The sequence below is a fragment of the Nostoc sp. genome (genome assembly GCF_036918245.1).
GTDB lineage: Bacteria > Cyanobacteriota > Cyanobacteriia > Cyanobacteriales > Nostocaceae > Nostoc.
This window is the reverse complement of record NZ_JBALEF010000043.1, coordinates 173,015-288,357: the sequence shown is the minus strand read 5'-3', so window position 1 is coordinate 288,357 and position 115,343 is coordinate 173,015. Positions and strand designations below refer to the sequence as shown.

General features: G+C 42.6%; 116 protein-coding genes and 1 tRNA gene (1 of these 117 cut by a window edge). 61 read left to right on the top strand and 56 right to left on the bottom strand.

Annotation, left to right across the window (positions count from 1 at the left end):
* The 3 genes from V7L12_RS11215 to cysS all read right to left on the bottom strand — a co-directional run.
* Positions 1 to 1,320, bottom strand: the 5' portion of a protein-coding gene (locus V7L12_RS11215; protein ID WP_334820996.1) for a TldD/PmbA family protein. The gene continues 27 nt to the left of window position 1, outside the view; only the first 1,320 of its 1,347 coding nucleotides appear in the window; its start codon is at positions 1,318 to 1,320; its stop codon lies off the left edge, out of view.
* Between the two features lie 327 nt (positions 1,321 to 1,647).
* Complete coding sequence (locus tag V7L12_RS11210) at positions 1,648 to 3,087, bottom strand: TldD/PmbA family protein (protein WP_335084352.1); 1,440 nt, start codon at positions 3,085 to 3,087, stop codon at positions 1,648 to 1,650.
* 102 nt (positions 3,088 to 3,189) lie between these two features.
* Complete coding sequence (gene cysS / locus V7L12_RS11205; RefSeq protein ID WP_335084351.1) at positions 3,190 to 4,719, bottom strand: cysteine--tRNA ligase; 1,530 nt, start codon at positions 4,717 to 4,719, stop codon at positions 3,190 to 3,192.
* A gap of 137 nt (positions 4,720 to 4,856) precedes the next feature.
* Here cysS and V7L12_RS11200 point away from each other — a divergent pair, with 137 nt between their 5' ends.
* Positions 4,857 to 5,966, top strand: coding sequence for a CobW family GTP-binding protein (locus V7L12_RS11200; RefSeq protein WP_335084350.1), 1,110 nt, complete (start codon positions 4,857 to 4,859; stop codon positions 5,964 to 5,966).
* Positions 5,967 to 5,969: 3 nt separating this feature from the next.
* Here the strand turns inward: V7L12_RS11200 and V7L12_RS11195 are convergent, their stop codons facing one another.
* Positions 5,970 to 6,095 carry a hypothetical protein gene (locus V7L12_RS11195; RefSeq protein WP_334820988.1) on the bottom strand — a complete coding sequence of 42 codons (126 nt, stop codon included), beginning with the start codon at positions 6,093 to 6,095 and terminating at the stop codon, positions 5,970 to 5,972.
* A 102-nt stretch (positions 6,096 to 6,197) separates the two neighbouring features.
* Between V7L12_RS11195 and dtd the strand changes: the two genes are divergently transcribed.
* The 4 genes from dtd (at position 6,198) to V7L12_RS11175 (ending at position 9,782) form a co-directional block, all read left to right on the top strand.
* The gene (gene dtd / locus V7L12_RS11190) at positions 6,198 to 6,650 is read left to right on the top strand and encodes a D-aminoacyl-tRNA deacylase (RefSeq protein ID WP_335084349.1); all 453 of its coding nucleotides are present in this window, start codon (positions 6,198 to 6,200) and stop codon (positions 6,648 to 6,650) included.
* A gap of 103 nt (positions 6,651 to 6,753) precedes the next feature.
* On the top strand, positions 6,754 to 7,095 hold the full coding sequence (gene psb28 / locus V7L12_RS11185; protein ID WP_334820986.1) for a photosystem II reaction center protein Psb28: 342 nt from the start codon (positions 6,754 to 6,756) through the stop codon (positions 7,093 to 7,095).
* A gap of 73 nt (positions 7,096 to 7,168) precedes the next feature.
* Positions 7,169 to 7,687, top strand: coding sequence for a MogA/MoaB family molybdenum cofactor biosynthesis protein (locus V7L12_RS11180; RefSeq protein WP_335084348.1), 519 nt, complete (start codon positions 7,169 to 7,171; stop codon positions 7,685 to 7,687).
* Positions 7,688 to 8,030: 343 nt separating this feature from the next.
* On the top strand, positions 8,031 to 9,782 hold the full coding sequence (locus V7L12_RS11175; RefSeq protein ID WP_335084347.1) for a diguanylate cyclase domain-containing protein: 1,752 nt from the start codon (positions 8,031 to 8,033) through the stop codon (positions 9,780 to 9,782).
* A gap of 167 nt (positions 9,783 to 9,949) precedes the next feature.
* On the opposite strand, the gene mraY is transcribed toward V7L12_RS11175, so the two are convergent.
* Together mraY and V7L12_RS11165 are read right to left on the bottom strand one after the other, a co-directional pair.
* A complete protein-coding gene (mraY, locus tag V7L12_RS11170; protein WP_335084346.1) occupies positions 9,950 to 11,053 on the bottom strand; it encodes a phospho-N-acetylmuramoyl-pentapeptide-transferase in 1,104 nt (367 codons plus the stop codon).
* 79 nt (positions 11,054 to 11,132) lie between these two features.
* Complete coding sequence (locus V7L12_RS11165) at positions 11,133 to 11,369, bottom strand: DUF3134 domain-containing protein (protein ID WP_334821171.1); 237 nt, start codon at positions 11,367 to 11,369, stop codon at positions 11,133 to 11,135.
* Positions 11,370 to 11,612: 243 nt separating this feature from the next.
* On the opposite strand from V7L12_RS11165, the gene V7L12_RS11160 reads away from it, so the two are divergent.
* The 5 genes from V7L12_RS11160 (at position 11,613) to V7L12_RS33170 (ending at position 14,514) form a co-directional block, all read left to right on the top strand.
* On the top strand, positions 11,613 to 12,197 hold the full coding sequence (locus V7L12_RS11160; RefSeq protein WP_335084345.1) for a PAP/fibrillin family protein: 585 nt from the start codon (positions 11,613 to 11,615) through the stop codon (positions 12,195 to 12,197).
* A 291-nt stretch (positions 12,198 to 12,488) separates the two neighbouring features.
* Positions 12,489 to 12,704, top strand: a complete 216-nt coding sequence (locus V7L12_RS11155) for a photosystem I reaction center subunit IV (RefSeq protein ID WP_100899784.1) — start codon at positions 12,489 to 12,491, stop codon at positions 12,702 to 12,704.
* A gap of 252 nt (positions 12,705 to 12,956) precedes the next feature.
* Entirely contained in the window at positions 12,957 to 13,832 is an 876-nt protein-coding gene (locus tag V7L12_RS11150) for a DNA-formamidopyrimidine glycosylase (protein ID WP_335084344.1), read from the top strand.
* Positions 13,833 to 13,918: 86 nt separating this feature from the next.
* Positions 13,919 to 14,134, top strand: coding sequence for an NAD(P)H-quinone oxidoreductase subunit O (locus tag V7L12_RS11145; protein ID WP_289795289.1), 216 nt, complete (start codon positions 13,919 to 13,921; stop codon positions 14,132 to 14,134).
* 110 nt (positions 14,135 to 14,244) lie between these two features.
* Positions 14,245 to 14,514: a hypothetical protein gene (locus V7L12_RS33170; RefSeq protein ID WP_442947882.1), complete on the top strand. Its 270-nt coding sequence runs from the start codon at positions 14,245 to 14,247 to the stop codon at positions 14,512 to 14,514.
* Between the two features lie 183 nt (positions 14,515 to 14,697).
* Here the strand turns inward: V7L12_RS33170 and V7L12_RS11135 are convergent, their stop codons facing one another.
* On the bottom strand, positions 14,698 to 15,030 hold the full coding sequence (locus tag V7L12_RS11135) for a translation initiation factor (RefSeq protein ID WP_335084343.1): 333 nt from the start codon (positions 15,028 to 15,030) through the stop codon (positions 14,698 to 14,700).
* Between the two features lie 95 nt (positions 15,031 to 15,125).
* Entirely contained in the window at positions 15,126 to 15,608 is a 483-nt protein-coding gene (locus V7L12_RS11130; RefSeq protein WP_335084342.1) for a hypothetical protein, read from the bottom strand.
* Between the two features lie 338 nt (positions 15,609 to 15,946).
* On the opposite strand from V7L12_RS11130, the gene V7L12_RS11125 reads away from it, so the two are divergent.
* From V7L12_RS11125 to V7L12_RS11115, 3 genes are all read left to right on the top strand, one after another.
* The gene (locus tag V7L12_RS11125; RefSeq protein WP_335084439.1) at positions 15,947 to 16,603 is read left to right on the top strand and encodes a hypothetical protein; all 657 of its coding nucleotides are present in this window, start codon (positions 15,947 to 15,949) and stop codon (positions 16,601 to 16,603) included.
* Positions 16,604 to 16,713: 110 nt separating this feature from the next.
* Positions 16,714 to 18,510, top strand: a complete 1,797-nt coding sequence (locus tag V7L12_RS11120) for a hypothetical protein (protein ID WP_335084341.1) — start codon at positions 16,714 to 16,716, stop codon at positions 18,508 to 18,510.
* Between the two features lie 119 nt (positions 18,511 to 18,629).
* Positions 18,630 to 20,099: a DUF1802 family protein gene (locus V7L12_RS11115; protein WP_335084340.1), complete on the top strand. Its 1,470-nt coding sequence runs from the start codon at positions 18,630 to 18,632 to the stop codon at positions 20,097 to 20,099.
* Positions 20,100 to 20,204: 105 nt separating this feature from the next.
* Here the strand turns inward: V7L12_RS11115 and V7L12_RS11110 are convergent, their stop codons facing one another.
* The 5 genes from V7L12_RS11110 to V7L12_RS11090 all read right to left on the bottom strand — a co-directional run bounded on the left by V7L12_RS11110 (position 20,205) and on the right by V7L12_RS11090 (position 23,419).
* A complete protein-coding gene (locus tag V7L12_RS11110) occupies positions 20,205 to 20,567 on the bottom strand; it encodes an aspartyl protease (RefSeq protein ID WP_335084339.1) in 363 nt (120 codons plus the stop codon).
* A complete protein-coding gene (locus V7L12_RS11105) occupies positions 20,564 to 20,881 on the bottom strand; it encodes a hypothetical protein (RefSeq protein WP_335084338.1) in 318 nt (105 codons plus the stop codon). Before V7L12_RS11105 ends, V7L12_RS11110 begins: the two co-directional genes overlap by 4 nt.
* A gap of 321 nt (positions 20,882 to 21,202) precedes the next feature.
* A complete protein-coding gene (locus V7L12_RS11100; RefSeq protein ID WP_335084337.1) occupies positions 21,203 to 22,789 on the bottom strand; it encodes a glucose-6-phosphate isomerase in 1,587 nt (528 codons plus the stop codon).
* A gap of 112 nt (positions 22,790 to 22,901) precedes the next feature.
* Positions 22,902 to 23,159, bottom strand: a complete 258-nt coding sequence (locus tag V7L12_RS11095) for a cytotoxic translational repressor of toxin-antitoxin stability system (protein ID WP_251959737.1) — start codon at positions 23,157 to 23,159, stop codon at positions 22,902 to 22,904.
* A gap of 62 nt (positions 23,160 to 23,221) precedes the next feature.
* On the bottom strand, positions 23,222 to 23,419 hold the full coding sequence (locus V7L12_RS11090) for a hypothetical protein (protein WP_104907481.1): 198 nt from the start codon (positions 23,417 to 23,419) through the stop codon (positions 23,222 to 23,224).
* A gap of 203 nt (positions 23,420 to 23,622) precedes the next feature.
* On the opposite strand from V7L12_RS11090, the gene V7L12_RS11085 reads away from it, so the two are divergent.
* The 4 genes from V7L12_RS11085 to V7L12_RS11070 all read left to right on the top strand — a co-directional run bounded on the left by V7L12_RS11085 (position 23,623) and on the right by V7L12_RS11070 (position 27,065).
* The gene (locus tag V7L12_RS11085) at positions 23,623 to 24,756 is read left to right on the top strand and encodes a branched-chain amino acid ABC transporter permease (protein WP_335084336.1); all 1,134 of its coding nucleotides are present in this window, start codon (positions 23,623 to 23,625) and stop codon (positions 24,754 to 24,756) included.
* Positions 24,746 to 25,528: an ABC transporter ATP-binding protein gene (locus tag V7L12_RS11080; RefSeq protein WP_335084335.1), complete on the top strand. Its 783-nt coding sequence runs from the start codon at positions 24,746 to 24,748 to the stop codon at positions 25,526 to 25,528. Before V7L12_RS11085 ends, V7L12_RS11080 begins: the two co-directional genes overlap by 11 nt.
* Positions 25,529 to 25,714: 186 nt before the next feature.
* Positions 25,715 to 26,290, top strand: coding sequence for a Uma2 family endonuclease (locus V7L12_RS11075; RefSeq protein WP_335084334.1), 576 nt, complete (start codon positions 25,715 to 25,717; stop codon positions 26,288 to 26,290).
* An 82-nt stretch (positions 26,291 to 26,372) separates the two neighbouring features.
* The gene (locus tag V7L12_RS11070) at positions 26,373 to 27,065 is read left to right on the top strand and encodes a Uma2 family endonuclease (protein ID WP_335084333.1); all 693 of its coding nucleotides are present in this window, start codon (positions 26,373 to 26,375) and stop codon (positions 27,063 to 27,065) included.
* Between the two features lie 83 nt (positions 27,066 to 27,148).
* Here V7L12_RS11070 and V7L12_RS11065 read toward each other — a convergent pair whose 3' ends face one another.
* The 3 genes from V7L12_RS11065 to glpX form a co-directional block, all read right to left on the bottom strand.
* The gene (locus V7L12_RS11065) at positions 27,149 to 27,739 is read right to left on the bottom strand and encodes a DUF2087 domain-containing protein (protein ID WP_335084332.1); all 591 of its coding nucleotides are present in this window, start codon (positions 27,737 to 27,739) and stop codon (positions 27,149 to 27,151) included.
* Positions 27,740 to 27,844: 105 nt separating this feature from the next.
* Entirely contained in the window at positions 27,845 to 29,131 is a 1,287-nt protein-coding gene (locus V7L12_RS11060) for a glutamyl-tRNA reductase (RefSeq protein ID WP_334816791.1), read from the bottom strand.
* A gap of 240 nt (positions 29,132 to 29,371) precedes the next feature.
* Positions 29,372 to 30,409 (bottom strand): class II fructose-bisphosphatase, encoded by a 1,038-nt coding sequence (gene glpX, locus V7L12_RS11055; RefSeq protein ID WP_334816789.1) that lies wholly within the window; start codon positions 30,407 to 30,409, stop codon positions 29,372 to 29,374.
* Between the two features lie 363 nt (positions 30,410 to 30,772).
* Here glpX and V7L12_RS11050 point away from each other — a divergent pair, with 363 nt between their 5' ends.
* From V7L12_RS11050 to grxD, 7 genes are all read left to right on the top strand, one after another.
* On the top strand, positions 30,773 to 31,345 hold the full coding sequence (locus tag V7L12_RS11050) for a DUF981 family protein (protein ID WP_335084331.1): 573 nt from the start codon (positions 30,773 to 30,775) through the stop codon (positions 31,343 to 31,345).
* A 48-nt stretch (positions 31,346 to 31,393) separates the two neighbouring features.
* The gene (grxC, locus tag V7L12_RS11045; protein WP_099102680.1) at positions 31,394 to 31,708 is read left to right on the top strand and encodes a glutaredoxin 3; all 315 of its coding nucleotides are present in this window, start codon (positions 31,394 to 31,396) and stop codon (positions 31,706 to 31,708) included.
* Positions 31,709 to 32,094: 386 nt separating this feature from the next.
* Complete coding sequence (tadA, locus tag V7L12_RS11040) at positions 32,095 to 32,580, top strand: tRNA adenosine(34) deaminase TadA (protein WP_335084330.1); 486 nt, start codon at positions 32,095 to 32,097, stop codon at positions 32,578 to 32,580.
* 112 nt (positions 32,581 to 32,692) lie between these two features.
* On the top strand, positions 32,693 to 33,451 hold the full coding sequence (locus V7L12_RS11035; protein ID WP_335084329.1) for a lysophospholipid acyltransferase family protein: 759 nt from the start codon (positions 32,693 to 32,695) through the stop codon (positions 33,449 to 33,451).
* 660 nt (positions 33,452 to 34,111) lie between these two features.
* On the top strand, positions 34,112 to 34,720 hold the full coding sequence (locus V7L12_RS11030; protein ID WP_335084328.1) for a hypothetical protein: 609 nt from the start codon (positions 34,112 to 34,114) through the stop codon (positions 34,718 to 34,720).
* Positions 34,721 to 34,946: 226 nt separating this feature from the next.
* Entirely contained in the window at positions 34,947 to 35,204 is a 258-nt protein-coding gene (locus tag V7L12_RS11025; RefSeq protein ID WP_190938948.1) for a BolA family protein, read from the top strand.
* 87 nt (positions 35,205 to 35,291) lie between these two features.
* A complete protein-coding gene (grxD, locus tag V7L12_RS11020) occupies positions 35,292 to 35,615 on the top strand; it encodes a Grx4 family monothiol glutaredoxin (RefSeq protein WP_335084327.1) in 324 nt (107 codons plus the stop codon).
* 478 nt (positions 35,616 to 36,093) lie between these two features.
* Here grxD and V7L12_RS11015 read toward each other — a convergent pair whose 3' ends face one another.
* Positions 36,094 to 36,342, bottom strand: coding sequence for a DUF6761 family protein (locus tag V7L12_RS11015; protein ID WP_104907495.1), 249 nt, complete (start codon positions 36,340 to 36,342; stop codon positions 36,094 to 36,096).
* A 592-nt stretch (positions 36,343 to 36,934) separates the two neighbouring features.
* On the opposite strand from V7L12_RS11015, the gene V7L12_RS11010 reads away from it, so the two are divergent.
* A complete protein-coding gene (locus tag V7L12_RS11010) occupies positions 36,935 to 37,708 on the top strand; it encodes a response regulator transcription factor (RefSeq protein WP_094349507.1) in 774 nt (257 codons plus the stop codon).
* Positions 37,709 to 37,776: 68 nt separating this feature from the next.
* Here V7L12_RS11010 and V7L12_RS11005 read toward each other — a convergent pair whose 3' ends face one another.
* The 4 genes from V7L12_RS11005 to V7L12_RS10990 form a co-directional block, all read right to left on the bottom strand.
* The gene (locus tag V7L12_RS11005; protein ID WP_335084438.1) at positions 37,777 to 38,589 is read right to left on the bottom strand and encodes an ABC transporter ATP-binding protein; all 813 of its coding nucleotides are present in this window, start codon (positions 38,587 to 38,589) and stop codon (positions 37,777 to 37,779) included.
* A gap of 18 nt (positions 38,590 to 38,607) precedes the next feature.
* Complete coding sequence (locus V7L12_RS11000) at positions 38,608 to 39,174, bottom strand: hypothetical protein (protein ID WP_335084326.1); 567 nt, start codon at positions 39,172 to 39,174, stop codon at positions 38,608 to 38,610.
* 68 nt (positions 39,175 to 39,242) lie between these two features.
* Positions 39,243 to 39,704, bottom strand: a complete 462-nt coding sequence (locus V7L12_RS10995; protein WP_335084325.1) for a DUF4079 domain-containing protein — start codon at positions 39,702 to 39,704, stop codon at positions 39,243 to 39,245.
* Between the two features lie 143 nt (positions 39,705 to 39,847).
* A complete protein-coding gene (locus tag V7L12_RS10990) occupies positions 39,848 to 40,225 on the bottom strand; it encodes a DUF1830 domain-containing protein (protein ID WP_334816768.1) in 378 nt (125 codons plus the stop codon).
* A 588-nt stretch (positions 40,226 to 40,813) separates the two neighbouring features.
* Between V7L12_RS10990 and V7L12_RS10985 the strand changes: the two genes are divergently transcribed.
* From V7L12_RS10985 to V7L12_RS10970, 4 genes are all read left to right on the top strand, one after another.
* On the top strand, positions 40,814 to 42,406 hold the full coding sequence (locus V7L12_RS10985) for a photosystem II high light acclimation radical SAM protein (RefSeq protein WP_335084324.1): 1,593 nt from the start codon (positions 40,814 to 40,816) through the stop codon (positions 42,404 to 42,406).
* 91 nt (positions 42,407 to 42,497) lie between these two features.
* Entirely contained in the window at positions 42,498 to 43,895 is a 1,398-nt protein-coding gene (locus V7L12_RS10980) for a DICT sensory domain-containing protein (protein ID WP_334816764.1), read from the top strand.
* On the top strand, positions 43,892 to 44,530 hold the full coding sequence (locus V7L12_RS10975) for a pentapeptide repeat-containing protein (protein WP_334816762.1): 639 nt from the start codon (positions 43,892 to 43,894) through the stop codon (positions 44,528 to 44,530). The genes V7L12_RS10980 and V7L12_RS10975 overlap by 4 nt, the downstream gene beginning before the upstream one ends.
* A 178-nt stretch (positions 44,531 to 44,708) precedes the next feature.
* Positions 44,709 to 44,834 (top strand): hypothetical protein, encoded by a 126-nt coding sequence (locus tag V7L12_RS10970; protein WP_335084323.1) that lies wholly within the window; start codon positions 44,709 to 44,711, stop codon positions 44,832 to 44,834.
* 111 nt (positions 44,835 to 44,945) lie between these two features.
* Here the strand turns inward: V7L12_RS10970 and V7L12_RS10965 are convergent, their stop codons facing one another.
* The 4 genes from V7L12_RS10965 to clpS all read right to left on the bottom strand — a co-directional run bounded on the left by V7L12_RS10965 (position 44,946) and on the right by clpS (position 47,363).
* On the bottom strand, positions 44,946 to 45,410 hold the full coding sequence (locus tag V7L12_RS10965; protein ID WP_335084322.1) for a hypothetical protein: 465 nt from the start codon (positions 45,408 to 45,410) through the stop codon (positions 44,946 to 44,948).
* 313 nt (positions 45,411 to 45,723) lie between these two features.
* Positions 45,724 to 45,972, bottom strand: a complete 249-nt coding sequence (locus V7L12_RS10960) for a hypothetical protein (RefSeq protein ID WP_334815605.1) — start codon at positions 45,970 to 45,972, stop codon at positions 45,724 to 45,726.
* 219 nt (positions 45,973 to 46,191) lie between these two features.
* A complete protein-coding gene (locus tag V7L12_RS10955; protein ID WP_334815607.1) occupies positions 46,192 to 47,022 on the bottom strand; it encodes a CPBP family intramembrane glutamic endopeptidase in 831 nt (276 codons plus the stop codon).
* A gap of 59 nt (positions 47,023 to 47,081) precedes the next feature.
* On the bottom strand, positions 47,082 to 47,363 hold the full coding sequence (gene clpS, locus V7L12_RS10950) for an ATP-dependent Clp protease adapter ClpS (protein ID WP_334815609.1): 282 nt from the start codon (positions 47,361 to 47,363) through the stop codon (positions 47,082 to 47,084).
* Positions 47,364 to 47,658: 295 nt separating this feature from the next.
* On the opposite strand from clpS, the gene V7L12_RS10945 reads away from it, so the two are divergent.
* Entirely contained in the window at positions 47,659 to 48,024 is a 366-nt protein-coding gene (locus V7L12_RS10945) for a hypothetical protein (protein WP_334815661.1), read from the top strand.
* A 271-nt stretch (positions 48,025 to 48,295) separates the two neighbouring features.
* On the opposite strand, the gene V7L12_RS10940 is transcribed toward V7L12_RS10945, so the two are convergent.
* Positions 48,296 to 48,508, bottom strand: coding sequence for a hypothetical protein (locus tag V7L12_RS10940; RefSeq protein ID WP_334815611.1), 213 nt, complete (start codon positions 48,506 to 48,508; stop codon positions 48,296 to 48,298).
* A gap of 252 nt (positions 48,509 to 48,760) precedes the next feature.
* Entirely contained in the window at positions 48,761 to 48,961 is a 201-nt protein-coding gene (locus tag V7L12_RS10935; RefSeq protein WP_094349495.1) for a hypothetical protein, read from the bottom strand.
* Between the two features lie 471 nt (positions 48,962 to 49,432).
* On the opposite strand from V7L12_RS10935, the gene V7L12_RS10930 reads away from it, so the two are divergent.
* The 4 genes from V7L12_RS10930 to V7L12_RS10915 all read left to right on the top strand — a co-directional run bounded on the left by V7L12_RS10930 (position 49,433) and on the right by V7L12_RS10915 (position 56,468).
* Positions 49,433 to 49,762, top strand: coding sequence for an STAS domain-containing protein (locus V7L12_RS10930; protein WP_334815613.1), 330 nt, complete (start codon positions 49,433 to 49,435; stop codon positions 49,760 to 49,762).
* Positions 49,763 to 49,910: 148 nt separating this feature from the next.
* Positions 49,911 to 52,724 carry a TIGR03936 family radical SAM-associated protein gene (locus tag V7L12_RS10925; RefSeq protein WP_335084321.1) on the top strand — a complete coding sequence of 938 codons (2,814 nt, stop codon included), beginning with the start codon at positions 49,911 to 49,913 and terminating at the stop codon, positions 52,722 to 52,724.
* A gap of 937 nt (positions 52,725 to 53,661) precedes the next feature.
* Positions 53,662 to 55,803, top strand: coding sequence for an Rne/Rng family ribonuclease (locus V7L12_RS10920; protein ID WP_335084320.1), 2,142 nt, complete (start codon positions 53,662 to 53,664; stop codon positions 55,801 to 55,803).
* Positions 55,804 to 55,811: 8 nt separating this feature from the next.
* Positions 55,812 to 56,468 (top strand): ribonuclease HII, encoded by a 657-nt coding sequence (locus V7L12_RS10915; protein WP_335084319.1) that lies wholly within the window; start codon positions 55,812 to 55,814, stop codon positions 56,466 to 56,468.
* 8 nt (positions 56,469 to 56,476) lie between these two features.
* On the opposite strand, the gene V7L12_RS10910 is transcribed toward V7L12_RS10915, so the two are convergent.
* Positions 56,477 to 57,064: a DUF1997 domain-containing protein gene (locus V7L12_RS10910; protein WP_335084318.1), complete on the bottom strand. Its 588-nt coding sequence runs from the start codon at positions 57,062 to 57,064 to the stop codon at positions 56,477 to 56,479.
* 465 nt (positions 57,065 to 57,529) lie between these two features.
* Between V7L12_RS10910 and pheA the strand changes: the two genes are divergently transcribed.
* On the top strand, positions 57,530 to 58,405 hold the full coding sequence (gene pheA, locus V7L12_RS10905) for a prephenate dehydratase (RefSeq protein ID WP_335084317.1): 876 nt from the start codon (positions 57,530 to 57,532) through the stop codon (positions 58,403 to 58,405).
* 11 nt (positions 58,406 to 58,416) lie between these two features.
* Here the strand turns inward: pheA and V7L12_RS10900 are convergent, their stop codons facing one another.
* The 9 genes from V7L12_RS10900 to V7L12_RS10860 form a co-directional block, all read right to left on the bottom strand.
* Entirely contained in the window at positions 58,417 to 59,064 is a 648-nt protein-coding gene (locus V7L12_RS10900) for an LON peptidase substrate-binding domain-containing protein (RefSeq protein WP_335084316.1), read from the bottom strand.
* 205 nt (positions 59,065 to 59,269) lie between these two features.
* Complete coding sequence (gene rpsJ / locus V7L12_RS10895) at positions 59,270 to 59,587, bottom strand: 30S ribosomal protein S10 (protein WP_008232935.1); 318 nt, start codon at positions 59,585 to 59,587, stop codon at positions 59,270 to 59,272.
* 183 nt (positions 59,588 to 59,770) lie between these two features.
* On the bottom strand, positions 59,771 to 61,000 hold the full coding sequence (gene tuf / locus V7L12_RS10890) for an elongation factor Tu (RefSeq protein WP_335084315.1): 1,230 nt from the start codon (positions 60,998 to 61,000) through the stop codon (positions 59,771 to 59,773).
* 23 nt (positions 61,001 to 61,023) lie between these two features.
* On the bottom strand, positions 61,024 to 63,102 hold the full coding sequence (gene fusA, locus V7L12_RS10885; protein WP_335084314.1) for an elongation factor G: 2,079 nt from the start codon (positions 63,100 to 63,102) through the stop codon (positions 61,024 to 61,026).
* A 138-nt stretch (positions 63,103 to 63,240) separates the two neighbouring features.
* The gene (rpsG, locus tag V7L12_RS10880; protein ID WP_069070112.1) at positions 63,241 to 63,711 is read right to left on the bottom strand and encodes a 30S ribosomal protein S7; all 471 of its coding nucleotides are present in this window, start codon (positions 63,709 to 63,711) and stop codon (positions 63,241 to 63,243) included.
* Between the two features lie 584 nt (positions 63,712 to 64,295).
* On the bottom strand, positions 64,296 to 64,679 hold the full coding sequence (gene rpsL, locus V7L12_RS10875) for a 30S ribosomal protein S12 (RefSeq protein WP_012410236.1): 384 nt from the start codon (positions 64,677 to 64,679) through the stop codon (positions 64,296 to 64,298).
* Positions 64,680 to 64,812: 133 nt separating this feature from the next.
* A complete protein-coding gene (locus tag V7L12_RS10870) occupies positions 64,813 to 65,136 on the bottom strand; it encodes a HesB/IscA family protein (RefSeq protein WP_335084437.1) in 324 nt (107 codons plus the stop codon).
* 250 nt (positions 65,137 to 65,386) lie between these two features.
* A complete protein-coding gene (locus V7L12_RS10865) occupies positions 65,387 to 65,806 on the bottom strand; it encodes a cupin domain-containing protein (RefSeq protein WP_104907515.1) in 420 nt (139 codons plus the stop codon).
* A 262-nt stretch (positions 65,807 to 66,068) separates the two neighbouring features.
* Entirely contained in the window at positions 66,069 to 68,108 is a 2,040-nt protein-coding gene (locus V7L12_RS10860) for a phosphodiester glycosidase family protein (protein ID WP_335084436.1), read from the bottom strand.
* A 795-nt stretch (positions 68,109 to 68,903) separates the two neighbouring features.
* Between V7L12_RS10860 and V7L12_RS10855 the strand changes: the two genes are divergently transcribed.
* On the top strand, positions 68,904 to 73,604 hold the full coding sequence (locus V7L12_RS10855; protein ID WP_335084313.1) for a glutamate synthase-related protein: 4,701 nt from the start codon (positions 68,904 to 68,906) through the stop codon (positions 73,602 to 73,604).
* 445 nt (positions 73,605 to 74,049) lie between these two features.
* Here V7L12_RS10855 and V7L12_RS10850 read toward each other — a convergent pair whose 3' ends face one another.
* Positions 74,050 to 74,958 carry a polysaccharide deacetylase family protein gene (locus V7L12_RS10850; RefSeq protein WP_335084312.1) on the bottom strand — a complete coding sequence of 303 codons (909 nt, stop codon included), beginning with the start codon at positions 74,956 to 74,958 and terminating at the stop codon, positions 74,050 to 74,052.
* Between the two features lie 1,617 nt (positions 74,959 to 76,575).
* Here V7L12_RS10850 and lepB point away from each other — a divergent pair.
* Positions 76,576 to 77,148 (top strand): signal peptidase I, encoded by a 573-nt coding sequence (gene lepB / locus V7L12_RS10845; protein WP_335084311.1) that lies wholly within the window; start codon positions 76,576 to 76,578, stop codon positions 77,146 to 77,148.
* A 79-nt stretch (positions 77,149 to 77,227) separates the two neighbouring features.
* Here lepB and V7L12_RS10840 read toward each other — a convergent pair whose 3' ends face one another.
* Both V7L12_RS10840 and V7L12_RS10835 read right to left on the bottom strand, forming a co-directional pair.
* Positions 77,228 to 77,761, bottom strand: a complete 534-nt coding sequence (locus V7L12_RS10840; RefSeq protein WP_335084310.1) for a ComEA family DNA-binding protein — start codon at positions 77,759 to 77,761, stop codon at positions 77,228 to 77,230.
* 14 nt (positions 77,762 to 77,775) lie between these two features.
* Positions 77,776 to 78,150, bottom strand: a complete 375-nt coding sequence (locus tag V7L12_RS10835; protein ID WP_292724826.1) for an NINE protein — start codon at positions 78,148 to 78,150, stop codon at positions 77,776 to 77,778.
* 227 nt (positions 78,151 to 78,377) lie between these two features.
* Here V7L12_RS10835 and V7L12_RS10830 point away from each other — a divergent pair, with 227 nt between their 5' ends.
* Together V7L12_RS10830 and V7L12_RS10825 are read left to right on the top strand one after the other, a co-directional pair.
* Complete coding sequence (locus tag V7L12_RS10830; RefSeq protein ID WP_335084309.1) at positions 78,378 to 79,310, top strand: J domain-containing protein; 933 nt, start codon at positions 78,378 to 78,380, stop codon at positions 79,308 to 79,310.
* A gap of 126 nt (positions 79,311 to 79,436) precedes the next feature.
* A complete protein-coding gene (locus V7L12_RS10825) occupies positions 79,437 to 79,760 on the top strand; it encodes a DUF1825 family protein (RefSeq protein ID WP_334815645.1) in 324 nt (107 codons plus the stop codon).
* A 108-nt stretch (positions 79,761 to 79,868) separates the two neighbouring features.
* Here the strand turns inward: V7L12_RS10825 and V7L12_RS10820 are convergent, their stop codons facing one another.
* Positions 79,869 to 81,794 carry a transglycosylase domain-containing protein gene (locus tag V7L12_RS10820; RefSeq protein ID WP_335084308.1) on the bottom strand — a complete coding sequence of 642 codons (1,926 nt, stop codon included), beginning with the start codon at positions 81,792 to 81,794 and terminating at the stop codon, positions 79,869 to 79,871.
* Positions 81,795 to 81,967: 173 nt separating this feature from the next.
* On the opposite strand from V7L12_RS10820, the gene tyrS reads away from it, so the two are divergent.
* The 5 genes from tyrS (at position 81,968) to gmk (ending at position 86,250) form a co-directional block, all read left to right on the top strand.
* Positions 81,968 to 83,158 carry a tyrosine--tRNA ligase gene (gene tyrS / locus V7L12_RS10815; RefSeq protein WP_335084435.1) on the top strand — a complete coding sequence of 397 codons (1,191 nt, stop codon included), beginning with the start codon at positions 81,968 to 81,970 and terminating at the stop codon, positions 83,156 to 83,158.
* Between the two features lie 21 nt (positions 83,159 to 83,179).
* Positions 83,180 to 83,911, top strand: coding sequence for an orotidine-5'-phosphate decarboxylase (gene pyrF, locus V7L12_RS10810; RefSeq protein ID WP_335084307.1), 732 nt, complete (start codon positions 83,180 to 83,182; stop codon positions 83,909 to 83,911).
* Positions 83,908 to 84,588, top strand: coding sequence for a hypothetical protein (locus V7L12_RS10805; protein ID WP_335084306.1), 681 nt, complete (start codon positions 83,908 to 83,910; stop codon positions 84,586 to 84,588). The genes pyrF and V7L12_RS10805 overlap by 4 nt, the downstream gene beginning before the upstream one ends.
* A gap of 629 nt (positions 84,589 to 85,217) precedes the next feature.
* Positions 85,218 to 85,484, top strand: coding sequence for an extracellular matrix/biofilm regulator RemA (gene remA / locus V7L12_RS10800; RefSeq protein WP_073639751.1), 267 nt, complete (start codon positions 85,218 to 85,220; stop codon positions 85,482 to 85,484).
* A 166-nt stretch (positions 85,485 to 85,650) separates the two neighbouring features.
* Positions 85,651 to 86,250 carry a guanylate kinase gene (gmk, locus tag V7L12_RS10795; protein WP_335084434.1) on the top strand — a complete coding sequence of 200 codons (600 nt, stop codon included), beginning with the start codon at positions 85,651 to 85,653 and terminating at the stop codon, positions 86,248 to 86,250.
* A 62-nt stretch (positions 86,251 to 86,312) separates the two neighbouring features.
* Here gmk and V7L12_RS10790 read toward each other — a convergent pair whose 3' ends face one another.
* The 3 genes from V7L12_RS10790 to V7L12_RS10780 form a co-directional block, all read right to left on the bottom strand.
* Complete coding sequence (locus tag V7L12_RS10790) at positions 86,313 to 86,834, bottom strand: photosystem I reaction center protein subunit XI (protein WP_335084305.1); 522 nt, start codon at positions 86,832 to 86,834, stop codon at positions 86,313 to 86,315.
* Between the two features lie 237 nt (positions 86,835 to 87,071).
* Positions 87,072 to 87,206 carry a Photosystem I reaction center subunit IX gene (locus tag V7L12_RS10785; protein ID WP_335084304.1) on the bottom strand — a complete coding sequence of 45 codons (135 nt, stop codon included), beginning with the start codon at positions 87,204 to 87,206 and terminating at the stop codon, positions 87,072 to 87,074.
* Positions 87,207 to 87,245: 39 nt separating this feature from the next.
* On the bottom strand, positions 87,246 to 87,743 hold the full coding sequence (locus V7L12_RS10780) for a Photosystem I reaction center subunit III (protein ID WP_335084303.1): 498 nt from the start codon (positions 87,741 to 87,743) through the stop codon (positions 87,246 to 87,248).
* Between the two features lie 304 nt (positions 87,744 to 88,047).
* Between V7L12_RS10780 and tsaD the strand changes: the two genes are divergently transcribed.
* Complete coding sequence (tsaD, locus tag V7L12_RS10775; RefSeq protein ID WP_335084302.1) at positions 88,048 to 89,097, top strand: tRNA (adenosine(37)-N6)-threonylcarbamoyltransferase complex transferase subunit TsaD; 1,050 nt, start codon at positions 88,048 to 88,050, stop codon at positions 89,095 to 89,097.
* A 42-nt stretch (positions 89,098 to 89,139) separates the two neighbouring features.
* Here tsaD and V7L12_RS10770 read toward each other — a convergent pair whose 3' ends face one another.
* Positions 89,140 to 90,057, bottom strand: coding sequence for an alpha/beta fold hydrolase (locus V7L12_RS10770; protein WP_335084301.1), 918 nt, complete (start codon positions 90,055 to 90,057; stop codon positions 89,140 to 89,142).
* Positions 90,058 to 90,171: 114 nt separating this feature from the next.
* Positions 90,172 to 90,891 carry a hypothetical protein gene (locus tag V7L12_RS10765; protein WP_012410214.1) on the bottom strand — a complete coding sequence of 240 codons (720 nt, stop codon included), beginning with the start codon at positions 90,889 to 90,891 and terminating at the stop codon, positions 90,172 to 90,174.
* A gap of 486 nt (positions 90,892 to 91,377) precedes the next feature.
* Between V7L12_RS10765 and V7L12_RS10760 the strand changes: the two genes are divergently transcribed.
* The 6 genes from V7L12_RS10760 (at position 91,378) to V7L12_RS10735 (ending at position 96,353) form a co-directional block, all read left to right on the top strand.
* Complete coding sequence (locus V7L12_RS10760) at positions 91,378 to 91,926, top strand: GNAT family N-acetyltransferase (protein ID WP_335084300.1); 549 nt, start codon at positions 91,378 to 91,380, stop codon at positions 91,924 to 91,926.
* Between the two features lie 315 nt (positions 91,927 to 92,241).
* Positions 92,242 to 92,315: transfer RNA gene (locus V7L12_RS10755), tRNA-Pro, on the top strand.
* A gap of 591 nt (positions 92,316 to 92,906) precedes the next feature.
* Positions 92,907 to 93,725, top strand: coding sequence for a Tic22 family protein (locus V7L12_RS10750; RefSeq protein ID WP_335084299.1), 819 nt, complete (start codon positions 92,907 to 92,909; stop codon positions 93,723 to 93,725).
* 25 nt (positions 93,726 to 93,750) lie between these two features.
* The gene (prmC, locus tag V7L12_RS10745) at positions 93,751 to 94,641 is read left to right on the top strand and encodes a peptide chain release factor N(5)-glutamine methyltransferase (protein ID WP_335084298.1); all 891 of its coding nucleotides are present in this window, start codon (positions 93,751 to 93,753) and stop codon (positions 94,639 to 94,641) included.
* Positions 94,642 to 94,711: 70 nt separating this feature from the next.
* Positions 94,712 to 95,320, top strand: coding sequence for an L-threonylcarbamoyladenylate synthase (locus V7L12_RS10740; protein ID WP_335084297.1), 609 nt, complete (start codon positions 94,712 to 94,714; stop codon positions 95,318 to 95,320).
* A gap of 97 nt (positions 95,321 to 95,417) precedes the next feature.
* Positions 95,418 to 96,353 (top strand): sensor histidine kinase, encoded by a 936-nt coding sequence (locus V7L12_RS10735; protein ID WP_335084296.1) that lies wholly within the window; start codon positions 95,418 to 95,420, stop codon positions 96,351 to 96,353.
* A gap of 61 nt (positions 96,354 to 96,414) precedes the next feature.
* Here the strand turns inward: V7L12_RS10735 and V7L12_RS10730 are convergent, their stop codons facing one another.
* The 8 genes from V7L12_RS10730 to V7L12_RS10695 form a co-directional block, all read right to left on the bottom strand.
* Positions 96,415 to 96,933, bottom strand: coding sequence for a GNAT family N-acetyltransferase (locus V7L12_RS10730; RefSeq protein WP_335084295.1), 519 nt, complete (start codon positions 96,931 to 96,933; stop codon positions 96,415 to 96,417).
* Positions 96,934 to 97,112: 179 nt separating this feature from the next.
* Positions 97,113 to 97,526, bottom strand: a complete 414-nt coding sequence (locus tag V7L12_RS10725; RefSeq protein WP_335084294.1) for a hypothetical protein — start codon at positions 97,524 to 97,526, stop codon at positions 97,113 to 97,115.
* 72 nt (positions 97,527 to 97,598) lie between these two features.
* On the bottom strand, positions 97,599 to 98,576 hold the full coding sequence (gene secF, locus V7L12_RS10720) for a protein translocase subunit SecF (RefSeq protein WP_335084293.1): 978 nt from the start codon (positions 98,574 to 98,576) through the stop codon (positions 97,599 to 97,601).
* Positions 98,573 to 99,991, bottom strand: coding sequence for a protein translocase subunit SecD (secD, locus tag V7L12_RS10715; RefSeq protein WP_104907539.1), 1,419 nt, complete (start codon positions 99,989 to 99,991; stop codon positions 98,573 to 98,575). Before secD ends, secF begins: the two co-directional genes overlap by 4 nt.
* A 144-nt stretch (positions 99,992 to 100,135) precedes the next feature.
* Positions 100,136 to 101,119 (bottom strand): alpha-ketoacid dehydrogenase subunit beta, encoded by a 984-nt coding sequence (locus V7L12_RS10710; protein WP_292776035.1) that lies wholly within the window; start codon positions 101,117 to 101,119, stop codon positions 100,136 to 100,138.
* Between the two features lie 145 nt (positions 101,120 to 101,264).
* On the bottom strand, positions 101,265 to 101,480 hold the full coding sequence (locus V7L12_RS10705) for a trypsin-like serine peptidase (protein WP_335084292.1): 216 nt from the start codon (positions 101,478 to 101,480) through the stop codon (positions 101,265 to 101,267).
* A 76-nt stretch (positions 101,481 to 101,556) separates the two neighbouring features.
* Positions 101,557 to 102,120, bottom strand: coding sequence for a hypothetical protein (locus V7L12_RS10700; protein ID WP_335084291.1), 564 nt, complete (start codon positions 102,118 to 102,120; stop codon positions 101,557 to 101,559).
* A gap of 1 nt (position 102,121) precedes the next feature.
* A complete protein-coding gene (locus tag V7L12_RS10695) occupies positions 102,122 to 102,391 on the bottom strand; it encodes a hypothetical protein (protein ID WP_335084290.1) in 270 nt (89 codons plus the stop codon).
* Between the two features lie 217 nt (positions 102,392 to 102,608).
* On the opposite strand from V7L12_RS10695, the gene V7L12_RS10690 reads away from it, so the two are divergent.
* Positions 102,609 to 103,004, top strand: a complete 396-nt coding sequence (locus tag V7L12_RS10690; protein ID WP_335084289.1) for a type II toxin-antitoxin system HicB family antitoxin — start codon at positions 102,609 to 102,611, stop codon at positions 103,002 to 103,004.
* Positions 102,997 to 103,272, top strand: coding sequence for a type II toxin-antitoxin system HicA family toxin (locus V7L12_RS10685; RefSeq protein WP_335084288.1), 276 nt, complete (start codon positions 102,997 to 102,999; stop codon positions 103,270 to 103,272). The genes V7L12_RS10690 and V7L12_RS10685 overlap by 8 nt, the downstream gene beginning before the upstream one ends.
* Positions 103,273 to 103,466: 194 nt before the next feature.
* On the opposite strand, the gene hemB is transcribed toward V7L12_RS10685, so the two are convergent.
* Both hemB and V7L12_RS10675 read right to left on the bottom strand, forming a co-directional pair.
* The gene (gene hemB, locus V7L12_RS10680; protein ID WP_335084287.1) at positions 103,467 to 104,447 is read right to left on the bottom strand and encodes a porphobilinogen synthase; all 981 of its coding nucleotides are present in this window, start codon (positions 104,445 to 104,447) and stop codon (positions 103,467 to 103,469) included.
* 290 nt (positions 104,448 to 104,737) lie between these two features.
* Complete coding sequence (locus V7L12_RS10675; RefSeq protein WP_335084286.1) at positions 104,738 to 105,097, bottom strand: DUF4870 domain-containing protein; 360 nt, start codon at positions 105,095 to 105,097, stop codon at positions 104,738 to 104,740.
* A gap of 124 nt (positions 105,098 to 105,221) precedes the next feature.
* On the opposite strand from V7L12_RS10675, the gene prfC reads away from it, so the two are divergent.
* The 8 genes from prfC (at position 105,222) to V7L12_RS10635 (ending at position 115,284) form a co-directional block, all read left to right on the top strand.
* Positions 105,222 to 106,850 carry a peptide chain release factor 3 gene (prfC, locus tag V7L12_RS10670; RefSeq protein ID WP_335084285.1) on the top strand — a complete coding sequence of 543 codons (1,629 nt, stop codon included), beginning with the start codon at positions 105,222 to 105,224 and terminating at the stop codon, positions 106,848 to 106,850.
* A gap of 204 nt (positions 106,851 to 107,054) precedes the next feature.
* Positions 107,055 to 109,337 carry a M48 family metalloprotease gene (locus tag V7L12_RS10665; protein WP_335084284.1) on the top strand — a complete coding sequence of 761 codons (2,283 nt, stop codon included), beginning with the start codon at positions 107,055 to 107,057 and terminating at the stop codon, positions 109,335 to 109,337.
* Positions 109,338 to 109,995: 658 nt separating this feature from the next.
* Positions 109,996 to 110,502 carry an RNA recognition motif domain-containing protein gene (locus tag V7L12_RS10660; protein ID WP_322727003.1) on the top strand — a complete coding sequence of 169 codons (507 nt, stop codon included), beginning with the start codon at positions 109,996 to 109,998 and terminating at the stop codon, positions 110,500 to 110,502.
* Positions 110,503 to 110,863: 361 nt separating this feature from the next.
* Positions 110,864 to 111,304 carry a SufE family protein gene (locus V7L12_RS10655; protein ID WP_335084283.1) on the top strand — a complete coding sequence of 147 codons (441 nt, stop codon included), beginning with the start codon at positions 110,864 to 110,866 and terminating at the stop codon, positions 111,302 to 111,304.
* Between the two features lie 111 nt (positions 111,305 to 111,415).
* Positions 111,416 to 112,324: an alpha/beta fold hydrolase gene (locus V7L12_RS10650; RefSeq protein ID WP_335084282.1), complete on the top strand. Its 909-nt coding sequence runs from the start codon at positions 111,416 to 111,418 to the stop codon at positions 112,322 to 112,324.
* 230 nt (positions 112,325 to 112,554) lie between these two features.
* Complete coding sequence (locus V7L12_RS10645) at positions 112,555 to 113,526, top strand: CobW family GTP-binding protein (RefSeq protein WP_335084281.1); 972 nt, start codon at positions 112,555 to 112,557, stop codon at positions 113,524 to 113,526.
* A gap of 92 nt (positions 113,527 to 113,618) precedes the next feature.
* A complete protein-coding gene (locus V7L12_RS10640) occupies positions 113,619 to 114,680 on the top strand; it encodes a WD40 repeat domain-containing protein (protein WP_335084433.1) in 1,062 nt (353 codons plus the stop codon).
* 331 nt (positions 114,681 to 115,011) lie between these two features.
* Complete coding sequence (locus V7L12_RS10635) at positions 115,012 to 115,284, top strand: hypothetical protein (protein ID WP_335084280.1); 273 nt, start codon at positions 115,012 to 115,014, stop codon at positions 115,282 to 115,284.
* Positions 115,285 to 115,343 lie beyond the last annotated feature (59 nt).

Here is a 115,343-nt window from a genome sequence, read left to right as displayed (position 1 = left end):
CAACATACCGGGAACTAAACTACCTCCAAGTTGACGACTTTCGTATGTACCTACTTCAGGAATGAATTCTTGAAAAGTGGTCAAATCTACTAAGTTTTCTCCCCAGAAGTGATAAAGACTTTCATCAAAACGTAAGTTTTCAATTGGGGCAATAATTTCTCCCTTTTCTACCCAAAAACAAGCATAACGAGTCATACCTGTGATTCTACCAGTGTGGCGATCGCTCCAATTCAAGTAATGTAAATTCGATACATATAATCCTGTATCTAAACTCGGAAGAATCTGCTCAAAGACTAAATTCCCAGTACTGACTTCTGGCGCTCGTAAAGTCTCTGAACCATTAGCACCGTTGGCAATTTTTTGATATTCTTTAGCAGTGCGAGAATTTACCAAAGTATTTACCAAATATCCTTTTTTTATTACAGGTAACTCCGGTGCTGCCATTTCTCCCAATTCATTAAATCGCGGCACTAATCCCCTCTGAAAATTTTCTTTCAAACTAAATCTTAGAGAAAGTTGTTTTTCTTGACGCGATAAAGCAGCTAAAGCACTGTTTCCTTGTTGGATATCAGCTTCGCTTACCGCTCCCCAAGAAAGCATTACTAATAAATCTGCAACAGCAGCAGGTGCAAAATAAGTTTTGTACTGTCCCCGTGGCAGTTCTTTAGTTGGGTGAGCAAGCAATTCTAGTTGTTTTTTAGCTTCGCTAATTTTGGCTATATATTTAGATTCATTCCAATCACTCCCAGCAAACGTACCCTTAACTGCTTGTCCAGATGGGGAAAATAGAGAATAATCTAAGGTAAAAGAATCAGTAGTAAACCAGTGTTTTTGACCGCTAGAATCACCATAAGCTTTAATTACCACTCCCCCTGCGTATATCCCTGTAAAATCCAATTCAGCAACTAATTCTAGCACAGTTGGGACTACTGTCTCAGCCGCCAATAAATTTCCATAATGTATTTCTCTACTGATATTATTTCCTGATGGCAAAACTAGATATGGGTCGATGGGTAGTAGAATAAGTTCGCCACGTAGTTCTTGCAAAGCAGTATATGCAAATTGCCAGTCTACCTCCCAATTTCCAGTAAAGGGAAACTGCCGAACACTGTTGCGCTGCTCTTTCATCAAAGTCAGTTCTATCCAACCATCAGCAACACAACCAGTTTGTCGCACTTTCGCATGATTAAAACGAGTAAATTGACTTATTTCACTGCTAAGTCTCACAGTGAATTGTTCATCTTCTACTTTTTTAATCAGCAAATTTTCAATCAGTCGATTAAAGCTGACTTCTAACGCAGATAATTCCTCAATTTTCATAGATATTAAATATTAATAGGGAATAGTGAGAAAGAGAAAGTTAGGAGTTAGGAGTTAGGAGTTAAAAGAATTTTTGTAAGTAGCTGGCGTAAATAAGTTAAAGTTTGTAGTGAGTTAACGCGGTCTTCTCCCAAAGGGAGAGGCTAGCACCAAGGGGGTTTCCCCCATGAGCGACTAACGAACCTGAAGGCTAAGGACTTTAGTCCTGATAATCCTTTTTTTGAGCGATGGATCGCTCACTACAAGCTAGGATTTTATTTGATGTTGAATTATACCTACCTACTTAATTCAAAACTCCTAACTACCAACTCCTAACTATTGTATTTTTCAAGTTCCTCCACCAAAAACTTCAACATTAGCAAAGACACAGACAGGTGAACCGTGTCCTACCCAAATAGCCTGATTTGGTTCTCCTTTGCCACAATAAGGAGTACCGTACATTTGCCAGTTTGTGGCATCTCCGACTTTAATTAAACTATGCCAAAACTCTGGTGTTGTGGCGCGGTAGTTGGGATTACGGAGGGTTTTGGTAAGTTTACCGTTTTCAATTAATTTAGCGTACTCACAACCAAATTGGAATTTGTAGCGGCGATCGTCAATTGACCAGGAACGGTTAGATTCCATGTAAACGCCGTGTTCTATCCCGCCAATAATGTCTTCAAAAGTCCCGTTTAAAGGCTCTAAATTCAAGTTACCCATGCGATCGATCGCTGGTCGATTCCATGAGGAAGCACGGGCACAGGCAACTCCTGCTACACCTGCTCTGGCTTGACTCTCCAGACTGCCTAAACCCCGTTGCAGTACACCTTCTTTAACCAAATACTCCCGTGTTGCTACAGCACCTGTATCATCAAAGCCATAACTGGCATATTCACCAGGCACGGTGGGATCAAAGGTAATGTTCATCAGCGGCGAACCATATACTAGGTTGCCAAAATCACTTTTATTCACAAAGCTGCCCCCAGCATAATTACGCTCATCTCCCAAAATTCGGTCAATTTCTAGGGGATGCCCGACACTTTCATGGATTTGCAGCATCATTTGATCTGGGGCTAAAACTAAATTGGTACGGGTCGTTGGGCATTCTTCTGCTGTCAAGAGTTCTATTGCTTGTTCGCCTATTTGCCGCACCCGATGCCATAAGTCTTCTTGTTTTAATAGTTCGAGTCCGCCTTGGTAACAGTTTGCTTGCGAGCCGTTGTTGCTGCGCTGCTGTACAACTGCTCCATCTTGGGCAGTGGCTCCGTAATTGGTGCCTATAGATAGTATTTTTTGATAGACTTCTGAGCCGTTGCTGCTAACAAACCAAGATTCTCTCTCGATTGTGCTGGCACTAGCTATGGTTTGCACAATTTTGTCGTCAACTTTGAGCGTTTGGCAAATACGAACCAGTAAATCGTTGATTTCTCCTGGACTCAGAGCATCCAATGGTTCAAGAAATGGAGATTTATATTCACCAACGACTTTAGGGCGCTCACTTTCACGGAAGGGATGTATCCACCATTCACTGGCTGCTAGTGCCTGTTTATAGGCTGTTTGAGCAGCAGCTTGTAGGGAAGACAGTTCTAGAGAGTTAGTAGCTGCATAACCCAGACAGCCATTGACCAAAACTTCCAGCATAGCTCCGACAGTAAAGGATTTGCCGTTTAGTTGGGGTAAGGCATCACGGACTAAACGGGTAGTAGAAGTCTCCTTTACGGCTCTAATACCGATCCAATCAGCGGGAATATCGAAACTAGCGATCGCTTTTTTAAGTTCAGACCACATAATTTAAGGAATTGGGAATTGGGAATTGGGCATTGGAAATTGGGCATTGGGAATTGGGCATTGGGAAGAATTCAATTCCTAGTCCCCAGTTCCCAGTACCCTCTAATTCCGGTGCCAGCGTGTGCCATCACGGCTATCAATTAGCGTAATACCTTCTGCTTGGAGTTGGTCACGAATGCGATCGCTTTCAGCAAAATTTTTGGCAATACGTGCTTCTTGCCTTTGCTGAATTCGCACCTCAATTTCCGCATCGCTTAAACCATCATTCACAGGCGTTTCCACTTCTGGGTTGGCTTCTAAACCCAACACTCCAGCCAATGTCACAAGTGTTTGCCATTCCTGAAGTAATTCATCTGCTGGTAGCTTTGTTTTCCCTTCATGTATCAGGATATTTCCTTCACCAATTAGTTCCTTAGCCACGAAAAATAGCCATGCTAATCCACCAGGGAAATTAAAGTCTTTGTTGAGAGCTTCGCAAAAACCTTCAGCGCTGGTGTGGAGATTGGAATTCATTTTCGTATCCAATGGCCAACCAAGTTGTTCAGCGTGTCCCTTAAAGAGTTGACCGTTGGGACGAAGTACGGGGTTATTTACTGCATCCAATGACCAACCCAGTTCTTTGCCATACTTATAGCCGAAGAGTAAACCTTCTTTAAGGGTGTGCCAACCGTTGGTTGCTGCGGCGATCGCTTCGTCGGTAAAATCTATGGGTGTACGATATTGAGCAGTCAGAACGAACAACCGCACTGCCATCGGGTCAACTCCTCGATCCAGCAATTCTCGAATAGTGGTGAAGTTGCCCAAAGATTTGGACATTTTTTCACCATCTACCTTCACCATGCCGTTATGTAACCAGTAACGCGCTAGGGGTTTTCCTGTCACGGCTTCAGATTGGGCAATTTCGTTTTCATGGTGGGGAAAAATTAAGTCAGCACCACCAGCATGAATATCTATGGTATCACCCAAGCGATCGCGCACCATTGCCGAGCATTCTATATGCCACCCTGGACGACCTGCGCCCCAAGGTGATTCCCAAGCAGGTTCTCCCGGTTTTGCTGCCTTCCATAAAGCAAAATCAAAGGGGTCTTTCTTTTTCTGGTACTCTGGATCTTCTACATTGACGCGATCGCTTTTCCCCGCTTGCATATCTTCTAACCTGCGTCCAGAAAGCTTACCATACTCAGAAAACTGTCGTACTGCATAATACACATCGCCGTCAGCAGGGTATGCAAAACCCTTATTTTCCAACTCATGAATTAACCGCAAAATGCCATTCATCGTGTGGGTAGCGCGAGGATACTCATCGGCTTCTTTGATTAAGAGTCGCGCCATATCCTGAAAATATGCTTTGATAAAGCGATCGGCTATAGCTTCCATTGAGGAATGTTCAAGACAGGCTCGATTGAGAATCTTGTCATCAATATCGGTAAAATTTTGGATATATCGGACTTCATAGCCGATAAACTGGAGGTATCGGCGCACTACATCCCAAACAATGCAAGCTCTCGCATGACCCAAATGGCAGTAGTCGTACACCGTCACGCCGCAGTAATACATCTTAACCTTGCCTGGTTCGACTGTTTTAAACGGTTCTTGACGACGGGTGAGGGTATTGTAAAGGGTTAGGGTCATAACAGAGTAATGCTGAAATAGAGAGATACGTAATAATAGGGTAAAGCAGCTGGGATGACAGTCCAGCATCCCTATGCTAGTGTTTTCTGGACTATCTGCGCTACATTACTACTTTTTGACTATTTGATAACAGCGCTATGCAATCAGCAGTTACACCCGAATCTTCCGCAATGGATACGCCCAAACAAGGAATGCCAGTAACAATTATTACGGGTTTCCTCGGTAGTGGCAAGACGACTTTACTCAATCATATCCTCAACAACCAACAGGGTTTAAAAACCGCTGTTCTCGTAAATGAATTTGGCGAAATTGGCATCGACAACGAGCTAATTGTTTCCACTGGTGAGAACATGGTGGAGCTAAATAATGGTTGTATCTGCTGTACTATTAATAATGATTTAGTAGATGCAGTTTACAAAGTTTTAGAACGCCAAGAAAATCTAGATTATCTAGTAGTGGAAACAACTGGATTAGCAGATCCGCTACCAGTAGCTTTAACATTTCTGGGCACAGAATTGCGGGATTTAACCCGCTTAGATTCGATTATTACCGTGGTAGACGCGGCTAATTACAGCCTAGATTTATTTAACTCTGAGGCAGCATACAGCCAAATTGCCTATGGCGATGTCATTGTGCTGAACAAGGCTGATTTGGTTGATGAAGCCACTTTGAATGAGTTAGAAATAAAAATTAACGAAGTTAAGGAAGGAGCAAGAATTATCCGCACTACGCGATCGCAAGTGCCACTTCCTTTAATTCTAAGTGTTGGTCTGTTTGAGTCTGATAAATATTTTGACACAGTGGTGGATGAACACGAACATCACGATCATCATGACGATCATGACGATCATGACCACTCAACATGCGGTCATGACCATCACGACCATGACCATCACGATCATCACCATCATCATTCTGACCACTTAGAAAATGATGGTTTTACTTCCATATCTTTCCAAAGTGACAAGCCTTTTTCTATTAGGAAGTTTCAGTATTTCTTAGATAACCAGCTACCCTCAAATATCTTCCGAGCCAAGGGGATTATGTGGTTTGATGAAAGTCCGAAGCGTCATATTTTTCACCTTTGCGGTAAACGCTTCACTTTGGATGATGATGAATGGAAAGGTCAATTAAAAAACCAACTAGTGCTGATTGGTCAAAATTTGGATCGTGAGGCTTTAATTAGTCAACTCGAAAAGTGCATTTGTCTACCTTCAACCTCTCGTGGTAAAGGGTTTGGCAAATAAAAGTTAGGAGTTAGGAGTTTTTACTACTCGTTCCCAGGTTCCACCTGGGAATGCATTCTCAATGGCTCCGCCATCGATTTTGAGCAATGAAAATAAGAGAATAGCGTAGGCGTAGCCCGTCGTAGACATCGCATTTTTCACTCCCCTGCATTATCAGCTTCTTAACTTGCTAACTGCTGTAAATTACGTGCGAGTGTTTGACCAATAATTACGAATTACGAATTAGTTAAAATGCGCGTTGTTATCCAGCGAGTCAAATCATCTCAAGTTACAGTTAATGGTGAAATTGTAGGTTTTGTTGGGCGGGGGCTAAATTTGCTCGTAGGTATAGCCAATACCGATACTGATGCTGAAATCGACTGGATGGTGCGTAAGTGCTTAGAGTTGCGGCTGTTTCCTGACGAAGGAGGAGACGACCGTTGGCAAAAATCTGTACAAGAAATTGGCGGCGATTTGTTAGTAGTCAGTCAGTTTACGCTTTACGGTGACTGTCGCAAAGGTCGTCGTCCTTCTTTTGACCGTTCAGCTGCTCCCCAATCAGCAGCGGATTTGTATAATCGTTTTGTCACCAAATTAAGAGCTAGCGGGTTGCAAGTAGAAACAGGTCAATTTGGTGCAATGATGCAAGTTACAATTGAAAACGATGGCCCCGTAACTTTGTTACTTGAGAAAGAAGCAATTTAAGTGTATATACTCAAAAATGAATCACAGTGGCCTCTAGACCGTGGTGTTCTAATTGATGAGAGAATATTAAATTAACCATCACAAAAGTTTAAATTCACCGATCATGACGAAAATCCAGTTTTCTAGAGGTCTTGACGAAGAGGTAACTCCAGATGTGCGTCTGACGCGATCGCGTACTGGCGAGAGTGGTACAGCGACGTTTATTTTTACGAATCCGAAAATTTTAGATCAAGGTACTACCGAAGATATTACCGGGATGTACTTGATTGACGAAGAAGGCGAGATAATTACCCGTGAAGTTAAGGCTAAATTTATTAACGGGAAACCGGAAGCATTAGAAGCACTTTACGTAATGAAATCTGCCCAAGAATGGGATCGCTTTATGCGCTTCATGGAGCGGTATGCTGAAGAAAACGATCTGGGACTGAGCAAAAATGAGGCATAGGTCATAGGGCATGGGGCATCGGTAATTGTCAATGCGCCATTTACCATGCCCAATTATCCATTATTAAAAGTACATGAGTGACATACTAATGCCACAACCTCATCCAGATTCGCCTAGAGTTTTAGTAACTTGTGCTGTAATTACTGTCAGCGATACACGCACTTTTGAAACAGACAAAAGTGGCCAGCTAATTCAGCAGTTACTCTTTGGTGCTAACCATGCTGTAGGAGCCTACACGATTATCAAAGATGAGCCAACACAAATTCAAGGGCAGATAGAAAATCTGGGTAAAAGCTCAAATTTGGATGCTGTAATTTTCAATGGTGGTACAGGCATTGCACCAAGAGATACCACCTACGATGCCATTGAGAAGTTACTGGAGAAAACTTTGCCGGGATTTGGTGAGTTATTTCGTTTTTTAAGTTATCAAGAAATTGGTTCGCGGGCGATCGCTTCTCGCGCTGTTGCTGGTGTTTATCAAGATAAATTAATCTTCTCGCTTCCTGGTTCCAGTAATGCTGTGCGCCTGGCAATGGAAAAACTTATTTTACCTGAACTCACTCACTTGGTAAGTCAGGTTTGTAAGCGGTGAAATAAGCAGTCGTTCCGAAAGTTACCATAAGAACTTTTATGAAGAATGCTGAGTTAAAAGACCGCCCACAAAGGGAGTTGTTAAACTAATCCGCCTTGAAGTTGCATAATCCTTAGCTTTAGAAAGATGCTTTTACACGGAAGTTGCAAAAGACGTAAGGATGCAATTTGAATGATTATTAGCTTGTTACCAAGTACATCAGTACTGAATACTATTTCCTCACTCAGCATTGAGTAAGATAAAACTAAAGCTTGAGGAATTGCAACTCATCCTTTCTATACTTACATCTTGAGACTATCCAGAATTATAGTGAAGCAGATGAAATGTTAATATCAGGTTATCAATGCAGCCTATTTACTGGAATTGCATCATTGCTCACAGCATCACTGCATTTTCCTACTTTGGCATCTCTATAGTAATAGGGATTTTCTTTGCGAAAATTAAGGCAACGATCCCTTCTAAGTATAAGCTAGCTTTTTTCTCATTGAGTGGATTCGTACTATTTCGCGGATTTCATCATCTTTTGGCGATTTTTAAGCCACATGTGCCAGTATCCCTGCTGCACTTAGCTGTACTCGACTTAATAGCGTTTATTTCCTTGGCTGCTTTAGTCTACCTGATGCCAACCGGTTATCAAATTGTAGGGGCGATCGCCAAATCTCAAGAAGATACCCGTGAACTTCAACACAGCCAGCAGATACAACAGCTATTCCTAGATCAGGGCCCGTTTGCAGCCTATATCAAAGATGAGCAATCTAGAATGCTCTACTACAATCAGGAAGTACAGTCTAGATTTTCGGTAGATCCACAACAATGGTTGGGGAAAACGACTAGTGAATTCTTGCCAGATCCAGAAGAGGGGCGGCGGGTAATGGAAAACGAGCAAGTCGTTTTGAAAACTCTACGCCCCTTGAAGCTGATTGAAGAGGTAAAGATACCTGGTAACGATCAGCCGTGTTACTGGCTATCGTTTAAGTTTCCGTTTAGCGATTACGCAACGGGCGCTTACCGCATTGGTGGGATCAGTATCGATATTACAGAATCCATAGAAGCACAGCGATCGCTCACTGAGCTAAATCAGCAGCTAGAAGAAAAAACATTGGAATTAGAGGCAAAAAAACGACAACTTATATATCTCTCAGATATGACGGATATGCTTTATTCCTGCGAGTCTAAAGATGAGGTATATCAAATAGTTGCTTTAAGTTTTTCCCAGCTATTTCCTAATATGAGTGGTTATATCTATATAATTGCAAATTCTAAGAATTATGTTCAGATGAATAGTTTTTGGGGAGGTGAAAGAAGCAGTAAAGAAATATTTTCACTATCTGATTGTTGGGCATTGCGGAGAGGAAAACTAAACCTTTTATCGCCTCGTAATTCAGGACTAATGTGCAGTCACTTAATACAGCCTGTTAGCGGCACACATTTGTGTGTTCCATTTTTCGCACAAGGTGAAGTAATTGGGATCTTACACATCAATGCACTTGAAGAAATCAGTCCAGAAGCTAAACAAATTACTGAGATTATTGCTAGAACATTAGGCTTTGCACTGAATAATTTATCGATAAAACAGCGTCTAATCCATGATAATTTGCGGGATGGGATGACCCAACTATTCAATCAAAACTATATGCAAAGTATAACGGAACAAAGGCTAGCTGAAGCTGAACGATCGGGACAACCTCTTAGTATTATTTTCCTTGATATCGATAACTTCAAATCTTACAACTCGCGCTATGGGCATCTGACTGCCAACATTGTTCTCCAGGGATTAGCAAAGTTACTGTTAAAATCCATTCGCTCTTTTGATATTGCTTGCAGATGGGGTGGTGAAGAATTTGTGATTGTGATGCCTAACATAACACTGGAAACGCTCAAGAAGCGAGTAGAACAATTAAGGCTAAATATTGAACAAATGCAATTGAAAGACGGCGATCAGATCCTTGAAACTATCACCGCTTCTTTTGGAATAGCTGTATCAGAACCAGGAATTACAGTTAAGGATTTGCTGAATCGAGCAAATCAAGCGATGCTTGAAGCAAAGCGAACAGGGAAGAATCGCGTTAGGGAATATGTAAATACCTATAATTAATTCAAAATTCATAATACTGTAAGCAGTGAAATAAGCAATTTTTAAGTTGGCATCAAGTATCAGACTTTCCAACATAGAAATCAGAAACTCATAAAATTTACCGTATAAAAAAAAACTCCCTGAAGATGTAGGAGTTGTTTTTTATATTCAAGCAGTTTTTAAAACATTCAGAATGGAGCGATCGCTAAACAGATGGTAGCCAAAATCGCTGCGATTATATAAAACACTCCAACCACTTGCAATTCTGACCAGCCAGTAAGTTCCAAATGATGGTGTAAGGGTGCCATTTTGAACAGACGTTTGCCTTTGCCATCGGGGCCCTTCGTGGCTTTGTAATAACTTACCTGTGCCATCACCGAAAGGGTTTCTACAAAGAAGATACCACTGAGAATAAACAGACCTACTAAGGTGTTTGTCAAGAGTGCTACAGCAGCTAAAGCTCCTCCCAGTGCAAGGGAACCAGTATCTCCCATGAAAACGCGGGCTGGGTTACGATTATGGGCTAAGAAACCTAAGCACCCGCCACTTAAAGCAGCACAGAAAACCATCAATCCTGGTGCTGTTGGTGCGACTAAAACACCTAATGCCAAAAGTGCGATCGCAACTGTTCCTGCTGCCAAGCCATCAATACCATCTGTTAAATTAGTCGCATTACTTTCTGCAACTAGCACAAAACCTGCTATAGGCCAAAATAGAAATCCTAAGGGTAGTGTGAAGCTTACCCAAGGCAAAGCAATATTTGTAATATTAGAAGGTTGATTAAACATCAGCCATAGACAAAACATAGCCGCAAAACTCACCTGCAAAGCCAGTTTTGTTTGTGGAGATATACCTTTATTTGATTTCCGGCGCAGGATTTGCCAATCGTCGAGCCAGCCAATCAATCCGTAGCTGATTGTCAAAGCCGAAACTGCAAGCACCTCTTTAGAAAAGTTAGACAATATACAAGCAAGCAGCACAGATACAGGTATAAAAAATATACCGCCCATTGTGGGAGTGCCTGCCTTTTTTAGATGAGCTTGGGGCCCATCTTCGCGAATTATTTGTCCAGTTTTAAGTTCTTGAAGTAAAGGTATTACCCAATAGCCCACCACACCTGAACCCAACGCACACAACACTAGTGGCAGGGTTAACGACATACTTTGCCAAGGTAGCCGATTGGCGATCGAATCGAAGAAGAATGCTGTTGTACCTAGCCCTACAGCTAATAAAGAGGCTAGAGCGATTCCAGAAATATTTAATCCTTGCTCAGGAGATAATTTAGCGTCCACAGAAGTTTCCCTTCACTCCACACTTATAAAATTGAATACCAGTAACTAGGGATACTACCAAGTCCCTAGCCTGAAAAGGCTAATTCTCAGCGATTCCTATATCATCATCATCATCGAGGTCGTAGCCAATTCCATCGTCTACACCCATTAGGGAGTCTATTCCTTCTTCGTCAGCTTGAAAATCCGGTTCGTGAACGTCACGCGCGATGATGCGACTGTTGTTTTGTAACCAGTCCAACAAAGAGGACTCTGGCTTTAGGGGGATGACATCGGCTCGCTGGTTACGAGCTGCTTCACGTAATGGAGAGTTCAACATATCGAGTCAGGACAAGAAAAGGTTTACGTAAGTTGACATTTAGAGTCTATCACTTGACACGGATTAATTTAGTTATCTTTTCAACCCTTTAGTTGATAAATCCGCATTCAGATAGAATTTTTTTATTTAATAAGCATAAGGCTTAAGTCAAGCGATTCTTAGTAATTTTTATGGCTCTACATATATGTCATGAATATCTTGTTTATGCTGATGGAAAGTGAGTGATTTTTGAGGTGACAGGCGATGATGCCAAAAGCGGCTCTTATGGATGCGATCGCACTTACTAATCGCGGTCTACTAGCGACCGAAGAACAGAAACAGGCTATCTTAATAGCGATCGCCAATTTAGAAGACTTTAATCCTACACCCCGTCCGGTGGAAGCTAGTAATTTGCTAGATGGCAATTGGCGATTACTATACACCACTAGCAAAGCTCTTTTAAACTTAGATCGTCTACCCTTATGTAAACTAGGTCAAATCTATCAGTGTATCCGGGTAGAGACTACCAGTGTTTACAACATAGCTGAGATTTATGGCTTACCTTATTTAGAAGGATTAGTCAGCATTGCTGCTAAATTTGAGCCAGTTTCAGGTCGGCGTGTCCAAGTAAAATTTGAGCGTTCTATTATCGGCTTACAACGTTTAATAGAATACAATTCTCCGGTAACTTTTATCCAACAAATTGAAGCAGGTAGAAAATTTCCCGGAATTGATGTTGCCATAAACAGTGACAAACAGCAAGGCTGGTTAGATATCACTTATATAGATAACGATCTGCGGATCGGCAGAGGTAATGAGGGAAGTGTGTTTGTCTTAACTAAAACATAAGCTTCTACAAAATAACTGTTTGCGAACGAAGGTACGCTATAACGTGTGCCTTGTCAAGTAGTGTCTAATACAGTTTTAAATTTGGGTTGGGGAGATAAGGGAGAAAGAATAACTAATATTCAATGCTCTCCCCATTTCCCCATTTCTCATTCCCCAGTCCCCAGTCCCCGATCCCTACTCCTCAATTCAGACAAATAACTTAACAAAGACTCTTGCTGCGACCTTGAGGTTGTAGAGTGAAATCAATTAGCCCTCTAGATTGGCGATTGATAACTAAAAGGGAAAATAATCATGGTTCAACGTGGTTCTAAAGTACGTATTCTCCGCCCTGAATCCTACTGGTTTCAGGATCTAGGAACTGTGGCTTCCATCGACCAAAGTGGCATCAAATACCCTGTAATTGTCCGCTTTGACAAGGTCAATTACGCTGGTATCAATACCAACAACTTTGCCCAGGATGAATTAGTCGAGGTTGAAGCACCAAAGGCTAAAGCACCGAAAAAATAGCAGCAAAGCTACAAGGGGGTTGTTTGATGCGATGATGAAGGGTAGTCTTGAAGTCTGAAGTATGAAGTCTGAAAATTTCAGTTCATTCATACTTCGTCTTAGCCTACCCTAATCTACGAGAGCTGCCCTGCGGGTATTTACGGTTTCTTTTGGGTGGTAATATGAGCCATCTAGGGCTATGTAAGTTACTACCCCATCTCTTCTTCCTCGATCCCTCAAATAAATCATAATTGCCTGCTTAACTCAGCTTGAATGCCTGAACTGCCTGAAGTTGAAACAGTCCGAAGGGGTCTAAATCAATTGACCCTCAACCAAGAAATCACGGGAGGAGATGTGTTGCTCGATCGCACCATCGCCTACCCGTTTTCTGTTGGTGAGTTTGTTGATGGAATTGAAAAAAATGCCATCGCTACTTGGCATCGTCGCGGTAAATATCTCCTCGCCGAACTCACTCACTCATCTTCCCCTTCATCAGCTGGCTGGCTAGGAGTTCATCTGCGAATGACCGGTCAACTACTATGGCTGCATCGAGATGAACCATTACATAAGCACACGCGAGTTAGATTATTCTTTGGGGATCAGCAGGAATTGCGTTTTGTCGATCAGCGTACCTTCGGTAAAATATGGTGGGTTCCGCCTGGTGTTGCTGTAGAAAGTATTATGACTGGTTTGGCAAAACTGGCAGCAGATCCATTCTCACCCGAATTCACTGTTGAATATCTAGCAAGCAAACTCCAAAACCGCCGCCGTCCGATTAAGACTGCGCTACTAGATCAATCGGTGGTGGCGGGATTAGGTAACATCTATGCTGATGAAGCATTATTTAAGAGTGGAATTTTACCTGAAACCTTATGTATAGATTTACAGCTAAAGCAAATTGAACGTTTGCGAACAGCCATAATTCAAGTGTTAGAAACCAGCATTGAGGCTGGTGGTACGACATTTAGTAATTTCTTAAATGTTAAAGGTACTAATGGCAATTATGGTGGTGTAGCCTGGGTTTATAACCGCGCTGGAGAACCCTGTCGAGTTTGTGGTACAGCAATTCAACGAATTAGGTTAGCTGGGCGATCTAGTCATTTTTGCTCCGAGTGTCAAACGTTACGGGGAGTTGGGAGACGCGATTAATCGCGTCTTTACAAGAGTTAGGAGTTCTAACTCAAAACTCTTTTAAAATGCAGGTGAAAGACGTTACAAATTTGAGAGAGGAACTCATGGCAGTCAAAAAAGGAGATATGGTTCGCGCTGTGCGCGAAAAACTAGAAAACAGTCTGGAGGCTAAAGCCAGTGATACTCGCTTTCCTCCTTATTTGTTTGAAACCAAGGGCGAAATTGTCGATATCAAAGGTGATTACGCCCTGATTAAGTTTGGGAAAGTGCCAACACCTAATATTTGGTTACGTGTGGATCAACTCGAAGAGTTTAAATAAGCAAAAAGAATTCAGAAGTCAGAATTCAGAATTTATCAAGGAAGGCAGGAGGCAGATAGTGCAGCGTAAAGCCTTTTCTTCTCTGCGGGACGCACTCGGGTTCGAGAAGCTTGTCTGGGACACGCTTCTCGTTCGCCAACGGCATGGCAACTATTACAGAGGCTGCGCCAATGCTTAGAGCGAGTCCGCGAGTTGTTCCGTCGGGCAGGAGGCAGGAGGCGGTTTCCTGTCGGTTGGGATGCGGTGGAATTGAGAGTATTTTGGAATTGACGCTTACCGATAAAGAAAGAGAGGGTTTGCATACTTCTGCTCGAACTGTGCGTCAAAATATTGAGCGATCGCAGGAAGTTTTGGCTAATAAAATAATTCGTAATTTGTAGAAATAGTAGCAAAAATAAAAGGCAGTAGGTTATAATCCCACTGCCTTATTTTTTATTCCGAAATTTATCACCCTATAAATCAAATCTGTAAATCCCTTTCCAAACCTCTCCTCTAGAAGAGAAGAGGCTTTGAATTGTGTCCATTTTCTGGTAGCGAAGGAGGTTGGGAGGTCAGGTTTTGCGTTAACGGCGGAAATCCTGATCTGCGGGGTCGCCGTAGGGATCTTCGCTGGCTGGGCGGACGTCACCAAACTCCCCTGTGTCTCCGGGGTCGCCGTAAGGGTCTTCGCTAGCTGGGCGAACATTGCCGTAAGACGCGATATCTGCGGGGTCGCCGTAGGGGTCTTCACTAGCTGGGCGAACATCGCCGTAAGATGCCGGATCTGCGGGATCACCGTAGGGATCTTCGCTGGCTGGACGTACATTGCGATCGCGGAATTCGGCATCTTGATCGGCTTGATCGTTGTTCGACCCCAAAAGTAACTCCTTCGCCTTTCGGAAAAATTCATCTACCATAATCTGTCTCCTGATTTAAGTTCATGTTTCCGACGTGCGCGATCGGCGTTATCCTCCGGGAAACCCGCTTTCTTATTTACACACGCTTCGCTGATCTAGAGTGCTGGTGCTGCCGATGAAGTTAGACCAGAGAGATCGCGACCTGTAGCACTTCGGTTATAACCTTGGAATTCCCGATACTTTTGTGCTTCAGATTCCGGTACTCGAATTCCTTCTGCTGGTGCTGTTACCCAGTGAGCGCGGTGTTCAGCATCACGGTAGTATACACGCCCATTCTTAGAAAGATAGTATTTACCTTGCGCTCCTTCTTGTGAAGCATTCTTATGTTGGTTGTAGAGGTAATAAAGTCCCGCAGCACCTGCCAAAAGAGCCACTTTTTGTCCTGTACCCAATCCCTTCTTCGCTTCGGTTTGGCGATCGCTCACTGTTCTACCAACACTATCATCAACAGGTGGTGGAACTGAAGCGTTTTTAGAACCGCCTCCGCAGCTACTCAGCAAGGGCACCATTAGCAATGCCGAAAGCAGCACTGCAAATAGACGCGAAACTATTTTACGTTCTTTATATATTGTATTCATTGGATTTCGTTCTCACCTGTATTTGCTAAAAGCCTTGCTGTTGCAAAAACAAAGTTGGAATTCCTGTTATTTCGCTGGGAATTGAAAAAACACATACCACTCAATTTACAACTGCACAGCTACAGCGTTTCTCTGCCATGATCGTCGATTTTCTCAAGCATTCCATCCCGCCTTTGAGAGAAACTGCATTCATCCCAAGGAAATATATTGTTGATTTTTGATTAATCAATTTAGCCCAAACGCCGAAATATTCAGCAATTTCTCGGTTATTTTTTTGTGCTAAATTACTTACAAAGATACAGCCACTACAATAAAGATTGTCAAAAAATACACTCAATATAACATCAAAAAATACAGCCCCAACTAGAACTCGTCTCCTTTTGGCTTTGTGGGATTTGGGAGGAACGCAGCAGGAAGTTAAGAAGGGTCAACTGACTAAGCGAATTGTATCCAAAAGCCAGAAGGTAGCAGATTATCAGGGTTTATTTGAGGAGTTACAGAATCAGGGTGCGATCGCAATTTCCAAAAAGGGATATTCTCTGACATCTGGCAAGGGTTTAGAGGTATTGGGTGAAGGTTTGAGAAGTGGCGATTTTAAGTTTGAAGGGACGATTGTCGGTACTTGGGCGGCGAATGCGTTGGTGAAGTGGATTAGTCAGATTGATGTTGCGGTGACTGGTGCAGATGTACCAGTTAATGGGAAGCGTGCGATCGCATCTTATGACGAGTTTAAATCAGTGGCGCTGAATGTCTACGACAAGTTGAACCAAAACTATAACCTAGATGATCTGGTGCCAATTTATCGTATCAGGAGAGAAATAGGCGATCGGGTAAGTCGTGAAGATTTCAATGAGTGGCTACTGGAAATGCAAGAAAAGGACATTTTGCAACTCCAAGGCGGTAGCTTGTCAGACAGCGATCCAGACAAACTTGAAGACTCTATAACTACCCCAGTAAGTGGGTTACGCTGCTATGCAAAGCATTTAAACTCATAAACCTATTCTTAGATTGCTCCTCACACCCACTGAAACACCAGTGCAGATGCAAATAGTGAGCAATCAAAAATCTAGTATCCAAAATCCAAAATTCACCTTACTTTAGATCCATGTCTAACGACAACGGCCTAATCGATGCTATCAAAAATCACAACCCATTTGACAGACCTTTAGTAGTTAGAAGTCAAGATATTTGGGTAACAGGTTTTCCTGATGTTCCGTCCTTAAATGCTCATGCCTCAGATGCTATTTTTGATGCCATTGAGATAGTTCGCACCAAACAACAACCAGTTATAGGTATTACCATCAAGGCTGAAAGAGGACTAGGCAAAAGCCATCTTATCAGTCGAATTCGCCGCCGACTTCAAACTGATGGTAGTGCTTTATTTGTCTATACGAGCGAGATTAACGATTTGAATCGAATTAAAGGGGAATTTTTACGAAATGTAGCAAATAGCCTCAAACAAATCGGTAGCCAAGGGATGAGCCAGTGGCGGGAATTAGCAACTGCTGTTTTCAATGAAGCTTACAACAAGACTTTCACACCTGATGAGATGGTTCGTCACTTTTCTGAAGTCTTAAAAGTAAATTCCAAAGTAGTGGAGCATTGGACGGATAGAGTCCTGGGAATTAAGCACGACATTGAAAATCCTGACATTATCGCTGCAATTTTATGGACACTCTCCTCTAATCCATCTGAGGAGCGTTACGCTATAAACTGGCTTGCGGGTCAAGAATTACCACAGTCAAAAGCTGATGCACTAGGTCTAGCAAATTCCAGCGCCCAGGATAGAGAAGCGCAAGCCTTCAGCACAGTTCGTCAAATTCTAGACTTAATTAGTGATTACAAACCAATAGTCATTTGTTTTGACGAATTGGAAAGTATCCTAATGTGTAATGACGCAGGATTCACAGCATCACAAGTTACTGCTATTTTAGCCAAAGACTTATACGACAAGATTAAACGGGGTGTTTTTATAACGGCGATGTTTCCTCAAACCTGGACTGATCAAATAAGAGCATTGAAAGAGGCTGAATCAGTTACAGATCGGATTGCTCAAAAGACTATTGAGTTAACTTATCTCAAATCGGAAGATGTTATTGTCTTAGTTTCCCAGTGGTTGAGAGACTTTTACGATCAACAAGGAGTAAAGTCACCTAATTCAGTTTATCCTTTTGACGAAGAGAAGCTGAAAGAACTGGGAAAGGAAAGACCAATGGTAAGAAAAGTATTACAGTGGTGTAAGGAAAACTGGACTACTGAGTTGACACCACCACTACACCCAGTAGAATCTGCTTACAAGAAAGAACTTGCAGCCGTTGAAAGTAAGATACAAGATGATATAGAGGATAAAACTAAACTCGCTAATGCTCTGCGATTCAGCTTTTCCACGTTAGTTGGACAAATTTTAGAAAATGTCCAAATTACAGAAATTGCAGATATTAAAGCTCGTAGCGTAGACCAAGGATATATTAATTTTAAAATTGTTGGTCAGGAAAATGGCAATGTTGTAAAAATTGGAGTATCAGTTCTTCAAGGAGTCAGTGGTAGGTTCCTACAGGCTGGATTAAAACGCTTAATCGAATATAAAGAATTTGATTTAACTCGTGGTTGCTTAATTCGTTCTAAAAAGATTAGTAGTGGCACTAAAGCAAAACAGTATTTAGATATACTTTTGTCACCTCATCTAGGCGGGGAGTGGGTATTGTTAAAAGCTGAAGAAATTAAGCCTATTTTAGCAATTAATTCTGTTATTCAAGCCCGACATGATTATGAATTATCTGAATTACAAATAACTGATTTTGCTCTAAAAAATAGGATAATAATTGATAATAATCTCATCCATGAAATTCTCAGCAATCCATCTGGACAAATTCCTGAAGATGCTATTGATGAAGATACTTAAAACAGGTGTATATTGTTGCAATAAATTTCCCTCAAGCTAGAAGTTTCAGGCTAAAGAAATGAAGTCCGTATAGGTGGACTTGGTTTCTTTAGCGGCAAGATTTGGATTTTTTAGCAATTATGAATAATTCTGCTGTAATTAATACTGCTATTTGCTTGCCTGCGCCAGATATTGAGGCATTAATTCAAGGACGAACGATTGTGGCGATGTCCAAAAATTATATCGTTCCAGAGCGTCAATTTGCGCTTTATCCAATGGATTCTTCAATTAATGTGTTGCCAGTTGAGCAGTACTATCACACAAATTTCTTGGCTAATGCCAAAACTGCTCTTACCCAAGTAGGTGTTGAAACTATATCAATTAAAGCTTGGGTAAGGTGTGAAAAGTGTGAACCTTTGCATAATACTGAATCATTGTCTGCTTTATCACCGCTAACAATTTGGACTACAGAAGCCTTAAAAGAAATATTAAGGCAACGACATAATATTTTTTTGTTATACTTGCGCGTTTATCAGTTGCCCAAACTAATTACACTCTCTATCAATGCAAACAGCCAGTTTATTTATTTAAATGAGCCTTTAACTATTTCTGAAGCAAAACCCGTATTAAACGATCGCAGCTTCGCCCAACGCAAACACCAATTAGAAAATCGACAGCCACTGCTGCATCCTGAACTAGAAGAATTGCAGAGTGCGATCGCATCCCTAACCATTAGCCAACCAGCAGCTAAACAATTAGACGACGATATCAAAGTATTTTTGGGTTGGAGTAGTGACAAGCTAATTAAGCAACCCACTCTAGATTTAGCTTGGATAAATAATATTGCAAAATTGGGCGATCGCAGCATCGAGCTAGAGCAGAAAAAAAGCAACTACCAAGCTGGTACAGATTTTGAAAACATCGCACGTCAAAGTCTGGAGTTTTTAGGATTTAAGGTTGAAAATGCTTACAAAGGTGGCGCTGGAGGCTTAGATTTATTTTGTTCAAAACCTTACCCTATTGTTTGCGAGTGTAAAGCGGGTAGGCTTATTCCTAGCGGTACGGTTGAGGAATTAATTAAGCTAGGCGGAATGCATTTAGGTGGTAATCAATTTCTTGATTCAGCAAAATTAGTAATTGGCCCAGGTAATCCATCTACGGATATACTAAAAGCCGCGCAAAAATGGAAAGTAAGTATTATTAATGCTATGACTTTACAAAAGTTAGTTGAATTTAAAGCAAAATATCCAGGTGCTATTAATTTAGTCGAATTACAGCAATATCTAGAACCTGGGCAAATTGACTATAAAATTGATGAATATATTGAGAAAACTGAGAAAGATATTAAGTTGCGATCGCAGATTATCACAGCAGTCAAAGAACTTTCTGAACAAGACAACGAAACTTCAAAAGCTAGACATCCGAGTTTCACTATTACAGAAATTCGTGTTCATTACAATGCTACTCATAATCCCCGACTAAATGATGAAGCAGTTCACGATTTACTGATAGAACTTTCCTCACCCTTAACAGGCTATTTAGGGCGAATTAAAGGTAGTAATTGGAATAGCGATCGCTTTTACTTTCTCCGTAATTTACCTATTAACTAAAGATAGCAAAATATATTTATTTTCTTATCTTTACGTTCTCTGCAATTCTGTAGTTTGTTAAAAATAACTGAAGTGCGTAGGCGTAGGCAGCCGTAGGTATTGCAGTTAACCAAAAGTTAATATACCAGCCTGATAATTCACCATCAACGGCAGAATTTTTAGCCACTCTGAACCTAACAAAACCTCAGTAATTTCATCCCCTGCATAAACAGGAATTTCATACTCTTGTTCGTTTAATATCAACTTACCTGAATATATTTTAAATAAGGTTTCACTCTGTGCAGTTCGCAAAGTTTCCTTACCAATATAAGCCCAGTTCAGACTCTCTAAATCTTGTTTGTTAATAGCCAGAAAGCCTGTGAAACCCGTATCTAACATGGCATCTACAGGCAAATTTAATCCATCATAAGTTATTAACTCAATTTCAAAAAATAGTTGCCCTTTTTCCCAAAATTTACCCTGAATCATATTGTGCCAGTTGTTCCAGTTTCATTTAAACAAAAAACACAGTGATCAGTATTTGGGTATTTTTCAAGGGCTTTTTTATGAGCCTGCATTTTATCTACATCGATCAAATAATCACCACTATTTGGCTCTACTGCAATATACCAACCATAGTGTTCCTGAATAAAATCGGGACGTACACGGTCAAAAATTTCCCGACAGCGATGATAAAATACTTCATCTTCAGCTTTGCGTCTAGCAAGTTCTTCTGGTGGTAAAGTGCGTTGCGGAAAGATTCTGCCTCGAGGTGCAGGTTGTTTTGCAGTTGATTCGGTCATAGTAATTAACCCTATTTGTTAATGCTGTCTTAACTTTATTTTACAGAAAGATAAAGGCGATCGCTGTTTTTTACCCAAGAGTTACTTTAATCAACGCCTTATGGCAATTCATAATTAAAATAAATCGTAATTAAGCAAAGGAAGAGAAGAAAGAAATGCTTAACTCAATGGTCCTGAGTTATGAAACTTAATTACGAATTACGAATTATACAGTGAAGCATCCTAGACGGAAGATATATCTTCTATTTAGGATGCTTCACAATAAAAAATTGTTGCTGAGACAACAATTATGGACAAAATGTGATATTTAGACTAGAGTTATCAGCTAGCAGAAACGGTCAAATTACCGGGTTTCTGAAGATCACCTTGTAAAACTACACCCCGCTGATTGGCATGGATATGACGCAAAATCTTGTAAATTGCCTCAACTTGGTCTGATGCGCCTGCCTTCTCGGCGAGTTCTTCAAGAGAAAGGGGAGTTTTTTCTTTTTGTAGCACTGCTACCACTCGTGTTTGTAAATCGAGAATCGAGGCGGCAGCTTTTTTGCCAGCTTCTACACCTGGTTGATGGTAGGCGTTGACGTTGACCAAGCTAGCATACAAACCAACAGCACGTTCGTACAAAGCAATTAATGCCCCTACAATTCGGGGGTTAACTTGGGGAATCGTGACTGTAATTGAATCGCGGTGATTTTCATAAAGCGCTTGTCGGGTTCCTTGGAGAAAACCGGAAAGATAATCGCCTGATGTAACTCCCGGATCTATTTCAGTCGATGGGCCTTGACGATCTTCTAACACTTCGATGAAGGTAGCAAAGAAATTCGCTACACCCTCGCGTAACTGCTGGACGTAAGCGTGTTGATCTGTTGAGCCTTTGTTGCCATAAACGGCGATACCTTGATGGACAACGTTGCCGTCTAAGTCTTTTTCCTTGCCCAAGGATTCCATCACTAGCTGTTGTAAATAGCGACTGAATAAAAATAAGCTGTCCTTGTAAGGTAGAACAACCATATCTTTTTCACCCTTTCCATTGCCTGCAAAGTACCAAGACAAAGCAAGCAAGGCTGCTGGGTTATTTTTCACATCTGGGACGCGGGTAGCGTCATCCATTTCTTTTGCACCATCTAGCATGGCGCGAACATCAATGCCCTGCAATGCGGCTGGTACTAGCCCCACAGCAGACATTTCTGAGGTGCGTCCTCCTACCCAGTCATACATCGGAAATCTCGCCAGCCAGCCTTCATCTTTGGCCAGCTTATCGAGGTTGCTATCAACGCTAGTAATAGCTACCGCATATTGGGCAAACTCCAAATTGTGTCCGGCATAAGCTTTTTTAACTTCAATCATGCCGTTCCGGGGTTCCGGTGTTCCTCCAGATTTGGAGATCACCAATACCAAAGTGCTGGCGAGGCTATTTCGCAGATAATTGATAACGCGATCAATACCTGCGGGATCGTTGTTATCGATAAAGTGAAGTTTCAGGGGCGGGAAATCAGGAGCGAGAGCTTCCGCGACGAATTGGGGGCCGAGAGCAGAACCACCAATGCCGATGGAGATAATATCCGTGAAGCGGCTTGCTCTGGGAGGATGAATAGCACCTGTTTGGACTTTTTCCGCAAAGGCTTCGATTTGTTCTAGAGTTTGGACTATTTCTTGTGTAAGTTCTGGAGCTGGCGCTAAATCAGGATTTCGCAGCCAGTAGTGTCCAACCATGCGCTTCTCGTCAGGATTTGCGATCGCACCCTTCTCTAGTTGAGCCATATCCGCAAACGCCTTGTCAAACTTCGGCTGCAACGATTCCACAAAGGCATCATCGAACCGTATCCGACTCACGTCTAAGTACAGTCCCAATCCCTCGTGGAAATATAACCAGTTTTGGTATCGTTGCCAAAGTGCCCTAGCATCCATAGGGAAATCTCAAATAAAGTGTTTTTCAAAAACCAGTTTAATGTAAGGTTATAGCGATCCCTGCCTAGCCTTATACAGTTTACAGCTTTCAGTGTTCCCTTGACTCTTGACTTTAAACATCTGGCATAGGGATGACACGCAGAAATTTCACAATTTCACCCCGAATTTCTATACCAATCAGATAATTGTCTAGGGTGAAGCGGTGAAAAATGCCTTCACTATCAAGCTGTCGCAGTTCTTTTAAATCACTCAATTGCCACTTTTGGGCTAACTCAATAAAAACAAAATCATGCACCCGCTCGTAGGCGGCAGGTTCTAAATTCTTCAGGTCTAGCAAAAAAGACCTGGCATAGCGCATTTCCAGACTCACTGGGCGTTACCTTCACCAAAACTTGAGGGGCCACTGGTACAAGAGAAGAAAGCGCTGCTGAATCAGAAAAACATCAACAGTCTTACCGCTTCTTCATGGGTTAAGATATCCCACGGTTGCTGCGATCGCTTGACTTTTTGTATGGCTTTGAGCATATAAAAGTCATAATGTAAAGCTTCGAGAACGTTCCAAATGTCTTGCAAATCGTCATCGCCTAACTGCTCGATTAAGTGATGCATTCTAAGTCGCAGCAAATTCATACGTCAATTATTCCCTACCACCAAACATCAACAATAAATAGTATTCCCATAAAATTAGCTCCGCTCAAGCTACGCTAAAATTTATTCGCCCGGCGAACAGGGCAGAGGGGTAGGGGGCAGGGAGCAGGGGAGACAAGGAAAATAACCATACCCAATACCCAATGCCCAATACCCAATGCCCAATGCCCAAATAACTATTTAATATGGTTGACTATCTCATTTTCTTAGCAATTTCTACAGCACTTTTTGCTCTATTCGCACTAGGACTGAATTTACAGTGGGGCTTTACAGGGTTAATTAACTTTGGTCATATTGCTTTCATGACCCTGGGAGCATATACAACGGTATTGTTAAGCTTAAAAGGCGTACCCCTACTGGTATCGGCACTGGCTGGGGCAATTGTCGCTGCCTTGTTGGGTTTAATAATTGGTTTTGTAACTCTCCGCTTACGGGAAGATTATTTAGGAATTGTCACCATTGGTACGGGCGAATTAATTCGTTTGGTGGTAAATAATCAGGAATTACCTGTGGGTGACACCTGGATTTCTGGGGCGTTTGGTGTACAAAGTTATCCTATACCCCTATCCACAGAGCCAAGTTTGTTTGTCAGATTAGTAATGATTGGGCTTTTGACGCTGCTGGCTGCTGTAACTTTCTTTACGTTGTGGCAATGGATTCGTACCACTCAAATATCTCGGACTACTGATTTGGGCAAAAGGACAACTAGCAAACAAGAATTTGTATCACGCTTGGGTGTGGGAATTGTGTTAGCAATTTTGGCGGCAGCGATTTATATTTCTGGGGTAATCGGACTGTATAACTACAACCCAAAAGCGGCTTTAATGCTGGTGTTACTGCTGGTTTTAGCATTTGTATACTGGCGGTTAGAAATTTTGGTGCGCTCGCCTTGGGGTAGAATTCTCAAAGCCATCCGCGAAGATGAAGAAATTCCCAAGGCATTGGGAAAAAATGTCTTTTGGTATAAATTACAATCTCTCATGCTTGGAGGTGCGATCGCGGGTATCGCTGGTGCTTTCTTCGCTTGGCAACTTAGCGCTATTTACCCTGATAATTTCCAACCGCAGATCACTTTTGACACTTGGATTATGGTGATTTTAGGCGGTTCTGGGAAAAATGTCGGCACAATCGTAGGTGCGGTAATTTTCTTTGCTTACGATGCGCTGACGCGAGAAGTCTTACCCAGAATCGTTTCCCTTGATGAAGCACGTTTGGGCGCATTTCGCATCATGGTAATCGGACTAATTTTGATGGTACTGATGATTTGGCGTCCTCAAGGTATCTTAGGGAAAAAGGAGGAACTCACCCTTGGTAAATAACTATTCATCCCGGCTTCCCCTTTTGGTAGCCACTGGACTTTCTAAAAGCTTTGGTGGTGTCAAAGCAGTTAATGAAGCGAAAATCGAAGTTGCTAAAGGCAGTATTACGGGCTTGATTGGCCCCAATGGTGCTGGCAAAACTACTTTATTTAACTTACTCTCAAACTTCATTCGCCCTGATAAGGGACGAGTGATTTTTGACGGCGAACCGATTCACAATCTGCAACCATATCAAATCGCCCAGCAGGGGGTAATCCGCACCTTTCAGGTTGCACGAACTCTCTCGCGTTTGTCGGTGTTAGAAAATATGCTGCTGGCGGCACAAAAACAAACGGGTGAAAATTTTTGGCAGGTGCAGTTGCAACCGCACGTTGTCGCTAAGGAAGAAAAGCAACTCGAAGAACGAGCAATGTTTTTATTAGAATCAGTGGGCTTGGCCAAAAAAGCACACGATTATGCTGGTGGTTTGTCTGGTGGACAACGTAAGCTGTTGGAAATGGGACGAGCGCTGATGACTAATCCCAAGTTAATTTTGTTGGATGAACCGGCTGCTGGGGTGAATCCGAAACTGATTGATGATATTTGCGATCGCATTATTACTTGGAACCGTAAAGACGGAATGACCTTTCTGATTATTGAACACAATATGGATGTGGTTATGTCCTTGTGCGATCGTGTTTGGGTACTTGCCGAAGGGCAAAATTTAGCTGACGGTACACCCGCAGAAATTCAAACCAATCCAAAAGTTCTAGAAGCTTATTTGGGGAAATAGAGTGCGATTAGCTTTCTCCTCCAAAGCTCTCCCTGTGTGGGAGAGAGGCTTTTATTCTTGCTCTGATTCGCTGCTAGGCAACGGTTTAAGGCTTAGGTTTGAGAGAAAGTCGCACACGGTGTCAAATCTTCGGAAATTTGGCTCTTGTTAAAATCGAGTTGTATATCTCAGTGGAAAAAGCTTTTTATGTCAATGATGACAGTCAGAGATTTAGAGCAAGTTCAAACCGCTTTTACCGAAGCAGGTTTAGATTACCAGCTGGAACTCGAAAATGGGAAAATTTCAATTATGGGGCCGTCAGATATTGTATCCAGCGAAATCAGTAGTCGTCTCATCGCCTTTCTCTTTACTTGGATAAATCCTCGTCGCTGGGGAAGAGTATTTGATTCCGCTGGCGGTTTCATCATGCCAGATACAAACCTCAAAGCACCCGATGTTTCCTTTGTTCGAGCTTCCCGACTTCTCCAAAGTCCTCGTTACTTTGGAGAACTTGTCCCTGACTTGGTAGTAGAAATTAAATCTCAGAGCGATAAAATTAAACTTATAGTAGCCAAAATTCTGAAATTTATAGAACTAGGAGCGATCGTCGGGATTCTGATTGACCCTGATGAAGAGACAGTTACAATTTATCGCTCTACAGGCGAACCGACAGTTTTAGAAAATAGCGATATTTTAACGATACCAGAACTTTTTCCCGGTTGGGAATTGCCCATTACTGAATTGTGGCCTCCTATCTTTACCGAGGAAGAAACACAAATTTAGTGAATAATTTTGGTAGCGACTGAACCTATCACTTAGAACTGTCCCAAACTATGAGAAACTCGAAGAGTGGAGGCGTAGCATTATGGTAATCACTCCTAATACCGCATCTGAGGTCATCTACCTCGAAAGCGATGGAAAACCAATGGCGGATAATACCAAGCAATTTCGTTGGATAGTAACTATTAAAGAAAATTTAGAAATTTTATTTGCATCGCAATCAGATGTATTCATTGCTGGAGATTTATTTTGGTATCCAGTTAAAGATAATCCTAACATCAAACAAGCACCTGATACTCTGGTAGTGTTTGGTAGACCCAAGGGAGATAGGGGTTCTTACAAGCAATTTGAAGAAGAGAATATTCCGCCACAGGTGGTGTTTGAAATATTATCTCCTGGTAATACAACTAAAGAAATGGCAAAGAAACTCCTGTTTTATCAACGCTATGGAGTTGAAGAATATTACATTTACGACCCAGACCGAAATGAATTAACAGGTTTTCTGCGCTCAGAAGATTGGTTGCAAGAAATTAACCAGATTTACGGGTGGATAAGTCCCCGTTTGGGAATCCGCTTTGAACTCACCCCACAAACTCTAGAAATATATCGCCTTGATGGATATAAATTTCTTACACCCGTTGAGCTTGACCAAATACGTACACAAGAACGTCAAGCCAAAGAAGCAGCTCTCCAACAACTGGAGGAAGAACGCCAACGATATCAAGATTTATTGACACGACTGCAAGAGCGGGGAATTGATCCAGAACAATTATTGTGAAAATCGAAAAGTTTCGATCTCCGACTTCTTACAGAAATCGGGGATTTTGCTTGTTGTTGGACTAGACACACTCAAGCAGCTTTTTAGAATGAAATAGCCCTGCAATAAACCCCATTCTCTCGCTGCATTAACTGATAACCAATCAACTCTCGCCGCAGGGTGGCGCAGTCAGGATGGTAGCGTTTGAGAATGTCATTTACCAGGCGTTCAGGGTAGTTGATTCCCACTTCAAATTGGTTTGCTAACCACTTGAGAATTACTAGGCGCTTTTTGCGACTAGCAGGAATTTCTTTGAGGCGTTGGACGGAGTCCTTGTCGGAGACATCGCCCTCGAAATAGTTTTTCAACACTTTGCTTTCCCAAGCCTCAGTATCCACATCCTCTATCAAAGATGCTATTTTCTCAGGTGTGAAAATTTCCTTACTAATGCTTTGCAAAGCCTCACTATCCAATTGATATAGACGGCTATTGCCTTTGGGACGCATTGTCACCAAATTTAGCTCTTTAAGTTTCGCTAAATGATGAGATACCGTCGGTTCCTTGAGTTGCAGTAGCACCGCCAATTCTTCAACACTGCACTCCTGATTCGCCAGGATACCTACAATCTTCAATCGGCTATCATCCGCTAATGCCTTGAAAAAGCGCAGTAAGATATTAAATTGCTCTGGTTGCATAACTTACTTCTAATTAGACATCTATCTAATTAGAAGTATATCTAATTTCAAACTGATTGGCTCAGAACCCCAACTTCTCACCAAAAGTCGGGGTTGTTGCTTAATTTAACTAAACTGTTCCTCTGCATCGAGGTTGAACAGCATTTGCAGAGTTTGCATACAGCGCCGTCTAGCTTCAACATCTTGCTGCGATCGCAATTGCACCATCGGGTCATGTAAAATTTTATTGACAATTCCCCGTGTTAATGCTTCAATCACCTCTTGATGTTTTTCGGCGAATTCCGAACCCAATCTCGACAAAGCTTTTTCTAACTCTTGTTCGCGGATGGTTTCGACTTTGTTTCGCAGACAGCTAATAGTGGTAACAGTTTCTAAACTGCGCCACCAAATATCAAAGGCTTCCACTTCTTCCTCTAAAAGTCTTTCTGCTTCCTGTGCAATCTTCCTACGGCTTTCGTAGTTTTGTGCTACTACTGCCTTTAAATCATCCACATTAAACGCTTGCACATTTTCCAATTCATTTACATCCGCATGAACATTACGCGGCACAGAAATATCAAATAACATTAGAGAGCGCTGAACTTCTAAAACCATTTCCAATTTGGCACGGTCAAGTATTGGCTCTGTTGCCGAAGTGCTTGTAAAGACTAAATCGCTATCGGCAATTACTGCCATCATTTCTGATAGCGGATGAATTTGAATAAGTTGTTGAGGGAACTGCTTCGCTAATTCTTGGGCGCGATCACGAGAGCGATTTACAATACTAATTTCCACAGCACCTTTAGAAAGTAGGTGTTGCACCAGCAGCCGCGACATTTTACCAGCACCCAGAATTACCACTCGGCAAGCAGCTAAATTTGCCACTTTTAGCTGCGCTAACTCTACAGCAGCCGAACTGATAGAGACAGCGCCAGTACCAATACTAGTTTCAGTACGAACCCGCTTACCAGCTGTCAGCGCTTGTTTAAATAATCGATTCAAAATGGTTTTTATACCGTTATATTGCTGTCCCAGTTTGTGAGTAGTTTTCACCTGAGCCAGAATTTGACCTTCTCCGAGTACCAGACTATCTAAACCACCTGCTACCCGCATCACGTGCATGACTGCATCATCATGTAGCAGTATAAACAAGTGTTGTCGCAGAGAAAGCACGGGTAATTTACTGTATTCTGCAAGAAACTGCGTTATTTCCCGGATACCTTGGTCTGCTTCACTGGTAACAATGTAAATTTCCAGGCGGTTACAAGTACTAATAATTGCAACTTCGTCAATATGGGAATAGCTGGCTAGTTGAGCGATCGCACTTTCAATTTGTGGTTCTGGAATGCTCAGTTTTTCCCGAACTTCTACTGGGGCTGTTTTATGGCTTAACCCCACCACTGCTATATTCATTTGCTAAATCGTAGTTACTAATTGGTAGTTGGCAATCGGGCATTGAGTGAGAATAGGGAATGGGGAATTATTATTTATTGGTTGATAGTTTTTTCAACCAACAAACAATAACTAATCACTAAATACTAACTACTAACTAGTGTAAGAATGAAGCATTTGGGTGAATATTTTTCCATTTTATAGAAAGATTTATTTCCAAATGCTTTACCCCTACTTTTACCATTCCCCATTCCCTAAAAATTAGTTCAGTTGGAGAACTTTTGGTTCACCAAACAAGTGAATTGTGTCAACAAATCGAGCAGTTTTCGACTGGTTGGAAATAACCAAGCTTTGAGTTCTTGCCCCGTCCTTGAAGAAACGTACACCTTGCATGAGATTACCACTGGTAATGCCGCTAGCAGCAAACAGAATAGTTTTACCAGATGCTAGTTCATGAGCATCATATACCTTATCGGGGTCATTGATATTCATAGACTTTAAGCGATCGATATTGGCTTCTCTGCTTTCTCCAATCAGACCTGTTTTTACGACTGCTGGATCGTAAATCAGTTGACCTTGGAAATGTCCACCCAAAGCACGCATTGCTGCTGCCGAGATTACACCTTCAGGAGCCGCACCGATACCCATCAGTGCGTGGATATTAGTTCCAGCAAAACCACAGCTTATAGCTGCACCCACATCACCATCTGAAATTAGGGCGACTCTCGCTCCAGCCTCACGGATTTCTTTAATTAAATCGTTATGGCGTTCGCGCTTCATGACTACTACTACAAGTTCATCAATACCCCGGTCTAAAACCTCAGAGAGAATCTTCAGGTTTTCCGTGGCTGACTTGTTGATGTCTACCTTGCCCTTAGCTGCGGGAGGTGCTGCTAACTTCTTCATGTAAAAGTCAGGAGCAGCAAATAATCCACCCTTTTCAGAAATTGCCAACACAGCCATCGAACCAGGTTGTCCATAAGCTACCAAGTTCGTACCTTCACAAGGGTCAACGGCGATATCAATTTCAATTAGTTCATCAGGGTTACACAAACTACTGGCATTTGGTTGGGTACAAATACCAACTTCTTCCCCGATGTATAACATAGGCGCATCGTCGCGTTCGCCTTCCCCAATCACAATGCGACCGCGCATATAGATTTTATTCATCCGCTCCCGCATAGCTTCCACAGCTACCTGGTCAGCGATGTTTTTTTCGCCTTTACCCATCCACTTTGCGGATGCGATCGCGGCTTGCTCTACTACTTCAATAATCTCTAACCCAAGTGTATTTTCCACAGAATTTGCCCTCTCAGCTGCTTGAATTTGCGTCGTTTCATCTGCCTATTTCAGTTTTCAAGTCTACCAAAGGGCGGATACACGTGGAAGAAAGTTAAGTTTTACTGCTAACTCGTTAGAAAAGTGCCAGTTAACACATCCTGATTTTTTACTCATAATTACTCCAGTATAAAACCTGTTCACAAGTAACTAAGTTAAAAACTTGCACAAATGGGTAGCAGTATATATCTAGATATCTAGAACATTGCTTTTCTTCATTATCTATCTTTAGGTATAAAATAATAAATAAAAAAGCTGGTAGATTCACCAAAAACTGAAAAATGAGACGCAGAGTAAAGAGGTTGTTAAATTAAGAGGTTAATCGTGTTTATCGACTACATCACCCTCATGTTAATCAACATGGTAGCTGGATTATTTCTCCTGGCTGACTATGTATATCGTGGTATAGATAGTTCTAATCAAAGACCGTGGATTCCGGGATTTGGAATTACGGGTGCGATCGCACTCACAACTGGTTTACACATGAGCTTCACCTGGCCAGTAATGGGTAGCTTTAATATTGCCTTTGGTGAAACAAGTGTTCTATTTGGAATCTTGTTTGTGGCAGCCGCAATCGCCCTAGCTCAAGGTTGGGATTTATTGACAATCGCAGTTTACGGCTTCTTTGCTGGTGCAGTTGCGATCGTAGTCGGTATCCGGATCATCAACTTGAATTTGACAAAGCAACCGCTTTTATCAGGAATCGGCTTTATTTTAACTGGATTAGGTGGTGTTTTTGCAGCGCCAACTCTCTATTGGAAAACCAACCGAACTTGGCGGCTAATTGGCGTAGCAGTGCTGATAGTAGCCGCTCTAATTTGGGCATTGACTGGATATTTATCTTACTGGAATCATTTAGAGAGTTTCCAAAAGTGGGTTCCAGCGCCGATGCGGTAAGCAATGATCTAGGCTAGAGACATAGTTAAAACCTTGCTTAAGATCAATATGCTGGACTTTCTTAATCCCCTTTTAAATCGGCATCCAGAGCGAGTCAAAGCCAATGTCGAACTTTACACCTGGCAAACTTGTCCTTACTGCATTCGTGCCAAAATACTGCTGTGGTGGAAAGGTGTAAATTTTACTGAATATAAAATCGACGGTGACGAAGCAGCCAGAGCGAAAATGGCAGAACGCGCTAACGGCCGCCGTACCGTACCACAAATTTTTATCAATAACCAGCACATTGGCGGCTGCGATGACCTCTATCAGCTAGACACACAAAGTCAACTCGATCCCCTTTTAGCCCAAGCCGCTATTTAGAAATTAAATTAGCCCCCAACAATTTCTTTGGTGATGCGATGTTGGGCAATTTTGGATTTTAAATTGCTCGGTAAACAAGTTCGTAGTAAGGACTTTAGTCCTTAACCCTGTTTTGTCACTCTCGGAAAACAATAATTGAACCCAGATTTTGAGATTGTGAATTAATAAAGCTTTGAGGCTTTATTTTCTAACAATAACTAAAATCTCTAGTAAAAAATCGGAAACCAAAGCACCAAAAGGCTTTCAGCCATTGGGTTCTCCCACTCTGACAAAAGAGGGTTAATTTTCTAAGCACTAAAGTGCTTACTACAAACCCTAAACCCTCAAAACTAGCTTGACAAAGTGCCAGTAAACTGTAGGGCAAGGAATATCGAATTGATAAGAATATGCTAACTAAGTATACAGAATATCTTATACATCAACAATGGATGAGTTATGCCCTAGAATTAGCAAAAACAGCAGGTGAAGCAGGTGAAATCCCTGTAGGTGCTGTTATCATTGATTCGACAGGCAAATTGCTAGCGCAAGGAGAAAACAGAAAAGAGCGCGACAAAGATCCTACCGCTCATGCGGAAATTCTCGCTCTCAAGACAGCGGCAACAACTTTACAAAATTGGCATTTTAATGAATGCACCCTCTATGTAACTCTCGAACCTTGCCCGATGTGTGCAGGTGCGATCGTCCAATCACGATTAGGATTACTTGTATATGGAGTAGACGATACAAAAACTGGCGCAATTCGTACAGTTATTAACATACCCGATAGCGCTGCTTCTAATCACCGCTTACAGGTAATCGGAGGCATACTAGAGTCAGCTTGTCGTCAGCAATTACAGGCTTGGTTTGCCACTAAGCGGCGTCGGGTAAAATAACGGACAGAGGTAAAACTGTCCATCTAGTACGACACAAGTCACACAAGAGAATCTACGGTGTAACTAATCAGGCATTTCATTAAATTTTACCCGTCAATCAGCTGCATCCGTCATGATGGAATTTTACTCTTCATCCGATACCTGCCAGCACACCTCAGCAAATCCTCAGGTAGATAGCACTACCTCAAGGGTTTCTCCTTGGTTAAGTCCCCTGGCATATTTATTAGGGCGTCACTGCCTATTACCATTATTCTTTAGACAAATTAGAATAACCGGACAAAAAAATATCCCTACAACTGGGCCTGTGATCCTTGCGCCTACTCATCGGGCGCGTTGGGATGCCTTGCTCGTACCTTACGCTACCTCTGATTGTCGCAGAGAACAAGACTTGCGGTTTATGGTGACTATTGACGAATGCCAAGGTTTGCAAGGCTGGTTTGTCCAACGTTTGGGGGGGTTTGCTGTAAATTCTAAGCATCCGTCAATCCGCACGCTGCGACATGGAGTAGAACTACTTCAGCAGCAAAAAACCCTGGTAATCTTTCCAGAAGGTAACATTTTTCGTGATGGGCAAGTTCATCAGTTGAAGCCAGGAATTGCTCGTCTTGCTTTGAGTGCTGAATCTAGTCATTCCGGGCTGGGAGTGAAAATTATACCCGTAGGCATTAACTACAGCCAACCTTATCCCAATTGGGGTACAGATGTGAGTATTGACATTGGCTCTCCAATCAAAGTCGTGGATTACATGAATGGCTCTATAAAACAAGATGCCAAAAGCATTACAACTGATTTAGCAAAGGCACTGCAACAGTTAAGCCATCAAGAAACAAAAATTACTAACCACGCATTTGCAGAAATTACTAATTCTTGATGTAGTTAAACCTGATAATCATTGACCGTGCATAATTCAGAAACTGCACTTTTTCAATATTTGACACTAATTACTAACTGCTATATTCATCCTGAGTAAGTCACAAAAGATTAGTGGTATTTTGCAACCCTTGAGGATGTATACATATATAGATTACCCTCTATTGATGATATATTCAGCCAATTTGGCATTTTTTTGAGCCAATAGCTAATTAATTGTCTGAAAACTACTGAATTACTTGATGATAAAGATTTTGATTATTTGGTCAGATAGTTAAATAAAAGTTGGAAAGCGCCGACTGAAGACATCGTTATTCTTAACTAGTTTGGTGCGATGCCTACGGCGGGCTACGCCTACGCAAATACTTCAAGCAGTGCTTTGGGAAAATTATCCTGCCAAATATTCCAGTTAAGCTGAGATAATTATTGGGGAAGAAAGTCGGTAGTCAGACAGATGGTAACGCACTCCACTGTAGGTATCGCTCATTACAGCGACATAAGTTAGTTGGTATACAGGGGTCATGGGAACTCTATTAAACTGATTTTTAGTCTAAATCAGAGATACTTAGGATGTAACTTTGCTTTGTCCAAGACCAAAACAGAGTTAAGATACCCGAAGTTTCCGTAACTCTTTTATATAGTTGTCGCACTAATTGATCCCATGAACACTGCTGTCGCTGTTACCTTGATGCACCGTACTGTTTTATCAGTTATAGCAGTCCTCAGCCTGCTATCACCTGTGAATGCTCAGGTATCACAGTCACCAGGCACTACCAGCCAACCACAACCCATTGACCCCAACGCTCCTAATAACCTCCGCCCCATAACCGAAAGTAACAGCCTTTTGAGCATTGCAGGTGGCGATCGCTTAGTAAAAGATGCAGAACAAGCTGTTTCTGCTCAAAACTACCCCTTAGCTGCCAAAAAACTCCAAGAAGCACGTCAAGTTTATAATCAGCTATCTAATTTTTATCAAGAGTTAAATTCTAGCTTTTCGGGAATTGACAACAGAGTTTCTGATTCTCAGCGTCAAAAAGCTCTATTAACAGCCCAAAAGCGAGATGAAGCTACTTTTCAGCTAGCATTGGTACATCGGGCACAAAATCAGCCAGAATTAGCTGTACCATTGTTGATTCAAATAATTAAGAGTCAAAACCCAACGCGGGATTTAGGCAAGAAAGCCTATAAACAGTTGTTTGAGTTGGGTTTTGTTGATTCTCCCTATCCCAGAGAAGGTGGTAATTCATCCTCCTCATCCCCAAAAAAATAAATTAAATTTTTGTTGCCTGTTTTTCCCTACCCACATTTCTCTAACCAGTCGCTTGGGAATGCACCAGTGCTAGGATAGAGCTATCCGCCGTAACCTTGACCCAGCGTTCTCAAGCAATACACCCCAGAGGCGCCTTTGTCTACAGCCTTGCCAAAGCCTGAAGTTGGCACAGGCATTTGCTCTATATCTGTTAATAATAGAAAAGTAAGTTTTTTCAGGAATTGCGATGATTAGTCCGCAACAGGTTGAGGAAATGATCAAGGCGGAACTGCCAGACGCACAGATTCAGGTGCAAGACTTGACTGGTGGCGGCGACCACTATCAGGTGACAGTAGTTTCATCGCACTTTGCAGGTAAAGGACTAGTGCAACAGCACCAGTTAGTTTATGGTGCGTTGGGTCAAGCTATGTCAACTGAAGCGATTCATGCCTTGGCGGTGAAAACATACACTCCCGAAGCTTGGCAAGCAACAGCAGCTTCGTAAATAAGAGTTAGAAGTTAGGAGTTATGAATTTTGACTCCTCACTCCTGACTCCTCACTGTTGAATCCAACATAGGAAACATAAATACCATGACACCAGAACTCAAAGACAAAATTGATAGCTTGCTACAAGAAAACAAGATTTTAGTTTTCATGAAGGGAAACAAGTTAATGCCCCAATGTGGTTTCTCCAACAACGTTGTGCAGATTCTGAATACCTTGGGAGTTCCCTTTGAGACGGTTGACGTTCTATCAGATCCGGAAATTCGTCAAGGTATTAAAGAATACTCTAGCTGGCCCACAATTCCCCAAGTGTATCTCAATGGTGAATTCCTTGGTGGTTCTGACATCTTAATTGAAATGTACCAAAAAGGTGAATTGCAGCAAAAGGTAGAAGTAGCATTAGCTTCTTAATCTTTCTTTACCCAAACTAAAGGGTATACTGCTGAATTTGCGCTTCGCAATCAAGGTAATGTGCCGTTTTTAATATCCTTGAAAGGCGAGATAATATATTCTTTCCCCTTTCAAGGGTTTTTTAATCGGTTTTTGACAAAAATACTTTATCTACAGCAGTTTGCAAGTAAGTGAGGTACAAGGTCCAGGACTCACACATCAGATATAAAGATGTTTCTAACTCCTGCCTCCTGCCTCAATACCCGTGGCTTTGTACTTCATGCAAAAGAAAACAGCTGTATATTGGGCTTGATTTCATAGCTAGCCAACAATCCCCTCAGTCGCATTGGCAAAACCAATATAGGACTGAGGGGATGCGTTTAATCAATACAATATCTCCAAAATTTCACACCACGACAACCCGTTGACTAATACAAATAATATGCTATAATTATCTGCGGTAATAAACGGTTACTATCAATGACCAGGTAAATGGTACTTAGTAGTAATCTGGTTGTGGCTGTGGTTGCGGGACTGCAAAGTTCGATCCATCGTACAAGTAGCGGCTGGCTTCCTCTTCTAGGCGATGAATCAGAAAAGGTTCAATGACATTGCTATGTCGCAGTGCGGCTAGATATCCATCCAAATACATCCGCATATCATCCGTGCGATAACCGCGATTCCATAGCTCGACGAAGGCGTCGGTGAGTCTTTGGTAATAGCGGATGGTTTGTGTGTCTTGGAGCATAACTGCTGTATTAATCTCTTTGGAATGAGAATTGTAAATGATTCACGCTAAAAAGTGAAGTGTAATTTCACTTTGGCATTAACTCAAAGTCAACACATCTACTTTGGGTAGTACCCTCATAGCAGCTACAAGCTATTTTAATCCTATTCCAGAAAACATCGATTCTAGCCAGTTACTAAGTTATTTTTTTTGATTTTCACAATCAACAGCCCAATTGTATTGATGTTATATTCCTGGATGGGAGCACTAAATTTTTGCGAAAAAATCCACTTTTACCATCAGCTTGAATCAGGTTGAAAAGCTATTGTTGTTGTAATCTGGTTGGGTTATAGATATTTGCCACATTACACCCATCTAAAAGCAAAATGTTAAGTTAAAATAACTTTTCATAAGTATAACAACACTTTCGAGAAATTTAATAAAAATTTAATAATATTTCTAATCGCCTATCGGCAAGGCATAAATTAAAGATATTGCCACTCATTTTATTAGGAAATGTAAAGTTAATCGCAATTGAAGTAACAAAGGCTACAAAACCTTAGAGATGGGCTTGTTACTTTGAAAGTCATCGACGCTAAGGGGTCTTGCCACCGTGGGTTCGGTTTGTATAGAAATCATTGAGGGGAATCCCCATCTGAGGTCGTTGTTGGGTTGGCACTTGCAACAACTGGAATACCGCGTGCATCAAGCTGCCAGTATTTATCAAGCAAGGGAAGTATTTTTAAGCCATCAACCAACACTGGTAGTTTTGGATGCAGACCTGCCTGATGGTGATGGCATTGAGTTTTGTCGTTGGTTGCATCGTCAGCAGCAGCCTCTAATCTTAATGCTATCTGCCCGTAATAGTGAAGCTGATATAGTCGCAGGTTTAAAGGCGGGTGCAGATGATTATCTGAGCAAACCTTTTGGGATGCAAGAGTTTTTGGCACGGGTAGAGGCACTGATTCGTCGGAAGCGCACACCTACTGCACCAGCTTATTTGGATTATGGCACTTTGCAAATCGATTTAGTTCAGCGTCGTGTCCGCTTTCAAGGGGAGTTTATTGACTTAACGCCCCAGGAATTCAGTTTACTGTACGTTTTAGCACAAGCTGGAGGAGTACCTCTAAGTAGATCGGAATTGCTGCGTCGTGCTTGGCCTGACGCTATCGATAACCCTCGTACCATTGATACTCACGTTTTATCGCTGCGGAAAAAAGTTGAACTCGATCCCCGGCAACCCAATTTGATTCAAACTATCCGCAATGTTGGATACCGTTTTAACATGGAAATTTTGAATACCAATATTTCACAGTCACAGACAACAAAGTTAGCTAGAGAGAGATTTAATAATCAACGTTCAACACTTACTAGTAGTCAAGTGTGAATGGCGCATTGGGCATTGGGGTGATGGGGAGTAAGAAAACGATTCCTGATTCCTGTCTCATCCAAAATTTAAAATCCAAAATCGTCTTGAGCTGCTGCTTGAATCAGGCTTTTTCGTAATTCAATCCAGTCTATCTCTGAGGCTCTTTGATTTGCGAATAAATAACCTTGTTGTAGGTGTAATAACCGAGTGCAAAACACCTGAGCTAGTTCCAGTTGGTGATTTACCATCAGAATCGTGGTTTGATGAGTTTGACTCAACTGGGTTAAGACATGCATTAGATGAGAAGCCGTACCAGTATCGAGGGCAGAGGTTGGCTCGTCTAATAATAATATTTTAGGCTGGATGACTAAGGCACGAGCGATCGCTACTAGTTGTCGTTGTCCTGCAGAAAGTTGCACCTCTGTTCGCTCTAACCATTCATTGGGAATGTGCAGTTGGTCTGTCCAATGATTAACTCGTTCCTGAATTGTCAGTTTGGGCAAACCACGCAAAACTAAAGGATAAGCCAAGGATTGCCCAACTGTCATCCCCAACAGCTTTGATTCTTGCAATACAAGTACAAGCATCTGCCGTAGCTGGATGATGGGAATTTGGCGATATTCTTGATTTTCTAGATAGAGTTTACCACTCGTGGGTTCAATTAGGCGGTTGAGGAGGCGTAATAACGAAGTTTTCCCAACGCCTACTGGGCCTACAATGGCAATGCGTTCGCTCTGGAATACCTCTAAGGAAATATCCTGCAATATGGGGTATCCCTGCTGATTGCCAGGGAGTTGGGTTTTCAGCTTTGTAAACAGATTAACTTGCTCTAGCCTGAGTGTGGCTTTTGCTGTATTCAAGGGAAGTGGGGAGATGGAGACTGGGGACTTGGGAGAAATCAATGCCCATACCCAATTTTAAGTTAATTGTGCAGTAGTTAAGGCTGTAGCGATCGCCCAGCCATCGACTAATAGTAGCAGCAGAGTGAATCCTAGTAAAATCAGGTACATCCAGGGCTGCGCTAAAGGGCGAACATCTGTGGTGTCAATGCTCGTCTTTGCTTGAACAATTTGCACCAAACGAGCAAATCCAGCTACACGCATCGGTAGTAAATAAGCTTTCCCATCCTGGCTGAGGAAGTAATAAACTAGCCCTCCTTGTCCTGTGGTGCGGGGTTTTAACTCTTTGACTTGTGACCAAGGTAAAGACCAGCCTTTACGAAAAAAGCCAGGCACCCAGGCGGGGTAAGTAACCTGAATTCCCTCGTCATCTACCATTACTTGTTCAGTTAATACCGCATACAAGGCAACTAAACCGATGACAATCCCTATCCACAATAATTCTGGAGGTACGGGTGCAGCTGTTACCTGTGATAAAAAAGGTAATGGGACTGTGAGTGCTATGTATAGACTCAGCAACGTTATCCGAATCAAAGGAGACAGACGAAAAACAGAAGCTGAGATATTGGCTGAGTTTGCTGTCACGGCTCAATTACAATGCTTTTCTTCATTGTAGGGTAGGTCTATGTCTCTGTTAGTTGGCGTGTGGTAGTTCACGGTAAATACTTTTGCACTACAATCCAACCAGTAAGGGATACCCAGGCAAATCCTATAAACAAAATAATATTTACGCCGATGTGTAAGGGTCTAGCCCAAGGTCGTCTGGCACTAATTTGCGTCGCACTGAAAGCAGACAGTAAAACTAGTGCTACCACTATCAACCCAGCGATTAGGTGTGACGAGTGCCCTAAAGAGCCAAAGTGCCCGAAAGTGCCAACAATACCGATCGCTAGCAAGAGTAGCACTAAACTTACCATGCTGATGCCCATTGTATAGTGGAGCGATCGCACCCCTTTATTACCGCCTATAAATGGGCTAATAAAAGGAAATTGCTGCGAAGTTCTCGCCCGAAACATCAAAACGCCGGTAATTGCTAACATCAGATATGCCAGCAGGGATAATCCCATTGACCAGGCGGCTATTTTCCACAACCAAAGAAATGAAGGCAGATTCATAAGATTGATTGTAGATGAGATGAGGGGGACAAGGAGAATAACCAATGCCCAATGCCCCATCCCCCATGCCCAATTCCCAATAAATAATAAACAAAAAGGGCTGCTGAATTAGCAACCCTTAAATTTAGATAAAATTGTTTTTTTTAATCAACCGAGGCTAAACCAAGGATTTGCAAGGGTTTTGTATTAATTTGCTGCACCATTAATTTGGTATTAATAGGATCTTTTCCATCTGATGAGTCTGTATCAAACTCATAAGTACTGGGTTCTTCGAGCATCAGACGATCGCACGGAATCTTATCGGATAAAATTGCACTTGCCATCATCCCTGTATGAATCTCCACTTGACCTTTTCGCGGAGCTTCAAAAACTAAACGTTGTCCAGGGAAAACAACCCTTTCAAAATACCAATTGGGAATATTGGAAATGCGAGCTACCTGTATTTTGCTCGTGGCATTAATGTAGCAGCAGAGAATTTTTCCCGATTGCTCAGGTGGTAGAGGATCTAATATTTGAGCCATAACTGCTGAGGAGCTTTACGCCACAATTTTAAATTACACTAGCCAAGCCTAGCACCCACTGATCCCCAGTTGCTGTAACTGCGAATACCAACTGAGTAGTTGTAGATTATTTCTGTCTAAAGATATATATTCAGTTATGAAAATTTTGTAATTATTCACACCTTTTTCGCAATTATACACTATAAATAAAATTTTTTGATATTTTTCCTGATATAAAAGCTTTAATTTTCTTAAAGTTGATCATTAGGGAGTTGACATAACGATGATCCCCTTGCTTTTAGCGTAGCGAGGAAGTGAGTTTTGCTGTTTCATCTATCCCAGGATTAATCGGCAGGGATCATCGCTTAATGAATAAACTCGATGTTATGGTAAAGCTATATGAAAAAATGTCTTCATAAAGCTCTCTATAGATTCTATGTATATTTTATGCATAGAAATTTTAGTGTTTTCCGCAGTTGCTAACAGCAGGGTAGCTATTATCACTAATCGGCTGAAATGTCAAGCACGATTGTAATAAATAAAACCAAATAAAACAAGCCCACACTTTAAAACTAGATGTTTCTCTCGCTTTCTCCACAGATTGGCAAGATGGAAGTTAAAACACAGATGATGGAAAATCGAATTCTTTACGTTCGCCTTCCTTGTAACCCCATCTTTCCTATTGGGGTTGTCTACCTGAGCGATCATGTACACAAGCAGTTTCCTAATATTGAACAGCGCATCTTTGATTTGGGAACAGTGCCACCTTTAGATTACAGTTCGGCTTTGGATCGCTGTATTGATGAATTTAAACCGACACTACTAGTATTTTCTTGGCGGGATATTCAAATTTATGCCCCAGTTGGTGGACGTGGTGGCAACCCGCTGCAAAACGCTTTTGAATTTTACTACGCCAAAAATCCTCTATTGAAACTACGCGGCGGATTGGGCGGTTTGCGAATCTTCATTGCTTACTATGTAGAATTGTGGCAAAATCAGAGCTTAATCAAACGTGGTTTGAAACGTGCCCAAAAATATAATTCTGATGCTCGTGTAGTTGTCGGTGGTGGTGCAGTCAGCGTATTTTACGAACAATTGGGTAAAAGTTTACCCCAAGGGACAATTATTTCTGTGGGTGAAGGCGAAACCCTGCTGGAAAAACTTTTAAGTGGCAGAGATTTTCGAGATGAACGCTGTTACGTTTCCGGAGAAACTCAACCACGTCAACGGCTAATTCACGAACAACCCACCCCAATAGAAAAAACAGCTTGTAACTACGATTATATCGAAAGCATCTGGCCGGAATTTAACTATTACCTGCAAGAGCAAGACTTTTATATAGGTGTACAAACTAAACGTGGTTGTCCTCACAACTGTTGTTATTGCGTCTACACCGTCGTCGAAGGCAAACAAGTACGCATCAACCCAGCAGATGAGGTAGTTGCTGAGATGCGCCAATTATACGATCGCGGCATTCGCAACTTTTGGTTTACCGATGCCCAATTCATCCCCGCGAAAAAATTTATCGCCGATGCTGTAGAATTATTGCAAAAAATCGTCGATTCTGGTATGACAGATATCCATTGGGCAGCATATATCAGAGCCGACAATTTGACACCAGAATTGTGTGACTTGATGGCGAAAACCGGGATGAACTATTTTGAAATTGGGATTACCAGTGGTTCTCAAGAACTTGTGCGGAAAATGCGGATGGGGTATAACCTACGAACCGTCTTGCAAAACTGCCGTGACTTAAAAGCCGCTGGTTTCAACGACTTAGTTTCCGTCAACTACTCCTTTAACGTCATTGACGAACGTCCCGAAACCATCCGCCAAACCATCGCTTACCACCGCGAACTAGAACGGATTTTTGGCGCTGATAAAGTCGAACCTGCCATCTTCTTTATTGGACTACAACCCCATACCCATTTAGAAGAATATGCTTTCAAAGAAGGCATCCTCAAACCAGGGTATGATCCAATGAGTTTGATGCCGTGGACAGCCAAAAAACTTCTCTGGAATCCCGAACCCCTTGGTTCATTCTTCGGCGAAGTCTGCTTGCAAGCTTGGCAACAAAACCCCAACGACTTCGGGCGCGAAGTCATGAAAATCTTAGAAGAAAAGCTGGGTTGTGCTGACTTAGAAGCAGCACTGACAGCACCATTAGAAACGAAAGAAAAACAGTTAGCAGGTGTATCCTAGAAAACACCAGGATGTGGGAATATTCAGAATTCTGAATTTCTCCCTCTCTCTTTCTCAGTGCCTCTGCGGTTATTTTTACCAAATCCCATCCATGTTAGAAGGTTCAATCCTACAACAGCTCGAAGCAGCTCATCGCCACACCACCAGGCCAATTCGATTCGGTGTTTACTACAAAAATACCTTAGTTGCCCTGTGCCACGCTCTTGAAGACCATATCTTAACTGATGACGGTACACCCTTAGTGATCACAGCCTTCCAACAAGGGAAATGGTATCTACAAGAAGCTCAACGATATGCAGACATCGCCCAGCGTAGCCGCCAAATTGCCATCATGGCTGCCTCTGAATCTGGCTTTGCTGAACATCCTACCAGCCAGCGACCCAATGTAGACTTAGTGCCATTAGATGCAGTCGATCCAGTAGCGCAGGAGTGGCACTTAATTATTTTATCGCCTAAGTATACAGCAATGGTAATTTGTCAAGAATTATCTGAGGCTGATTATGGCAGCACTGGAGTACCGACATCAGACTTAGAGCGCAAATTCTATGGTTTGTGGACATTTGAGCCAGAGTTAGTGCAAGAGACAGCAGAAATAGCGATCGCTCACATTAAAAAATACAACCCAGAATTGGCGGAAAAACTCACAGCCGATAAAGAACAAATTGTACCGTCAATGGACAGATCCCAAAATTTAGGTGCAGTTGTCTCCCGTGTAGTAGATTACCTCCAGACTGGGCAAGAGAATTTATCCATCCCCACAGCGCTTCAGAAACAAACCCTAGATCGCAACTTGGTTTCTAACGAAATCCAAGCCTTTTTGCGAATGGCGCAACTGATGGATATGGCAGATGTCAACAATCCAATGGCAGCTGCGGAAGTAGTAGTACTTGCTGAAGCGATCGCCCAGCTTTTGAATCTTCCCGCATGGCAGATTAAAAGATTGCGGCTAGCGGCTTTGTTGCATCGCATAGATCCATTACAAAAAGCAGAAAGCGTTCTCACAGACGGTATATCCACACGCTACCAAGAAGATGCCCCCAGTTCTCCCTTAACTTGTCCCTTAGTACCGGGGGCGCAAGTATTGCGAACCATGCCACGACTGCGAGCAGTTGCCCAAATTATTACTCACCAAACCGAGTGGTGGAATGGCACAGGGGAACCAGCAGGTTTAGCTGGAGATGAAATACCCCTAGAGTCGAGAATTTTGGCATTATTGGCAGACTTTCAGTGGCGACTCAATCAGCGAAAATCGTCAAATCAAAGCCGGGAACAGATATTTACTCAAGCTTTAGATGAGTGCAAACAGCAACAATCTACCCGCTTTGACCCTAAACTTGTAGATACTCTAGCTTTATTAGTAATGGGTTTACAACAGGGACTTGACTTACCCTTGATGACACCCAAATTCAGCGCCGGCATCTGGATACTTGATTCCCAATGGGATAACCACAGCAAGATAAGTGAGGAGATTGGTAGTTACTTTACATGAATATTGAAGCCATTAGATTAGGAAAACTCAAACAACTTCCAGGGGCAAATTTAGAAGACGAGGAACTCTCCCGACTGGATTTAAGCCGGATTAATCTTGCTGGTGCTACCCTTGTCGGCACTAATTTTGCTGGTTCTAAACTCGAAGGTGGGCATTTGGAGGGGGCAAATTTGATGGGAGCCAACCTCCAAGAAACTGACTTGCGGGCGAATTTGATGGGAGCAAACCTGATGCAAGCAGATTTAACAAGCGCTGACTTGCGGGGTAGTAACTTGCGTGGCGCTAACTTGATGGGAGCCAGACTCAGTGATGTGTCATTGGTAGGTGCTTTCTTGAGTGGTGCCAATTTGATGAATGTGAACTTACAAAGCGTAGACTTGCGCGGTGCTGATTTGCGCGGTGCAAACCTGACTGGGGCAAATCTTAAAGGTGCAGACTTGAGTCGCGCCGATTTGCAAGGGGCATTGTTGAGTGAAGCAAACCTGGAAGAAGCTGACTTGCGGGGGGCGAATTTGGCAGGGGCAAATTTTTCAGGGGCGAATTTGCTTTGTGCAGAGTTAGAAGGTGCAAATTTGAGCGGCGTTAATTTGAATAAAGCGTGTTTGGTGGGGACAGTGGTTGAGACGCTTGCGTAAAGATTGTACCAAAAAGCCCAGTATCATTGGCTATTGTTAAAATTTTTGCAGATGAAGCAGGTGAAAATTTGTGAATCTACAAGAAGTTATCAAACTAGCAAAGCAGCTTTCAACTGGGGACAAAGTACGTTTGATCTAGCAAATTGCTCCTGATATAGAACGCGATTCAACAGATAAAGTGTCTACCCTTCCCCGCCAATCCTTGTGCGGACTATGTGCTGATTTAGGAAACGCACCTTCCACAGAGGAGATTGATGTAGCCCATAGTGAAGAATGGACTAGTTTTCCACGGGAGGATATTTAACTAATTACTAATTCGTAATGATGCTTGTGGATTCGCTACTACTGCAATAACATAATTTTTAGATTTAATAATTCTGCTATAGGTGCTAATTTCAGGCAGCTTGTTTAGGTATTAATTAAAGACTTCTTCTAAGTGCGCTTTTAATTTATCGATACTAACCCACTGCTCCATCAAGCTTGGACTAGACAGCAATTTAGCTTTAGTGTCAAACCAACCCCAGTTGGCTCTCATTTCCTTCTTATCAAGAGGAATACGGCTGGGATTGTTGAAATCAGCAATCCAATGAACCTTAACCCATCGGAAAATACCCCATGTATCTGTTTCCCATTGAGGCTTATCTTCACTTCCCTCATTAACCAGTTCAACTACGTGTGTCAATAATCGCTCGTACCCAGATCGTTTTTGAGAAAGGATGATAAGAGATCCTTTTGGTAAGTTAAAGGCGTGATTATCTACACCTCCATCGTTATTCTTTTTAAAATTTAACGGAAAGTAAGCTCCAATAGGATAGCTTTCATACGCCCAATCACCATCATCATTGACATTTTTGATATATTCCAGACGACTACAATCCATTATTTGTGATCCTAAATCTTTATTTAATGTTGAATCTCTAAAAGCCTTTTGGCTAAACTCTGACGCTTTGTCTAAATGGAATATTAATGTAGTTCCTTTTTAGCCGATATTTTATTTTTCCACAAGTTCATTACCCATTTTTAATTTTTCACTATTCGCCCTCGTACCCACAAAGCTAGTAAACTCATTAACAACCCCCCCCATCACTCCTTGCAGGAGATTATTATTCACACCAGTTACCTAATCAGGAACTTGACTGGAATATTTCACTAATTCCCAACATTAATAATGTAGTAGCCCCAAACTAAACGGGCTAGCTTTCCACTGGAGGATATTTGATGCTGCGTACTGTTGTATTATCAATATATTCTTGTGGAAAAATTTGCCTTCCTAATACCAGCGCTTCTTGCCTTTCCTCATCTGTCATATAATCATCTCCCTTGAGTCCCTTTGGGGTGCGTCGAGGATTTCCTCCTGCATCTAAATATCGCTGACGTGCGATCGCAAATAATTCTAATATTCTTTGCGCTTGCTGCTGTTTAATGGTGTTAGATTGCGTCATCGTTTTATTCCCATCCGAAGGTCACTACTTCACCGTTTTGTAATATCGTTGCCAAGGGTAAAACAGTGCTAGGAGTTTGAATATGCCAATACCCTGTGTCTTCGATCATATAATCTCCAAACAAGTAAATTTAGAGCTTCTAGGGCATTTATTACTAAGTATTGCTCTTCCGTGGGTTCCACAAATGGTAAGTGTGTATGTCAGCCAGTGCTTATGTTATCAGAGAGGCGATCGCTCAGTCCTTCCTCGTATCCACAAAGCTAGTACACTCATTAACAACACCCCCATCACTCCTTGTAGGGGATTATTATTCACACCAGTTACCCAATCAGGAACTTGACCAGAATATGTCACTAATTTACCTACATTAATAATGTAGTAACCCCAAACTAAACCACCATGCAAACCAATTGGAAAACCCAAGCGTCCCCTCCGCCAACGCTTTCCCCATACTTGCGTTAATCCCAGCAGTACTAAAGCTGGAAATTGCGGCAGTGTATGAATAATTGCCTCCAAGGGTTTAATAAAGTGCAATGTAGCAAACGCAGTTGCATCTGTCCACAGTGCCACACGCAGACTGTAATCTCGTTGTAATTCATCTAGCAACCAGCCTCGGAATAACAATTCCTCCGCAAATCCAACACCTAAGCCAACAAGTAAACCCTCTAAAACCACTTTCAACAAAAAAACTTTCGGTTGTTGCCACACCAACCAACCCAATAAACTTTCTACCCCAAAAAGTATCAGAATATTAATTATCCCCAAAGCCAAGCCACGCAGTAAATCCACACCGTTTTGCCGCGTGAATTCTAAGCCATAATGCCACAGAATTTGGGGCTGCTGATAGACATATTTACCCCATAGTCTCAGGAGAAAAATAAATATTGCATATAACAATACCAATGTCAATATACTTTCTAAGTTTGAATCATGCACTAGTAAGTATATTGGTGTAGCCAATGGCAACCATAGCAATAGTAAAGTCAAAATAAAAGCACCCAGCCTAATAGGGGCAGGGCGTTCAGCTAAACGGACAAGGTTTTCTTTCATACCAATGTTAAGTCACCAGCCAATACTCCATACTTCGACTAATGACCAATGACTAATGACTATTCATCAGGTTCAATCGTGCTACTTAAACCATGACTTATCAATGTTTCGCAATAAAACTCAGCGTGTTCCAGGGCGCAAGCAATGACTAAAGCTAGCCCGTTAGTATGGGCTTCCATCATGATGCTCACAGCTTGGGGTTGGGTAAGGCTTGGTACAGTGGCTATTAGCGACTGTACAACATGCTCCATAGAGTTGTAGTCGTCGTTATGGAGCAAAACGCGATACCGAGGCGCGAGCTTGCGGGTTGTGGAAGGCTTTTCAATGGTTTCAACTGACACGGCTCTTTGCTCTTTTCTCGTTACTTCACTACAACAAAGTCTCTGTTTTGCGATCGCTCAACAGTTATTTACCTATTCTATAGTATTTCTGCTCAGATACTATGCTAGGAAAACCCTTTGCTGGCAGGGATTGGTTATATTAGTTTTGGATAGCCACTTGATAAAGCACACGTCTAAGACATCGCTGCCGTAAGAGTGCTACCCTAATCTTACAGAAGCTTTCCTTAAACGTAGCGCATTTTCCCTTTTAAGATTAAGGAAGTTGCAAGCAAAATAATCCTTGCCCCTGCCCAAGATGGACATGAGCCTAGATTTTCTTCAACCGGGACAAATTGTGTCTTTAGAGTATGGCGACAGGAACCTGTATGCAGAAGTCATTCAATTTGTAGTTTCCCGCCAGTTGTGTTGGGTGCGTCCTCTCTTAATGGTTACTTTCATAGAAGAATCGCCGCTAATTACCGATTTACGAGATGCGTCTGACTTACTTTGGCCTGCCAATTTATTTCGGCCAGCTTTAGACACAGAAGTAATTACCTTCTTGAGCCAAGTTTTAGCGAAAGAACCAAAAACTGAACCTGACTCAGCCACCAAACAGCAACTCAATCAATTTATTCACCAACTTTGGCAAGCATATCAAGAGGGATTGGTGATTGGGGATTAGGGATTGGGCATCTCTCCAGCTTCTCTACGAGACGCTACGCGTAGCTTGCTTAAGAGCAGGGGTATGCTCAAGGCAAGTGGGCATTGGGTAATAGACAACATAGAGACTTCTTGAATAATTCTTCTTTGTCTTCCTTGTCTCCCTTATCTTCCCAGTCCCAGCGATGCACTGAACTGTCGAAGTGTCCTTAATTCCCAGCCTCTTCCTCAACTTTAGCGAATACCAGCATTTTTCATGCGTTGAAGACTGTGAAATTCGATTGCTGCATCCTTCACACCCGAAATTTTTTCGTTCCTTGGTAAGGTGGATAATTGTGGTTAGCAGCGTCGTCAATCGCCTCATGCATTACCTGAAGGATATGACTAGAAGTCAGTTTATCTGGATCGCCAGCAGCCATATTGATGATATCAACTCCCTTAGCAACGAGTTCATTCTGCTTGTGAACAAATTCAGCAAACAGATTGGGAGGAATTTTTTTAGGCATTTAGCGAACTGTATGAAGATTTACTACGAATGCACAATGTAGAGGTTCGTTAGCACAGTTTACGCCACCTGAAGTATTTAAATAATCAACCTCATAGAAAAATACTAGCAATGATATCGCCCTTGTATCCTCCCACTAAATTTAATTAAGAATTACGTTAGGAGTTCGCGTACTCTTACAGAGAAGCAAGCTACACGCAACTTCTGTCTGCGACACGCTGCACGAACGAAGAAAGCGTCATTATGAATTATTTTAAAATCCCAGGCTAGGAACCAACTGAATTCGTCCAGCATCCATCTCTGCCATTAATAATTCTAGGGCTTCGTAATCAACATCAGAAATATAACCCAGTTCCGTCAACTCTGAGTTGATTTCATTCTCTATCTCAGGAGTTAGTTTTTTAATGTCAAGAGCTTTTTCTACCAATTTACGAATAGCGTATTGAGTTCTCATAAGTAATAATCCAACTGTAATATGACACTAATCATCCCAGATCAGCCTCAGTATAAAGAGTGATCCAAATACTAACTTAGTAGTGATATATATCACAATTTAATTAGTTAGATAGATAATTCACTATGACTTTGCCGTATGCCATCAGCAACGCTAAAGTGAGAGATTTAACCTCACGTTAAGACTTGGCTAAATTAGCTTTAGTTATAGACTAAGCAAGGTTTCTCAGCATAGTTACTGATAATTTGTCTGCTCTATGGCCGTCTATAGTTGATTGTTTTTGAAGTGACATAAAAAAAAAGTATATATAAACACATTTTAGCCTGGAATTATAACAATCTTTAAACAGACATACTAAAGAAATAAAGATTCAGCAAAGATAGCTAAGACGTATGGTCGATGCAACAAAATAGAGTTTATGTTCAAATAATCCTTAGCTTGACGCTTCAAAATTCTTAATAGGATGTAACTATGCAGGCAGTGCTTAACTATCCCAAGATTGCAGTCATTCGCCCCCAAGGGTGTTTAAATGCTGCAAACGCCTTGGAATTTGAACGAGATATGACTACAGCGTTGGCACAAAATGGTATTTCTATCTTGGTAGTAGACCTCGCAGCAGTAGAATCGTTAGACAGCGCGGGCTTGATGGCATTGTTATCGACACACAAGCTGGCTCTTACTTTAGGAAGAACTTGCCGACTTTGCGCTGTTGCTCCACAAATTAGAATTATTTTTGAACTGACGCAACTCGATAAGGTATTTGAAATATTAGACGCTGAAGCCGAATTGGCCCAAACATAACTTTATGTAAAAGCACAAAGGTTTGGGCAATAAGTGGACTTTATGTAAAGGAGTTGTAAGTTGCAATGATAAATTCTGTTATAAGACCTAATTCAATGCTAAGGTTGGGGTTGGGTAGCTGTAATTAAGGTAGCTAGAAGATAGCACAGTGGTTGTTGCAGTTGAAAGATTAATAACGTCGGATATTTTAAAACCAGCCCGTTACCTGGGTAACGAGCTGTTAGCAGTACACAAACCTTGGGAGACGGCAGCAATACGCTGGGTTTTAACCTACCCAGAAGTATATGAAGTCGGTGCATCTAATTTAGGGCACATCATCCTTTATAACATCTTGAATGCCCAACCGCGTCAATTGTGCGATCGCGCCTACCTCCCAGGAAAAGACCTGGCAGCCAAACTACGCGAAACTGATACGCCATTGTTTGCGGTAGAGTCAAAGCGATCGCTGACTGAATTCGACATTTTAGGCTTTAGCCTTAGTTACGAACTGGGTGCAACTAATATCCTCGAAATGTTGGATTTGGCAGGAATTCCCTTGACATGGCGAGAAAGGCAGGGAAACAGCACTTCTCTACGAGACGCTGCGCGAACGGCTACGCTCAATGACCGAGAAGCAGAGGGGCAGGGAGGCAGGAAATCTAGCGATACCCAGTCATCCTTTCCGTTGATTTTTGCTGGTGGGCAAACAGCGACATCAAATCCTGAGCCTTATGCTGACTTCTTTGACTTTATCGCCCTTGGAGATGGAGAGGAACTTCTGCCAGAAATTGGTTTGGTGTTGGAAGAAGGCAAACAAGCAGGATTGAGTCGGGAACATCTGTTACTGGATTTAGCACAGATACCAGGCGTATATGTCCCTCAGTTTTACGACATGGCAGAGGATGGCTCAGTTCACCCTCGTCGCCCTGACGTGCCAAAACGAATTCTGCGACGGGTTGCAACTCCTATACCAGCATATTCCATCGGGTTAGTTCCCTATGTGGAAACGGTTCATGACCGCTTGACCATTGAGATTCGGCGTGGTTGCACTCGTGGCTGTCGCTTCTGTCAACCAGGAATGCTGACTAGACCAGCACGGGATGTAGAGCCTGATAAGGTTGTAGAAGCAATTGAACAGGGAATGCGGGCAACTGGTTACAATGAGTTTTCCCTACTATCTCTAAGTTGTTCTGATTATTTATCCTTACCAGCAGTGGGGATGGAAATCAAAAATCGCTTAAAAAATGAAAACATTTCTCTGACTTTACCAAGCCAACGGGTAGACAGATTTGATGAAAATATTGCCAATATCCTGGGAGGTACGCGGCAAGGTGGACTAACTTTTGCTCCAGAAGCTGGAACTCAGCGGATGCGAGACATTGTGAATAAGGGGTTGACGAATGAAGAATTGTTGCGGGGAGTAAAAACCGCTTGGGAGCAAGGCTGGGATAAAATAAAGTTGTATTTTATGATTGGCTTGCCGGGTGAAACGGATGCTGACGTTGTGGGCATTGCGGAAACAGTAAGCTGGCTACAGCGAGAATGTCGGGGTAAGGGTAGAAAACCCCTAAACTTTAACCTGACAATTTCTAACTTTACGCCCAAGCCACATACACCATTCCAGTGGCACTCAGTTTCTACCACTGAATTTAAGCGCAAACAAAACCTGTTGCGGCAAGAATTCCGTCGAATAAAGGCAGTAAAGGTAAATTTTACCGATGTCCGCATTTCGGCAATGGAAGATTTTGTGGGACGAGGCGATCGCAATTTGAGCAAAGTAGTCCGCCGTGCCTGGGAATTGGGTGCAGGTATGGATTCCTGGTATGAAAATTTAGATCGGGCTTTTATTGCTTGGGAGACTGCGATCGCCCAAGCCGATTTAGATTGGAAATACCGCCAAGTAGAAAATGGCGAATGGAATTTGTTTCACGCAGAAGCGCAAAAGGGCAGAGAAGCAGAGGAGAATACCCAACTTCTAACTCCTAACTCCTCACTCAGCACTCAGCACGGGCTAAACTTTAGCTATCCGCTAACAGCACGGGCTAAACCTGAGCTATCCGCTAACAGCACTCATTCCCTTGATATTCCCCTACCTTGGGATCATATTGATACCGGGATTGACAAAAAGTGGCTCCAAGAAGACTTGCAACGCGCTCTAGAAGCTGCAATTGTACCCGACTGCTCTTTTGAAGGTTGTTCTCATTGTGGCGTCTGTGGCACTGACTTTGGGCATAATATCGTGATTGAATCACCTGCCATCCCAAAATTTGCTGGCGAGTTTGTCCCCAACACAACTAAGGGGCAAAGACTGCGAGTTTGGTTTGGGAAACAAGGTAATATGGCTTTGATGAGCCATCTTGATTTAATCCGTCTATTTGACCGAGTTGTGCGGCGAGCAGGCTTACCAATTGCTTTTACTGGTGGTTTTCACCCAATGCCGCGGATTTCCCTAGCAACTGCTTTGGCTCTGGGGGCTACTAGCACTGGTGAAATTGCAGATTTTGAGTTAACTGTACCAGTGGAAGTTGATACTTTCCGAGAAAAGTTGGCTGATGAAATGCCCACAGACATACCTATATATAATGTGGAGCAAATAGATTTAAAAGCTAGTGCCGCTACCCAACTGCTAGAGACCGCAGAGTATTTGATTACTGTAGCAGCACTTACAGAAACAACACCCATACAATGGCAAAACTGGATTGATACAATCAAAGCAAAAGAGGAACTTTGGTACGAGCAAATAACTAAATCAGGCAAGAGCCAGTTAATAAATCTGCGCGATCGCTTATTTGAACTGGAATTAGTAGAAACCCACAAAAGCGTTGCAGAATCTATGTCATCTGTAATCCGTTATCTAGGTAGCTATCGCCAGGACGGTTTGCTGTTGCGTCCCGAACAAATCCTGTTTATGCTAGAGACAGTGGCTGGTGTAGAATTTCAACTCCTGCACATCCACCGCAATCGGTTAATTTTAGGGGTATAATCCCTGTAGGGCAACTTGCTAGTAGTTGTCCTAAGATGGCAGCTCACAGGAATTAGATTTTTAGCAAGGTTGCGTTAGAATAGGGTGAAGAGAAATTTTCTGGCGCTGCATTGAATTAGCTGGTTCACGACCCTGGTATTCAGGGGGCGAAAGCAAAGATATTAGAGTGCAACTTCTAGGATTTTATCCTAGACAAACAAAAAGCAGATTAAAGAATGCACACTCTCTCTATAGCTACCTTGTGAATCAGTAACTAACAGCAGGCTCGGTTAGCTTCTCTAAATCCATGCTTTTAAACAACTGCTGAATGTCTAATCCAGGTAGTGCCCAAGAGCTAGTGCATTACTTTTTTAGAGTTAAAGCAACCTCTGTCGGTTATGCCGACTTGTAGACGTTTACGAGACGCGCAAAGCGCTGCTTGTCTTAGGCTAGAGCGGCTCAAGGCAGGTTAGCAACTGGCGCAGCTAAGTATAACCCTAAGATAAATCCGGGGAATGGAAAATAGAAATAGTTTCTTTTTCTTAACGAATTCAGTAGGTTACTCTCAAATAAAGCATCCTGAGTTAAAATGCTCACTCAGGATTTAGAACTTTCAACTCAGAACTCTCTTGATTGAGGGTATTGGATCACAAATCAACCACGGACGGTTGATTTAATTGCTTAAACGATATGCAGCAGTTCTGGAATAATCAGCTGTATAAGCGCTCTTAAGAGCGCCAATAGCTATTTAACTTAGAAGCTCAGATTTGCGATTTTTATTATTCAGTAGCGCCTTTTGAGGGTTGCGAGGGCAGCGAAAGTATAATATCAAACCGAGAAGCACTGGTAATTAAAACTGACGCGGAGACGCAGGTAGTTTTGAATTATTAAGTAATTAACCGGACTTGATACAACAAACCTCAAACCTGTAAGTGCTGCCAATTTTTGAGGAAATTGAATGCCAAAACAAATTATCATCGCGGAGCAGCACCAAATTGCTGCGGTTTTTTCTGAAGATCAAATACAGGAACTTGTTGTTGCTACAGGTCATCATCAAATAGGTGATATCTACTTAGGAGTAGTAGAAAACGTATTACCTGGGATAGATGCGGCTTTTGTCAATATTGGCGATCCAGAGCGCAACGGTTTTATTCACGTCACCGACTTGGGGCCATTGAAGCTCAAGCGTACCGCCGCGGCAATTACAGAACTACTAGCACCACAACAGAAAGTTTTGGTGCAAGTAATGAAAGAGCCAACGGGGACGAAAGGACCTAGACTCACGGGTAATATTACCTTACCCGGACGCTACGTAGTACTGATGCCCTATGGTCGGGGCGTAAATTTATCCCGACGGATTAAAAGTGAAAGTGAGCGCAACCGCTTACGAGCGCTGGCGATTTTGGTCAAGCCTGCGGGAATGGGTTTGCTTGTGCGTACAGAAGCAGAAGGCAAACCCGAAGAAGCGATTATGGAAGATTTGGAGTTGCTGCAAAAGCAATGGGAGGCGATTCAGCAGGAAGCCCATTCCACCCGTGCTCCAGCACTACTCAACCGAGATGATGACTTTATCCAGCGCGTATTGCGGGATATGTACGGTGCGGATGTCAATCGGATTGTCGTAGATTCTAGTACTGGTTTAAAGCGCGTCAAACAGTACTTGCAGAATTGGAGTGGCGGTCAAACACCGCAGGGATTGTTGATTGATCATCATCGCGATCGCTCCCCAATTTTAGAGTACTTCCGCATCACTGCTGCGATTCGAGAAGCTCTGAAACCGAGAGTAGACCTACCTTCTGGCGGTTACATTATCATTGAGCCGACGGAGGCATTAACCGTAATCGATGTTAACTCAGGTTCCTTCACGCGATCGGCAACAGCTAGAGAAACAGTTTTGTGGACAAACTGCGAAGCCGCAACAGAAATTGCTCGCCAGTTGCGTCTGCGAAATATCGCCGGGGTGATCGTCGTTGATTTTATCGATATGGAATTGCGACGCGACCAACTACAAGTTCTCGAACACTTTAATAAAGCACTCAAAGCAGATAAAGCTCGTCCTCAGATTGCCCAACTTACCGAACTGGGTTTAGTAGAACTGACCCGCAAGCGTCAGGGTCAAAATATTTACGAATTGTTTGGTGAAACTTGCCCCACCTGTGGCGGTTTAGGACATACCGTGCGTCTGCCTGGAGAAATCGAAAACCGATTACCGATACCGGCAGAGACACCAGAGCGCGAGCGTTTTGTATCCTTGCCTCACCGAGAACCACGTCAGCCATCTGCCCGCATCCCAGAACCACGAGAAACCTATGATGGATTTGGGGAAGCATTTGACGGCGACTCAGAATTGAGCAACCTCAATCTGATCAATCATCCTAGTTATCAAGAACTTAATGATAAGCGTCGTACCCGGACTCGCCGTAGTCGAATTGGTGTTAATGGGTTAAACGGGAAAGATGAATCTCGAATTGTTCCCAACCCCCTGGCTTTTGTTAACGAGCCAGATTTAGACCTGGATATAGAACCAGAACTAGGAGTTGCGCCAGAAATTCCCTCACCCACCCTTGGTAAACCAGGCTGGAGTGAAAGAGTAGAGCGCACTAAAATTATCAAGGCAGAACCAGTTAAGCCAGTGGTAGAACCACCGGAGATTAGAACTGTAGAAATGAGCCTCCAAGAACAGGATATATTTGCCTTGATGGGAATATCTCCCTTGGTGAAGTTAGAGCAAGAGGTTAAAAATACCAAGTCTGTGATTATTAATGTGATTCAGCCCGGTCAACAGCCAACGACCCCAATTGAATCAACCTCAGAATCAACTATTGTCCAAAAAGCAACACCTGAAATAATTACTATTGCCCAAAAGGCAACACCTGAAATAACTGCAAGCAAAATACCGACACCAAAAGTTATTGAGCCAGAACAAAAATCTTTGATCGAAGAGACCACTGAACCATCGGAGTTGACTGTGAATCCTTCGGGACGCTTGTCTGCGAAAGCCGCAGCCGCGAACGAAATCGCAGATGAAAGCGAAGCTAGTAGCAGCGCCACTGCCAGCCGTCGCCGCCGCCGTCGTTCTTCAGCGATCGAGGATAATTAATTTACTTTATGGTAGAAACATCGCCAACGCCTTTGGAACAATCCACTTGGCTGGAGTTTTCTACCTTGTCAGGGATTCCAGGGTTGGTTGCAGGTGTGGATGAAGTAGGGCGAGGCGCTCTGTTTGGCCCTGTGGTGGCGGCAGCAGTGATCCTACCAGATTGCGCTTTGCCAATACTGATAGCAGCCAAAATTAAAGACAGTAAAAAGTTGTCTAGTTCTCGGAGAACTCAGCTAGCGCAGCAAATTTGTGAGCTAGCTATAGACTGGAAAATTGGGTTTGCTTCTACTGCCGAAATTGACAAGATAAATATTTTGCAAGCAACGCTGTTAGCAATGAGGCGGGCTGTGCTGAAGTTAAAGGAACAGCCTGCACTTTGCTTGGTTGATGGCAATCAGTCAATCAAAGATTTGCGATTGCCGCAACAAACAATACTTAAAGGGGACGAGCGATCGCTCGCTATTGCCTCTGCTAGTATTGTTGCTAAAGTTTGGCGTGACGAATTGATAATGCGTTTAGCACTAAAATACCCTATGTACAATCTGGAGTGTAACAAGGGTTATGGTAGCCAGCGGCATTTGCTGGCTTTGCAACAATACGGGCCCTCGCCCCTACACCGTCAGTCTTTTCGTCCTTGCCAAATCAAAGGTCTGAGTAGTGAGTGATTAAATAATTACTCAGCATTCAGGATTGGGAATTCAGTAGTATCACTGTCAAGTCCTTTATCTTTGGTTTGTGATATTACCCAGTAACGATAATCCGTCAAAAGTTGATTTAATAAACGTTGCTTGACCGACAACAGCACGCTTTTGAGCAAACCATTGCCAGTAGCTTCTAAAATCGGCTTAGGAGTGAAGGAAAATGGCGGTGGGAAATCCACCAGCACTTCTAAATCAGCTTTTCCTTGCAGGCGAGTGCCAGTGCTAAACTCTTTGGGAGACAAATACCCTTTTAAATTGAGAGCAAAGCGCTGGTTAATATACTCGAAACCTAAAATTTCACAGTTTAGCGATCGCAAATAAATTATTCCATTTGATTCAGCCCAGACTCTCATGTCTACAGTTGGTTGAATACTCAGTGACATAAAAATCAGCGGACGCATTTTCAAGCGAAATACTTCTTCAGAAAGTTGCTGAATCCGGCTATTGTCAACCAAAGCCTTAACCAGACGTTGAGGCTGACGCAAGTAGTGCTGAATGGGAATAGGCTGCTCTGGAACAGCGATTTCAACCGATTGAGAGGCAGTAAACCGGGTAGCCATGAGCTGATAAAAATATCTGTTTCTTAATTTTAATATTTTTTAACAACTTAGTTCTGGTTATTAGAAAAGTAGAAAATTTATTGACTCTAAAAACGATTGTTGCTTATCAGCTATACATCATTAGCAAAAAATTGGTAGGCTCATTCTATCTTTAGTTCAATAAATATAGATTAGTATTTAACTCTTGACACAAAATCAAGAATATGCTTATTTATTTGGGTGGAAACCAATATCATTGCTCTTAAATCTTCAGAGAGATTTAGCAAAAAAACTGCAAGGAAATTTATCTGCTAGAAGACTGATTTCCATAACTTGTTTTTCTAGATACATATTTCGTTCTATCGCTTTAGTGCATAAATTTTAGAGATAACAGTGTTTAGTAAGAGTGGATGTTGGATATATTTGCCAAACCAAAATATCATAATCTCTGTTTACGCATTAAACTCGCAACTCAAGGCTAAAAGCATGACTTTATCGATCGCACATTTAGGGCCTCCCGGCACTTATGCAGAACAAGCAACTATTTTTTATGTCAACTGGTTGAGCAAAAGTACGGGAATTGAAGCTAGATTATGCCCCTATCCCAGCATTTCCCAATCACTGCACGCCGTTGCGAATGGTCAAGCGCAGTTGGCTGTTGTGCCAGTAGAAAATTCTATTGAAGGAAGTGTAACTACAACAATGGATACACTATGGCAGTTGGACAATTTGCGAATTCAGTTGGCTTTGGTATTACCCATTGCCCATACGTTAATTTCCTGCGCGTCTAATTTAGATGCGATTAAAACTGTTTACTCCCACCCGCAAGCTTTGGCACAATGTCAGGGATGGTTAGAGCGGTTTCTCTCAACAGTACAGATTATTCCCAGCAATTCCACAACCGAAGCACTACAGCGATTGGAGCAAGATACAACAACGGCAGCGATCGCTTCTAGTAGAGCAGCTCAACTCTACAACCTGCCGATACTTGCTAGTGGTATCAACGACAATCCAGAAAACTTTACTCGTTTTTGGGTGGTAAGTCAGGGTGAAATGGACGCTGCATACCAGGCAACAAAAGCACCTGCTAGTCACACATCACTGGCTTTTAGTATGCCTGCCAACACACCCGGAGCATTGGTAAAACCTTTGCAAATATTTGCTCAACTAGGAATTAACCTCAGTCGGATTGAATCTCGTCCGACGAAGCGATCGCTAGGCGAATACTTGTTTTTCATGGATTTAGAAGCAGATGCCAAGGATGCACGAATGCAATCTGCTTTAGCAGAATTAACTATCCACACAGAGATTTTAAAAATTCTTGGCGCTTACAATGTTTTGCCGATCAGCGCTCTTACTTGAGTCTTAACTCCTTACTTTTGATTAAATGTGTCTTTGAGAACAGCGCGAGCTGCCAAGTGATTCCGAGTAGAAGTTAAAATTTCTGCTTCCCGCTCTAGACGAGTTACAGTATCTTGCATTTCTAACAATAATTGCTGCTCTGCGGCGACACCATAAAGATTACTGGCTACCCAATAAGATAACTCTGTTGGTAGATCGGGCAAATCTTCTGGCAGTTCGATATTTTGTTCGGTTAATTTGGCTGATAGACGTACAACATCTCGCAGTAGTTGTTCTACTTCAGTTGATAAAGGTCGCAAATCTTTAGTGGGTGGTTGGTCTTCAATCCATTCAACTAAGCCAACGCGGTATGGCTTTTCACGAACATACTCTAAGACACGAAATCTTTGCTGCCCTAAAGTCATCATCTTAATCCGATCGTCTGGCAGCCGTTGGTGATGAATGATTTCGGCACAGCAACCAGTGTTTGCAATTGTACCTTTGACTGGATCAAACATCAAAACACCGAACCTGCGATCGCTCTCCAAAATCGTGTTCATCATGATTCGGTAGCGAAATTCAAAGATGTGCAGGGGTAATGGCCTGGTAGGAAACAGAACTACTTCGGGTAACGGGAACAGAGGTAGTTCGCGAACTGCAATTTTAGAAGATGATGTCATTGTTACTTTGGTATAAACTTAATCTTTAAAATTTCTTTTTCTCTGCTTTTCCCGTACTTTATCTACATTCTATCATTTGTTTTCTAGCTAAATAAAAGCCCTGAGATATATTTCTTCAGGGCTGTGTAAATATTCATACTAATGTCATTTGTCTTTTGTCCTTCGTGCTTTGTTAATGACAAATGACTAATGACTAATGACTAAATTAAAGTTTGACTTCAATATCTACGCCCGATGGTAGATCCAATTTCATCAGGGCATCAATAGTCTTAGAAGAGGGCTGGTAAATGTCAATAATCCGGCGATGAGTACGGGTTTCAAAGTGCTCCCGTGAATCTTTATCTACGTGGGGCGATCGCAGCACACAATAGATCCGGCGTTTTGTTGGTAAAGGAATTGGGCCTATAGCTGTAGCGTTGGTGCGGTTAGCCGTGTCTACAATCTTCTCGCAAGATGTATCTAATAAGCGCCTGTCAAAGGCTTGTAACCGGATTCTAATCTTCTGCTGCTGTAGAGTTGCCATCTTTAATTTTCCAGGTTCTGCGTAGTTAGGGGAATATTTACAGGTTAAAGGTTACAAGTTATCGGTTACAGAAAACTATCACCTGTCCCCTGTAACCTATTACCTTATTTATAGAGGGAAGAGAAAGGAGCAGAGAGGCAAAATAAATACCATCTCTGCTCCTTTGTTATGAGCAAAAAGGTGCTACTTGATAATTTTGGAGACGACACCAGCACCGATGGTGCGACCACCTTCGCGAATAGCGAAGCGCATTCCTTGTTCAATCGCGATCGCGTTGATCAATTCTACTGTCATCTTGATGCGATCGCCTGGCATCACCATTTCTACTTCTTTGCCATCATCGGAAGTGTAGGCTTTGATGGTACCAGTTACATCAGTTGTCCGCACGTAGAATTGGGGACGGTAGCCAGCGAAAAATGGAGTCTTACGACCACCTTCTTTTTCTGTTAGGACGTACACTTCACCTTCAAATTCATTATGAGGTTTAATTGAACCTGGTTTGGCAATTACCATACCCCGTTCAATATCAGCCTTCTGGATACCCCGGAGTAGTACGCCAGCGTTATCTCCAGCCATCCCTTGCTCAAGACTCTTCTTGAACATTTCAATACCAGTTACGGTAGTAGCGCGAGTATCTCTGATACCCACTAGTTCAACGTTATCGCCAACTTTGACTACACCCCGTTCAATCCGACCAGTGGCTACAGTACCACGACCTGTGATTGAGAACACGTCTTCTACAGCCATCAGGAAGGGTTTATCAACATCCCGCTCAGGAGTTGGAATGTAAGAATCTACAGCATCCATCAGTTCATAGATTTTGTCTACCCAAGGATTTTCTCCTCGTTGGGTCTTGGGGTTCTTAGTCATTGCTTCCAGAGCTTGCAGACCAGAGCCTTTGATAATAGGGATATCATCACCAGGGAAATCATAGCTGCTTAACAGTTCTCTCAGTTCTAGTTCCACTAGTTCCAGGAGTTCTGGGTCATCCATCAAGTCTTCTTTGTTCAAGAAGACAACCAGACTGGGAACACCAACCTGTTTTGCCAACAGAATGTGTTCACGGGTTTGGGGCATAGGACCATCGGTAGCAGCAACTACGAGGATACCTCCGTCCATCTGGGCAGCACCGGTGATCATGTTCTTCACATAGTCAGCGTGTCCTGGACAGTCTACGTGAGCATAGTGCCGACTTGTAGTTTCATACTCTACGTGAGCAGTATTGATGGTAATACCCCGTGCCTTTTCTTCTGGCGCATTATCAATTTGGTCGTAGCCCTTAGCTACAGCCTGACCCATAGCGGCCAAGGTCATGGTGATGGCTGCTGTCAAGGTAGTTTTACCGTGGTCAACGTGGCCAACTGTACCGATATTAATGTGGGGTTTATTCCTTTCAAACTTTGCGCGTGCCATGAATGCTCATTTCCTTATTTTAACTAAGCGTTCCCTTTGCTTTTTGCAATGATAGTTTCAGCTACGCTGCGAGGCACCTCTTCGTAGTGGCTGAACTCCATCGTGAAGATACCCCGACCTTGCGTCTTTGAACGGATATCAGTGGCGTAGCCAAACATGGTCGCTAGTGGAACTTTGGATGCGACCTTAGCGAGTCCCTGTTCAGTGCTTTGGCTTTCAATCTGCCCTCGGCGGGAGATGAGGTCGCCAATAACGTTCCCGATATAGTCTTCAGGAACTTCAACCTCAACTTTCATCATAGGCTCTAAGAGGACGGGTGAAGCTTTCAGCACAGCCTCTTTCATCGCCATTGAGCCGGCGATTTTGAAAGCCATTTCCGAAGAGTCTACATCGTGGTATGACCCATCAATTAGCGTCGCTTTCACGTCAATCAACGGATATCCAGCTAGAACACCGGATTCACAGCTTTCTTTCATTCCTTGTTCTGCGGGGCCAACGTACTCTTTAGGTACTGTACCGCCGGCAATTTTGGAGACGAATTCAAAGCCAGTACCGGGTTCTCCAGGCTCCAGATTGATCACAACGTGACCGTATTGACCTTTACCACCACTTTGGCGGATGAATTTGCCCTCAATTTTGCTCACAGCTTTCCGAATTGTTTCCCGGTAAGCTACTTGCGGCGCACCTACATTCGCTTCCACCTTGAATTCTCGTAACATCCGGTCTACTAGAATTTCTAGGTGTAGTTCTCCCATTCCCGCGATCACGGTTTGGTTTGTTTCCGGATCGACGCGGACACGGAAGGTGGGGTCTTCTTCTGAGAGAGATTGCAGAGCCTTGGACAGCTTGTCCATGTCGTTCTTAGTTTTGGGTTCAACCGCCACCGAGATCACAGGCTCAGGAATGAATAGGGATTCCAGAATTACTGGCGATCCATCATCACAGAGCGTGTCACCTGTCAAGGTGTCTTTCAATCCCAAAGCTGCTCCCAAATCACCCGCTCGCAGCTCATCGACATCTTGCCGATCGTCTGCTTTCATTAGAACTAAGCGGGAAATCCGTTCTTTTTTATTCTTACTAGCGTTGAGAACGTAGCTGCCCTTTTTCAGGACACCAGAATAAACACGAACAAATGTGAGGCGACCGTAAGGGTCAGCCATAATCTTGAATGCCAGAGCTGCTAGGGGTTCGTTGTCATCAGCCCGCCGCTCAACAGTATCGCCATTCGGCAGTAAGCCTTGAATTGGCGGTACTTCACTTGGCGCTGGCAAGTAATCGACAACGGCATCCAGCATCAACTGTACGCCTTTGTTTTTGAATGCCGAACCGCAAAGTACTGGTACAATTGTCCCCGCAATTGTGCCTTTACGCAGGGCAGTCCGAACTTCCTGTTCTGTAAGTTCTTCGCCCTCGAAGTACTTAGTCATCAGAGCATCATCAGTTTCTGCTGCAGCTTCTATTAGCTTGGTGCGGAATTCGTCTACCTGCGCTTGCAATGCTTCCGGGATATCAGTTTCCTGGATATCAGTTCCTTGGTCATTAGCGTAAATATACGCACGTTGCCGTACTAGGTCAACGATACCTTGGAAGTCGTTTTCACTACCAATTGGTAGTTGAATGGCGATCGCATTCGCCCGCAAGCGATCGCGGATTTGCTCGTGAACCTTATAAAAGTTCGCTCCGGTGCGATCCATCTTGTTGATAAAGGCTATCCGAGGAACTTTGTAGCGTTCTGCTTGCCGCCACACTGTCTCAGACTGCGGTTGCACGCCGCCCACAGAACAAAATACTGCGATTACACCATCTAACACGCGCATGGAACGCTCAACTTCAATTGTGAAGTCTACGTGACCCGGAGTATCGATAATGTTAATTTGATGATCTTTCCAACTGGTACTGATAGCAGCAGCAGTAATGGTAATTCCCCGTTCCCGCTCCTGCTCCATCCAGTCTGTGACGGCAGTTCCTTCATGAACTTCGCCAATTTTATGAATTATCCCAGAGTAAAATAATATTCTCTCTGTTGTTGTTGTTTTGCCCGCATCTATATGCGCCGCAATACCAATGTTGCGTACTTTCTCTAGCGGGATCGTGCGTGCCACAGCTACCTCCTATAGTTTTTGCCTCATGATATCTTGTATATTACTCTTTGTTAAGATTCTATACTTTTACGGAAAACCGTCTTTCTTTTGTAAATCCACGATATATCGCCTTGCCAAAGCGGTATATCGCTTTTTTACTTAGTAACGATAGTGTGCGAATGCTTTGTTAGCTTCCGCCATCCGGTGCGTTTCTTCGCGTTTGCGAATGGCATTGCCAGTTTCGTTGGCAGCATCCATTAACTCATTTGCCAATTTGCTGGCCATTGTCCGACCTGGTCTTGAACGGGAATATTGCACTAACCAACGCAGTGCTAAAGTAGTGCCCCGTTCTGTACGCACTTCCATTGGTACTTGGTAGGTTGCTCCACCAACTCGCCGAGCCTTGACTTCTACTAAAGGCGTGGCATTTCGCACTGCTCTTTCAAAGGTTTCTAAGGCACCAGCACCAGTGCGTTCTTCAATAGTTTTTAATGCATCATAAACAATGCGTGCAGCAAGTGATTTTTTGCCATGACGCATGATCCGTCTGATAATCATGCTCACAAGGCGACTATTATATACGGAGTCAGACGGAACTGGGCGCCTTTGAATAACACCACGACGAGACATACTTCACCTTTAATTCGGAATTGGCAACGAAATTATATGCTATCAGACACCGGAAACTAAAAGCGGTAGAACCCAACCCTCAGACTTCCTCAATTTTTTCGACTGTTGCAGCAAGGCTGACTTATTTAATGTCAATTCTTGATTTTGGATTTTGAATTTTGGATTAAAAGTTTTCGGTATATATTCCGATCCAAAGGATCTGAACAAATCAAAAGTCTGTAAGCCTAATTCCCTTGTGGGTTCGACCAATCCAAAAGACGCTCGATAACTCGCTAACGCTACGCTATCGCAAATCTAAAATCTAAAATTGTTTGTTTGACTTGCTACCTGCAACGAAATACTCAAGGCGACAAGATTATAAACTTTAATGTTCAGATGAGAAATTAGCTGTAGATTACAGCATTCTCCTCCTCAGAACTTCTACACTTGCTCGCTTAGTGTAGATGTAGCTTGCTTGATTTTTTGAAACAGACTTTCGCAGCCTTCATAACTACTGTTAAAACACAGACGGCGATCCTTTTTTTGCCCTTGGGCGTTTTTAAGGTAGACGATTAATCGTGTTGGATGCGATTAATCGCCTAATCCTATTTTTTCGCTTCTTTAGGACGCTTGGTTCCATACTTGGAACGGCCTTGCTTACGGTCTTTGACTCCGGCTGTATCTAGGGTGCCACGAATAATGTGGTATCTCACGCCTGGTAGATCCTTAACCCGACCGCCACGAATCATCACAACTGAGTGTTCTTGTAAGTTGTGACCAATGCCTGGAATGTAAGCTGTGACTTCAAATCCAGAGGTAAGTCTGACTCTTGCTACTTTGCGTAGGGCTGAGTTCGGCTTTTTTGGTGTGGTCGTGTATACTCTGGTACAAACTCCCCGACGTTGGGGACATTGTTTCAGAGCAGGGGACTTGGTTTTCTGACGCGCTTGTTCGCGCTCATTTCGTATTAGCTGCTGTATTGTTGGCATGAGTTACAGCGCGTAAAGCTGCTTATGGTCTAAGTTTTAACAAATCCTGATTATATCTTTTTTTACGGCTTTATGTCAATTGTTATTTTTCCTTAGTGATTGAACATCTGTTTTTTGACTAATTGTTCAATCACTAAGGACTCAAGGAGAAGGAATTGCCACAGCCACAGGTAGCGATCGCCTGGGGATTGTGGAAGCGAAAACCACCACCCATTAGGTCTTCTGAATAATCAACTCTCAAACCGTTGAGGTAATTTAAGCTTGTGGCATCGATGACTACTTGAATCTCATCCAAGTCGAAAACCTGGTCGTCAACTTTTATTGCTTCATCGAAGGACATATCATAAAAGAACCCGGAACAACCACCTGGTTTTACTGCCAATCGAAACAAGACATTTGGCTGCTTGGACTTAATTCGCCCAATCTCACTTATGGCTGCTTGACTCAGATGAATCATGGAACTCGTTTTTTGCAATTGAATACCCCATCTTCCATTTTACAGATGGGTTGACCTTTGCTTGTGCAAAATTCCAAATCACCGAAGCTATGAGCGCGATCGCTATTACTACATTTATAACACTAATATGTTTCAGTCCCCACCTTAATAAGGTAGGGACTTCTGGGGTGCAATAGTTCGTTTACAAAGACGGTTTACATAAAAATGTATTCAGCTTTGGGATTAGAGCTTTAATAGCATTCTTTTGGTTTTAATCTTTGGTACGGGCATAGTCATCTTGGTAGCGGATAATATCATCTTCTCCCAAGTATTCGCCATTTTGGACTTCAATCAATACCAAGGGGATCACGCCAGGATTCTCTAAACGATGAGATGTACATTGGGGTACATAGGTTGACTCATTATTGCTCAGTAGTACTTCTTTCTCACCACAAACTACTCTAGCTGTACCAGAGACGACAATCCAATGTTCACTGCGGTGATGGTGCATTTGTAGACTGAGGCGGTGTCCAGGCTTAACTTCGATGCGCTTAATTTTGTATCCGCGCCCTTCTTCCAAAACTGTAAAAGCACCCCAAGGACGTAATTCAGTTGCAGCAACGCCCCTGGAAGTTATGTTTGGAGGGAGGTGTAGAGTTTCAGTCTGTGTAGTTTCTTGATATCGAGCCATAGTTACCTCATTTGAAGACATAACAAACCGTTGGTACTCTTAATTATTGATAAAAAAACCTGGCGCTATCTTGCAACCTTAAAAATCAGCAATTTTGTCGCACTTTGATAAACATAGCAAAATCAAACCTTATGGTGTAAACTATCACTACTAAAATTCTGATGTCAACACCAAGTCTTCATCAAGCAAAATGACAGCTTGTTCTAAACTTTAAAAAGTGACTGGGGATTAGGGATTGGGGATTGGTAATTGAGTTTTTTCTCTATTCCCTATTCCCTGATTTTCGTGGTTGCAGGAAAATACCAATTCCGTTATGAACACGAGCAGCGGTACTGGGCGATCGATCGAGTAGTTGACCTCCTAAATAAAGGCTGGTAGAACTACCCCCATCCAAATTTAAAGCATCCACACAGCCCATTAGTTGCATCAATTGGGCATGTTCTGCCAAATTAGGCCCATAACCGCCGACACGATTATGTGTGGCAGTAATTATCAGTGTGCCTGTTGTCGTTGTGCAAATACCGCTACGAATAGCCTTTTCGGCAATAAAGGCATTACTGAATTTTTCGCCTTTGGCATCAAGGACAATTTGACGATTTTGGACTAATAGCGGCCCAGCACCGATAATGTAGGGATAACGACTAAAATCAGCTGGAATAGTGGCGCTGGAAATACTTACTGCGCTTCCAATAGGTAGCTGGGAGGCAGCACTAGTAGCGTTAGCGCGTAAAGTTAGCAGGTAGCCATCCTGGGGAATGGGAACCGCTGTCGCACCAACTTTACCACCTGGTAACTGATTAGTAATTTGGTCTTTTTCTACCACTAAGATAATTTCGTTATCTGTCAGAGGTGTGTAAGTTGATCCCCAAGCTGTGGTATAACGAGCAATGCCGCTCTGGACGTAGCCACTGTTGAAAAACAGAATTGGTAGGCGCTGGTCATTTGCCGTAATTAAAGTTTCTTCCAAGGTAAGACGACCGAAGTAAAATTGGCCTGAATCATTCCAAGCGATCGCACCCCGGTTAAGAATCGGGCCTGATAACCACTGACTATCCCGACGAATCGCACCCAATGGCAATCTGTTATTACGGTTAAAATAACCACCATTAATTCCAGCCACTGCTAAGTAACGTTGTGCTGTTTGAATTAAGGGAGCAGTACCGGCTAGCCCTGATGGACTAGCCCACATAGGTTTAAACGTTAGCCCAAATTTGCGGGGATTAACTTCTAACCAGACCATCGGAAAGCGTTCTGTGCCTAAGTTGACATAATGCTGTCGCCAGCGCAATCCTGGGACCCAAGTAATATCTCGTTCTTCTAAGGGATCGGGTCGAATATCGATAATCAGGCGATTGGGGTTAGCTACAGTAGTAACTTGAGGCGATAGACCAAAGGGAACGCCCAAACTAATAATCGTTTGGTTTTTCACCACCTCCACTTTTTGAATTAGTGGTTCAGGGGCTGGTGGTATTGGTTCTGTTGGTGTAGCTGGTGATAGTTGTTTGAGCAGGTTTGGCAGCAATGTTGGTGGTGCTACTGGTAGCTGGGGAGTATAGCGTTCTATCAAAACAGGGTCGGCTATTCCATCCAGGGTAATTGTCCACTGTCTATTTGGCGGTGCAGTGGATTTGGGAGTTGGCGTATCTGGATCGGAAGATGGAGTTTGCAGTTTTGCGATCGCTGACCCTTGTGCAACTTGCCAGGGAGTGGGACGATCTAAATCGACAAGAATCCGAGCCTGTTGCAAAGGAGTACTCGCTTCTGGAGGTTCCTGACTCTGAACAATATTTGTGATTTGTGTTTTTGGGGTAGAAATCAGCAAAGTGTTGCCATTAGCTTGAATTTGCCATCCAGATGTTTGAGCAAAATTAGTGATATCCAGATAGCGATATGCCCCTACTAGCCTGGTAGCTAATACTAATGGCTGTGTCAACGACGAAAACCACTGTATTGGTTGCTTCGCTGAATTACTACTGTTTAAGAAATTTACTCCAATTAACTGCCTAAATGCCCCATCACTGATATTGGTTGTCACCTGGCCAGATTTTTCAGGCCGCTGTAACCAAGTTCCTGCTAAAGTACGACCATTGAGGGAAATTTGATTACCAGAGGATGCTACACCTGTTAAAGGAGGTGCAGGTGATTGTGAGATTAACCTGGGTATTGATTTGGTGGTTTTTAGGGACTCTTGGGCGTTGGTAGCACAGGTAGTAGTTAAGTACAGTACTGTTAAAAGTATTGGTGACACAGTAGCCCGGAAAAATCTGCGAACGCTAATCTCTGATTGGCAACAATTCGGCATTTTTACCATAATTTACTAGGTACTTTTGAAAACTATTACCCAAGGTCTAAACTAACCAATTATTTGGAAATATAAAGGAAACATGACTTTATTTTTGAATAAATATGGTAATCTATATATTGGCTAGTTATCTCTTTTAGACGCACATTAATTGATTTAGACGCTAAAGCCACTGCGATCAAGTTTTTTAACTCCCAACTAATTCTAACCACACTATATACGGTAGTTTTGGTTATCAAAACTGGATTAAGATATTTAATCCTAGCTGAACGTTGCTACTGTTATTACTTCAGTAATGTCTAGTTAATAGTAAGACATACGGCAACTGGTAAGCGGCAAAATTATAGACAACAACAAAAATATTTGGGAATTGTCAAATGGGTATATATTGTAATACGCTGATTTTATTGCTGGATCGGGATGACTTTGGCTTTAGAACATAGTACAGCGTTTAGTTTTGGTTTTGTTTGTTTCAGGTGAGCCAAAAAATAGGCTCTATGAGTAGCTAGTGTGCATCTGGAAAAAAGGGATTGAGAAAATACTTAACTTCAAAATATAAAAAAGAAACTGTCAGGGCAAAAATAATGTCTTGGCTGAGGTAACTTGTCTAACACCGCATAAATACATAAAAAACACGCAACTATTTTAACACGGGGGAACTAATAAAGTAAAACCGAAGTTAAAATTTTTTTTCCCTAAATTTCGGTGCTTATATATTTTTCCATCGCTGAATTTAGAAATTTTTTCCCACAATGTAGTGGCAAAATTGGTAACTCAATACTTCAGGAACAGGGTATGAATAATAAACCGATGAATCAAGGCCAGAAAATCACAGCGGATATCAACTCAAGAGATACCTATCAGGGGCAAAAGTGGTTAGTAGAGGAACGAGATGCCTGTGGTGTAGGTTTTATTGCTCATCGCCAGAATCATATCAGCCACGAAATTGTCGAAAAAGCCTTAGCTGCTTTAACCTGTTTAGAACACCGGGGAGGTTGTAGCGCCGATCGCGACTCTGGTGATGGTGCTGGAGTATTGACAGCAATACCTTGGGAGTTGTTCCAACAAGACTTTGCCCAAGGGGAGAAGGAATTTCCATCCACCAATAATATAGCTGTGGGGATGATATTTCTACCACAAGACCAAGAAGCAGCACAAAAAGCTAGGGCGACTGTTGAGCAAGTAGCTGCTGAAGAAAAATTGATTGTACTGGGTTGGCGAGTAGTGCCAGTACAACCTGATTTACTGGGGATACAAGCAAAAGAAAATCAACCCCAGATTGAACAAGTTTTGTTAGCCTCTGTTGACAAAAGTGGTGATGAATTAGAACGGCAGTTGTACATTACCCGCCGCCGAATTAGTAAAGCTGCAACTAACATCTCAGAAGAATTTTATATCTGTTCGTTGTCAAGTCGCACAATTGTCTACAAAGGCATGGTGCGTTCCGCTGTCTTGGGCAGCTTTTATGACGATTTAAAAAATCCAGCTTACAAAAGCGCCTTTGCTGTTTATCACCGCCGTTTTAGTACGAATACGATGCCCAAATGGCCTCTAGCCCAACCGATGAGGCTTTTGGGTCACAACGGCGAAATCAATACCTTATTGGGTAACATCAACTGGATGATGGCACGAGAAGCTAGCCTGAATCATCCTGTATGGGGCGATCGCATCAATGAACTTAAGCCATTAGTTCATATTGATAACAGCGACTCAGCTACCCTAGACAACGTAGTGGAATTGCTGGTTTGCTCTGGACGCAGCCCCTTAGAAGCTTTAATGATTATGGTTCCAGAAGCTTACCAAAATCAGCCTTCTTTACGTGAATCTCCAGAAATTGTTGATTTTTACGAATATTACAGTGGTCTGCAAGAAGCTTGGGACGGGCCAGCACTTTTAGTATTCAGCGATGGCAAAAAAGTTGGTGCAACACTAGATCGTAATGGTTTAAGACCAGCTCGCTACGCGATCACCAAAGATGATTACATTGTTGTAGCTTCGGAAGCTGGTGTAGTAAACTTCCCAGAAGCCGATATTGTCGAGAAAGGTAGGCTCGGCCCAGGGCAAATGATTGCCGTGGATTTAGAAAATAATGAAGTGCTGAAGAATTGGGATATAAAGGGGCGCATCGCCAAACAGCACCCTTATGGAGAATGGCTGCAACAGCACCGTCAAGAACTCAAACAAATTGTCAGTAGTCAGTCGTCAGATGTGAATGGAAATGGAAATCTGGCTGCTGAGAATGGTAACGGGCATACTACAACTGGCAAAATTGACAAGCAAACCTTACTTCAGCGTCAAACTGCCTTTGGCTACACCACAGAAGATGTGGAAATGGTGATTCATCCAATGGCGATCGCAGGTTCAGAACCGACTTTCTGCATGGGTGATGATATTCCCTTAGCGGTTCTGTCACAAAAGCCCCACCTGCTTTATGACTATTTCAAACAGCGCTTTGCTCAGGTGACGAACCCAGCGATCGATCCCCTGCGGGAAAAGCTAGTAATGTCTCTAAAAGTTGAACTGGGTGAACGAGGTAACTTATTAGAACCTAAGCCAGAATATGCTCGGAGATTGAAACTCGAATCGCCAGTGTTAACGGATGCAGAATTAGAGGCGATTAAGCTGTCAGGATTTGCCACGGCTGAGTTGTCAACCCTATTTGCGATCGCCAGCGGTCCAGAAGGATTAAAAGCCGCTGTGCAGTCTTTACAAGCACAAGCAGCTGAGTCAGTCCGGGCAGGTACAAAGATTTTAATATTAAGCGATCGGGATCGGGTGAATGACAGTATCAACACAGAATATACCTACATTCCTCCCTTATTAGCAGTGGGTGCAGTGCATCACCATCTGATTCGTGAGGGGTTGCGAATGAAAACATCCCTGATTGTGAATACTGCTCAATGCTGGAGTACCCATCACTTTGCTTGTCTGATTGGCTATGGTGCTGGCGCAGTTTGCCCGTATATGGCTTTAGATACGGTGCGTGATTGGTGGTCTGATCCCAAAACTCAAAAGTTAATGGGTGTGCAAAAAATTCCTACCCTCACCCTAGAACAAGCTTTAGGAAACTATCGCAAAGCAGTAGAGTCAGGTTTGCTAAAAATTCTCTCCAAAATGGGAATTTCTCTGCTCTCCAGCTATCAAGCAGCCCAAATCTTTGAAGCTATTGGCATCGGTGGAGATTTAATCGACCTGGGATTCCGTGGTACGACTTCCCGCATCGGTGGTTTGAGTGTTACCGAACTTGCTGATGAAGTGCTTTCCTTCCACAGCAAGGCTTTCCCAGAACTGACGACTAATAAGTTAGAAAACCTGGGCTTTGTGCAATACCGTCCTAACGGCGAGTACCACATGAATAGCCCAGAAATGGTTAAGGCGCTGCATAAGGCTCTAGATGGCAAAAACTACGACCACTACGAAGTTTACAAAAAGCACCTCCAAGGCAGACCAGTAACAGCCTTGCGGGACTTGCTGGACTTCCAAGGCGACCGCACATCGGTTCCTCTAGAAGAAGTGGAATCGGTATATGAAATAGTCAAGCGCTTCTGTACCGGTGGCATGTCTTTAGGCGCTTTGTCAAGAGAAGCCCATGAAACTTTAGCGATCGCCATGAACCGGATTGGCGGTAAATCAAATTCTGGAGAAGGCGGCGAAGATCCAGTGCGCTACACAGTTTTAGATGATGTAGACGAGTTTGGTCACTCGCAAACCCTACCTCATTTAAAAGGATTGCGGAATGGCGATCGAGCTTATAGTGCCATTAAGCAAGTTGCATCGGGACGCTTTGGTGTCACACCAGAGTACCTAGTCAACGCCAAACAAATTGAAATCAAAATTGCCCAAGGTGCCAAGCCTGGGGAAGGTGGGCAACTGCCAGGGCCCAAGGTGAGCCAATACATTGCGATGTTAAGGCGCTCCAAGCCAGGTGTGACGCTGATATCGCCACCACCGCACCACGATATTTATTCTATTGAAGACCTAGCACAACTGATTTTTGATCTCCATCAAATAAATCCGAAAGCAAAAGTGTCGGTGAAGCTAGTTGCAGAAGTTGGCATTGGCACGATCGCCGCTGGTGTAGCGAAGGCAAACGCTGATATTATCCAGATTTCTGGACATGATGGTGGTACAGGTGCATCGCCACTCAGTTCAATTAAACATGCGGGTTCACCGTGGGAACTGGGTTTAAGTGAAGTGCATCGCGTTTTGATGGAAAATGGCTTGCGCGATCGCGTGATTTTACGCGTAGATGGCGGACTCAAGAGTGGCTGGGATGTGGTAATAGGTGCATTGATGGGCGGTGAAGAATTTGGTTTCGGCTCTATCGCCATGATTGCTGAAGGCTGTATCATGGCGCGAGTTTGCCACATGAATACCTGCCCTGTGGGTGTTGCTACTCAGAAAGAAGAACTCCGTAAGCGGTTTACGGGAATACCGGAGCAGGTTGTCAACTTCTTCTACTTCATTGCCGAAGAAGTGCGTAGTTTGTTAGCCCGACTTGGCTACCGTTCTTTGTCAGAAATCATTGGACGTGCAGATTTGTTAAAACTGCGCCAAGAGGCAAAACTCACCAAAACGCGATCGCTAAATCTCGACTGTTTACTTCAGCTACCAAATAGCAGAGACAATCGTAGCTGGTTGGTGCATGAAGAAGTTCACAGCAACGGCGTGGTTTTGGATGACAAGTTCCTTGCCGATCCCGACATTCTGGCTGCTGTTAGGGATCAATCTACTGTCACCAAAACTTACCCAATTATCAATACTGACAGAACAGTGGGCACAAGATTAGCGGGTGCGATCGCTTCTCAATACGGTGATAGTGGCTTTGAAGGACAAATTAATCTCAACTTTACAGGTAGTGTTGGGCAAAGCTTTGGTGCTTTCAACCTCCCTGGTATAATTTTGACCCTGCAAGGTGAAGCAAACGACTATGTAGGTAAAGGGATGCATGGTGGTGAAATCATCATCAAACCTCCAACTGATGCTACCTATAACGGATCACAAAACGTGATAGTTGGCAATACCTGCCTGTATGGTGCTACTGGTGGCATATTATTTGCCAACGGGCTAGCAGGAGAGCGCTTTGCTGTGAGAAACTCCAAAGGCATCGCAGTGATTGAAGGCGCTGGGGATCACTGCTGTGAATACATGACTGGTGGTGTGATTGTCGTCCTTGGCAAAGTAGGACGTAACGTAGCAGCGGGAATGACTGGTGGACTGGCATACTTTTTGGATGAAGACGACTCATTTCGTGAGTTAGTCAACCCAGAAATTGTCAAAATACAGCGGGTGATTACCGAAGTAGGTGCAAAGCAACTGCAAGAGTTAATCCAAACTCATGCAGAACGCACTGGTTCACCAAAGGCGAAGAAAATTCTGCAAAACTGGCAAGAATTTTTGCCGAAATTCTGGCAGTTAGTTCCGCCTTCTGAAGCTGATAGTCCAGAAGCCAATCCTGAAAAAACAACTGAGTTCAGTTTAGTCAGCAGTCATTAAGAGACTGACAACAAATAAATTCAATCTTGTGAGGCGGGCTTTCCGGCCTGCCTTTCAATAAAACAAGATTTTCAGCGCCAAAAAACTTTCGTAGTATTCATGTAATAACGCTAAACCCTGTTTTCTGTAACAATGGTTCTCGTATTTTTTATAAACCTTATTTGTTCGTTATTTATTCTCAATAAAAAAATTGGTTTTCCTTGTGATAATTAGAGTAGCTATTCCAGCAAATACTCCTCCAAAAAAAGGTAGTCCAAGTAATATTGCGAGAAGTATTAAGAACTCTAGAGTCCTTGGTTGTTCCAAAAAAGGCGCTCCAAATATTATTGTGAAAAATATTGATAATGTTAGATCGTCTGGTTCCCCCATAATCTAAATTATTCATAATAATGAATTTTAGTTTTTAGCCAATTACTATTGACTAATTATTTATAATTAATAATTATTACTTTTTGTTAGCAAGCAACTTTTGATCTGTATCTTCTATTTCTAAAAGTTCTGGAATAGTCACAAAGCGATAGCCTTGCTTTTTAAAGTTGTTAATAATTACTGGTAAAGCTTGCACAGTTCTGGAACGATTACCACCACCATCATGCATTAGCACAATTCCACCAGGTTTTGAATCTTTAATCACGTTATCGATTAACTTTGGTACAGCTGGTAACTTGTAGTCAGTGGAGTCAGCTGACCACATCACCACAGCATACTTTTGTCCTTTAGCATAACCAGCTAATCCGTTGTGCATGATGCCACCAGGCGGTCGGAATAGATTTGTTTTGACACCTGTAACTTGATAAATTAAGTCTGTTGTGCGATCAATTTCAAAAGCAGCTGCTTGTTGATTAAAGAAGTGATACCAGTGATGCCAAGTATGGTTGGCAATGACGTGACCTTGAGCGACAATCTGCTTTCCTAACTCTGGATAATTTTTTAGGTTCTGCCCGACTACAAAAAACGTTCCTTTGATATTATTTGATTTCAGAATACTTAGCACTTGCTCTGTAGTCTGAGGCCAAGGGCCATCATCAAAGGTGAGAGCAATCACTTTCTCACCCTGAGTAAGTTTTGCAGCTTTAATGATTTCCCCTTGAAAACGTGATGGTATGGGGTAGGCTAGGCCCTTTGTTTGTGCTTCTTGCTGCCAACTTGTAAGCATCGCCGCCTTTAATTTCTCAATGCGCTGCTGAGTTCCTACGTTTGCAGATACATCCTTGACATTTATACTTGGTCTACTCTGAACCTCCGAAGCATTTGGCCTTAGAAGCATCATAAAAGCAAGACTAAAAACACCACCTAAAGCAAGTAGCGCAATTAATATTCCTTCTGGCCACAGAAACGACTTATTGTTTTCCACCTCATAGCTCCTTCAAAGATCGAACCATCACCACGGTTATGACGGTACGTTATAGCACATTTTTATTAGATATTTAGATACCAGTTGCTTTCTGGTAATCATGAAAATTGGAATTGGTACTAACGGGAATTCCGAATTGATAAGACAAACTATATTGTTTTAACTGAAATCTATATGCACTAGATTTGGACAGCGTTGAATATACAATAATTGGTACTGTTTAATTTCAACCCAGTCATAAAAGGTAAGCTCTGCATTTCCACATTCTTACCGCTAGCTCTAAGAAGGAGAGGAACAAAATCAGATAATTAACCACACCCCAAAATCCTCTTAAATAGGAGTTATGAATTAGTTGCTGTTTTTCAGTTCACCGCTAAGGCAGCATTATCCTTTCAAGTTTTATAGATTTTCAAATAAGATGAACTAAGCTGTCATCCCGACAATTTGCACTTTTAGCAGACTGAAGTTTTTTTAGCCAGACTTTCTGACAGTAAAACTGTATAATTTACAACTTAAGTGAATTGTTTGATTAACATACAAAACTACTTACAAGGGCGGGTCATCTTTAAAAAAAGAGTCTGGTAAACTATTAGTTCTATTCTTGATAGGATATATTTTACTGCCTGTTGCCATTGTTTCCTTTTTAAGAAAAAGTTAAATTTTCAACTGACAGAATGTTACCTTGTACTTTCTATGAAATAGACCAGACGAAAATTGATTCAATATAGTTTCTCATTGCCAAGGGGCATTTATTCTTTAAATCTAGTCACTTTTAAGTCATTCAGCAAAAATAATTCTATCAGCAGCTTACTTCTCTTTCGGACGCTGATAGTTTAGCCGAAATTGCTAGTAGCTTTCTGTCTGTGAATGTTTTTCTCGATAATTAAGTATGTTTATATCTTAATTAATAGTACAGTTTAATATGCACTGTCACCGTGTAATTACGGAAATTAATTTCGTATATATAGGCAAGTTATTAAAATTACAATAGTATGACATCTATCCATTAAAGCATTAAAGCATTAAAGTCTGTATTTAATATTGAAAAGTAGTATTTTTTACTAAAAACACTTATTCAAACTAAATTTCTGCATTTAAAAATACATTTACATTTTGACTAATTTTATGTAATATCACTTAATAATATAGACCAAAATATATTTTTTTGCAACTCAACCTCCAGCAAGACTGCCCTCTGCCTTTTTTCAGTAAAGTGAGGTAGATACTGTCAAACATGGGGTAGACTATTTTGCAACTCTACGACCAATTTTCTGTTTAAAGAAAAAACCTACTGGTTGTATCGCTCTAGCAGTCTGTAACTAGCTTCTTTTGCAGGAAGAAACAAAACTCACAATTATCTCATAACTTGCCTTATAATTACAGCAATTAGAATTTTTATTTTTAATTATCTATTTAGCAATCCTAATTATTAGCTTATATTACCTTAGACAAGTCATAGTTTATTTACAGTACTTTTGCTTATCTTTGGCAAATGGATAAGTGTATTATTTCATGTCTGTATAGGTTGACCCTAAACCCTGTTTTCCTATTAATATACCTTTTGAGTCAAAATAATCAAGGTATTTGTCTCACTTCTAAAACTGGCTAGAAACTTTTATGATTCCTCACGAAAGTGATGCAAAAGAAGAGCGTGCGTCGTTAAAAGTATGGCGTAGTTGGCAAGAAAATCTGATTTTAATTGCGATCGCACTGTGTTTGGCATTCTTAATCAGGACTTTTATCGCCGAACCGCGCTATATACCATCTGACTCGATGTTACCCACCTTACATACTGGCGATCGCTTGGTAGTTGAAAAAATCTCCTACCATTTTCACCCTCCCATAACTGGAGATATTATTGTTTTTCAGCCACCCGCAGAACTACAACGTCGAGGATATCCCAAAGACCAAGCGTTTATCAAGCGAGTTATTGGCCAGCCACGTGAGGTAATTAGTGTTGCTTCTGGCAAAGTCTACCTCAACGGTCAACCCTTGGCAGAAGATTACATCGCTGAACCTCCAAATCAGCCATATCGACCAGTGAAAGTCCCAGAAGACGAATTTTTCGTCATGGGAGATAATCGCAACGATAGTAATGATTCTCGCTATTGGGGCTTTTTACCCAGAAAAAATGTCATCGGTCGGGCAACGTTCCGCTTTTGGCCTCTCGATCGCATTGGGTTCATTTAATCAGTTTTAGATTTTGGATTTTTCTTTCAATCCAAAATTGCCAGAGTTAGGAGTTATTTTAAGACTTCTAACTTTTAACTTAAAACCTCAAATAATACATTATCTGGGCGATCGCATCACCAGTTAACTCTAGCCGTCGCTGGAAATCAGCCAGGTTACGGTAAGGCCCGGCTGATTGGCGATTTTGCACCACTGCTTGCGCCACAGACAAATCTATAAATGGAATTTGTGCTAACTTTTCAACTGTTGCTGTGTTTGGGTTAACCAAATGCGTCGGATTTTCTAAAGATTCGTGGTCATAGTAAATAAAATTCAGCAGAGGCTTTAATGGCTCCAGGCGCGGCGCTGGTATACCCAAAGCCGCAGCGATATCTTCAATACAGTAAAATTTCACACCCGAATGTGAAAGTTCCACAAGCGATCGCGCTTGGTGAATTGACAAACCTGGCAGACGTAACCAATCATCTACAGTGGCTTGATTAGCATCAATGCGGATACCTAATTGAGCCGCTATCTGAATTTCTTCCCCAGATTGTAGGCGATAGTAGGGATCGTTGAGGAGTTTGGCGCGGAGTTTTTGCAGTCTAGAATTTAAAGGTAGCCAGTTATTCATGATTGTCGCTTACCTCAAGAAATCTGGTCTAGCAATTGGCGGCGCTTTTGTTCAAATTCATACTCTGAAATCAGTCCATCCTGGCGCAGAGCATCTAATTCCCGCATTGCGTCAGCGATCGCTCCTACCTGATTAATCACCTTTTGTGAGTTTCTTGCCGCTGACTTGCCGAGATTAAAATTACGATCAAAAGCTTCTTCGTCTTGGGCTAAATACCAAACTCCCTCAATCGCACTAGCTACCTTGGGGATAGGTGTCCAAGAAAGCAACACATACAAAACACCCCACAGCGGCTGTCCCAGGTAGAATTTATGTAATCCTGAAATTGTCAGCGTGCCAGAAAAAGCTAAAACAGCGGCAACACTTCGACTTTTACGCTTAGTCAACATATTTCTAATAAATATACGAATACCACAGTTCCTACAATAAGACAGTCAAAAGGCACAGAAATAATTCAAAACTTACTCATTTTAGTCAACTACCCTGTTTTGCCCTTCCGACTTTTGGGTGGTAAGCCACACAATTTAATACTTGAAGAAATTTGAGTAAGTTTCACATGACTGTGCATTGAGCTTTGATGCTAATTTGAAGTTTTTAACGGATCTAGACTACTACGATGTCACAGACCTTCCTACCGCCAGAATGGTTTAAACAGCTTTGTGATCCTTACGCTGTGCTAGGAATTTCTGTGAGTGCTGACGATCGCCAGATTTTTAAACGCTATCACACTTTAGCGAAACAGCTACATCCCGATCGCTATGCTAAAAGCTGCAATCCAGACCAAGAATTAGCAACGGCAATACTTAGCTATTTAATCAATCCAGCTTATGAACAACTCAAACATCGACACAAGCGCTTGATTGCTATAGCCATATTGCGATCGGACGCAAGAGTATTGCAACAGCAACCTTTGTGTGGGCAAAGTGCCATAGCTAAAGAAATTATAGAAATGTCTGCACCCCAAGCAGAATTGTTTTATAAAGAAGTGATCGCCTCCTATGCAGAAGCTCAATACAAATCACTCCATCAGTTCTATGAAATTACACAACAAATTAGCATACTGAATTTAGTTTACTTACACTTGCATAAACCTGACTTGTTTCTACCGCAAAAAGCTGTTCGCATCATCCCTGAAGTAGAAGTCAAGCCAGTTGAATTGACATTAAATGAAAAAACTAATGTCAAACCAGTTTTGACAAACTACGCTCAACGTCACTACCAGCGAGCTATTGAGTACGTCAGGCTAGCTAATTGGCCCCTAGCCGTGCAAGAACTGCGCGATGCCATCAAGTTAGAGCCAAATAATAGCGACTATTATGCCTTATTAGGTTTAGTACATCTCAAACAGAAATTTATTGGGATGGCCAGGGTTTACATCCGTCAAGCATTAAAACTTAACCCGCAAGATTCACTAGCTTTGAAATACGCTACCAGACTGAAAATTGAACCGGGTGAAAACACAAATCCTAAATCAATGGCTAAAGCTCTGAGTATTGCGGCTTTATTAAGTCGATTTAACAAGGCGAAACCTTCTCAAGTCAAGTGTTGAAATTTCGCTAACAAACCGTACTAAAACCGAAGCTTCGTGACTAGATTACTCCCCTAGACTAAAATAATAAATAGAAGTAAAACTATTAAGCTACTGAGTCCGGGCGCTCAGTTTAATATAAGCAATATGGGATTCTTCGATTCTGAAATAGTTCAGCAAGAAGCAAAACAGCTGTTTGAGGATTATCAAGCGCTGATCAAGCTTGGCAATGGCTACGGCAAATTTGACCGCGATGGCAAAAAGCTGTTTATTGAGCAAATGGAAACCATGATGGATCGATACCGCGTCTTTATGAAGCGCTTCGAGCTATCAGAAGATTTTATGGCACAAATGACAGTAGAACAACTGAAAACGCAATTAGGTCAGTTCGGTGTCACCCCGCAACAAATGTTTGACCAAATGCACCTAACTTTAGAACGGATGAAAGCCGAGCTAGAAAAACAGCCCTAGTCAATTTTAGATTTTGCGGAAAGTCAGATCGCCGGAAGTCGGCGCTCCAACTTTCCAAGACAGATTTTGGATTCATTGGCAATCCAAAATTCAAAATCTCAAATTAAATTATTGTGACTTGGGACGAGAAAACTGCGAAGGTGGCTTGAAGTTTTCTACTGGTACCTTCTTAAGTGCCTTCTCCATAAAATCTTTCCAAATGGGAGCAACCATGACACCACCTGTGGCATGGTCAGCTAATTGTCTGTTGTCATCTCTCCCTACCCAGACAGCAGTTGTCAACTGTGGCACAGTACCAACAAACCAAATATCTTTTTCTGATGATGTTGTTCCCGTTTTCCCTGCGGCTGGGCGACCGAGAGCAGCACCTTTACCTGTACCTTCAGTGATTACTGATCGCATCACATCTATAATTGCTGCTGATGCCCAAGGATCGAGAACTAGCTGTGGTTTAGGGGTATTATCTAGCAACACGTTACCACTGCTATCGGTAACACGAGCAATTACAGTTGGTGGAGATTGCCAGCCATAATTAGCAAAAGTAGCATAGGCACTAGCCATTTCCAGAGGTGTGACACCAATTGCCCCAAGTGGTAAGGAAGTCACAGGTTCCATCGGACTCGTAATCCCCAAGGTACGACACGTTTCTATGACTCTATTCATCCCTACAGCCTTACCAATCTTGATCACCGGAATGTTGCGCGATTGGGCTAAAGCTCTGCGGATTGGCATAGCTCCGCTAAAACCGCCATCATAATTTCTGGGAAAGTACCAACCGTTACCATCTCGATAGCTAACTGGAGCATCTACCACCGTTGAGTCTGGCCCATATTTACCAGTAGCAAAAGCAGTGTAGTATACAAACGGTTTAAAAGAAGATCCAGGCTGGCGCTGAGATTGAGTTGCACGATTGAATTCACTGGTTTTAGGATCTATACCACCCACCAGTGCTTTGATAAAATGTGTGCGCGGATCAATTGCCACTAGGGCCATTTGATTCTTAGATAATCCTTGCCCCAAAAGTGTTTTATGCCACTTAATAACGGTTTCCTCTGCCATGATTTGGAAGTTGGCATCAACTGTAGTTTGCACCCGCATCCCACCTTTGAGTAGTGTCTCCCGCCCAAACTTTTTTGCCAACTCCTGCGCTACGGTATTGGTTACATAGGGTAGGGCACTACCTTGAAAGGATTTGATTCTACCAAGTTTGATTTCTTGCTTGAGGGCATTGTCGTATTCTGACTGGTTGATCCAGTTCAATTCCAGCATCCGTCCAAGCACTTCTTTTTGTTTCTGTTTTGCCAGCTTCATGCTCACAAACGGGCTGAATTCTTCTGGTGCTTGGATCAAACCTGCCATCATTGCCGACTCACCCAAGCTTAAATATTCTGATGATTTATTAAAGTAACTGCGGGCTGCCGTTTGTACACCATAATTGTTATGACCCCAATAAACTTGATTGAGGTACATTTCTAATATTTGGTCTTTAGTAAGAATTTGCTCTAACCGGATTGCTAGCACCCCCTCTGCTAACTTCCGGGTAAAGGCGCGCTTACGAGACAAAAATAGGTTTTTTACCAATTGCATAGTAACAGTAGAGCCACCCTCTTTGACTCCACCTGCTACAGCGTTAACTACTACGGCACGTCCAACACCAGTAGGGTTGATACCGTGGTGATCGTAGAAGTGGCTATCTTCACTTGCCAACACTGCCCGTTTTAAATTCGGGGAAATTCTATCTAGGGGTACGACTTCCCGATTGGCTTCCCCGTGAATACTCGTTAAGAGTTTGCCCTTAACGTCATAAATGTAAGTCGTTTCTGAGGGAAAGAAGTTACGTAGCTGTCTCACATCTGGCAAATTACGGAAACTGATGGCTAAACCAACCAGTCCTCCGGCTACAATGGAACTTGCCAGCATGGTGATTGAGAGGAGAGTACCGCCAGTTACCTGACCGACTCCTTTCAAAAACTCAAAACCTGATGAAGCCCGACGCTGTGGCTGTTTATCTTCAAAAGTCCTAGACGACGACACGGCTATTTCACTTCCTCATTTGTAAATTTAACTGTAATTGATTGGGTGAAGCAAGGCGGTTAGTTTTTTGCAATTATAGTAGTTTGGCAGATGAGAAAGTGGATAAATTGCCAGTGAATATAATCAACTTAACTTCTAGTGTGCAAAACATAGTTAATAATGAATCTCTGAGAATGACGCCAGATTTCGCTTGGTTGCGTCGTGGTGTAGTAGAAGTATTCCCACAATCAGTTGATATTAACAGCGAAAGTCTAGAAAGCCTCTTACTAACTACAGACCAACCTTTAAGGGTCAAATTCGGGATTGACCCCACAGGTACTGATATTCATCTTGGTCATAGCATACCAGTACGAAAACTGCGAGGATTTCAAGATGCAGGTCATACAGCAGTTTTAATTATTGGTGATTTTACAGCACGTATTGGCGATCCAACTGGCAAATCTGAAGTGCGTCGTCAGCTTACAGAAGCAGATGTAGCTAAAAATGCTCAGACTTATCTTGATCAAGTACGTCCTATCTTGGATTTTGACACACCAGGAAGGTTAGAAGTGCGCTATAACTCCGAATGGCTCTCTGGGCTAAACTTAGAGAAAATTTTGGAGTTACTCTCCACGATGACGGTGGGGCAGATGTTAGCGAAAGAAGGATTTGCCGATCGCTATAAAAAAGAGAATCCGATTTTTATCCATGAGTTCCTGTACCCGTTAATGCAAGGTTTCGATTCGGTTGCAGTTGAGGCAGATGTGGAATTAGGTGGCACTGACCAGAAATTTAACATTGCTGTAGGTAGAGATTTGCAGCGCCATTTTGGTCAAAAGCCGCAATTTGGTATGCTGCTGCCAATTTTGATTGGCACGGATGGCGTGCAAAAAATGTCTAAGTCTTTAGGTAATTATATCGGATTGTCAGAACACCCAGGAGAAAAGTATCAAAAGTTGCAAGGAGTTCCTGATAATCTGCTGTCACAGTATTTTGAACTGTTGACGGATTTACCTTTGGACAAACTGCCAGAAAATCCCCGCGATCGCCAAACACTCTTAGCATGGGATATTGTCAAACAGTACCACGGTGAACAAGCAGCCCAAGAGGCAAAAGAAGCAGCGCAAAGTGGCGGCAAAGAAGGTGCTGTTCCAGAATTCTCTCTAGCTAGCGTGCAGCAGTTCCCTACTAAGTTAGCGTATATTCTCAATGTCACTGGCTTGTGCAAAAGTACAGGGGAAGGAAAGCGGAAAATTCAAGAGGGTGGAGTGCGCTTAGATGGCGATCGCATCATTGATGCTGATACCACTTTCGATGCTCTTAGTGAATTACAAGGTAAAGTTTTACAAGTTGGAAAAAATAAGTTTGTGCGCTTAGTGCCTTAAATGGGGAATGGGGAGTCGGGAATGGGGAATGGAGAACAGGTAGGACAACGAGTTATTGTGGCTTTGGATGTGCCAGATGAACAAGCTGCGATCGCTCTTATAGATCAGCTACCACAAGTTAGTTTCTGGAAAGTCGGTTTAGAGTTGTTTACCAGCACTGGCCCGAAAATTCTAGAAGTATTAAAGTCTCGCCAAAAGCGCATTTTCTTGGATTTAAAGTTTGATGATATTCCCAATACCGTTGCTGGTGCTTGCCGGAGTGCAGCTAGATACGGAGTGGATTTACTGACAATTCATGCTACTGCTGGTAGAGATGCCCTGAAAGTTGCAACTGAGGCGGCACAGGAAGGGGCTGCAAAAGCAGGCGTACAGCCACCAAAGTTAATTGCTATTACCCTGTTAACGAGCATTTCTGCTCGGCAGTTGGCATTTGATTTAAAAATACCCCTAGAATTGCCAGAATATGCTCTAGAAATGGCCCTGCTGGCTCAAGAATCTGGTTTGGATGGGGTAGTTTGTTCGCCTCAAGAGGTGGCACAGCTACGACAAACTTGTGGAAATGACTTTTTGCTAGTTTGTCCGGGGGTTAGACCAACTTGGGCAGATAAAGGCGATCAAAAGCGATCGCTCACTCCAGCACAAGCCATTAAAGCCGGTGCAGATTATCTAGTGATTGGTCGTCCCATCACCGCTGCTACTGAGCCTGAGTTAGCCTGGAAGAGGATTTCTGAGGAGTTAACCACGGTGGCATGAAGCTAAGAGTCAGTGAGAAACTCAGAGTGCAGGGTGTAGGGGAGAACAATCTTGCCTCTTCGCTCAGTCAGAAAAATTATAGTTTCCTGTTTGCTTGTGGCTTCTGGGTTGTAGTTTCAAATAGCTTTGCTTACCCAGCCTTCTCAATAAACCCCACCCCTAAACCCTCGGTGCTAGCAGAAAAGGAAAATGTCAACAGTGATGCGAGGTCTTTGTGTTCTGAGCAAAATTTAGAAACATTAACTGTACAGCTACTGCAAAAATTACCTAGTTATACCAATCGCGCTAGTCAACGCGCCCGCCGCCTCAGTAGAAGCAGTCAGGTTTACAGTTATATGTTAGTGGCAGGAAGACCTGAATTTACTCCTCTGCCCCTTAACCTTGAACAATATAGTGCAGATGCGTCTAAAAGTGCTGCATCAGGAGTTGAGCAAGTTTTCTTTACTACCTTGGAGCGGCAGTACATAGATAAGAAAGCTGTAGAATTGCAAGAATTTCACTGGCTGTTATTGACTAAAACTAAAAGTGGTTGGCAACTAGTGATGATGTTTTCTCAAGCTGGCTCCTATTCACAACAGCAGCCACTATCTTCACCACGCGATAGTAGTAACGGTACTGTTGCCCAAGGGGTTAAAGGTTGGTTGCGCGATTGTGAAGCTGGAAGTTTACGTCAATAAAACCTAATTCCCAATCTTCGTAAATTAGGAAAATATTAAGCAATGTCTAAAAATACTTACTCAAATTCTCTATAAACAGGATTATCACTTGTGATTAAAAACTACATTGAAATAATTGCAAGAACGAGATTTAGAACATCTTGATTAGGCTCGTTTGATTGAGGAGATTGAAAGATTGGGTAATGAACAATAACACAAGTTTGAAAGTTATTTACTTCCTTTGAAATGCTCTTGCGCGGCCTAAACCCTTGTTAAAGGTAAGCTAACTTTTTACAGCACGGCGTAAATAAACTACCCATTTCAAATCAGTAAAATGCTTACGCTGTATACCTGTTTGAATTTTGTTCGCGAGTCCGCAAGCGTCATTGTGAATTTTGAATTCGCCTCTTGCGGTACTAGTTATTTTCATAGAAAATACATCACCTAACTAGCTCGTATCAGTATGATTTTGCCTGTATCTTTAGGAATATTTTTAGGAAAAATAGCTAATAAATAGCTAAAAGAAGCAGACATTATTTAAAAACGCAGATTGGCTTGAATTTAAGCGTTGTAACTCCTGTTTTTTGGCGATAACATGGAAAGAAGTTTATTTCAAGCTTTATCAAACCGCCTTTAGCGTCAGTTTTTTTATGGACATTCAGTTAATTAACATCGGGTTTGGTAACATCGTGTCTGCCAACCGAGTAGTTGCCATTGTCAGTCCAGAGTCTGCCCCGATTAAGCGGATTATTACCGATGCACGGGATAGAGGTCAACTGATTGATGCAACTTACGGTCGTCGCACTAGAGCTGTAATTATCACCGATTCCAGCCACGTAATTCTGTCAGCGATTCAGCCGGAAACGGTAGCGAATCGCTTCGTAATTTCTCGCGATCATCAAACTGTAGATAATTGACTAGCAGTGGATTTTTCCCACTCCTCTTTGTGCCGGATCGGTAGTACCATGTGAATTAGACAAATTTTATGTCACTCTTGCTACAAATTCTTTAGTCATTAGTGGACTATACCAGGAACACAAGACTAATGAATAATATGTATTGATTGATTCACAGGTTGAAGGGATGATGCCAGTTTTACCCATCCACAGTAGTGCGACTACCGAAGAATGCTTACATTTAGGCAGGTTAATTGTTTTAACTGGCCCCAGTGGGGTCGGTAAAGGTACTTTAATGCGATCGCTCCTAGAGCGTCATCCAGAACTCTATTATTCCGTATCTGTGACGACTCGTTCTCCCCGTTCAGGGGAAATTGATGGCAAAAGTTATTACTTCATCAGCCGCAGTAAGTTTGAACAATTAGTTGCTGAAGGTGAATTTTTAGAATCGGCAGAATTTGCTGGTAACTATTACGGCACACCCCGTGAAGCTGTACTTAACCAAATTCATGCCGGTAAGTTAGTGGTGCTGGAAATTGAACTAGAAGGGGCAAGACAAATTCGTGCTTCCTTCCCCAGTGCCCTCAGCATTTTTATTTTACCGCCTTCCTTTGATGAATTAGAAAAACGAATACGCTCTCGTGCCCAAGACTCTGAAGAAGCGATCGCCCGCCGTCTACTCCGCGCCAAAGAAGAAATTCAAGCCGCAGATGAATTTGATATGCAAATCGTTAATGACGATTTTGAAACTGCTTTAAATGATATTGAAGCAGTTTTGTTTAAATAAATTAGGAGTTAAGAGTTAGAAGTTATGAATTATTTAAACTCCTAACTCCTAACTCCTAGTAATTAACCAAACAGACCTTGAATTAGTGCCAAATTACTAGTCAAAAAGTAAGCAACTACTGCACCACCAATACCACCAATTAAGAAAGAACTGGCGAAGTTGTTCCAGCTTTCTTTAGAGTTAAAAGCATCTGCTGGAAGCTTGGGTACGGTAACACTAGGAAGTGCTTTGGGTGGATTGCTACTAGCATACAGCGACAGAGAGCCTGTGAGAATTACAACCAGCCCAATCGCTGACAGCAACCCAGCTAAGTTAGCATCACTTGTATCCCGCAGTGGGCCCAATTTGGCAAAGGGGCCAAATAGCCAGTAACCATGAGCCATACCAACTTCTAAACCGCGTCTAGCAGGAGCCAGACCTGGGCGATAGGCAGGTAAATAATTAATGAACCACTTGCTCAAGGGAGAAGCATTAATCGGGGTTTCTAGGTTGCCTAGCTGTGGATCGCCAAATGCGGGAAAAACAACTTCCCGATTTCTGGGATCGCTGGGGAGATTTTTTGATGCATCTACTGCTTGCGCCATATTTTATGTTCGCCTCTAATTTTAAAATGGTGGCATTTTTATATTAATAATAATTGAGGCTAAAGATGCTTTTTGACTGGGAAGTTTAGAAAAGTTAATTTAGCTGCTTTCAAAAGGATGAAACTCGTAAGCTGTTCCCAGCATCACGAGTTTCAAAGAACTATTTTGTTAGTAGTTAGTAGTTACTAGTTAATTGTCAACTAACAGCTAACAAAATTTTTAAATCCTGTCTTAAACTTATGGTAGTGGGTGGAAAAGTAGGTCAGGAAACCAGTTGTTAAATAAAATCAACAAAACGGCTGTAAAAACCAAATTGACAAAAAGTAAAACTGGTCCCAAGGATAGATATTTCACGAAATAATTCTGTTGCATGAATCATTCTCCCAAATAAATCAAAAGTTGCAGGAAGGGTTAGCGTGGCGAAATGGGAATTTCTGTATCTTTAGCTACTAATTCGCCAGACAGAAATTCTTTTACAGCTGCTACAGGCCAAGTAAAGCCTGAGAGCATAATTGGCAGTGCCAAAGGCACTTCAATGATTACTTCTTTCAATTCCACGTTGCTGCCTTGTTTCTTGATCGCTTGCAGGTAAGCACGACCTACCCAACCAATCCAACCAGCAATATAGAGGAAGAGAATACTAGGGATCAGGAAGTCACCAGCATGATCTAGACGACCATCAACAATCAAGTGGGGGTAACCCTCAGGACCACACAGCTCTTGAGAATAACGCTCAAATCGCTTTATCCCTGATTCCGGGTCACCTGTGGTATTACGGGCATTAGCTGCTAGCTGTTGAAAAGCGGGATTATCCTTGCACGGTGTCAAATTAGCCCCTAAAGCTTGTGCTGGGGGGGCAAAGTTGAACCAAAGACTAATCGCTAACATCAAAGCAAACAATCGTCGCATAGAGTTGTTTCCTTTTATTACAAAACAAGAAGTTCTTTGTACAAAACGAAGCGGCTTGTACAGTTGTTTATTTGCATAACTAGGAAGTCATCATACTCTTGGGTGGGAACCGAGTAAAGTTTAAGTAAATAAAAGTTAAAGCTTCTCAACCAAAATAGAGTGTTGAGTGCCCAGTTAGAGCGCCGAGTATAAGAATTGTTGTTGTAGGGTAGTAAAGAAGCAAGATTTTCTCTCTATTACTCAAGACTCCAGACTCAGCACTGGCTCAACCCTAGCTATCCGCTAACAGCACTAATTACTCTCAATGACAACCGTTTTAGCAATAGAAACCAGTTGTGATGAAACAGCCGTCGCAATTGTTAAAAATCGTAAAGTTTGCAGCAGTATCGTAGCCTCGCAAATTCCAGTCCATCAGCAGTATGGCGGAGTAGTACCAGAAGTAGCGTCTCGCCAGCACTTGGAAACGATAAATGTTGCGATCGCACAAGCCTTAGAGCAAGCCCAATTAGACTGGGGAAAAATCGATGCAATTGCCGCCACTTGTGCCCCTGGACTTGTAGGAGCGCTGTTGGTGGGGTTAACTGCTGCCAAAACCTTGGCAATGGTACACAACAAGCCATTTTTGGGAGTTCATCACCTCGAAGGTCACATTTACGCAACTTACTTGAGCGAATCAACTTTAAATCCCCCTTTTCTTAGCTTACTGGTTTCAGGCGGACATACAAGCTTGATTTATGTCAAAGATTGTGGTATCTACGAAACCCTGGGACAAACCCGTGATGATGCTGCGGGTGAAGCCTTTGATAAAGTGGCGCGATTGTTAAAGCTGGGTTATCCGGGTGGGCCAGTGATTGACAAGTTGGCACAAGAGGGGAATCCTCAAGCCTTTGCTTTACCAGAAGGAAGAGTTTCTCTACCGGGTGGGGGATTTCATCGTTATGATGCGAGTTTTAGTGGGTTAAAAACGGCTGTATTACGTTTAGTGCAGCAGTTAGAGAAAGATAATGGACAAGTACCAGTGGCAGATGTAGCAGCTAGCTTTCAGGATGCGGTAGCGCGATCGCTAACCAAAAGAGCGATCGCCTGTGCCCTTGACTATGGTCTAGATACAATTGCTATTGGTGGCGGTGTAGCTGCAAACAGCGGGTTGAGAAAAAAACTCCAAGCCGCCGCCGTTAAACATAACCTACGCGTCTTATTCCCACCTCTAAAATTCTGTACCGATAACGCCGCCATGATTGGCTGTGCCGCCGCTGACCATTTATCTCGTGGTCATACATCCCCCCTCACACTGGGCGTTGAGTCTAGGTTAGGGCTTACTCAGGTAATGAAGTTGTATCAACCTATTGAGTAGTCATTTGTCATTTGTCATTTGTAACTACCAATGCCCAATGCCCTATACTCTATAACTACTGACTATCGCTCGGATGTGATCGGCCACTGCATCCGGCTGTTCTAACATAGCCAGATGTCCGCAATTAGGAATTTCCAGAACATTGTCACCACAATATTGAAAAAGCCTGTGAAAGCTAGCTAAATGGCGCACATACTTGGGTTCCATAACCTTGTCTTCCGCGCCAGCCAAAAAATAAACTGGCTGCTTCAGTTGGGATACTAGCTCAGGTAAACGATTGATTTCTTCTTCAGTTGTGGAGTCTAACAGAGTTCCCAGAGCCGCTTCTGGATCAGCCACAACGAAATCTATTACTCGCTGACGTGCCCAATAGCGCTCCAAAGGACGAGCCACACTAGCTCTAGTAAACAGCAAATCAATCAAAGGCACTTGGGACAGCCAGCGCGGACGGACTTGCAAAAATTTCTGACCCGCCGAGCGAAACTGCTCAAAGGCTTCTTTGAGGTAAATACCACCGCCAGCGTTGATACAGATAACTCCCTTAACACACTCAGGTATTTGATCTGCTCCCCAAAGAGCGATCGTCCCGCCTAATGAGTGACCAATTAGCCAAGCACTCGTAATATTTAGCTGTTTCAGGAGAGCTGCTAAATCCTGAGTATACGCAGCAGGAGTATAAAGAGAATCAAAAGATGAGCCAACCGCACTACTGGAGATGGGCATCAAACTCAAAGACATTTGTGCTCGACTAAAATCGGTTTTTACCTGGGATTGGGATTCACCAAAACCCCGCAAATCATAGGACAGGCACTGCAAATCATCTGATAGGCGGGAAATCACAGGTTGCCAATATCCACGGCTATTGAGCCAACCGTGGATAAATACTAAAGCATGGGGGCAGGAAGTGGGAGCCGTTAGCTCGTATGCGTGTGGAACGCCCAAGATTTCGATAGTTGCCATACTTATATCGTACCCTTAAGGACGGGTGCGACTAAATACTAAAGTGGAAAGAGTTAGAAGTTAAGAGTGAGGAATTTTTAACTCATAACTTATAGCTCCTCACTTTTCACTTTTTTATTTACCCAGCAACCTTTGTCGCACTCCTTCAGCAATTTTGTGACCCAGATATTCAGGAATGAGGCTTTCATTCGGCCCTAACAAGTAGAGAATTAGCCGTGTACGTCCGCGCCAAACCAGTAAATTGGCATTGACTACCAAAAGGTCTTCTTGCCAGATAGCGTACATCACTTTGTAGAATAATCCTGGTTGATTATCAGCTTCAATCACTAGAGCAGGGAGATGAAAGACCGGATCGACATAGAACTCAGTTTGTACCTGCTCTAAGCCAGTGTCAAGATTAAATTCTACTGCCAGCATCTCTTCTACCTCAAACCGACCTCCTAAAGCCTCGCGAATGGCGCGACAGACATTTTCTGCGGTTTTCTCCGTCAAGGCTTTACTACCACGAGATACCAACAGTTTGATAAAAACTAACATTGGCGGACGGATCTGACCGTATAGACTTAGACCGTGGATAGTTAATCCATAAGCTGCTAGTACACCAAAAATATCGCTGAGGAGAAAAGACTGGTTGCGGTAAGCAAAATGCAGGGCACTTTTGCTACCTTCCGGTTTCAGTTCAATAACAGCGCGTCTAGTTTTATAGAGACGGTAGGCTAGCCGCAAATTTTGCAGTTGAATTTCACTACTGACGAATTGCTCATAAAACTGGGGAAACGCTCGGTTAAAGCGCTTTAGGAGTTCCAGTGTCGAAGATTTTAAACCAGAAGCCATTGTTAAGGGTAAAACTCGCTTGCTTTCGTCATCTGGGGGCTGGGTGTTTGGGACTGGGGACTGGAGATTGAGGACTGGGAGGACAAGGGGACAACAAAAGAGTGTTCTCGATACCCAATGTCCAATTCCCAATTCCCAATGCCCAATCCTGTGTATACAATTCACTCCTAAGCTAACTTGCATTTAAGCTCTATACGAGCAATTGCCAGGATTAGGTTTTTCCATTATGAATTTTTAATTTTTAATTTTTAATTGTTTATATCTTTACCCTTTTGGTGAATTTCTCCTAGCCTTTACAACAAAATGCTAAAGTTGAAAATGATTGGTGTGAAACACGCTCTAACTGGCTGTTACCATTGCAAATCCCGAAAACAACCGAAAAACTTTGAGTGTAAAGGGTAGTAAATGGGGGTAGCGATGTTAAAAGTGAATCAACACTCCTGAGAGTGGAAACCAATTCAGTTATACTACCCGAACCGCGTTGGCATGGGTTTTTGGAAAACTTGGTTTAGTACTCCTGAATCTGTAGGGACAACTAGGACAAACCTCTTTGAAGAGCATACAGCAGAAACTGCGGGCAATAGCCCCAGTAGTATTAGCGAAGCTGCTTCAAAGGAGGCTCGGATCGTCTTTAGCACGGAACGAGATATTGACCTATATGAACTAGAAGAACTCTGTGATGCAGTTGGTTGGTCGCGTCGTCCTTTAAGAAAAGTAAAAAAAGCTATTGAGCATAGTTTTCTCGTTGCCTCAATGTGGCAAGTGAGAGGAAACCAAAAGCGGCTCATTGGTTTTGCCCGTGCTACCTCAGATCACGCGTTTAATGCCACTATCTGGGATGTAGTGGTTCACCCAGACTTTCAAAGTCAAGGACTGGGCAAGGCGCTGATGAAATACGTTCTCAAAAAACTTAGGAGTGAAGAAATTAGTAATGTCACTCTTTTCGCTGACCCCCACGTTGTAGATTTCTACCGAACTATGGGGTTTATGGCTGATCCAGAAGGCATCAAAGGCATGTTCTGGTATCCTCACTAATGCTCAACCCAAATAAAACCCGATTCGCACAATAAAATCAGGTATAGTAGTACAAATCTATTGTTTTAATTTGGTTTGACAAGGTTTAGCCGACGAACGCACAAGTAATATCTCTTGTAAAACTAAGTCGGCAGACAAACCTTTATCAGTCTAAATATCTAATCTAGATATCTAATCTAGCTAGTATTTGCAGAAGATATAAATATATTAGGCATGAGCGGTGTTATGTGATATGATTGCCTTAACGCTTTTGTGAAAGCGCGATCGCTTTGATGGGAAACTAAAAGCAAACCCAAAAAAGTAGATTAAGTATAACGGGATGTAGCGCAGCTTGGTAGCGCGCCTGCTTTGGGAGCAGGATGCCGCAGGTTCAAATCCTGTCATCCCGATTTAATTAATATAGTTAACAGTCAAGGTAATTAGCTAGGTTTCCTTTGCTAAATCTGCAATTTAATTGGATATTTTTACGGAGAATACCAATTAGGCTGTTCTGCTGTTGAAGCCTAACAGGCAAATTTCGTCATTAAGTAGTAAGGTGATTTTTGACACTGAGCTTTATATATATTTGAGAAGATATTAAACCAATCGCAGATGGAACGATTGATTAAGTAATAGCGTCAACCAATATTAGAAAAAGCCGATAAAATAGCATTTATCATCTCCAAGGTTGGAGAGAGCGAGAGACTTTTTGCTGTTTGAGAAGACATATAATAGGCATCTACGGCATTTCGCGGTAAATAGCGAAGAGAAACCTGGAAAAACACAACGTTAGCACAGCCAATTTGGGAAAACGATACTATAGCAACTCTAAATAGTTAGGGAACATTGGATTTTGACCGTTGAGGCTTAACACTCAACTTCAACGTGCACAATGAATTTTTCAAAACTAAAATGAATTGCTATATAACTAAAGCTAGTTGGTGCTGTGCAAATCCAACCATTTGTTTAATTTAATTGGACTATTGATGCGAGGAGCAGTCATGAAATCATTTATTCGCTTAGGTGCGACATTGGGTATAGCTGGCAGTGTATTTTTAACAGGGCTTTCAGGAATAGGCAATATGCCAGGACTAGGCAATCTAGAGGCGATCGCATTGCCACAAGATCAGGTCGTGAAAAAGCTCCAAGAAGTACCTGTATTCACGCTTACCAATCCTAAAGGCGAATTTGTAGTTCTTTCAAGAAACAACGCATCCAAGCCGGTGTCACAAGTGGGATTTTTTATTAGCAAGCAAGATGCTCAAAAATTCCTTGACAATCGACTCAAAAAAGAAAATCCCCAGTTGGCGGGCACTCTACAGGTTAGACCTTTGTCTTTGGCAGACTACTATAAAATAGTCCAAGAAAGCAAAAAGAAATCAGATTCCGTGATTTATACTTTAGTGCCGACGCAACAGCAGGTAGCCTCGGCAACAAGTATGCTCAATCAAAATGGTAAAAAGGTAGAGCAATTCAATGGTATTCCCTTATTTGTACCTAAATTTAAGAAAGATAATAGCTATCTGACTATTCCTCTTGCTAAAGGTAATGAACGATACATCCCTTTCTTTTTTGAGAAAGAACAAGCAGTGGCTCTGTTAGAGGAATTCAAAAAAGCCGTGCCAAAGGAAGCAGCCAATACTGAAATTCAGGTGGTGGATTTGTACGGTGTTATGGAAGCTCTCAATAGCAGCAGCGATCCTAGTATCAATAAAATTGTTCTGTATCCATCACGGGAGTCGATCAATTTTATTCGCTCCCTGGCGCCAAATCAATCACCAGCGGCCAAGCCAGCTGCTGCCCCCGCTCCGAAAAAATAACGGATATGCGCTCCAAGGTTGAGGTATGGGGGAGAAACATCTGATAGTCTCTGGTTTACAACTTTGGCAGTGGCGAAATGCAGCTCTGAAAGCAGCAGGAGCCACTGATGTCCCACCAATGGAGGTAGATTGGCTGCTCCTGGAAGTTGCTGGATTAGACCGCTTGGCACTGCGTTTGGAGTCTTTTAAAAACTGGCCGCAAATTCAACTGCAATTACCGCTAGAAGAGTTAGACCAACTGTGGCAGAGGCGATTAAATGACCGCTTACCAGTGCAGTATATTGCCGGAGTTACAACTTGGCGTCAGTTTCAAATTGCGGTGTCAAGTGCGGTTTTGATTCCTAGACCAGAGACAGAGTGTTTAATCGATTTAGCTGAAGCATCTGCTAGCAATGTTTCAGGACACTGGGCAGATTTGGGTACTGGAAGTGGAGCGATCGCACTGGGATTAGCAGATGTCTTGCCAAAAGCAACAATTCATGCAGTTGATTACAGTTTAGAAGCTCTAGCGATCGCTCGATCCAACGCTGATAATTTGGGTCTTGCTGACCGGATTCAATTTTATCAAGGTTCCTGGTGGGAGCCACTGAGATTCTTAAAAGGTCAGTTCAGTGGTTTGGTGTCGAACCCCCCTTACATACCCACCAGCACTTTACCTACTTTGCAACCAGAAGTAGTTAACCACGAACCACATCTAGCTTTGGATGGTGGCACTGATGGCTTAGATTGCATTCGCCATTTGATCGAAATCTCCCCCAGTTATTTGCAATCAGGCGGCGTGTGGCTGATTGAGATGATGACAGGACAGGCGGATGCGGTGCGAGAACTTTTGCAAAATCAAGGTAGCTATTGTAAGATTCAAATTCACGCTGATTTAGCTGGAATTGAACGCTTTGCCCTGGCCTATAAAAGTTAGGAGTTATGAGTTATGAGTTATGAGTTATGAAATTCCTTACTCCTAACTTCTAACTCCTAACTTTGTAAACATGACCCAAGTTTCTCTAACAAATCTAATTAGTGGCGCACGCGCTGGTCTTTTGGTGAGCTTTCCTACGGATACTGTTCCGGCACTTGCAGCGATACCAGAAAAAGCAGCATTAATTTTTGCGGCGAAACAACGCAGTCAAGACAAACCTTTGATTTTGATGGCGGCTAGTGCTGAAGATTTGTGGCCGTATGTCAAAGGTAGTGAGAACGAGTATAAAGTTTGGCAAGAAGTAGCAGATAAATATTGGCCAGGAGGGCTGACATTAGTTTTGCCAGCGAGTGAACGCCTACCAAAAGTTATGAATCCCATCGATCCCACAACAATAGGCATTCGAGTTCCAAACAGTGCGATCGCTCAAACTATTTTGGCGCAAACAGGCCCTCTTGCCACCACTAGCGCCAATTTTTCTGGTCAAGCGCCTTTGCAAACAATGACAGAAATTGAGGTTCAGTTTCCCCAGGTTCTGACTTTAGCAACGACAGAATGCCAGGTTGAAATACTAGGGATGGGTATACCTTCCACGGTTGCTAAATGGACAGGGATAAATTGGCAGATATTGCGGCAAGGTGCAATCAAGTTAGATATTTCGAGTGATAACCAGATCTAGGTAGCTATAATGTTGTTTTCGTGGTTTTAACAACAGAGAAATCTGAAACTTTAGTTTGCGCTGTTGTAGTTAATTAGCAAATTAATAATTGCCAGATATGAATTGGAGCAACTGGATATATCTAGGAGCAGGAATAGTACTAGGTATGGTTTTCCGTCAGTTATTTGGGCGATGGCTACGCCCGCCGCAGGCATCGTCAAATGTTTCATCTAGCTCATCCCCAGTAGCCCCATTAGCTGAACAGGATATGCCATCAATATCGCAACAGCTACAGCAAACGCAGTTGGCATACCTGATGGCAAGGGAGATGAGCCAGTTTAAAGCTGGTTTTTTGGCGCGGACTACCCATGAGTTACGATCGCCTTTTAATGGTTTGATTGGCTTACATCAATTAATTTTGTCAGATTTGTGTGAAAATCCAGCTGAAGAGCGAGAATTTATTGCCCAAGCTCATGAGCGAACACTGAAACTGCTGAAGCTAATGGATGAAATTCTCAACGTTGCTAGAGCTGAACACGGCACCAATAAATTAGATATTCAGCCCAGACCCTTAGCTTCAATTTTAGAGGAGGTTCATGACTTAACTTATATGCTGGCGGCAAATCGCAATTTTCCCTTACAGTTATTACCTGCCGACTCAGAAATTTATGTTTTGACAGATCACCTCTGGCTCCGCCAAGTATTGATAAGTTTAATAGACACTGCCATTACTCAGATGGAGGAAGGCAGCATTTGTATTTCCAGTAGCACCCTATCTACAAACAATTTTGTAAATATTTGGCTGGATTTACCAACCCATGCTATATCCTGGAGCGAGCCGATTGATTTGCTCAAAATTGAAGATCGGTTGACCCAGATTGACCAAAAGAAGACTGCTCTTTCCCCAGGAATGAGGCTATTAATCAATCAGACTCTGCTGGAAGTTATGGGAGGAAAGTTAGAGATCTTGCCCTCGACCACTGTGAAGGAACCACTTCAGCAGCTTACCAGACTACAAATCTCTATCCCTCTAGTAAGTAGTGCTGAGTCCTGAATCCTGAGTAGTAGAGACCAAATCTTGCTTTTTGACTACCCTACTACAACAGTTCTTATACTCAGCACTCAGCACTCATTGCTCGGAACTGTTTCGGTGATTCCTGAAGCTGAACTTCTGTAGCAGCAACGAAAGCATGGTTAGCCCGATTATGTAGTACCATCGTAGTGGTAGTGTTGGGTTGAAAACCAATCTTTTCGTAGAAACCCTGTTGGTAAGTAGTCATCAGATAAACGCGCTCAACCGACCTCATGCGGGGATGTCTCAAAACGGTTTCTACTAAATTGCTTCCCAACCCATTATGTTGATACTCTGGATGAATCACAACATCCCAAATTGTGGCGCGATAGATGCCATCAGATGTTGCTCTGGCAAAGCCAATGAGCCGATCGCGATCGCAAACAGAAATCACTGGCTCACTGTTGGCAATGGCTATACCTAAATCTTCAATACTGCGTCCCTTTGCCCAGAAAGCAGAAACGTTTAACAGTTCTTGGAGTTGATAAAGGTCAATTTCAGACTTGCGTTCGCCTCCGGCGCAGCGCAGCTGTTCGCTAAATTTAATCTGAAGATGGTTCATGTATGGCATCCACTTTTGGCAGTATCTTTGAGCAGACATTTGGTGAAATTAAATATATATTATCCAGAAATCTTGTAGAGACTTAGCAGTGCTACGTCTCTACATTCTTTTTCAGCAGATGTCTAGTAGGGTTAAGTCATATTTTGCTATAAATTGCTGTACGTGTAGAGAAAGAAAATTTAATGACAAATCCACTTCCATAGAGGATGAGTTGCTCCCTGTTGACGTATCCGATAAACTTGTTTTTCTAAACGTTGTTTTTCCTGCTGTGGTAGTCCGAGTAGAATATTCCGACTTTGCCAAACTAAAACAGCAGCAGTCATCCCCAGACAAAAGGCTAGACCAAAGGTAGACAGTGGATGGTAGAACAATCCAAATCTCACTGCCACCCAGGTAAAATATTGTTGCCACAGAGCAATTTCTGCACGTAGACCCCACAAGGAAACAGGCGCAATGGTCAGCCATAAACAGCCGACAAACAGCCACCTGCCATATACTGTTAGCTGATGTAGTCTTTGTACTTGTTGAGCAAACGATGGGTCAGATTTATCAAAGTCTGGGACAGTATTTAATCGTTCTTCCGGTTGATCCATAGGGGAATAAGATTGCAAGGCGTGGGTAAGCAATTCAAAATGCTTTCACCCAATTGTGAAATATACACAAGTTTAACTATCTTGAGAACTGGGAGATGTATCAATCGACTCAGCACTTTCTACCACCTGGGATTCACCCCTGCGCTCTCGCCACCAAGCAAGGAGAGTACTGGCGATGAAAATACTTGAATATGCACCCATTGTAAATCCAATAATTAAGGCCAGGGCGAAGTTTCTCAGGGTTTCGCCGCCAAATAGGAATAGGGAAAATAATGTTAGCAAAACGGTTAACGTGGTATTAATCGATCGCGTTAAAGTTTGATTGGTTGCATCATCAACAACTTTGTCAATGCGATCGTTAGGATGTTGATTCAGTATTTCCCGAATGCGATCGTAGATGACCACGGTATCTGTCACCGAGAAACCAGTAATAGTCAAAATAGCAACGACGAAAAGGCTATCAACTTCAATACCTACTACTAATCCTAAGATGGAGAAAACACCCAGCGTAATCAAAACATCATGGAACAAGGCAAGAATTGCGATTACGGCATAGTCCACCTGGAACCGCACACTTAAATAAATAACGATCCCAGCAAAGGAGACAACCAGAGCTAATAACCCTTGAGAAAATAGCTGACGACCAAGTGTTGGCCCAACAGTGTCAATTTGAGTTACTTTCGGGTTAAAGACTCCAATTTTTTCACTCAAAGCTGTTTGCAACTGGGTGCGTTGCTCGACATTTAATGTCTTTGTGCGAATGGATATTCCCTGTTGTTTTTGACCAACAACTTGGATGCTACTATTATTTAGCTTCTGAGTGTCAACTACTTCCCTAACATCAGAAATTTCAATCGGTTGAGTACAGCTGTTTGCTTGTGTACAATCGCGTTCAAATTGTAGTCGCGTACCACCAACAAAATCTAAACTGGGACGTAGTGGTGCGCCTAGTTGTTGCCAAGAAATCACCATCGCCACGATGCTTACGATCATCAGGGTGGCAGAAATTGTCCACCAAAGTCTCCGACGTTTGATGACACTAAATTTCATGACTGTACCTCCGCACCAGACTTAATTGACGTTGAGAGATTGGGACAAAACAACTCTGGCTTACGTAAGTTGGGAAATCCCAATGTTAGGAACAGCAATGTGCGACTACAAGTAATGGCAGTAAACAAATTCACCCCTAACCCTAGCGCCAATGTCAAAGCAAAGCCTTTAACTAAACCTGCTCCTAAGAAAAACAGTGCTGCACAAGAAATTAATGATGTGACATGACTATCTAAAATGCTAGACCAAGCTCGGTAGAATCCAGACTCTACAGAACGATATAAAGTTTTACCAGCACGTAGTTCTTCACGGGTGCGCTCAAAAATCAATACGTTAGCATCAACTGCCATACCGATACTGAGGATAAACCCAGCAATACCGGGGAGAGTTAATGTAATGCCTAGCAATGCGAAGGTGGCATAGGTCAATAGCGCATAGATAATCAAAGAAAAGTCGGCAATTAACCCTGGTAGTCGGTAGTAAACTAACATGAAAATTAATACTAACAGCAATCCGCCAATACCAGCGTAAATACTGCGTTGAATACTATCTTTACCTAAACTTGCCCCAACGGTACGGTTTTCAACTATTTCTACTGGTACAGGTAATGCCCCACCGCGTAGTTGCACGCCTAAGTCATTGGCTTGTTGGGCGGTAAACCGTCCTGTAATCACAGCAGAGCCACCAGTAATGCCAGTGGCGGCAAATTCTATACCCACGGTAGGAGCGCTAATAACTTCATTGTCTAGAAAAACACCAATACTACGCCCAGTACCAGCGAGATTTTTCGTCAAATTGGCAAACAGTTCACCACCCTTTTCGTCGAAGCGAATGGCAACATTCCAGTTGTTACCTTGAGTGGGTTCACCATAGGCATCCTTGAGGTATTTGCCAATTAGCGGTGGATTGGTGCTTTCAAACAATTCTGCGATCGCTTGATTATTTTTCTGTAAATTTTCTTGATTCTTGACAATTGCCGCTTTGTCGGTACTCTTGCGCAACTCTTCTTGCTTGAATTTCAATTCGGCTCTTGATGCTTGAAAAGCAAGTAGTTGAGTTTCTGTATTCGGTTTTTGGGTACGAAATTCTAACTGCGCCGTACCCCCTAACACCCGTTCAGCTTGCTCTGGATCGTTGACTCCTGGTAGTTGCACCAAGATTTTATCTGAGCTGACTGTTTGGATTACTGGCTCAGAAACACCCAGACCATTAATCCGACCTTCGACAACTTTTTTCACACCTTCCAATTCTCGGTCGGTGATTTTGGGAATTTCTGCTGATGGTTTTACCTGAATTGTGAGCTGTGAACCTCCGCGCAAGTCTAGCCCAAGAGGTATCGGAATTGTGGCAATCACCGTAATAGCGGCGATTATCAGGACTAAAATCAAAATGAATAGCGATCGCTGTCTTTGCATACCATAACTCGCAACTGACAAACGCTATAATAGCGCTCTTTTGAGGAGTTATGAGTTGGGAGTTTGGGGATGGGGCATTGGGCATTGTTATTCTTCTCTTGCCCCTCTGCCCCTTTGCCCCTCTGCCTCGTCAGTCTTTAGTCCCTAGACTCGCAACGCTACCATTTTTTCCACAGCTTCTACTATTTGCTCTGGTTGGATGATTGTTAATCGTTCCAGATTGCCGTTGTAAGGTGTGGGAATATCTTGGGAAGAAAGTCGCAGTACTGGCGCATCCAATTCATCGAATAAGCGATCGTTTATTGAGGCGATGACTTCTGCTCCAATACCCGCAGTTCGCATCGATTCTTCCACAACAATGACTTTATGGGTTTTACGTATTGATGCGCCAATGGTATCAAAATCTAATGGTTTGAGAGATATTAAATCGATAACTTCTGGATCGTATCCTTGTTTTTCAAGAGTTTTTACGGCTTGCACTACATGATGGCGCATCCGCGAGTAAGTAATAATTGTTACGTCTTTTCCTGGACGCACAATTTCTGCTTTATCTAAGGGGAGTAGGTATTCTTCTTCTGGTAAATCTTCTTTCAAGTTGTAAAGCAGAACGTGTTCAAAGAACAACACTGGATTATCATCGCGGATAGCGGATTTCAGCAGTCCTTTAGCGTTTCTTGGTGTGGAGCAGGCAACAATCTTCAACCCTGGCACAGCTTGGAAGTAAGTTTCTAGTCGCTGGGAATGTTCTGCGCCTAGCTGCCGTCCCACACCTCCAGGGCCGCGAATTACCATCGGGATTTTAAAGTTACCGCCAGAAGTATAGCGCAGCATCCCAGCGTTGTTGGATATTTGATTGAAGGCAAGCAGTAAAAAGCCCATGTTCATGCCTTCAATGATCGGACGCAACCCAGTCATTGCGGCTCCCACAGCCATCCCAGTAAAGCTATTTTCAGCGATGGGGGTATCTAGAATGCGGAGTTCGCCATATTTTTGGTACAGGTCTTTGGTAACTTTATAGGAACCGCCGTAATGTCCAACATCTTCACCGAGAACGAATACGCTGGAATCACGCGCCATTTCTTCATCGATGGCTTCCCGTAAGGCGTTGAAGAATAGTGTTTCTGCCATTTAGACCTTTTAGTACGATTATGGTTTTAGAATTTTATCGTGCTGCTGTCGCAAATACAGTGAGCGATCGCACTAGTTAGAGATTGGGTTTTTTAAACGAACCGCTCCAAGCATAGAGCGAGTGATTGCCATAACTATATCAAAGCTATTCAATTTTGATTTTAGAGGTTTTATGAGCTTTATGAGCGATCGCCTTCCACAGTTCTTTACTAAGTTGATGAGTCTCAGAGTCAATTACACAATGGGCGTTGGTCAAAACTATATCAGAACTAATCAGTGTGCCTGTGCAATGATAGCTTTGGGCATCGGCTGCTGTGCCTTGTACTCGTCCGATAGTTGACCACGGATAATTTCTACTCAATATAGGGGTACGGTTATCTATACCTCCAGGGATACCGCGATCGCTATCATAGGGTTTTTCCGACTGTTGGAGATCATCAGGCGCTGGCTGACGATTTTCTTGATTCGTTTAAGGCTGCGAATGGGACTTGATGCAAAATTCCATCACCAACGATTACTAAACGTTTGTTCCCCAACTTTCCTGCTACAGGTTCGAGGATAATTTGACTGAATGCGTCTGCTGCTTTCCCTACATCTGCAACAGCTTCAGCATTCTCTTCTGCCGATGCTCCCTGAATTAGCTGTTGCTGTAAAAGGCTTTTGAAATAATTTGCTGCTTTAGCTATCTTTTCTTGTCCGGGGAGTTCATAGCTTTGTAGAGAATTAGGAGTGACTACCCATAGATAGCTACGTTTTTCACCCAAGGAATATTGCAACATTAGAGTATCTTTATCTAGTTGTTGTTGAATCCCTGACAATTCCAGAACGTCTTTTGGATCAGTCAATTCTGCACGTTCTGGGTTAGCTGCGCGGATTTCGTCGGTAATTTTTTGTGATTCTTGAATAATATTTTTAATTTCTTGTTTGGTTTTTGCGATTAGTTCGGTGTGTGGTTCTTTTCGACTGAATAAGTCTGATAAAAACTTATCTTTGGCATTCAATTTAAACTTTCTCAATTGCCTGTCGCAGTGATTCTGCTGTCCCTTGTTTATAAAGCTGCATCCCCTCTTGATAAACCCGTTCTGCAGCAGCGCGAGTGGCATTTTGTTGAGTGGTTCCTGGCCGCTGTGCTATCTGCAACCCTCGGTTTCTCGGTGTCGCCCCCACAGCATCAGCAAGCATTACCGTACTCAGCAACAAAGTTAAACTGTAGCGGGTAAATTTTGGTAGCAAGCACCAGAAAACCCACTGAGATTTTGCACTCCCCATCATTTTTAGCCTCAATCAGTGATTATTGACAGCCCTATTCCTGCCGGAACCAATCCTGCTTATTAGTAAATTATTTAATTGTCCTCAGGGATATTGCTGAAACTTTATGTTTATTTTATGGGTGCGGTCAAAGTTTACGGTCGTGGTTTCTGTTTTTGCAACAAACTTCCTCGCCAAACCTTGATTTTCTCGTTCTCGCGCTTCCTAACGGGAGGCTACGGTGTACACACAAGTCATCGAATTATCCAAAAATCTAGCGATCGCATCCCCAGAACACCCACTCGAAAGGTTTTTGACGATATACTGTCCAAAGTTGCGTAGGCTAGCAAAAACCGCAAGCATCGCAGTTACTATCAAAATTCATAGACCTACTGTACTAAAGACAAAAATGAAGCAAACAACACAATTCACTGCGATCATTGAGCGCGAAAGGGATGGCTATGTATCCCTCTGTCCCGAACTCGATATTGCCAGCCAAGGTGACACAATTGAAGAAGCACGGAATAACCTAATTGAGGCATTAGAATTATTCTTTGAGACAGCAGATCCTTCTGAAATTCAGCAAAGGCTGCACACAGAAGTTTTTGTTACACGCTTAGAGGTAAATATTGGGTAAACCTCGTGTTCTTTCTGCTAGAGAAGTCTGCCGCATTCTGGAAGAGAACGGCTTTGTACAAGTGCGCCAGTGTGGTATTCACATTATTATGCAGATGCAAACCGAAGACTCAACAATTACTGTTCCTGTCCCTAATTACGAAGAGTTACGCATCGGTACTTTGCGATCTATTATTCGTCAGTCAGGATTACCTCGTGTTTTATTTGAAGTTACTTACAGCTATTTTCAAATACATGAAAACTGCTGTAAACCGAAAAAGTCTTTTTAGCCTTATATTGAACTTGCGTAGGCTAGCAAAAACCACAAGCATTGCAATAGCCAAAATACAAAGAATCTCACGCCCAAACACCAAAACACAACTTTGCATCTTTGCACTCACCGAAGTTCTGAGCGCCGGAAGTCGGCGCTTAGACTTCTGTCTGCGTGAGATTTCCCACTAAATTATTATTCAATAAGCCTAGCCTACTTTAACCATCGCGCCGCATCTTTGGCATGATAAGTCAAAATTAAGTCTGCACCAGCGCGTTTAAACCCAGTTAAAGTTTCCAAAACCACGCGCTCCTCATCAATCCAACCATTGAGAGCCGCAGCTTTCACCATCGCATACTCACCAGAAACATTGTAAGCCGCAACTGGCAAGTTACTCGCTTCCTTGACGCGCCATATAATATCCATGTATGCCAAGGCTGGCTTAACCATGAGGATATCAGCACCTTCAGCGATATCTAATTCAATCTCTTTAATCGCTTCGCGGGCGTTACCTGGGTCCATTTGGTAAGTTCTTCTGTCCCCAAATTGTGGTGTCGAGTCTGCTGCATCCCGGAATGGACCATAATAACCCGAAGCATACTTAGCAGCATAAGACAAAATCGGCGTATCTTGAAATCCTGCTTCATCCAAACCCTGACGAATTGCCTGCACAAACCCATCCATCATCCCCGAAGGCGCGATGATATCGGCACCAGCTTTTGCTTGGGAAACCGCTGTTTTCTTCAACAATTCCAGAGTTGGGTCATTTAAAACTCGTCCTGTTAAATCACCAACTTGCAGATAACCACAATGACCGTGACTTGTGTACTCACACAAACAAGTATCAGCAATTACAATCAAATCTGGCACTGCTGCTTTTACCGCCGTCGCTGCTTTTTGGACGATACCGCAATCATGCCAAGCGCCAGTGGCATCCACATCTTTATCAGCCGGAATCCCAAATAGAATAATAGAAGGAATTCCTAAGTCGTAAACTTCTTTTGCTTCTTCAACAATTTTATCTACCGAAAGTTGGTAGACTCCAGGCATCGATTTCACCTCATTAGCGATTCCCTCACCTGGTACAGCAAATAGTGGGTAGATTAAATCGCTTGTTGTTAAAACAGTTTCACGAACCATCCGGCGTAGTTGAGGATGAGTACGAAGACGACGGGGGCGATGTATAGGAAACATAAAATTTTATGAAGAAAAACAACGCAAATGGACACAAAACAAAGCGTCACAAAAGCAGGCTAAAATTTTCCTGCCGTCAGACAGACTACAAACAGTGCTTAACTGTCCTTTGCCCTACTCTTAATCAAGTTGTAGGGCAATTTTGTATTCTACAGCTTGGTTGTACCCATCCGACGGACTGGAAAAAAAACAACATTATGAAGCAATTCAAAATTCAAAATGATAAGACCATCTGTTGGCAAAATATTGGCAATTACCAATGCTCAATGCCCAATCCTGAGAAATCTGTGTTAGAAAACTCGGAAAATATAGGGATAACGGAAGGGTATATCAGGATTGTTGAAAACTCCGATCAGCGCCCAAATTGTTAATCCCCAGTGTAATAGATATCCCAGACCAGCTAGTGGCCCCAACAATAATAGAGGTAACACTAACCAGCCGAATATAAAAAACAGCGCTCCCAGAATTGCACCATAAAACCAGACATTAAAGTGGAAATTGATAGATTCTTTGGCGTTTTCTTTAACAACAGGATCGTCAGATACAAGCAGTATGGCGATAGGTATGCCTACAGATACCAATGTTGTGCTGAAAAAAATCGATCCATGAGACAAGGCAGATAGAAGCTTTCGCTTGTCTGTGTCGTACATTGCTTTCTCCTATTTAGTCAGATTGTTGGTTATACTACGACCCTATCATGAGCATCGTTGTCTTAAGATTAAAAGACTTACCAGAGTCAAAAAAAATTAAGCTAGCTAACAAACAAATACATTTATGTCTACTGAACTTCAGTCTGAACTTATTCAAGCAGTTGAACTTCGCCGCAACTTTGCGATTATATCTCACCCGGATGCAGGTAAAACTACACTAACTGAAAAGCTACTCCTGTATGGGGGTGCAATTCACGAAGCTGGGGCAGTCAAAGCGCGACGGGCACAGCGTAAGGCTACTTCTGACTGGATGGCGATGGAGCAACAACGGGGTATTTCTATTACCTCTACAGTGTTGCAATTTGAATACCGGAATTGTCAAATTAATTTATTAGACACTCCTGGACACCAAGATTTCAGTGAAGATACTTATCGCACCCTCGCCGCCGCGGATAATGCCGTGATGCTGATTGATGCAGCAAAAGGTTTGGAACCCCAAACCCGTAAATTGTTTGAAGTGTGTAAGTTGCGGGGTATCCCAATTTTTACATTTATCAACAAACTCGATCGCCCAGGTAGGGAACCTCTGGAACTGTTAGATGAAATTGAGCAAGAATTGGGATTGCAAACCTATGCGGTAAACTGGCCGATTGGGATGGGCGATCGCTTTAAAGGTGTTTTTGACCGACACAAGCAACAAATACACCTATTTGAACGCAGCGCCCACGGTAGCCGAGAAGCCCGTGATACGATAGTAGAATTAGGCGATCCGAAAATAGAAGAACAGCTAGAACAAAACCTGTACTACCAACTGAAAAACGATCTAGAACTGTTAGAAGGAGTTGGACCAGAGCTAGATTTACAGTTGATACACGAAGGCAAAATGACGCCTGTGTTCTTTGGTAGCGCCATGACTAACTTCGGGGTAGAGTTATTCCTCAAATATTTCCTCGACTATGCCCTCAAACCCGGTTCTCATGTCAGCAGTGTTGGCGAAGTTGCGCCTACATACCCGGAGTTTTCGGGGTTTGTCTTCAAACTGCAAGCGAATATGGACCCGAAGCACCGCGATCGCGTCGCATTTATCCGGGTCTGCACTGGTAAGTTTGAAAAAGATATGATGGTGAATCACGCCCGCATTGGTAAACTTATCCGTCTATCTCGCCCGCAAAAACTTTTTGCTCAAGAGCGAGAATCGATTGATGTGGCTTATCCTGGCGATGTTATCGGTTTGAATAATCCCGGTGTTTTTGCGATCGGAGATACAATTTACACGGGACAAAAGCTCGAATATGAGGGGATTCCGTATTTTTCGCCGGAACTGTTTGCATCTTTGAGGAATCCCAACCCCTCAAAGTCTAAACAATTCCAAAAAGGCGTTGCGGAATTGCGAGAAGAAGGTGCTGTACAAATTATGTATTCAACTGATGAAGCCAAGCGCGATCCAATTTTGGCGGCGGTGGGTCAGTTGCAATTCGAGGTAGTGCAGTTTCGCTTACAAAATGAGTATGGTGTAGAAACCATATTAGATTTATTGCCCTACAGTGTCGCCCGTTGGGTTGAGGGTGGTTGGGAAGCATTAGAAAAGGTGGGACGAATATTCAATACCACTACAGTTAAAGACAGTATGGGACGGCCAGTGTTGCTATTCCGTAATGAATGGAATTGTCAACAGTTATTGGGCGACCATCCAGAGTTAAAATTAAGCGCGATCGCCCCAGTATTTTCTAGTCAACAACCAGTGGAGGAGTGAAGAAGAATACAGAATCCAGAATTCAGAATTCAGAATTATTCTTACAGGAGATCCAACTGAATTCTGACGACTGACGCCTTTATTCAATCTTTATCGTTCACTTGACAAACAAAACTTGAGCGCGGTTGATTTCCACGGCATCCGAGGTTCGCGCTTTCGCACAAACGTGGATCATTTAGAAGAGATTGGAGTGCCAGAATTTGTATGCCTTCACATACCAAACCGTCTTTGGAGGCTGGTTTAGTTGCCCTCAAGCAAGGAAATTACCAAACAGCGATCGCTCAACTAGAACCTATTGCTAGCAGCCAAAATAATGGGACTGCTAGCTTACAAGCCCAGGTTGGTTTAGTGATGGCTTATGCTCGCACTGGCGAAGTTCCCAAAGCGATCGCTATTTCCCAGAATCTGATTGAGATTAACAATCCGCAAGTTCAAGAGTGGGCAACACGCGCTCTCGAACACCTGACAAAACGTAAAAAATCCGATCAAGAATCAAAAAAAGTCGAAACTGGATTTGTTGCTTTTGAGAATTCAACCCCAGATTCAACCCCAGATTCAACCTCCGTTACTCCCCCGGAAACTCCTACATTAGAGGAAAAGCCGAACAACGATCAAGTAATAGAAACCAAAAGCGACGACATCCCGCCGATGGTGCCACTAGCTAGACTCAAAGCTACATTAGCGACACCGGTACCACCATCGGCTGCACCCCTAAACGGCTTCATGGGTTCCGTTACCCGCACCCAAGCCAAATTATTTGGTGTTATTTACTGGCGACAAGCACAACGCGCCAGAGCATGGCAACCACTACGTAAACCAAAATTAATTCCACTGCGGCTACTGTCCGCCGGGACATTCATCGCCCTGTTTTGGGTCATCCGAGAAATCCTCAAGTTAGCATTGGGATTTATCAACCAGACTTTAGTCAAACTACCTTATCTGGAGCCGATACAGCTTTTATACCGCGACCCTACTCAACTTTTGCTAATAGTATTGGTGATTTTAATCGGAGTATCACCTTGGCTGCTGGATCTGCTACTAGCGAACTTGTATGGTCAGCGAGAATTTCCGAAAGATGTATTGAATACCCATAGCCGCGAAGCTGTTCGGGTGCTACAACGTTGTTGCCAACAGCGGCACTGGCCGTTACCCAAACTGCGGATTTTACCAACGGCTGCACCAATTATCCTGACTTATGGTAGTTTACCACGTAATGCCAGGATTGTTGTGAGTCAAGGCTTATTAGAGCAGTTGGCAGATGATGAAATCGCCATTATTTACGCCACGCAGCTAGGGCATATTGCTCACTGGGATTTTGCTGTAATGTCTTTGTTGCTGCTGGTGACACTACCAACTCATAAGCTATATCAACAAGTGTCGGAGTTGGGAGACAAAATATCAGCGAAAATTTGGCGCTGGCCAGTGACAATTTTGGCGAGTCTAATTTATGGAGTTTGGTGTTTGCTGACTGGGACTGCATTGTGGTTGTCGCGATTGCGGCTTTATTATAGCGATCGCGTCGCCGCTGAAATTACTGGTAATCCCAATGCCCTGATTCGCGCTTTACTCAAAATCGCCATTGGTATTGCTGCTGATATCCAAAAACAAGAACACACCAGTTGGCAACTGGAAAGCTTAAATCTTTTAACACCAATCAGCTACCAACAGAGTTTGTCTTTGGGCACTATTGCCAGTAATCTATCTTTTGAATCCTTTTTGAAGTGGGATATTGCCAATCCCTATCGCCGATGGTTTACGATTAATAATAGCCATCCTTTAATGGGCGATCGCCTCGAACGCCTCTGCCAAATAGCCCGTCACTGGCATCTAGACACCGAACTACATTTTGCAAGCGTTCCATCAAAGGTTAAGCGTCAGTCTTTTCTATTACAAGTCGCTCCCTGGTTGGGAATTCCTCTAGGGGTTCTGTTTGCAGCTTTCGTCTGGCTAACCTGGCAACTAGCATTCACACTCAAGTTTTTAAATCTAAAGTGGATATATGAAGATTGGTCTTTCATTACAGGCTGCCTTCTGATTGGCTTTAGCATTGGTACTGTGATGCGGATTAATTCTTTCTTTCCCGATATTAAACCTGCCACCGTGCAAACTGATGACAGCTTACCCAATCTGTTATCTGACCCTTCTGCCTTACCTATTGATAGCGTCAGCGTGCGTCTTGTGGGTAAATTATTAGGTCGTCAAGGCACTAGTAACACCCTAGCGCAAGATTTAATCTTGCAATCCAGCACGGGTTTGGTGAAATTACATCACATTTCTTGGCTAGGACAGTCAGTCAATCACCAGGATCTAATCGGTCGGCAAATTATCGTCACAGGTTGGTTCCGGCGAGGAGCAACACCTTGGATTGATATCCAAACCCTAGAAACTCAAAGTGGTAAAACCATTCATAGCCCTCATCCTATTTGGTCTACTTTTTTGGCTGTTGCAGCACAGGCTTGGGGCGCATACGTCTTTCTCACTGGTTAGTCATTGGTCATTAGCCATTAGTCATTAGTCATTAGTCATTAGCAAAGGACAAAGGACAAAGGACAAATCGGAATGTAAACAAAAGTTGCAGGTTTCCTTAACAAGTGTTACATTTATTTACACAAACAAGAGCAACCGACATAACTCAGCATCACCGCTTAGTTGTGGATTTAGGTGCTTTTTCCCCGCTCTATACCTTTTTATCCTCCCAATACAGCAGCAAATTAACCAGCCAGTGGCTGGTTTTTGTTTCAAACTATCTCACCTGAATAAAAAAATGTGTTTTATGTTACGATGCAGTAATACTAATGTCGGAAATGTATGCGCTAAACTAGCTACGTAGAAAATACCGTGGTAATGTAAGGAATGGTATTTGATTCTGCGAATAAGGGCATAAAAGAAAGCGTGTACTTTAGCAGGCAATAGACTATTAAATTTACAATTCTTAGAATTAAGGTGTTATTAGCTCACCATAGTGTGAGCCTTTGGATTAAATAAGCTTGATCCCGACGAAAAACTGTATTGTTGTATAGGTTGACAGTTTCGAGCAAAAAAATTGGTTTATGGCAGTCTTGGTCAATAGCATCTATTTAAAAGCTAAAGCTAAGTGATTGTTTTCTTGCCTTGCCATGTTCATTCAACTCTGGAGGTATAGTTCATGTCTGTTCGCCTATATATAGGTAATTTGCCTAAAGATGAAATAGATCGTCAAGATCTGCAAGCCGTTTTTGCAGCAGAAGGTGATGCTGTAACTACTAAATTAATTAAAGACCGCAAAACTGGCAAATGCCGTGGTTTCGGTTTTCTTACAGTCAACAATGATGAACAAGCTGACGAAATTATTGAAAAGTATAATGGTCAGATGTTCAAAGATACTCCCATTAAGCTAGAGAAGGCATTACCTCGGACAAAGGGTGAAGAGGGCGACGAGCAAGCTCCTAAACCAGTTACTCTTGCTAGTAATAGTACCCCGACTCCTAGCCCCAACAGAGAAGGTAGCCGTCGTGAGAAAAGCTCTAAGAAGCCTCGTCGTGGCGGCGGTGGCGGAGGTTCTCGTGAAAGCAGCACTACAACCACCGATTCAGACGCTATTCGTCCAGATCCTCGTTGGGCTTCGGAATTAGAAAAGCTGAAGCAGATGCTAGCTGCACAAACTACAAATTAATCCTCAAGGGAGAGACATTAAAAATTAAAAGTCAGAATTATTTCTTGATTTTTAATTTTTAATTGTTGACGATTGCCTAGCTGCTTAGTTAAAAGCTACTTGCAGCTATTTTTGTAAGTGTATACTTATACAACGTAAATTGTATAGAGTTGCTGTTAAAGCCTGTTTATAAAAAAATTAAGTTTTTGTGATTAATCGCATTAAAAACCTAACTGAAGATGAATGCGATCGCATTCATCATCTGGATTTGACAACTTATAGTCAATAATGGCTAGCTTCAGACTGCCAAGAGAATCAGAGGCGCGATCGCTCTAAAGATAATTTACACTCAAGGTAAGACCGATCGTTTGCAGCTTCTGTTATGTCCTCAACTCTAGATTCTTTGCCACCTGCGCTCGCTAAAATTGTCGAGCGCTTTCAACGGTCAACCGACCAAAGAAGACGTACTGAACAGCTAATTGGCTACGGTAACAAGCTGAAGGATTTCCCAGAAGCTGACAAAGTACCGGAAAATAAAGTTCCTGGTTGCGTTTCTCAAGTTTACATCACCGCTTCACTTAATGATGGTAAGGTGGTATTCCGGGCTGATTCTGATGCCTTCATAAGTAAAGGAATGGTTGGTCTTTTAATTGAAGGATTAAATGGACTAACTTCCACAGAAATATTGCAACTTACTCCAGATTTTATTCAAGAAACAGGTTTAAATATTAGCCTGACACCTTCGCGTGCTAATGGATTTTACAACATTTTCAAAACCATGCAAAAAAAAGCATTGGAATGTAAGTTAGATTTACCTAACTAAACTTGGTCATTAGTCACTTGTACTGAGCAAAGCCGAAGTATTGGTCATTAGCAAAGGACAAATGACAAAGGACAACTGACAAATAAGGTACAACTACCAAAATTTAGTCTAATGTCAACAAATTTATTATCTACCTCTGCTGCTACTGGCTTTGGTGGAGTAGTTCAAGAATATCTCTGGAATTGGGAAAATCAGCAATTGCGCGTTGTTTATGAAACCCTCGGTAAAGGTTCACCGCTATTGCTACTACCATCTTTCAGCAGTGTTTCGACACGTTCGGAAATAGGCGAACTTGCCAAGTTATTAGCTTGCAATTTTCAGGTTGTAGCCATAGATTGGCCTGGATTTGGCGAATCTTCTCGTCCTAGCTTGAATTACCGACCGGAAATATATCAGCAATTTCTGGAAGATTTTGTCAAAGCTATTTTTGATACTCCCATTACTGTAGTCGCAGCTGGTCATGCAGCTAGTTACGTTTTACAATTAGCTGTGAAGCAGGCTGCTTTCTCAAAAATTGTATTGTTAGCTCCTACTTGGCGTGGTCCTTTGCCGACAATGGGGGCAAGTCAGCAAATAGCTGGTATGGTGAGAGGATTAGTGCGATCGCCTATACTTGGTCAAGCTCTCTACAAACTCAATACTACCCAATCTTTCTTAAGTTTTATGTACCGTCGTCATGTTTTTACTGACGCGGCTAAAATTACACCCAGTTTCATCGAGAAGAAGTGGCACACGACTCAACAACCAGGAGCGCGATTTGCATCTGCTGCCTTTGTAACTGGTAATCTTGATGCTGTACGCGAACAATCAGATTTTTTGGAACTTGTGCAGTCTTTAAGCGTACCGCTCATGGTAGTAATTGGGGAATCTAGCCCACCGAAATCACGAGAAGAAATGAACGCTTTGGTAGCCTTACCAGGAGTGAAAAGCGTTTTTATTCCTGGTTCTTTGGGGCTGCATGAAGAATACCCAGCAGTTGTTTTAGAAGTAATTCAAGATTTTTTGTTATCTCAAAAATAATAACCAGAGATGAACATAGATCCCATTCTAGGGGCGCACAGATGTGCGCCCCTACTTATTTAAATGAGAATCGTCATATTACAGATGCATAAAAATAAAATATTTCTTGATTAAATTATGTGATGATTTTGCTGAAACCCAAAAGAACAGGAAGTTCGCACAAAAATATAAAAAGATTTATCATAGGCGATAATGATTATCCATAAGGTGAGACAAGAGGAATTTAGAGTATGGTGGCTGACGTAATCAACAATTCAGTTCCCGTTACTGTTCTTACAGGCTATTTGGGAGCAGGTAAAACGACTCTACTCAATCACATCCTCACCTACGAACACGGCAAAAAAGTTGCTGTGATTGTCAATGAATTTGGGGAAGTGGGTATTGATAATCAGTTGATTATCGATACAGATGAAGAAATATTTGAAATGAACAATGGCTGTATCTGTTGTACAGTGCGCGGCGATTTAATTCGCATTATTGGCAACTTGATGAAGCGGCGCGATAAATTTGACCATTTAGTAATTGAAACGACTGGATTAGCCGATCCTGCACCAGTGATTCAGACATTTTTTGTTGATGAAGATTTGCAAAGCCAACTATCTCTAGATGCAGTGGTGACAGTTGTAGATGCCAAGCATATTTGGCAGCACTGGGATGCCGACGAAGCACAAGAACAGATAGCTTTTGCCGATGTAATTTTACTTAATAAAACTGATTTGGTAGCGCCAGAAGAGTTAGATGAATTAGAAAAACGGATTCGGGCGATGAATGCGATCGCAAAAATCTACCGTACCCAAAATTCTGAACTAGGAATGGATGCTTTATTAGGTGTAAAAGCCTTTGATTTAGACCGCGCATTAGAAATTGATCCAGATTTCTTAGGCGAAGATGCCCACGTACACGATGAAACTGTCTTTTCTGTAGCTTTAGTAGAAGCAGGCGCAGTCGATGGAGAAAAATTAAACACTTGGCTTTCGGAGTTACTGCGTACCCAAGGGCCAGATATTTTTCGGATGAAAGGCATTTTAAATATTGCTGGAGAAGATAATCGATTTGTATTCCAAGGAGTACACATGATATTCGATGGCAAACCCGATCGCCCCTGGAAACCCAGCGAAACCCCCAAAAACGAACTAGTTTTTATCGGTCGTAATCTTGATGCAGCTCAACTCAAGCAAGATTTTCTCGCCTGTCTAGCTTAAAACAAGCTGTTCTTGAGCAGAGGGCAGAGGGGAAATACCTAATGCCTAATGCCCAATGCCCCATGCCCAATGCCCCTGCCCTCTTTACAAATATGAACACCACAACCAGCAAATCTAAGGAATTTGAACAACATTATTCGGGGATACTTTCAGATTATGTAACTGTGATCGCTTGGTCGCCACAAGGTCAAACTTTAGCAGCAACTTCCGCCGCCGGAGAAGTAGTTCTGTGGAATGATGGCGAACTCACAACCTTACAAACTGGTAACGGTAAATCGGTAGACTGTCTTGCCTTTTCGCCAGATGGAAAATTTTTAGCTGTTGGCGGACAAGATGGACAGGTGAAAATTTGGCGCGATACTGAATTAATTGCCACGTTGGGAAATGCTCCTGCATGGGTTGACAAACTAGCTTGGAATTACACCAGTAACCAACTAGCTTTTAGTTTGGGGCGTTACGTCCAAGTCTGGGATGCAGATACTCGTGAAATTGTTGTGACGCTGAATTTCGACAACTCTTCAGTATTGGGTATAGATTGGCGCATTGACGGACAATACTTAGCCATTAGTGGTTATAAGGGAGTGAAGATTTGGCATAGTCAAAACTGGGATGAAGAACCATACAGCTTAGATATGACTACTGTCAGTTTAGCGATGGCTTGGTCGCCCGATGGCAAATTCCTGGCTTCTGGCAACATGGATCGTAGTGTCACCGTTTTGGAATGGAACAACCCCGATCCTTGGGTGATGCGTGGCTTCCCTGGTAAAATTCGCCAATTGGCATGGTCAGAAGCTACTACCAAAGTGGGTGCGCCAATACTGGCATCTTCTAGCGTTGAAGGTATTGTAGTCTGGGAAAAGCTAGAGGATGATTCATTAGGTTGGGAAGCACGAGTATTAACTAATCATGTGGGTGTAATCAATGCGATCGCCTTTGCACCTAAAAGCTTTCTTCTCGCTTCTGCTGCTGCTGACGGCTGGTTATGTTTGTGGAACAAAGCCAAGGAAGTATCCCAAATTATCACAGGTGTCTCAGCAGGATTTTCCAGCCTAGCTTGGCATCCCCAAGGCAAGTTACTGGCCGCAGGCGGTGAACAGGGCGAATTACTTGTATGGTCAAAGGTTTTGCGGGGTCAGGGATTCGGGCGTAGTTAAAAGAATTCGTAATTCGTAATTTGTAATTAAAGACTGTTACATCAAAGTATTTATACGCAGACTGAAAAAAGCGCCACTTTATAGACGTTGGCGTTAGACTCTCCCTTTGGGAGAAGGGTAATTAAACCCAAAAATTACGAACTACGTTAGCGTAGCGTTAGCGAGTCCCCTTGGCGTTAGCCTCTCCCTTTGGCAGAAGGGGAGACGCCAAGGGCGATAGCGTAGCGTTAGCGAGTCATCGAGCGTCACGAGCGTCATTACGAATTATTAAAGTTGAACCTTGGCAATTTATTGGCTATGCTGTATCAACAAAGGTATATTTGTGTGAATTATGAACATTGTCAAACTAATTTTACTTGCCTGTCCCGCATTTCTGGTATCTATGATACTGGTAGCCAATCCAGCACAGGCATCAAGTCTGAAATCTGCTTATGCTACACAAATTATGACGGTAGCATCTACACAACAAATTTCTGATTTAGCAACACCAAAGTTGACTCAAACATCCAATCCGATTATTGATCAACTTGGTTGCAATTGTGCCAACTGTGTTCAGTCTAAATTTCAGTCGCTACAAGGCAAGCTGCCATCAGTCGGTTTTTAATAAAGTTAGGAGTTATGAATATTGTTGGGGCACAGCATTGCTGTGCCCTTATTAATTTT

Excerpts from the sequence above, each read along its gene's own strand:
- cysS (WP_335084351.1), bottom strand. The coding sequence starts at position 4,719 with ATGACCCTAACCCTTTACAATACCCTCACCCGTCGTCAAGAACCGTTT.
- V7L12_RS10945 (WP_334815661.1), top strand. The coding sequence starts at position 47,659 with ATGGACATGAGCCTAGATTTTCTTCAACCGGGACAAATTGTGTCTTTA.
- V7L12_RS10780 (WP_335084303.1), bottom strand. The coding sequence starts at position 87,743 with ATGCGACGATTGTTTGCTTTGATGTTAGCGATTAGTCTTTGGTTCAAC.
- V7L12_RS11015 (WP_104907495.1), bottom strand. The coding sequence starts at position 36,342 with ATGCTCCAAGACACACAAACCATCCGCTATTACCAAAGACTCACCGAC.
- V7L12_RS11120 (WP_335084341.1), top strand. The coding sequence starts at position 16,714 with ATGTCTAACGACAACGGCCTAATCGATGCTATCAAAAATCACAACCCA.
- V7L12_RS10830 (WP_335084309.1), top strand. The coding sequence starts at position 78,378 with ATGTCACAGACCTTCCTACCGCCAGAATGGTTTAAACAGCTTTGTGAT.
- V7L12_RS11100 (WP_335084337.1), bottom strand. The coding sequence starts at position 22,789 with ATGGATGCTAGGGCACTTTGGCAACGATACCAAAACTGGTTATATTTC.
- grxC (WP_099102680.1), top strand. The coding sequence starts at position 31,394 with ATGCTGGACTTTCTTAATCCCCTTTTAAATCGGCATCCAGAGCGAGTC.
- V7L12_RS10940 (WP_334815611.1), bottom strand. The coding sequence starts at position 48,508 with ATGCCTAAAAAAATTCCTCCCAATCTGTTTGCTGAATTTGTTCACAAG.
- V7L12_RS11085 (WP_335084336.1), top strand. The coding sequence starts at position 23,623 with ATGGTTGACTATCTCATTTTCTTAGCAATTTCTACAGCACTTTTTGCT.
- V7L12_RS10760 (WP_335084300.1), top strand. The coding sequence starts at position 91,378 with ATGGGTTTTTGGAAAACTTGGTTTAGTACTCCTGAATCTGTAGGGACA.
- V7L12_RS11195 (WP_334820988.1), bottom strand. The coding sequence starts at position 6,095 with ATGTCTACGACGGGCTACGCCTACGCTATTCTCTTATTTTCATTGCTC.
- V7L12_RS11060 (WP_334816791.1), bottom strand. The coding sequence starts at position 29,131 with ATGAATATAGCAGTGGTGGGGTTAAGCCATAAAACAGCCCCAGTAGAA.
- rpsJ (WP_008232935.1), bottom strand. The coding sequence starts at position 59,587 with ATGGCAACTCTACAGCAGCAGAAGATTAGAATCCGGTTACAAGCCTTT.
- V7L12_RS10900 (WP_335084316.1), bottom strand. The coding sequence starts at position 59,064 with ATGACATCATCTTCTAAAATTGCAGTTCGCGAACTACCTCTGTTCCCG.
- V7L12_RS10765 (WP_012410214.1), bottom strand. The coding sequence starts at position 90,891 with ATGGCTTCTGGTTTAAAATCTTCGACACTGGAACTCCTAAAGCGCTTT.
- secF (WP_335084293.1), bottom strand. The coding sequence starts at position 98,576 with ATGAAATTTAGTGTCATCAAACGTCGGAGACTTTGGTGGACAATTTCT.
- V7L12_RS10790 (WP_335084305.1), bottom strand. The coding sequence starts at position 86,834 with ATGGCGCAAGCAGTAGATGCATCAAAAAATCTCCCCAGCGATCCCAGA.
- tsaD (WP_335084302.1), top strand. The coding sequence starts at position 88,048 with ATGACAACCGTTTTAGCAATAGAAACCAGTTGTGATGAAACAGCCGTC.
- gmk (WP_335084434.1), top strand. The coding sequence starts at position 85,651 with ATGATGCCAGTTTTACCCATCCACAGTAGTGCGACTACCGAAGAATGC.
- V7L12_RS10645 (WP_335084281.1), top strand. The coding sequence starts at position 112,555 with ATGGTGGCTGACGTAATCAACAATTCAGTTCCCGTTACTGTTCTTACA.
- V7L12_RS10860 (WP_335084436.1), bottom strand. The coding sequence starts at position 68,108 with ATGCCGAATTGTTGCCAATCAGAGATTAGCGTTCGCAGATTTTTCCGG.
- V7L12_RS10995 (WP_335084325.1), bottom strand. The coding sequence starts at position 39,704 with ATGAATCTGCCTTCATTTCTTTGGTTGTGGAAAATAGCCGCCTGGTCA.
- V7L12_RS10675 (WP_335084286.1), bottom strand. The coding sequence starts at position 105,097 with ATGTACGACACAGACAAGCGAAAGCTTCTATCTGCCTTGTCTCATGGA.
- V7L12_RS10665 (WP_335084284.1), top strand. The coding sequence starts at position 107,055 with ATGCCTTCACATACCAAACCGTCTTTGGAGGCTGGTTTAGTTGCCCTC.
- rpsG (WP_069070112.1), bottom strand. The coding sequence starts at position 63,711 with ATGTCTCGTCGTGGTGTTATTCAAAGGCGCCCAGTTCCGTCTGACTCC.
- remA (WP_073639751.1), top strand. The coding sequence starts at position 85,218 with ATGGACATTCAGTTAATTAACATCGGGTTTGGTAACATCGTGTCTGCC.
- V7L12_RS10805 (WP_335084306.1), top strand. The coding sequence starts at position 83,908 with ATGAAGCTAAGAGTCAGTGAGAAACTCAGAGTGCAGGGTGTAGGGGAG.
- secD (WP_104907539.1), bottom strand. The coding sequence starts at position 99,991 with ATGCAAAGACAGCGATCGCTATTCATTTTGATTTTAGTCCTGATAATC.
- V7L12_RS10710 (WP_292776035.1), bottom strand. The coding sequence starts at position 101,119 with ATGGCAGAAACACTATTCTTCAACGCCTTACGGGAAGCCATCGATGAA.
- psb28 (WP_334820986.1), top strand. The coding sequence starts at position 6,754 with ATGACGAAAATCCAGTTTTCTAGAGGTCTTGACGAAGAGGTAACTCCA.
- prfC (WP_335084285.1), top strand. The coding sequence starts at position 105,222 with ATGTCTACTGAACTTCAGTCTGAACTTATTCAAGCAGTTGAACTTCGC.
- rpsL (WP_012410236.1), bottom strand. The coding sequence starts at position 64,679 with ATGCCAACAATACAGCAGCTAATACGAAATGAGCGCGAACAAGCGCGT.
- V7L12_RS10740 (WP_335084297.1), top strand. The coding sequence starts at position 94,712 with ATGACCCAAGTTTCTCTAACAAATCTAATTAGTGGCGCACGCGCTGGT.
- V7L12_RS10660 (WP_322727003.1), top strand. The coding sequence starts at position 109,996 with ATGTCTGTTCGCCTATATATAGGTAATTTGCCTAAAGATGAAATAGAT.
- V7L12_RS11135 (WP_335084343.1), bottom strand. The coding sequence starts at position 15,030 with ATGGTAGATGAATTTTTCCGAAAGGCGAAGGAGTTACTTTTGGGGTCG.
- V7L12_RS11150 (WP_335084344.1), top strand. The coding sequence starts at position 12,957 with ATGCCTGAACTGCCTGAAGTTGAAACAGTCCGAAGGGGTCTAAATCAA.
- V7L12_RS10980 (WP_334816764.1), top strand. The coding sequence starts at position 42,498 with ATGTTAGAAGGTTCAATCCTACAACAGCTCGAAGCAGCTCATCGCCAC.
- tuf (WP_335084315.1), bottom strand. The coding sequence starts at position 61,000 with ATGGCACGCGCAAAGTTTGAAAGGAATAAACCCCACATTAATATCGGT.
- V7L12_RS11065 (WP_335084332.1), bottom strand. The coding sequence starts at position 27,739 with ATGCAACCAGAGCAATTTAATATCTTACTGCGCTTTTTCAAGGCATTA.
- V7L12_RS10920 (WP_335084320.1), top strand. The coding sequence starts at position 53,662 with ATGCCAAAACAAATTATCATCGCGGAGCAGCACCAAATTGCTGCGGTT.
- V7L12_RS10990 (WP_334816768.1), bottom strand. The coding sequence starts at position 40,225 with ATGGCTCAAATATTAGATCCTCTACCACCTGAGCAATCGGGAAAAATT.
- V7L12_RS10725 (WP_335084294.1), bottom strand. The coding sequence starts at position 97,526 with ATGGATCAACCGGAAGAACGATTAAATACTGTCCCAGACTTTGATAAA.
- prmC (WP_335084298.1), top strand. The coding sequence starts at position 93,751 with ATGGGGGAGAAACATCTGATAGTCTCTGGTTTACAACTTTGGCAGTGG.
- pheA (WP_335084317.1), top strand. The coding sequence starts at position 57,530 with ATGACTTTATCGATCGCACATTTAGGGCCTCCCGGCACTTATGCAGAA.
- pyrF (WP_335084307.1), top strand. The coding sequence starts at position 83,180 with ATGGGGAATGGAGAACAGGTAGGACAACGAGTTATTGTGGCTTTGGAT.
- V7L12_RS10975 (WP_334816762.1), top strand. The coding sequence starts at position 43,892 with ATGAATATTGAAGCCATTAGATTAGGAAAACTCAAACAACTTCCAGGG.
- V7L12_RS10635 (WP_335084280.1), top strand. The coding sequence starts at position 115,012 with ATGAACATTGTCAAACTAATTTTACTTGCCTGTCCCGCATTTCTGGTA.
- V7L12_RS11075 (WP_335084334.1), top strand. The coding sequence starts at position 25,715 with ATGTCAATGATGACAGTCAGAGATTTAGAGCAAGTTCAAACCGCTTTT.
- V7L12_RS10955 (WP_334815607.1), bottom strand. The coding sequence starts at position 47,022 with ATGAAAGAAAACCTTGTCCGTTTAGCTGAACGCCCTGCCCCTATTAGG.
- V7L12_RS10655 (WP_335084283.1), top strand. The coding sequence starts at position 110,864 with ATGTCCTCAACTCTAGATTCTTTGCCACCTGCGCTCGCTAAAATTGTC.
- V7L12_RS11115 (WP_335084340.1), top strand. The coding sequence starts at position 18,630 with ATGAATAATTCTGCTGTAATTAATACTGCTATTTGCTTGCCTGCGCCA.
- V7L12_RS10640 (WP_335084433.1), top strand. The coding sequence starts at position 113,619 with ATGAACACCACAACCAGCAAATCTAAGGAATTTGAACAACATTATTCG.
- V7L12_RS11105 (WP_335084338.1), bottom strand. The coding sequence starts at position 20,881 with ATGACCGAATCAACTGCAAAACAACCTGCACCTCGAGGCAGAATCTTT.
- V7L12_RS11110 (WP_335084339.1), bottom strand. The coding sequence starts at position 20,567 with ATGATTCAGGGTAAATTTTGGGAAAAAGGGCAACTATTTTTTGAAATT.
- V7L12_RS11090 (WP_104907481.1), bottom strand. The coding sequence starts at position 23,419 with ATGAATTTGCTGCGACTTAGAATGCATCACTTAATCGAGCAGTTAGGC.
- V7L12_RS10835 (WP_292724826.1), bottom strand. The coding sequence starts at position 78,150 with ATGTTGACTAAGCGTAAAAGTCGAAGTGTTGCCGCTGTTTTAGCTTTT.
- V7L12_RS11180 (WP_335084348.1), top strand. The coding sequence starts at position 7,169 with ATGAGTGACATACTAATGCCACAACCTCATCCAGATTCGCCTAGAGTT.
- V7L12_RS10735 (WP_335084296.1), top strand. The coding sequence starts at position 95,418 with ATGAATTGGAGCAACTGGATATATCTAGGAGCAGGAATAGTACTAGGT.
- V7L12_RS10650 (WP_335084282.1), top strand. The coding sequence starts at position 111,416 with ATGTCAACAAATTTATTATCTACCTCTGCTGCTACTGGCTTTGGTGGA.
- grxD (WP_335084327.1), top strand. The coding sequence starts at position 35,292 with ATGACACCAGAACTCAAAGACAAAATTGATAGCTTGCTACAAGAAAAC.
- V7L12_RS10750 (WP_335084299.1), top strand. The coding sequence starts at position 92,907 with ATGAAATCATTTATTCGCTTAGGTGCGACATTGGGTATAGCTGGCAGT.
- V7L12_RS10930 (WP_334815613.1), top strand. The coding sequence starts at position 49,433 with ATGCAGGCAGTGCTTAACTATCCCAAGATTGCAGTCATTCGCCCCCAA.
- hemB (WP_335084287.1), bottom strand. The coding sequence starts at position 104,447 with ATGTTTCCTATACATCGCCCCCGTCGTCTTCGTACTCATCCTCAACTA.
- V7L12_RS10695 (WP_335084290.1), bottom strand. The coding sequence starts at position 102,391 with ATGATGGGGAGTGCAAAATCTCAGTGGGTTTTCTGGTGCTTGCTACCA.
- V7L12_RS11165 (WP_334821171.1), bottom strand. The coding sequence starts at position 11,369 with ATGTTGAACTCTCCATTACGTGAAGCAGCTCGTAACCAGCGAGCCGAT.
- dtd (WP_335084349.1), top strand. The coding sequence starts at position 6,198 with ATGCGCGTTGTTATCCAGCGAGTCAAATCATCTCAAGTTACAGTTAAT.
- tyrS (WP_335084435.1), top strand. The coding sequence starts at position 81,968 with ATGACGCCAGATTTCGCTTGGTTGCGTCGTGGTGTAGTAGAAGTATTC.
- V7L12_RS10985 (WP_335084324.1), top strand. The coding sequence starts at position 40,814 with ATGGAAGTTAAAACACAGATGATGGAAAATCGAATTCTTTACGTTCGC.
- lepB (WP_335084311.1), top strand. The coding sequence starts at position 76,576 with ATGATTCCTCACGAAAGTGATGCAAAAGAAGAGCGTGCGTCGTTAAAA.
- V7L12_RS11210 (WP_335084352.1), bottom strand. The coding sequence starts at position 3,087 with ATGTGGTCTGAACTTAAAAAAGCGATCGCTAGTTTCGATATTCCCGCT.
- V7L12_RS10770 (WP_335084301.1), bottom strand. The coding sequence starts at position 90,057 with ATGGCAACTATCGAAATCTTGGGCGTTCCACACGCATACGAGCTAACG.
- V7L12_RS10870 (WP_335084437.1), bottom strand. The coding sequence starts at position 65,136 with ATGATTCATCTGAGTCAAGCAGCCATAAGTGAGATTGGGCGAATTAAG.
- V7L12_RS11145 (WP_289795289.1), top strand. The coding sequence starts at position 13,919 with ATGGCAGTCAAAAAAGGAGATATGGTTCGCGCTGTGCGCGAAAAACTA.
- V7L12_RS10825 (WP_334815645.1), top strand. The coding sequence starts at position 79,437 with ATGGGATTCTTCGATTCTGAAATAGTTCAGCAAGAAGCAAAACAGCTG.
- V7L12_RS11035 (WP_335084329.1), top strand. The coding sequence starts at position 32,693 with ATGATGGAATTTTACTCTTCATCCGATACCTGCCAGCACACCTCAGCA.
- V7L12_RS10865 (WP_104907515.1), bottom strand. The coding sequence starts at position 65,806 with ATGGCTCGATATCAAGAAACTACACAGACTGAAACTCTACACCTCCCT.
- V7L12_RS10855 (WP_335084313.1), top strand. The coding sequence starts at position 68,904 with ATGAATAATAAACCGATGAATCAAGGCCAGAAAATCACAGCGGATATC.
- V7L12_RS10730 (WP_335084295.1), bottom strand. The coding sequence starts at position 96,933 with ATGAACCATCTTCAGATTAAATTTAGCGAACAGCTGCGCTGCGCCGGA.
- V7L12_RS11030 (WP_335084328.1), top strand. The coding sequence starts at position 34,112 with ATGAACACTGCTGTCGCTGTTACCTTGATGCACCGTACTGTTTTATCA.
- V7L12_RS10915 (WP_335084319.1), top strand. The coding sequence starts at position 55,812 with ATGGTAGAAACATCGCCAACGCCTTTGGAACAATCCACTTGGCTGGAG.
- V7L12_RS10910 (WP_335084318.1), bottom strand. The coding sequence starts at position 57,064 with ATGGCTACCCGGTTTACTGCCTCTCAATCGGTTGAAATCGCTGTTCCA.
- V7L12_RS10785 (WP_335084304.1), bottom strand. The coding sequence starts at position 87,206 with ATGCAACAGAATTATTTCGTGAAATATCTATCCTTGGGACCAGTTTTA.
- V7L12_RS11160 (WP_335084345.1), top strand. The coding sequence starts at position 11,613 with ATGATGCCAAAAGCGGCTCTTATGGATGCGATCGCACTTACTAATCGC.
- V7L12_RS10965 (WP_335084322.1), bottom strand. The coding sequence starts at position 45,410 with ATGGATTGTAGTCGTCTGGAATATATCAAAAATGTCAATGATGATGGT.
- V7L12_RS11175 (WP_335084347.1), top strand. The coding sequence starts at position 8,031 with ATGCAGCCTATTTACTGGAATTGCATCATTGCTCACAGCATCACTGCA.
- V7L12_RS11155 (WP_100899784.1), top strand. The coding sequence starts at position 12,489 with ATGGTTCAACGTGGTTCTAAAGTACGTATTCTCCGCCCTGAATCCTAC.
- V7L12_RS11025 (WP_190938948.1), top strand. The coding sequence starts at position 34,947 with ATGATTAGTCCGCAACAGGTTGAGGAAATGATCAAGGCGGAACTGCCA.
- V7L12_RS10935 (WP_094349495.1), bottom strand. The coding sequence starts at position 48,961 with ATGAGAACTCAATACGCTATTCGTAAATTGGTAGAAAAAGCTCTTGAC.
- V7L12_RS11130 (WP_335084342.1), bottom strand. The coding sequence starts at position 15,608 with ATGAATACAATATATAAAGAACGTAAAATAGTTTCGCGTCTATTTGCA.
- V7L12_RS11070 (WP_335084333.1), top strand. The coding sequence starts at position 26,373 with ATGGTAATCACTCCTAATACCGCATCTGAGGTCATCTACCTCGAAAGC.
- tadA (WP_335084330.1), top strand. The coding sequence starts at position 32,095 with ATGCTAACTAAGTATACAGAATATCTTATACATCAACAATGGATGAGT.
- V7L12_RS10840 (WP_335084310.1), bottom strand. The coding sequence starts at position 77,761 with ATGAATAACTGGCTACCTTTAAATTCTAGACTGCAAAAACTCCGCGCC.
- V7L12_RS11200 (WP_335084350.1), top strand. The coding sequence starts at position 4,857 with ATGCAATCAGCAGTTACACCCGAATCTTCCGCAATGGATACGCCCAAA.
- V7L12_RS10960 (WP_334815605.1), bottom strand. The coding sequence starts at position 45,972 with ATGACGCAATCTAACACCATTAAACAGCAGCAAGCGCAAAGAATATTA.